Source organism: Neobacillus notoginsengisoli (genome assembly GCF_003515685.1).
Lineage (GTDB): Bacteria > Bacillota > Bacilli > Bacillales > Cytobacillaceae > Bacillus_D > Bacillus_D notoginsengisoli.
Genome location: NZ_QWEG01000006.1, coordinates 115,344 through 230,686, shown reverse-complemented (window position 1 = coordinate 230,686; position 115,343 = coordinate 115,344). Strand labels below are relative to the sequence as shown.

110 protein-coding genes, 1 pseudogene, 1 riboswitch and 4 other annotated features (2 of these 116 cut by a window edge) are annotated in these 115,343 nt (G+C 45.4%); of the genes and pseudogenes, 90 read left to right on the top strand and 21 right to left on the bottom strand.

Going from position 1 to position 115,343, the window contains the following annotated elements:
* The 4 genes from D1B31_RS11340 to ccpA form a co-directional block, all read left to right on the top strand.
* A protein-coding gene (locus D1B31_RS11340; protein ID WP_118920894.1) for a YtxH domain-containing protein crosses the window boundary here: on the top strand, positions 1-56 show its 3' end. The gene continues 439 nt to the left of window position 1, outside the view; 56 of the gene's 495 nt are visible here — the last part of the coding sequence; its start codon lies off the left edge, out of view; its stop codon occupies positions 54-56.
* A 104-nt stretch (positions 57-160) separates the two neighbouring features.
* Positions 161-484 (top strand): bacillithiol system redox-active protein YtxJ, encoded by a 324-nt coding sequence (gene ytxJ, locus D1B31_RS11335; RefSeq protein ID WP_118920893.1) that lies wholly within the window; start codon positions 161-163, stop codon positions 482-484.
* A gap of 668 nt (positions 485-1,152) precedes the next feature.
* On the top strand, positions 1,153-2,223 hold the full coding sequence (locus D1B31_RS11330) for a bifunctional 3-deoxy-7-phosphoheptulonate synthase/chorismate mutase (RefSeq protein WP_118920892.1): 1,071 nt from the start codon (positions 1,153-1,155) through the stop codon (positions 2,221-2,223).
* A 198-nt stretch (positions 2,224-2,421) separates the two neighbouring features.
* The gene (gene ccpA, locus D1B31_RS11325; protein WP_118920891.1) at positions 2,422-3,420 is read left to right on the top strand and encodes a catabolite control protein A; all 999 of its coding nucleotides are present in this window, start codon (positions 2,422-2,424) and stop codon (positions 3,418-3,420) included.
* A 42-nt stretch (positions 3,421-3,462) separates the two neighbouring features.
* Here the strand turns inward: ccpA and D1B31_RS11320 are convergent, their stop codons facing one another.
* From D1B31_RS11320 to D1B31_RS11310, 3 genes are read right to left on the bottom strand one after another with little or no spacing between them, the layout of a single operon-like run.
* Positions 3,463-4,623, bottom strand: a complete 1,161-nt coding sequence (locus D1B31_RS11320) for an acetoin utilization protein AcuC (RefSeq protein ID WP_118920890.1) — start codon at positions 4,621-4,623, stop codon at positions 3,463-3,465.
* Complete coding sequence (locus D1B31_RS11315) at positions 4,620-5,267, bottom strand: acetoin utilization AcuB family protein (RefSeq protein WP_118920889.1); 648 nt, start codon at positions 5,265-5,267, stop codon at positions 4,620-4,622. Before D1B31_RS11315 ends, D1B31_RS11320 begins: the two co-directional genes overlap by 4 nt.
* 12 nt (positions 5,268-5,279) lie before the next feature.
* Positions 5,280-5,912, bottom strand: coding sequence for a GNAT family N-acetyltransferase (locus D1B31_RS11310; RefSeq protein ID WP_118920888.1), 633 nt, complete (start codon positions 5,910-5,912; stop codon positions 5,280-5,282).
* A 210-nt stretch (positions 5,913-6,122) separates the two neighbouring features.
* On the opposite strand from D1B31_RS11310, the gene acsA reads away from it, so the two are divergent.
* Positions 6,123-7,838, top strand: a complete 1,716-nt coding sequence (gene acsA, locus D1B31_RS11305) for an acetate--CoA ligase (RefSeq protein ID WP_118920887.1) — start codon at positions 6,123-6,125, stop codon at positions 7,836-7,838.
* A gap of 69 nt (positions 7,839-7,907) precedes the next feature.
* Here the strand turns inward: acsA and D1B31_RS25035 are convergent, their stop codons facing one another.
* Positions 7,908-8,042, bottom strand: a complete 135-nt coding sequence (locus D1B31_RS25035; protein ID WP_275670716.1) for a hypothetical protein — start codon at positions 8,040-8,042, stop codon at positions 7,908-7,910.
* Entirely contained in the window at positions 8,032-10,815 is a 2,784-nt protein-coding gene (locus D1B31_RS11300; RefSeq protein ID WP_118920886.1) for a transglycosylase domain-containing protein, read from the bottom strand. Before D1B31_RS11300 ends, D1B31_RS25035 begins: the two co-directional genes overlap by 11 nt.
* A gap of 142 nt (positions 10,816-10,957) precedes the next feature.
* Positions 10,958-11,171 (top strand) — a binding site (T-box leader).
* Positions 11,172-11,405: 234 nt separating this feature from the next.
* On the opposite strand from D1B31_RS11300, the gene tyrS reads away from it, so the two are divergent.
* Entirely contained in the window at positions 11,406-12,656 is a 1,251-nt protein-coding gene (gene tyrS / locus D1B31_RS11290) for a tyrosine--tRNA ligase (protein WP_118920884.1), read from the top strand.
* A 607-nt stretch (positions 12,657-13,263) separates the two neighbouring features.
* Positions 13,264-13,437, top strand: coding sequence for a DUF6954 family protein (locus D1B31_RS25185; RefSeq protein ID WP_420846092.1), 174 nt, complete (start codon positions 13,264-13,266; stop codon positions 13,435-13,437).
* Between the two features lie 75 nt (positions 13,438-13,512).
* On the opposite strand, the gene rpsD is transcribed toward D1B31_RS25185, so the two are convergent.
* Both rpsD and D1B31_RS24240 read right to left on the bottom strand, forming a co-directional pair.
* A complete protein-coding gene (gene rpsD / locus D1B31_RS11280) occupies positions 13,513-14,115 on the bottom strand; it encodes a 30S ribosomal protein S4 (protein WP_118920882.1) in 603 nt (200 codons plus the stop codon).
* 75 nt (positions 14,116-14,190) lie between these two features.
* The gene (locus D1B31_RS24240; RefSeq protein WP_118920881.1) at positions 14,191-14,400 is read right to left on the bottom strand and encodes a hypothetical protein; all 210 of its coding nucleotides are present in this window, start codon (positions 14,398-14,400) and stop codon (positions 14,191-14,193) included.
* Positions 14,401-14,510: 110 nt separating this feature from the next.
* On the opposite strand from D1B31_RS24240, the gene megL reads away from it, so the two are divergent.
* On the top strand, positions 14,511-15,695 hold the full coding sequence (megL, locus tag D1B31_RS11270) for a methionine gamma-lyase (RefSeq protein WP_192894769.1): 1,185 nt from the start codon (positions 14,511-14,513) through the stop codon (positions 15,693-15,695).
* 260 nt (positions 15,696-15,955) lie between these two features.
* Here the strand turns inward: megL and D1B31_RS11265 are convergent, their stop codons facing one another.
* Positions 15,956-16,438, bottom strand: a complete 483-nt coding sequence (locus D1B31_RS11265; RefSeq protein WP_118920880.1) for a GAF domain-containing protein — start codon at positions 16,436-16,438, stop codon at positions 15,956-15,958.
* A gap of 165 nt (positions 16,439-16,603) precedes the next feature.
* On the opposite strand from D1B31_RS11265, the gene refZ reads away from it, so the two are divergent.
* From refZ to rarD, 8 genes are all read left to right on the top strand, one after another.
* Positions 16,604-17,233, top strand: coding sequence for a forespore capture DNA-binding protein RefZ (gene refZ, locus D1B31_RS11260; RefSeq protein WP_118920879.1), 630 nt, complete (start codon positions 16,604-16,606; stop codon positions 17,231-17,233).
* A 368-nt stretch (positions 17,234-17,601) separates the two neighbouring features.
* The gene (gene ezrA / locus D1B31_RS11255; protein WP_118920878.1) at positions 17,602-19,290 is read left to right on the top strand and encodes a septation ring formation regulator EzrA; all 1,689 of its coding nucleotides are present in this window, start codon (positions 17,602-17,604) and stop codon (positions 19,288-19,290) included.
* Positions 19,291-19,411: 121 nt separating this feature from the next.
* Positions 19,412-20,554, top strand: coding sequence for a cysteine desulfurase family protein (locus D1B31_RS11250; protein ID WP_118920877.1), 1,143 nt, complete (start codon positions 19,412-19,414; stop codon positions 20,552-20,554).
* On the top strand, positions 20,555-21,763 hold the full coding sequence (gene thiI, locus D1B31_RS11245; RefSeq protein WP_118920876.1) for a tRNA uracil 4-sulfurtransferase ThiI: 1,209 nt from the start codon (positions 20,555-20,557) through the stop codon (positions 21,761-21,763).
* Between the two features lie 141 nt (positions 21,764-21,904).
* Entirely contained in the window at positions 21,905-22,108 is a 204-nt protein-coding gene (locus D1B31_RS11240) for an alpha/beta-type small acid-soluble spore protein (RefSeq protein ID WP_118920875.1), read from the top strand.
* Positions 22,109-22,263: 155 nt separating this feature from the next.
* The gene (mbcS, locus tag D1B31_RS11235; protein ID WP_118920874.1) at positions 22,264-23,847 is read left to right on the top strand and encodes an acyl-CoA synthetase MbcS; all 1,584 of its coding nucleotides are present in this window, start codon (positions 22,264-22,266) and stop codon (positions 23,845-23,847) included.
* Between the two features lie 94 nt (positions 23,848-23,941).
* Complete coding sequence (locus tag D1B31_RS11230) at positions 23,942-25,537, top strand: amidohydrolase (protein ID WP_118920873.1); 1,596 nt, start codon at positions 23,942-23,944, stop codon at positions 25,535-25,537.
* Between the two features lie 119 nt (positions 25,538-25,656).
* Positions 25,657-26,574, top strand: coding sequence for an EamA family transporter RarD (rarD, locus tag D1B31_RS11225; protein WP_118920872.1), 918 nt, complete (start codon positions 25,657-25,659; stop codon positions 26,572-26,574).
* Positions 26,575-26,618: 44 nt separating this feature from the next.
* Here the strand turns inward: rarD and D1B31_RS11220 are convergent, their stop codons facing one another.
* On the bottom strand, positions 26,619-27,419 hold the full coding sequence (locus D1B31_RS11220; protein WP_118920871.1) for an NAD kinase: 801 nt from the start codon (positions 27,417-27,419) through the stop codon (positions 26,619-26,621).
* Positions 27,420-27,569: 150 nt separating this feature from the next.
* Here D1B31_RS11220 and sppA point away from each other — a divergent pair, with 150 nt between their 5' ends.
* The 4 genes from sppA to ytfJ all read left to right on the top strand — a co-directional run bounded on the left by sppA (position 27,570) and on the right by ytfJ (position 30,344).
* On the top strand, positions 27,570-28,577 hold the full coding sequence (sppA, locus tag D1B31_RS11215) for a signal peptide peptidase SppA (protein ID WP_118920870.1): 1,008 nt from the start codon (positions 27,570-27,572) through the stop codon (positions 28,575-28,577).
* Positions 28,578-28,589: 12 nt separating this feature from the next.
* The gene (locus tag D1B31_RS11210) at positions 28,590-29,081 is read left to right on the top strand and encodes an RDD family protein (RefSeq protein WP_118920869.1); all 492 of its coding nucleotides are present in this window, start codon (positions 28,590-28,592) and stop codon (positions 29,079-29,081) included.
* Between the two features lie 84 nt (positions 29,082-29,165).
* A complete protein-coding gene (locus tag D1B31_RS11205) occupies positions 29,166-29,825 on the top strand; it encodes a DUF2953 domain-containing protein (protein ID WP_118920868.1) in 660 nt (219 codons plus the stop codon).
* A 12-nt stretch (positions 29,826-29,837) separates the two neighbouring features.
* Positions 29,838-30,344 (top strand): GerW family sporulation protein, encoded by a 507-nt coding sequence (gene ytfJ, locus D1B31_RS11200; RefSeq protein ID WP_118920867.1) that lies wholly within the window; start codon positions 29,838-29,840, stop codon positions 30,342-30,344.
* 51 nt (positions 30,345-30,395) lie between these two features.
* Here the strand turns inward: ytfJ and D1B31_RS11195 are convergent, their stop codons facing one another.
* Entirely contained in the window at positions 30,396-31,166 is a 771-nt protein-coding gene (locus tag D1B31_RS11195; protein WP_118920866.1) for a VOC family protein, read from the bottom strand.
* A gap of 176 nt (positions 31,167-31,342) precedes the next feature.
* Here D1B31_RS11195 and tpx point away from each other — a divergent pair, with 176 nt between their 5' ends.
* The 5 genes from tpx (at position 31,343) to D1B31_RS11170 (ending at position 35,866) form a co-directional block, all read left to right on the top strand.
* On the top strand, positions 31,343-31,843 hold the full coding sequence (tpx, locus tag D1B31_RS11190) for a thiol peroxidase (protein ID WP_118920865.1): 501 nt from the start codon (positions 31,343-31,345) through the stop codon (positions 31,841-31,843).
* Positions 31,844-31,954: 111 nt separating this feature from the next.
* The gene (locus tag D1B31_RS11185) at positions 31,955-32,938 is read left to right on the top strand and encodes a class I SAM-dependent methyltransferase (protein ID WP_118920864.1); all 984 of its coding nucleotides are present in this window, start codon (positions 31,955-31,957) and stop codon (positions 32,936-32,938) included.
* 269 nt (positions 32,939-33,207) lie between these two features.
* On the top strand, positions 33,208-34,401 hold the full coding sequence (locus D1B31_RS11180; protein WP_118920863.1) for an acetate kinase: 1,194 nt from the start codon (positions 33,208-33,210) through the stop codon (positions 34,399-34,401).
* 113 nt (positions 34,402-34,514) lie between these two features.
* On the top strand, positions 34,515-35,351 hold the full coding sequence (locus D1B31_RS11175; protein ID WP_118920862.1) for an EcsC family protein: 837 nt from the start codon (positions 34,515-34,517) through the stop codon (positions 35,349-35,351).
* Entirely contained in the window at positions 35,351-35,866 is a 516-nt protein-coding gene (locus D1B31_RS11170; protein ID WP_118920861.1) for a MogA/MoaB family molybdenum cofactor biosynthesis protein, read from the top strand. Before D1B31_RS11175 ends, D1B31_RS11170 begins: the two co-directional genes overlap by 1 nt.
* Positions 35,867-35,899: 33 nt before the next feature.
* Here the strand turns inward: D1B31_RS11170 and D1B31_RS11165 are convergent, their stop codons facing one another.
* Complete coding sequence (locus D1B31_RS11165; protein ID WP_118920860.1) at positions 35,900-36,217, bottom strand: hypothetical protein; 318 nt, start codon at positions 36,215-36,217, stop codon at positions 35,900-35,902.
* A 23-nt stretch (positions 36,218-36,240) separates the two neighbouring features.
* Complete coding sequence (locus tag D1B31_RS11160; protein ID WP_118920859.1) at positions 36,241-36,693, bottom strand: universal stress protein; 453 nt, start codon at positions 36,691-36,693, stop codon at positions 36,241-36,243.
* Between the two features lie 122 nt (positions 36,694-36,815).
* Between D1B31_RS11160 and D1B31_RS11155 the strand changes: the two genes are divergently transcribed.
* The 3 genes from D1B31_RS11155 (at position 36,816) to ald (ending at position 38,680) form a co-directional block, all read left to right on the top strand.
* Entirely contained in the window at positions 36,816-37,028 is a 213-nt protein-coding gene (locus D1B31_RS11155) for a hypothetical protein (protein ID WP_118920858.1), read from the top strand.
* A gap of 102 nt (positions 37,029-37,130) precedes the next feature.
* The gene (locus D1B31_RS11150; RefSeq protein ID WP_420846091.1) at positions 37,131-37,388 is read left to right on the top strand and encodes a hypothetical protein; all 258 of its coding nucleotides are present in this window, start codon (positions 37,131-37,133) and stop codon (positions 37,386-37,388) included.
* A 176-nt stretch (positions 37,389-37,564) separates the two neighbouring features.
* The gene (gene ald / locus D1B31_RS11145) at positions 37,565-38,680 is read left to right on the top strand and encodes an alanine dehydrogenase (protein WP_118920857.1); all 1,116 of its coding nucleotides are present in this window, start codon (positions 37,565-37,567) and stop codon (positions 38,678-38,680) included.
* Positions 38,681-38,737: 57 nt separating this feature from the next.
* Here the strand turns inward: ald and D1B31_RS11140 are convergent, their stop codons facing one another.
* Positions 38,738-39,841, bottom strand: a complete 1,104-nt coding sequence (locus D1B31_RS11140; RefSeq protein ID WP_118920856.1) for a M24 family metallopeptidase — start codon at positions 39,839-39,841, stop codon at positions 38,738-38,740.
* Between the two features lie 167 nt (positions 39,842-40,008).
* On the opposite strand from D1B31_RS11140, the gene D1B31_RS11135 reads away from it, so the two are divergent.
* The 3 genes from D1B31_RS11135 to D1B31_RS11125 all read left to right on the top strand — a co-directional run bounded on the left by D1B31_RS11135 (position 40,009) and on the right by D1B31_RS11125 (position 42,433).
* Positions 40,009-40,689 carry a metal-dependent hydrolase gene (locus D1B31_RS11135; RefSeq protein WP_118920855.1) on the top strand — a complete coding sequence of 227 codons (681 nt, stop codon included), beginning with the start codon at positions 40,009-40,011 and terminating at the stop codon, positions 40,687-40,689.
* 83 nt (positions 40,690-40,772) lie between these two features.
* Positions 40,773-41,009: a hypothetical protein gene (locus D1B31_RS11130; protein WP_118920854.1), complete on the top strand. Its 237-nt coding sequence runs from the start codon at positions 40,773-40,775 to the stop codon at positions 41,007-41,009.
* A gap of 104 nt (positions 41,010-41,113) precedes the next feature.
* Positions 41,114-42,433 (top strand): CBS domain-containing protein, encoded by a 1,320-nt coding sequence (locus D1B31_RS11125; protein ID WP_118920961.1) that lies wholly within the window; start codon positions 41,114-41,116, stop codon positions 42,431-42,433.
* A 65-nt stretch (positions 42,434-42,498) separates the two neighbouring features.
* Here D1B31_RS11125 and D1B31_RS11120 read toward each other — a convergent pair whose 3' ends face one another.
* Positions 42,499-42,798 carry a YtpI family protein gene (locus D1B31_RS11120; protein WP_118920853.1) on the bottom strand — a complete coding sequence of 100 codons (300 nt, stop codon included), beginning with the start codon at positions 42,796-42,798 and terminating at the stop codon, positions 42,499-42,501.
* A gap of 111 nt (positions 42,799-42,909) precedes the next feature.
* Between D1B31_RS11120 and D1B31_RS11115 the strand changes: the two genes are divergently transcribed.
* Positions 42,910-43,848 (top strand): DHH family phosphoesterase, encoded by a 939-nt coding sequence (locus tag D1B31_RS11115; RefSeq protein ID WP_118920852.1) that lies wholly within the window; start codon positions 42,910-42,912, stop codon positions 43,846-43,848.
* 855 nt (positions 43,849-44,703) lie between these two features.
* On the opposite strand, the gene ytrI is transcribed toward D1B31_RS11115, so the two are convergent.
* Both ytrI and ytrH read right to left on the bottom strand, forming a co-directional pair.
* Complete coding sequence (ytrI, locus tag D1B31_RS11110) at positions 44,704-45,207, bottom strand: sporulation membrane protein YtrI (protein ID WP_118920851.1); 504 nt, start codon at positions 45,205-45,207, stop codon at positions 44,704-44,706.
* Positions 45,204-45,542 (bottom strand): sporulation membrane protein YtrH, encoded by a 339-nt coding sequence (gene ytrH / locus D1B31_RS11105; protein ID WP_420846095.1) that lies wholly within the window; start codon positions 45,540-45,542, stop codon positions 45,204-45,206. The genes ytrI and ytrH overlap by 4 nt, the downstream gene beginning before the upstream one ends.
* A gap of 198 nt (positions 45,543-45,740) precedes the next feature.
* Here ytrH and dnaE point away from each other — a divergent pair, with 198 nt between their 5' ends.
* The 8 genes from dnaE (at position 45,741) to D1B31_RS11065 (ending at position 56,509) form a co-directional block, all read left to right on the top strand.
* Positions 45,741-49,094: a DNA polymerase III subunit alpha gene (dnaE, locus tag D1B31_RS11100; RefSeq protein ID WP_118920849.1), complete on the top strand. Its 3,354-nt coding sequence runs from the start codon at positions 45,741-45,743 to the stop codon at positions 49,092-49,094.
* A 152-nt stretch (positions 49,095-49,246) separates the two neighbouring features.
* Entirely contained in the window at positions 49,247-50,458 is a 1,212-nt protein-coding gene (gene ystJ, locus D1B31_RS11095; RefSeq protein WP_275670717.1) for an NADP-dependent malic enzyme, read from the top strand.
* Positions 50,458-51,090: a FadR/GntR family transcriptional regulator gene (locus D1B31_RS11090; RefSeq protein WP_118920847.1), complete on the top strand. Its 633-nt coding sequence runs from the start codon at positions 50,458-50,460 to the stop codon at positions 51,088-51,090. The genes ystJ and D1B31_RS11090 overlap by 1 nt, the downstream gene beginning before the upstream one ends.
* A gap of 164 nt (positions 51,091-51,254) precedes the next feature.
* Positions 51,255-52,124: an acetyl-CoA carboxylase, carboxyltransferase subunit beta gene (accD, locus tag D1B31_RS11085; protein ID WP_118920846.1), complete on the top strand. Its 870-nt coding sequence runs from the start codon at positions 51,255-51,257 to the stop codon at positions 52,122-52,124.
* Entirely contained in the window at positions 52,118-53,095 is a 978-nt protein-coding gene (gene accA, locus D1B31_RS11080; protein ID WP_118920845.1) for an acetyl-CoA carboxylase carboxyl transferase subunit alpha, read from the top strand. Before accD ends, accA begins: the two co-directional genes overlap by 7 nt.
* Before the next feature lie 212 nt (positions 53,096-53,307).
* Entirely contained in the window at positions 53,308-54,273 is a 966-nt protein-coding gene (gene pfkA, locus D1B31_RS11075) for a 6-phosphofructokinase (RefSeq protein WP_118920844.1), read from the top strand.
* Between the two features lie 23 nt (positions 54,274-54,296).
* Positions 54,297-56,057 (top strand): pyruvate kinase, encoded by a 1,761-nt coding sequence (pyk, locus tag D1B31_RS11070; protein WP_118920843.1) that lies wholly within the window; start codon positions 54,297-54,299, stop codon positions 56,055-56,057.
* 59 nt (positions 56,058-56,116) lie between these two features.
* Positions 56,117-56,509 carry an FxsA family protein gene (locus tag D1B31_RS11065; RefSeq protein ID WP_118920842.1) on the top strand — a complete coding sequence of 131 codons (393 nt, stop codon included), beginning with the start codon at positions 56,117-56,119 and terminating at the stop codon, positions 56,507-56,509.
* Positions 56,510-56,543: 34 nt separating this feature from the next.
* On the opposite strand, the gene ytvI is transcribed toward D1B31_RS11065, so the two are convergent.
* Positions 56,544-57,665, bottom strand: a complete 1,122-nt coding sequence (gene ytvI / locus D1B31_RS11060) for a sporulation integral membrane protein YtvI (protein WP_118920841.1) — start codon at positions 57,663-57,665, stop codon at positions 56,544-56,546.
* Positions 57,666-57,786: 121 nt separating this feature from the next.
* Here ytvI and D1B31_RS11055 point away from each other — a divergent pair, with 121 nt between their 5' ends.
* The 19 genes and pseudogenes from D1B31_RS11055 (at position 57,787) to thrS (ending at position 79,779) form a co-directional block, all read left to right on the top strand.
* Positions 57,787-58,254 carry a DUF441 domain-containing protein gene (locus D1B31_RS11055; protein WP_118920840.1) on the top strand — a complete coding sequence of 156 codons (468 nt, stop codon included), beginning with the start codon at positions 57,787-57,789 and terminating at the stop codon, positions 58,252-58,254.
* Positions 58,255-58,644: 390 nt separating this feature from the next.
* Positions 58,645-59,760 (top strand): citrate synthase, encoded by a 1,116-nt coding sequence (gene citZ / locus D1B31_RS11045; RefSeq protein ID WP_118920838.1) that lies wholly within the window; start codon positions 58,645-58,647, stop codon positions 59,758-59,760.
* Between the two features lie 150 nt (positions 59,761-59,910).
* A complete protein-coding gene (gene icd, locus D1B31_RS11040) occupies positions 59,911-61,179 on the top strand; it encodes an NADP-dependent isocitrate dehydrogenase (protein WP_118920837.1) in 1,269 nt (422 codons plus the stop codon).
* 163 nt (positions 61,180-61,342) lie between these two features.
* Entirely contained in the window at positions 61,343-62,281 is a 939-nt protein-coding gene (mdh, locus tag D1B31_RS11035; protein ID WP_118920836.1) for a malate dehydrogenase, read from the top strand.
* Between the two features lie 78 nt (positions 62,282-62,359).
* Positions 62,360-62,836: a MaoC/PaaZ C-terminal domain-containing protein gene (locus tag D1B31_RS11030; protein ID WP_118920835.1), complete on the top strand. Its 477-nt coding sequence runs from the start codon at positions 62,360-62,362 to the stop codon at positions 62,834-62,836.
* Positions 62,837-62,946: 110 nt separating this feature from the next.
* Positions 62,947-63,663 carry a response regulator transcription factor gene (locus D1B31_RS11025; RefSeq protein ID WP_118920834.1) on the top strand — a complete coding sequence of 239 codons (717 nt, stop codon included), beginning with the start codon at positions 62,947-62,949 and terminating at the stop codon, positions 63,661-63,663.
* Complete coding sequence (gene pnpS / locus D1B31_RS11020) at positions 63,660-65,426, top strand: two-component system histidine kinase PnpS (protein WP_118920833.1); 1,767 nt, start codon at positions 63,660-63,662, stop codon at positions 65,424-65,426. Before D1B31_RS11025 ends, pnpS begins: the two co-directional genes overlap by 4 nt.
* Positions 65,427-65,667: 241 nt before the next feature.
* Positions 65,668-68,343, top strand: coding sequence for a DNA polymerase I (gene polA, locus D1B31_RS11010; RefSeq protein WP_118920831.1), 2,676 nt, complete (start codon positions 65,668-65,670; stop codon positions 68,341-68,343).
* Positions 68,344-68,373: 30 nt separating this feature from the next.
* Entirely contained in the window at positions 68,374-69,201 is an 828-nt protein-coding gene (mutM, locus tag D1B31_RS11005) for a DNA-formamidopyrimidine glycosylase (protein WP_118920830.1), read from the top strand.
* A 179-nt stretch (positions 69,202-69,380) separates the two neighbouring features.
* A complete protein-coding gene (ytaF, locus tag D1B31_RS11000; protein ID WP_118920829.1) occupies positions 69,381-70,013 on the top strand; it encodes a sporulation membrane protein YtaF in 633 nt (210 codons plus the stop codon).
* 18 nt (positions 70,014-70,031) lie between these two features.
* Entirely contained in the window at positions 70,032-70,631 is a 600-nt protein-coding gene (gene coaE, locus D1B31_RS10995; RefSeq protein ID WP_118920828.1) for a dephospho-CoA kinase, read from the top strand.
* Positions 70,632-70,977: 346 nt separating this feature from the next.
* Positions 70,978-72,009, top strand: a complete 1,032-nt coding sequence (locus D1B31_RS10985; RefSeq protein ID WP_118920826.1) for a glyceraldehyde-3-phosphate dehydrogenase — start codon at positions 70,978-70,980, stop codon at positions 72,007-72,009.
* Positions 72,010-72,277: 268 nt separating this feature from the next.
* Positions 72,278-72,652 (top strand): adenosylmethionine decarboxylase, encoded by a 375-nt coding sequence (gene speD / locus D1B31_RS10980; RefSeq protein ID WP_118920825.1) that lies wholly within the window; start codon positions 72,278-72,280, stop codon positions 72,650-72,652.
* Between the two features lie 133 nt (positions 72,653-72,785).
* The gene (locus D1B31_RS10975) at positions 72,786-73,181 is read left to right on the top strand and encodes a hypothetical protein (RefSeq protein WP_118920824.1); all 396 of its coding nucleotides are present in this window, start codon (positions 72,786-72,788) and stop codon (positions 73,179-73,181) included.
* A gap of 108 nt (positions 73,182-73,289) precedes the next feature.
* Positions 73,290-73,751 (top strand): annotated as a pseudogene (gene nrdR / locus D1B31_RS10970) (transcriptional regulator NrdR).
* 155 nt (positions 73,752-73,906) lie between these two features.
* Positions 73,907-75,301 (top strand): replication initiation and membrane attachment family protein, encoded by a 1,395-nt coding sequence (locus D1B31_RS10965; protein WP_118920823.1) that lies wholly within the window; start codon positions 73,907-73,909, stop codon positions 75,299-75,301.
* A 16-nt stretch (positions 75,302-75,317) separates the two neighbouring features.
* Positions 75,318-76,253, top strand: a complete 936-nt coding sequence (gene dnaI, locus D1B31_RS10960) for a primosomal protein DnaI (protein WP_118920822.1) — start codon at positions 75,318-75,320, stop codon at positions 76,251-76,253.
* A 147-nt stretch (positions 76,254-76,400) separates the two neighbouring features.
* Positions 76,401-77,243: a sporulation protein YtxC gene (gene ytxC, locus D1B31_RS10955; protein ID WP_158587521.1), complete on the top strand. Its 843-nt coding sequence runs from the start codon at positions 76,401-76,403 to the stop codon at positions 77,241-77,243.
* Positions 77,244-77,312: 69 nt separating this feature from the next.
* Positions 77,313-77,553 (top strand) — a binding site (T-box leader).
* A 297-nt stretch (positions 77,554-77,850) separates the two neighbouring features.
* Positions 77,851-79,779: a threonine--tRNA ligase gene (thrS, locus tag D1B31_RS10950; protein WP_118920960.1), complete on the top strand. Its 1,929-nt coding sequence runs from the start codon at positions 77,851-77,853 to the stop codon at positions 79,777-79,779.
* A gap of 47 nt (positions 79,780-79,826) precedes the next feature.
* Here the strand turns inward: thrS and D1B31_RS10945 are convergent, their stop codons facing one another.
* Positions 79,827-80,675, bottom strand: coding sequence for a YsnF/AvaK domain-containing protein (locus D1B31_RS10945; RefSeq protein WP_118920820.1), 849 nt, complete (start codon positions 80,673-80,675; stop codon positions 79,827-79,829).
* Between the two features lie 260 nt (positions 80,676-80,935).
* Positions 80,936-81,070, top strand: a sequence feature (ribosomal protein L20 leader region).
* An 88-nt stretch (positions 81,071-81,158) separates the two neighbouring features.
* Between D1B31_RS10945 and infC the strand changes: the two genes are divergently transcribed.
* The 6 genes from infC to D1B31_RS10910 all read left to right on the top strand — a co-directional run bounded on the left by infC (position 81,159) and on the right by D1B31_RS10910 (position 85,229).
* Positions 81,159-81,662, top strand: a complete 504-nt coding sequence (gene infC, locus D1B31_RS10940; RefSeq protein WP_118920819.1) for a translation initiation factor IF-3 — start codon at positions 81,159-81,161, stop codon at positions 81,660-81,662.
* Positions 81,663-81,678: 16 nt separating this feature from the next.
* Positions 81,679-81,879: a 50S ribosomal protein L35 gene (gene rpmI, locus D1B31_RS10935; protein ID WP_118920818.1), complete on the top strand. Its 201-nt coding sequence runs from the start codon at positions 81,679-81,681 to the stop codon at positions 81,877-81,879.
* 30 nt (positions 81,880-81,909) lie between these two features.
* Positions 81,910-82,269 (top strand): 50S ribosomal protein L20, encoded by a 360-nt coding sequence (gene rplT, locus D1B31_RS10930; protein ID WP_118920817.1) that lies wholly within the window; start codon positions 81,910-81,912, stop codon positions 82,267-82,269.
* Between the two features lie 516 nt (positions 82,270-82,785).
* A complete protein-coding gene (locus D1B31_RS10925) occupies positions 82,786-83,061 on the top strand; it encodes a DUF1294 domain-containing protein (protein WP_420846090.1) in 276 nt (91 codons plus the stop codon).
* Positions 83,062-83,583: 522 nt separating this feature from the next.
* Positions 83,584-84,069, top strand: coding sequence for a dUTP diphosphatase (locus D1B31_RS10915; protein ID WP_118920815.1), 486 nt, complete (start codon positions 83,584-83,586; stop codon positions 84,067-84,069).
* 74 nt (positions 84,070-84,143) lie between these two features.
* On the top strand, positions 84,144-85,229 hold the full coding sequence (locus D1B31_RS10910; protein WP_118920814.1) for a M42 family metallopeptidase: 1,086 nt from the start codon (positions 84,144-84,146) through the stop codon (positions 85,227-85,229).
* Positions 85,230-85,314: 85 nt separating this feature from the next.
* Here the strand turns inward: D1B31_RS10910 and sspI are convergent, their stop codons facing one another.
* Entirely contained in the window at positions 85,315-85,524 is a 210-nt protein-coding gene (gene sspI / locus D1B31_RS10905) for a small acid-soluble spore protein SspI (protein ID WP_118920813.1), read from the bottom strand.
* A 118-nt stretch (positions 85,525-85,642) separates the two neighbouring features.
* On the opposite strand from sspI, the gene D1B31_RS10900 reads away from it, so the two are divergent.
* From D1B31_RS10900 to pheT, 3 genes are all read left to right on the top strand, one after another.
* The gene (locus D1B31_RS10900) at positions 85,643-86,407 is read left to right on the top strand and encodes a TrmH family RNA methyltransferase (protein ID WP_118920812.1); all 765 of its coding nucleotides are present in this window, start codon (positions 85,643-85,645) and stop codon (positions 86,405-86,407) included.
* Between the two features lie 65 nt (positions 86,408-86,472).
* Positions 86,473-86,720, top strand: a binding site (T-box leader).
* A gap of 98 nt (positions 86,721-86,818) precedes the next feature.
* On the top strand, positions 86,819-87,856 hold the full coding sequence (gene pheS / locus D1B31_RS10895; RefSeq protein WP_118920811.1) for a phenylalanine--tRNA ligase subunit alpha: 1,038 nt from the start codon (positions 86,819-86,821) through the stop codon (positions 87,854-87,856).
* Between the two features lie 31 nt (positions 87,857-87,887).
* Positions 87,888-90,299 (top strand): phenylalanine--tRNA ligase subunit beta, encoded by a 2,412-nt coding sequence (gene pheT, locus D1B31_RS10890; protein WP_118920810.1) that lies wholly within the window; start codon positions 87,888-87,890, stop codon positions 90,297-90,299.
* A gap of 91 nt (positions 90,300-90,390) precedes the next feature.
* On the opposite strand, the gene rnhC is transcribed toward pheT, so the two are convergent.
* Positions 90,391-91,344, bottom strand: coding sequence for a ribonuclease HIII (gene rnhC, locus D1B31_RS10885; protein ID WP_118920809.1), 954 nt, complete (start codon positions 91,342-91,344; stop codon positions 90,391-90,393).
* 317 nt (positions 91,345-91,661) lie between these two features.
* Here rnhC and zapA point away from each other — a divergent pair, with 317 nt between their 5' ends.
* The 13 genes from zapA (at position 91,662) to D1B31_RS10815 (ending at position 107,432) form a co-directional block, all read left to right on the top strand.
* Positions 91,662-91,916: a cell division protein ZapA gene (gene zapA, locus D1B31_RS10880; RefSeq protein ID WP_118920808.1), complete on the top strand. Its 255-nt coding sequence runs from the start codon at positions 91,662-91,664 to the stop codon at positions 91,914-91,916.
* A 12-nt stretch (positions 91,917-91,928) separates the two neighbouring features.
* A complete protein-coding gene (locus D1B31_RS10875) occupies positions 91,929-92,471 on the top strand; it encodes a CvpA family protein (protein ID WP_118920807.1) in 543 nt (180 codons plus the stop codon).
* 99 nt (positions 92,472-92,570) lie between these two features.
* The gene (gene polX / locus D1B31_RS10870) at positions 92,571-94,283 is read left to right on the top strand and encodes a DNA polymerase/3'-5' exonuclease PolX (protein ID WP_118920806.1); all 1,713 of its coding nucleotides are present in this window, start codon (positions 92,571-92,573) and stop codon (positions 94,281-94,283) included.
* Between the two features lie 33 nt (positions 94,284-94,316).
* Complete coding sequence (locus D1B31_RS10865) at positions 94,317-96,671, top strand: endonuclease MutS2 (protein WP_118920805.1); 2,355 nt, start codon at positions 94,317-94,319, stop codon at positions 96,669-96,671.
* An 18-nt stretch (positions 96,672-96,689) separates the two neighbouring features.
* Positions 96,690-97,094 (top strand): DUF350 domain-containing protein, encoded by a 405-nt coding sequence (locus tag D1B31_RS10860; protein ID WP_118920804.1) that lies wholly within the window; start codon positions 96,690-96,692, stop codon positions 97,092-97,094.
* Positions 97,095-97,333: 239 nt separating this feature from the next.
* Positions 97,334-99,037, top strand: a complete 1,704-nt coding sequence (locus D1B31_RS10855; protein WP_118920803.1) for a long-chain-fatty-acid--CoA ligase — start codon at positions 97,334-97,336, stop codon at positions 99,035-99,037.
* Between the two features lie 515 nt (positions 99,038-99,552).
* On the top strand, positions 99,553-100,167 hold the full coding sequence (locus tag D1B31_RS10845) for a TetR/AcrR family transcriptional regulator (RefSeq protein ID WP_118920801.1): 615 nt from the start codon (positions 99,553-99,555) through the stop codon (positions 100,165-100,167).
* A 12-nt stretch (positions 100,168-100,179) separates the two neighbouring features.
* Positions 100,180-100,953 (top strand): enoyl-CoA hydratase, encoded by a 774-nt coding sequence (locus D1B31_RS10840; RefSeq protein ID WP_118920800.1) that lies wholly within the window; start codon positions 100,180-100,182, stop codon positions 100,951-100,953.
* A gap of 417 nt (positions 100,954-101,370) precedes the next feature.
* Positions 101,371-102,144, top strand: coding sequence for an electron transfer flavoprotein subunit beta/FixA family protein (locus tag D1B31_RS10835; RefSeq protein WP_118920799.1), 774 nt, complete (start codon positions 101,371-101,373; stop codon positions 102,142-102,144).
* 74 nt (positions 102,145-102,218) lie between these two features.
* On the top strand, positions 102,219-103,196 hold the full coding sequence (locus D1B31_RS10830) for an electron transfer flavoprotein subunit alpha/FixB family protein (protein WP_118920798.1): 978 nt from the start codon (positions 102,219-102,221) through the stop codon (positions 103,194-103,196).
* A 176-nt stretch (positions 103,197-103,372) separates the two neighbouring features.
* Complete coding sequence (gene trxA / locus D1B31_RS10825; protein ID WP_118920797.1) at positions 103,373-103,687, top strand: thioredoxin; 315 nt, start codon at positions 103,373-103,375, stop codon at positions 103,685-103,687.
* A 385-nt stretch (positions 103,688-104,072) separates the two neighbouring features.
* On the top strand, positions 104,073-105,845 hold the full coding sequence (gene uvrC / locus D1B31_RS10820; protein WP_118920796.1) for an excinuclease ABC subunit UvrC: 1,773 nt from the start codon (positions 104,073-104,075) through the stop codon (positions 105,843-105,845).
* A 67-nt stretch (positions 105,846-105,912) separates the two neighbouring features.
* Positions 105,913-106,090: riboswitch (Lysine riboswitch) on the top strand.
* Between the two features lie 106 nt (positions 106,091-106,196).
* The gene (locus D1B31_RS10815) at positions 106,197-107,432 is read left to right on the top strand and encodes an aspartate kinase (RefSeq protein ID WP_118920958.1); all 1,236 of its coding nucleotides are present in this window, start codon (positions 106,197-106,199) and stop codon (positions 107,430-107,432) included.
* A gap of 45 nt (positions 107,433-107,477) precedes the next feature.
* Here the strand turns inward: D1B31_RS10815 and D1B31_RS10810 are convergent, their stop codons facing one another.
* Positions 107,478-107,924 carry a YslB family protein gene (locus D1B31_RS10810; protein WP_118920795.1) on the bottom strand — a complete coding sequence of 149 codons (447 nt, stop codon included), beginning with the start codon at positions 107,922-107,924 and terminating at the stop codon, positions 107,478-107,480.
* 345 nt (positions 107,925-108,269) lie between these two features.
* Between D1B31_RS10810 and D1B31_RS10805 the strand changes: the two genes are divergently transcribed.
* The 9 genes from D1B31_RS10805 to D1B31_RS10765 all read left to right on the top strand — a co-directional run.
* A complete protein-coding gene (locus D1B31_RS10805; RefSeq protein ID WP_118920794.1) occupies positions 108,270-108,878 on the top strand; it encodes a succinate dehydrogenase cytochrome b558 subunit in 609 nt (202 codons plus the stop codon).
* 56 nt (positions 108,879-108,934) lie between these two features.
* Positions 108,935-110,692, top strand: coding sequence for a succinate dehydrogenase flavoprotein subunit (gene sdhA / locus D1B31_RS10800; protein ID WP_118920793.1), 1,758 nt, complete (start codon positions 108,935-108,937; stop codon positions 110,690-110,692).
* Positions 110,693-110,713: 21 nt separating this feature from the next.
* Complete coding sequence (gene sdhB, locus D1B31_RS10795; RefSeq protein ID WP_118920957.1) at positions 110,714-111,502, top strand: succinate dehydrogenase iron-sulfur subunit; 789 nt, start codon at positions 110,714-110,716, stop codon at positions 111,500-111,502.
* A 134-nt stretch (positions 111,503-111,636) separates the two neighbouring features.
* Positions 111,637-112,233 (top strand): class D sortase, encoded by a 597-nt coding sequence (locus D1B31_RS10790; RefSeq protein WP_118920792.1) that lies wholly within the window; start codon positions 111,637-111,639, stop codon positions 112,231-112,233.
* A 500-nt stretch (positions 112,234-112,733) separates the two neighbouring features.
* Positions 112,734-113,183, top strand: a complete 450-nt coding sequence (locus tag D1B31_RS10785) for an acyl-CoA thioesterase (protein WP_118920791.1) — start codon at positions 112,734-112,736, stop codon at positions 113,181-113,183.
* A 121-nt stretch (positions 113,184-113,304) separates the two neighbouring features.
* Positions 113,305-113,529: a helix-turn-helix domain-containing protein gene (locus D1B31_RS10780; protein ID WP_048825928.1), complete on the top strand. Its 225-nt coding sequence runs from the start codon at positions 113,305-113,307 to the stop codon at positions 113,527-113,529.
* Positions 113,530-113,687: 158 nt separating this feature from the next.
* Positions 113,688-114,143 (top strand): MarR family winged helix-turn-helix transcriptional regulator, encoded by a 456-nt coding sequence (locus D1B31_RS10775; protein WP_118920790.1) that lies wholly within the window; start codon positions 113,688-113,690, stop codon positions 114,141-114,143.
* Positions 114,144-114,153: 10 nt separating this feature from the next.
* Positions 114,154-114,951 carry a glutamate racemase gene (gene racE / locus D1B31_RS10770; protein ID WP_118920789.1) on the top strand — a complete coding sequence of 266 codons (798 nt, stop codon included), beginning with the start codon at positions 114,154-114,156 and terminating at the stop codon, positions 114,949-114,951.
* Positions 114,952-115,055: 104 nt separating this feature from the next.
* Positions 115,056-115,343: the start of a GerMN domain-containing protein gene (locus D1B31_RS10765; protein ID WP_118920788.1), read on the top strand. The gene runs 771 nt beyond the window's last position; the window shows 288 of its 1,059 coding nt (coding positions 1-288); it begins with the start codon at positions 115,056-115,058; its stop codon lies beyond the right edge, outside the window.

Sequence of the window (115,343 nt, the reverse complement as noted above, 5' to 3'; positions counted from 1 at the left end):
AGCTTGAGGATATTAAAGAAGCATTGGATGAGGAAGAGAGTAAGTACAATAGCTAAAATAGTTTCACCCGGGCCAAATATTTGCACGGAGAAGCGGTGAAGTGATACGATTGCTTCACCGTTTTCTAATGTCTAGATAATTGATAAGGGGAGTGGAACCATTGATCAACACACTGGAATCGATTGAACAGCTCGAGGAAGTTTTGCAAAAGGAAAAGAAAGTAATGATCTTGAAGCATAGCAGTACCTGCCCGATTTCACATGCAGCATTCGAAGAGTACGGTGAATTTGCAGGTCAGGAAGAGATTCCTTCATGGATGCTGATTGTCCAGGAATCCCGGCCGCTTTCAAACTACATTGCTGAAAAATATGGAATTGAGCATGAGTCACCACAGGCAATTCTCTTTGTTGATGGGAAGCCCGCCTGGAACGCATCTCATTGGAAAATTACAAAGCGGTCTCTTGCTGAAGCCGCTATAAGTTAAAAGGCATCCGCGTGATGCCTTTTTCGTTCGTTAGGAAACAACCAGGTGCAGATTCTCGCCGCCACCGTATTATAGGAAGATGTGGCTGCAATACATAATAAATAACAATTCCTGTTATGAATGTAAAAGTGGATCCCCATCTGTTTAAAAAATAAAGGGAGAATTTCCCCTTATATTGGGAAATGCCTATATATTCCTTGAAATAAGAGTAGTTTTTCCCTCTATCTTATCCAAATCATTGAATTTTGCCATATCCAGAGACGATAAGCGGAATTATTACCCTTATATCTTCCCTATAAGCCCCTTTTTTTAAAATAGAGGGAAATTCTCCGCTTATATTGCCTTTTAAGATTTTCTCCTAAAAAGAGAACATTGAATTCTATTCGTGGCACTATTTTTCGGTAATACCTAGCGTCAGCCGTTGATGAAGGCCAGTAAAATTTTTGTATTTAGTTCCGTTTTGATGGGGACATAATATATATGTATATAACCTCCAAAATCACTTTAGCGCTTAAAAGCGTTTAATTATTAAAGAAAAAAGGGTGACAAAGTTTTATCAATAAAGTATAATAGTCACTATTATACGAAAATTCGCAAGAAGGGCTTTTGCCAGCCTAATGATCAACAAGACGCCAGGCAGTAGTTGGGAACAGAAAGGATGGAAGAGAATGAATGAATTAGATAAGCTGCGCTCACGGGTTGATGAACTGAACATGGAACTGCTTGATATTATTAATGAGCGCGGACGACTGGCACAGGAAATCGGCCGGGTAAAGGAAAACCAGGGGGTATACCGATTCGATCCTGTTCGGGAAAGAAAAATGCTCGATATTATTAAACAAAAAAATGAGGGTCCTTTTGAGGATTCCACCATTGAGCATATTTTTAAGGAGATTTTTAAAGCAAGCCTGGAGTTGCAAAAAGATGACCATAGCAAGGCACTGCTTGTTTCAAGGAAAAAACATCCCGAGAATACACTAGTTGAAGTAAACGGTCAAAACATCGGTGACGGCAAACCGCATTTCGTGTTTGGCCCTTGTGCTGTCGAGTCGTATGAGCAAGTCGCCCAGGTTGCGAGGCATTTACAACAAAAAGGACTGAAACTGCTTCGCGGAGGCGCCTATAAACCAAGGACTTCTCCTTACGATTTCCAGGGTCTTGGAGTGGAAGGCCTGAAAATATTAAAGCAGGTTTCTCGAGAATATAATCTTGCAGTTATCAGTGAAATTGTTAATCCTGCTGATATTGAAATGGCCGAAGAATACCTTGATGTCATTCAAATCGGGGCCAGGAATATGCAAAACTTTGAATTACTGAAAGCCGCAGGGCAGGCAAGCAAGCCAATTTTGCTAAAGCGGGGAATAGCAGCGACAATTGAAGAGTTCATCAACGCTGCAGAATATATCATGTCGCAGGGAAATGGAAACATTATTCTTTGCGAACGCGGAATTAGGACGTATGAAAAAGCAACGCGGAACACCCTTGATATAACTGCGGTTCCAATCCTTAAGCAGGAAACGCATCTTCCGGTCATGGTCGATGTCACTCATTCAACAGGCAGAAGGGATTTACTGATTCCTGCGGCAAAGGCCGCCCTTGCCATTGGCGCCGATGGTGTTATGGCGGAGGTCCATCCTGATCCAGCTGTAGCGCTTTCGGATTCTGCCCAGCAAATGAACCTGAAGCAATTCGACCATTTCTTCAATGAAATAACCGCAACCAGTTTTGTTCGTTCATAGTCTTGTTGATTTTGCCTTCTGTTCCCTGAACAGAAGGCATTTCTGACTTTTTAGGGAGTATTCATTGCAGCTTTTTCCTGCATATCGTATGATTAAAAACAACAAGTATGTTTACGGGCTCACAAAGTACGATGACTAGTATGTTTGATTTTGCCGCAAAATAACTAAAATGGCTTGTTTTTAAGGAGTGTTTAGTGAATGAATATAACAATTTACGATGTTGCCAGAGAAGCGAACGTATCAATGGCAACGGTATCAAGGGTAGTAAATGGAAACCCGAATGTTAAACCAGCTACGAGAAAAAAAGTGATGGAAGTGATTGATCGGCTTGGCTACAGGCCAAACGCAGTGGCCAGAGGGCTGGCCAGCAAAAGAACAACAACTGTCGGAGTGATCATTCCTGACATCTCGAATATCTTCTTTGCCGAACTGGCTAGGGGAATTGAAGATATTGCAACAATGTATAAGTATAATATTATCCTCAGTAATTCAGACCAAAATAAAGAGAAAGAATTGCATTTGCTGAATACGATGCTTGGAAAACAGGTAGATGGACTTGTATTCATGAGCGGAAACATCACCCCCGAGCATGTTGAAGAGTTCAAAAAATCACCTGTCCCAATTGTGCTTGCGGGTTCAATCGAGCAGACACAAGAAATACCATCAGTCAATATCGATTATGAACAGGCTGTGTATGACAGTGTAAAAGAATTTACCGACCGCGGGCATAAAAATATCGCATTTGTCATCGGGCCGCTCCATGAGCCGAAAAACAGTGAAAATAAACTAACCGGGTATAAACGAGCGCTTGAAGAAGCGGGAATTGAATATAATGAAGACCTCTTAGTCGAAGGTGATTACACGTATGACTCGGGGATTGAAGCGATTGAGAAGCTGATGTCCATGGACGTGCGCCCTACAGCCATTATGGTCGGATCAGACGAGATGGCCCTTGGTGTTGTTCATGGGGGCCTGGACAAAGGTTTTAGGGTTCCTGAAGATTATGAGGTCATCACCTTGGACAATACAAGGCTTTCCATGATGGTGCGCCCTCAGTTGACAACAGTTGTGCAGCCTTTGTACGATATCGGGGCTGTTGCTATGAGGCTGCTGACGAAATATATGAATAAGGAAAATGTGGAAGAGCATATTGTTGTCTTGCCGCATCGGATTGATAGCAGAAAATCGACGAATTAAACGAAAGCCCAGGCAAGCGCCCGGGCTTTTTGAATAAAATTATTACTGCCTGCTTGTACGGATAGGATAAAGGGCCTTTTCAAGTGTAAGAAGGTTTTTTTCGTTAATTTCCGCCTTTCGTGGGATTGGCTTATACAGGTCGGAATGATCGTCCCATGTATAAGGGAGTTCCACAGGGGATTTTTTTTGCCAACGTTCTACCCATGCTTCCGGCAGCTTGCCACTGCTGTTTTCTTTGCCCGTCATTTCCATCCAAATCAGCGCCCATGCCCTTGGAACAACCCGCCAAATATCATAGCCGCCTCCGCCCACAGCAATCCAGCGGCCCTCGCAATAGCGATGGGCGATTTCATGGGCGAGCTTTGGTATTTCACGGAAAAGCTTCATTGTTCCGTATAAATGGGTGAGCGGATCATAGTAATGGGCATCTGCTCCGTTTTGTGTCAGGATGATATCCGGTTTAAAATAATCAGCTACTTCATTTAATGCCGTGGAATAGGAGTGAAGCCAGGATTCATCCTCAGTAAATGCGTCCAAAGGCACATTAAAGGAAAATCCGTAGCCTTTCCCCTGGCCCCGTTCATTAATATTTCCCGTACCCGGAAATAGATATCTCCCTGTTTCATGGAGCGACAAGGTACAGACTTCAGGATCGTCATAAAAAGACCACTGGACACCGTCACCATGATGGGCATCGGTATCCACATACAATACCCGTGCTTTGTATTTTTCCTGCAAATACTTTATGGCAACCGAGCTGTCATTATAAATGCAAAAGCCTGATGCCTTACCTCTGAAACCGTGATGCAGCCCGCCGCCAAGATGGAGGGCATGCAATGCCTTCCCGCTCATTACCTCGTCTACAGCTGTCAGTGTCCCGCCAACCAGTATGGAACCTGCTTCATGCATTCCGGCAAATATAGGAGTATCCTCTGTTCCAAGACCGTAATTTTCCGCTGTATCATTGCCAAGCAACCCTCTTCCAGCCTGCTTAACAGCCTGTATATAGGAAGGGTCGTGTATGAGTGCCAGCTCATCATCAACCGCTGCTCTTGGACGGATGATATGTGAGTCTTCAAGAGCACCTGCTTCTTTGAGCAGATCCATTGTCAGTTTAATCCTGAACTGATTGAAAGGATGGTTGCTGCCGAAATTGTATGTAAGCAGTTCATCGGAATAAACAAAAACACAAGAATCGTTCATATGGGCATACCTGGTATATTCGGCCAGAGTACATGATGGCCGGCTGCCTTCAAATCATGAATCAGGCCGACAGGGTTCATCGTCTGCACTCTGATGACAAGGATTTTGTAGGCATCATCCTGTTTGTCGGGATAGACGAGAACACTTTGGATATTCGCTTTACGGTTGCGGACAACGTTGGCAATCTCCCAGAGTGTGCCAGTTTTATTAGGCACTTTTATTTCTATCTGGGAGCCCGGCTGGTGGGCTCCGGTCAATTCGACCAATGTGTAGAGAAGATCGGTTTCAGTCACAATGCCGACAAGGCGGCTTTCCTGAACAATGGGAAGGCAGCTGATTTTTTGCTCATAGAATAATGCGGCGGTTTCTTCAACAAAATCAAGAGGATGTCCGGTTATCACATCTTTTTTCATAATCGTATCCAAGGGTTTCTGAAGATCCTCGATGTGCTCTTCCCTGCGGAATATGGAAGGGGCTGCTTCCTTTATATCCCGGTCTGTCACAAGTCCAATTACCTTGTTTTCTTCATTGGTAATAGGGACATGCCGAATTTTGAGGCCTTCCATTAGCAGGATTGCCTCTTCAATTGAATTGGAAGGCTTTAAAGTGGCTACTTTTTTCTTCATGATTTCTTCCAAGATCATGGTTAATCCCCCTTAGTACATAAAGCGGTTTTTAAACCGGAGCTGGTCAAATTTTTGGATAGACTCTGTTGGCACCCTTTTCCCAATCCTCGCCATCAGGCAATTGGCGGGATGGGAACTAATTTCGGGGTCATCAGTTGCATACCATTCAAGCCCTCCGGCATTCATCATTTTTTCCATTACTTTCCGGTATTCCCACACATTCAGGCCTGTTCCTTTTAAATCCCAATGCCAGTAATATTCTGTTGTGATGGTAATATAGTCTTCCATTGCGTCATCCATCATCGATACTTTGAGAAGATTTTTCCCGACTGAAAACCCTCTGAATTCAGGGATCACCTCGATCGCGCCGAGCTCAATCAAATCCTCCATATTTCCCTCAGACCAGCGTTCAAGCGGATCGGGATAAAGGTATGTTGCATACCCGACGATTGTATGGAGATTTCTAGCAATGATGATTCGGCCTTCTGGCAATGCAGCAATCTCTATTAAGGCTTTGTGCTGCTGGTGAGGCTGGCGGAAAGATGTCAGGTCTTCATGAAACTCATAGCTTGCCAGTTTTTCCGAGGAAATAGGCCCTTCAATAATTAAATGGCCATTTGGTGTCTTCAGTTCTTTGGCATTATACGTTTTTTTGTGTTCCACAAGTTCACCACCTGCAAATGCTATCTTGATCTTACATCTATTATACATAAAAACGGGGAAGGTGAAGCGCTTTCACTTAATTTTCTGTAAAATCTGCTCATTATAGAAACTCTAGCAGCCGGAAGGCAAAAAGCAAGACAATATTTTTAAAATTGTGAATAGGTTTAATTTATACTATAATAATATAAACTTTGTAAAGGGGGAGAAGTAATGAAGATAGAATCTTTACCTGTCATTGAGGGGAAGCACAATCTTGCTAATTATGAGGAAACCTGCAAATCCTTCGACTGGAAGGATGTTGAAAAGGAATTCAGCTGGCACACGACCGGGCTTGTCAACATGGCTTATGAAGCAGTTGACCGCCACGCCGAGACTTTCAGGAAAAACAAGGTGGCGCTTTACTACAAAGACAAAAACAGAAATGAGAAATACACGTATAAGGACATGAAGGAGTTGTCCAACAAAGCCGCAAATGTGCTGAAAGGTTATGGGGATATCGAAAAGGGAGACCGGGTCTTTATTTTTATGCCGCGGTCACCTGAATTGTACTTTGCTGTTCTAGGGGCAATCAAATTGGGAGCGATTGTTGGCCCTCTGTTTGAAGCATTCATGGAGGGAGCGGTAAGGGACCGCCTTGAAGACAGCGGTGCGAAAGTCATTGTTACAACACCTGAGCTGCTGGAGAGGGTGCCTAAGGACTTGCCAGAATTGAAATACATATTCCTGGTCGGAGACGGTATTGAAGAGGATGACAGGACAATTGATTTTAAAAAGAAATTTGAAAACGCTGACAAAAACCTGAAAATTGAATGGGTTGATCGGCAGGATGGCCTTATTTTGCATTACACTTCCGGGTCAACTGGCAAGCCAAAAGGGGTCCTTCATGTCCATAATGCGATGATTCAGCATTACCAGACTGCCAAATGGGTTTTGGACTTGCAGGAAGAGGACATTTATTGGTGCACTGCAGATCCAGGGTGGGTAACCGGGACTTCATACGGGATATTCGGCCCTTGGCTCTTGGGTGGCTCAAACGTTATTGTTGGCGGACGGTTTTCCCCTGAAACGTGGTACAGTGTCATTGAAGAATTTGGCATCACGGTTTGGTACAGTGCTCCAACTGCATTCCGGATGCTGATGGGAGCCGGTAATGAAATTGTGAAGAAATACGACCTGAGCAGTTTGCGACACGTATTGAGTGTTGGAGAACCGCTTAACCCTGAGGTTGTTAAGTGGGGGATGAAGGTCTTCAACAAACGTATCCATGATACTTACTGGATGACAGAAACTGGCGCTCAGCTTATTTGCAATTTCCCTTGCATGCCAATCAAGCCAGGTTCTATGGGCAAGGCAATACCGGGAGTCACGGCCGCCATCGTGGATGACCGGGGCGAGGAACTGCCGCCTTACCGGATGGGCAATCTGGCAATCCAAAAAGGATGGCCTGCCATGATGCATACCATTTGGAACAATCGGGAGAAGTATGAATCCTACTTCATGCCAGGCGGCTGGTACTTGACAGGCGACTCTGCTTACATGGACGAGGATGGCTATTTCTGGTTCCAAGGCCGTGTGGATGACGTGATTATGACATCAGGTGAAAGGGTTGGGCCATTTGAGGTCGAAAGCAAGCTGGTTGAGCATCCTGCTGTCGCCGAGGCGGGGGTCATTGGCAAGCCGGATCCTGTCAGAGGGGAAATCATTAAAGCGTTTGTCGCGTTAAGGGATGGGTATGAAGCAACGGATGAACTGAAAGAAGAAATCAGGCAATTTGTTAAAAAAGGCTTGGCAGCCCATGCGGCACCGCGTGAAATCGACTTCCGCGACAAGCTGCCAAAGACAAGAAGCGGGAAAATCATGAGGCGTGTCCTAAAGGCATGGGAGCTTGATTTACCAACTGGAGACCTTTCAACAATGGAAGATTAATAAAGAAAACCGCACCGGGTTTGTGAACCCCGGTGCGGTTTTGTTTTGTCCAGCTCCAGCGCCCAGCGCCTAGTGTACTTCGGTCCCCTCGCTACGATAAGTCAACATCGATTCGCTTCCGCTCATCGTGTTTCCTTTATCTCCATCGGAGCCCTCCAGTTCATACGGCGCTGAACGGGCTCTTCCGCTTTTCTTATTCATCATCAGATTCAGAATCTGAATCAGGTTTTGATTCTTCTTTTTTCGGAGCGCTTCCGCCAATTGTAATTTTGTTCGATGGGGCAGATTCTTTGCCCGCAATATCGACAGCAGTCACATAATACGTACCATTTTTAGCTGGATAGGATAAACCTGTTCCGGCACGGATGCTGGCTACTTTGGATCCGCCTTCTTTATAAACCCTGTAACCAATGATATCACTCTCTTTTACTGCACCCCATGCCAATGTGCTTCCCGAAGCCTTTAAGGTGACGGAAGCCGGTGTTTTACCGTTTTCCGGAAGCTTTGCATCTGGAACGAGCAGATTCGACCATCTTTTCAGTTTAGGCACAATGGCCGAATTATCCCTTAAATTGCTCCCGGTCAAGGCTTTAATGAAATCGGGATTAAGGACAAGCCCTGTCTCTACAAAATCACTCGGAGTCGAAGGCAAAGCTAGATAGTTTTTGTCACCAATTTTGACGAACTTTCCTGTACCAAGGCTGTTGTCCACTTTTTTCGGAAGGTATTTCACATTAAATAAATCTGTCTCAACAAGGCCTGCTCTCGCGCATGCTTCGGATGGAAGCGAACCGGATACCGCACAGAATGACCTCCGGACAAGTCCCCCCGGCATTTTAAACGAGCCTTTCGGTGCGACGAGAGAAGGGTTCTTGTCATAGGCTGCATTTAGGAGCGAAGCCCACAGGAAGTTGGTACGCTGGCTGTATGACAGGCTTCCTCTCGCTTGAAGAGACTTAGGTGTATCATATCCAGTCCAGACTCCAAATGTAATGTTCGGGTTCGAAGCAACAAGCCAGGAATCGTGGTATTCTACCCCTGTCCCCGTCTTGCCGGCCCAGTCCGCGTTGAATTTCAGCCTGCTCTTCACGCCGGCGGCCGTCCCGTACTTAAAGACATCCCTCATAACATCGAGTGTCAAATAGGCTGTCTGCGGGCTGAACACATCAGTTGGCTTAACCTTATGCTGGTAAATGACATTTCCTTCTTTATCGGTAATTTTGTCGATCATATACGCATCAATGAACTTTCCGCTATTGGCAAAAGTCGTAAAAGCATTCGTATTTTCTTCAACTGTCACACCGTTTTGTATTGCGCCGAGCGCCGCGGCCCGGTTTGTATAGTCAAACTTATGAAGTGAAGTGAATCCCATCTTTTCAAGATACTGGACCGGATTCTTGCTTTGAATTTGGCTGTAAAGCTTGACGGTAGGCACGTTATACGATTTCGCAACCGTGTACCGGGCCGTAGCCAGTCCACTGTATCCGCCTCCGTAGTTTTTCGGCCAGACTTTACCTGGAGAGCTAGGGTCAAGGTGAAGCGGCACGTCAGGAAGGATGGTTCCCGGTGCTGCAGCGCCAAGCTCAAAGGCGGGCCCGAAAACAAGCAGCGGCTTCATCGTAGAACCGTTTCCGCGCACCGCCCTCGATGCATGGTTCAATTCCTGCTTTTTAAAGTCACGCCCGCCGACAAAGCTGAGGATTTTCCCTGTTTTGTTTTCAATCAGGATGGCGCCGACTTCAACCGGCTCCATGACAGTAACTTCTTTCTTTGTCTCCGGATCAAGCTTTACTTGCGGCTTGTCGGGGCCGAAATAAGGGTATTTATTCTTTGCCTGCTCCATGGCGTCATAAAGAGTCTTGTCAATCGTGGTATGAATACTGTAGCCACTTTGCTTTAGCTCCCGCCCGGCAAGGATGAAGTATTTATGATAAGTTTCATCATTCTCTTTTAGTTCTTTTTCAGTAACACCATCTTTTTCTGCCAGGATTTTAGTAAGAATTTCAACTGCGCGCTGCTCCGCTTCGACCATGACATATGGGTATTTTTCAAGAGGGTCAGCTGAAGGCTTGGTAAAGTCCTTTGTAATATCATACGCAAGTGCTTCTTTATATTCTTTCTCGGTAATATACCCGCCATTGTACATCCTCTTCAGGACGACTTTCATCCTGTCGAGGCCAGGTTGTAAATTTTCTTTAACCTGCTTGTCTCTTGTAAAAGGCGTATACCCAAAAGGGCTCTGCGGCAGGCCGGCGATAAAGGCGGACTGGGCAAGGTTCAACTTACTAGCATCAACGCCGAAAATCCCTTTGGCAGCCGATTGGACCCCGGCGATATTGCGGCCAGAAGCGTTTCGGCCGAAAGTGGCCATATTCAAATATGCTTCCAAAATTTCCTCTTTTTCAAAGAAACGCTCAAGCCTGAGTGCGAGGAGAATTTCTTTCGCTTTCCGCTCAAAGGAAACTTCATTCGTTAAAATCTGGTTCTTTATTAGTTGTTGAGTCAGCGTGCTTCCCCCAGACTGGATTGGGGAGTTAGTAACTTCCTGCAGCACGGCCCTCATGATTGCCTTCGGAACGACTCCGTTATGTTCATAAAAGTATTCGTCCTCTGTAGCAATGACGGCGTTAGTCAGGTGTTTAGAAACATCGGCCAGCTTTACCTTCTCACGGTCAAGGTCGCTCCGAAGTTTCCCTAGGAAAACATCATTGGCAAAATAAACATCCGAAGTTTCCGTATAATTGTAAATGTCTTTTTTCATGGTCTCGTAGCTTCGAACAGGCTCGTCTTTTACGAGTGATGCAAAATAGCCCGCGCCCGCTCCGGCGGCAAAGACTCCGCCTGCTACACCGATTGTCAGGAAAAGCAGAAAGAGGTTCCATGCGACTCCGTAGGCTATTCTCGCGCGTTTGGCGGTTTTTTTATTTGTAAACACAGATTTTGCTTGTTTAAAGATTCGCTGTTTCTTATTATCCATACAAGTTATCCCTCCAAAATCACATACATTATAGCATAAACCATGTGTAGAAAATGTGTATCTACTAGAAAATCCCTAAAATATAACGAGGATTTGACAAATATTATTACTGTGTGGTAAAAAGATATATAAATCATTTAGAATGAAAGCAATGAAAGGATTCAGTAGTTTTTCCATCCTTGGCTTAAGAGAACTGCCGGTTGGTGAAAGGCAGTCCAAATGGAAAAGCGAATTACAGCCCGGAGCTTTTTGCCGATTTGTCTTTGGTCGGCGACGGTGTTGAGCCGTTATCTCAAGAGTTGGAGGAAGCTTATTTCCTCAAGCCGGGTGGTACCGCGCGATTTCGCGTCCCTGCATTTCTGCAGGGGCGTTTTATTTTGCGTATTTTTAATTATGGCTGTTGATTTACACTACGGGCACACGCTTTCCGCGGGGCGTCAGTGGAGCCTCTTCGGCGCTTTAGCGCCTGTGGGGTCTCCACCTTGCCGCTGCATCCCGCCAGAGTCGGTGTCCCTCGCTTCTAATCAACGTGGTTAATAATTATCATCAGCCTTAAACACAGTCACTTTGAAAAAACAGGAGGAATTATGATGGATTTATTGGCGGATTTACAGTGGAGGGGCATTATATACCAGCAGACGGATGAGGACGGGATAAAAGAAACGCTTGAAAAAGAGAAGATTTCTTTGTACTGCGGGATGGACCCAACTGGAGACAGTATGCATATTGGCCATTTACTGCCGTTTTTAACATTAAGAAGATTCCAGGAGCAGGGACATCGCCCAATTGTCCTTGTCGGCGGAGCGACAGGACTGATTGGCGACCCGAAGCCGTCTGAGGAGAGGCAGCTTCAAACAATTGATATGGTTCAGCACAATGTTGAGCGCCTGACTTCCCAACTAAAGAATATTTTTGATTTTGAAGGTGAAAACGGCGCGGTTATGGTCAACAACTATGAGTGGACAAAAAACCTAGATGTCATCACATTTCTGAGGGATTATGGGAAGCATGTCGGCATTAACTACATGCTTGCTAAGGATACAATCGCAAACCGCCTCGAAACAGGGATATCGTTTACTGAATTTACGTATACAATTTTGCAGGGGATGGACTTTAAACATTTATATGAGAATCATAAATGCCGCCTTCAAATAGGCGGAAGCGATCAATGGGGGAATATAACAACAGGACTCGAGTTAATCCGTAAAATGGTTCCGGATGGCCCGAAAGCATTCGGCCTTACCATTCCATTAGTAACAAAAGCGGATGGCACCAAGTTCGGAAAAACAGAGGGCGGCGCTGTTTGGCTTGACCCTGAAAAAACCACGCCGTACGAGTTTTACCAATTCTGGATCAATACAGCGGATGCAGATGTTGTTAAATACCTGAAATACTTTACGTTCCTGTCACATGAGGAAATTGAAGAGCTTGAGAAATCGGTACAGGATGAGCCGCATTTGCGTAGGGCGCAAAAGGCCCTTGCAGAAGAAATGACCCGCCTTATCCATGGCCAGGCATCACTTGACCAGGCAATGAAAATCACGGCAGCATTATTCAGCGGTGATGTGAAAAACCTTTCCGCGTCTGAAATCCAACAAGGATTCAAAGATGTTCCTTCTTACCAGTTTGCAGGTGAAGAAACTCTTGTAGACCTATTGGTTGCTGCGAAAATTTCCCCATCCAAACGACAGGCCCGTGAAGATATTACAAACGGAGCGGTTTCAGTGAATGGAGAAAAGATAACGGACTCTGCGTATGTGCTGTCTGAGGCTGACAAGATTGAAGGCCAGTTTACTATTGTGAGAAGGGGAAAGAAAAGGTACTACTTGATCAATTATTAATAGAGTAATTTGGAACCTTTTGCCGTAAACTTTGTTTGCGGCATTTTTTTGTGGTTTAGGAAATAATAAAATATTATCCTTGTGGATAAATGGAAATAAGTTTTAGTAATCCAGCTCCACAAAGGGAAGCTTCGGAAGTATTAGCATCGCACGGAGCAAAAGCGTAGGATTTGCTGCCTCAAAAAAGGACTGACCACAGTTCAACTTATAAAAAAATACCCTTAGAGCCCGAAAGACGCTCTGCCCCTTGCCGTTCGGTCGCTAAACCTTCGTTTAGAGCCCGAAGGCCAGTCTGCCTACAGCCGTTCGGTCGCTAAGTCTTCGTTTAGAGCCCGAAGGCCAATCTGCCCACAGCCGTTCGGTCGCTAAGTCTTCGTTTAGAGCCCGAAGGCCGGTCTGCCCACAGCCGTTCGGTCGCTAAGTCTTCGTTTAGAGCCCGAAGGCCAGTCCGCCCCTTGCTGTTCGGTCGCTAAACCTTCTTTAATCCTCAAAGTACCAGATGCTCCTAGCTGTTCGAGCGGCATTTTTTAGGAAAATGGGCTTGGCCGGCAGAAACAAGTACGGGCTATGAAGCGTTTACTATGTAAAAGGGGTGATTGGGTTGAGGATGTTGTGGAATATATTCTTTCTATCACTTTTTGCCCTGGTTACATTTTTTGGTCTCGGGCCAGTGCTCATGGCTGACGGTGTCCCAAAGGAGAGATTTTTTACAGCTGCCATTGTGGTGATCATTTATATCCTTCTTTCAATTCTTTATAAAAAAATAGTGTTCCGGAAATAGCGGGCTGCAAAAGCCTGCCGGATGTATAAAAAACCCCTGTCCGGCATGGACAGGGGTTTTTCTGTAAAGTTCCTATTAACGGGAATAGAACTCGACGATAAGTGTTTCGTTGATTTCGGCAGGAAGCTCCGCACGCTCAGGAAGGCGTGTGAATGTACCTTCAAGCTTGTCTGCATCGAAAGTCAGATAGTCAGGAACAAAATTATTCACTGACAAAGCTTCTTTAATGACATCCAGATTGCGGGATTTTTCACGCAGGCTGATTGATTGGCCTGGTGAAACGCGGTAAGACGGAATATCGACACGGGAACCGTCTACAAGGATGTGGCCATGGTTTACCAGCTGGCGTGCCGCGCGGCGTGTGCGGGCAAGGCCAAGACGGTAAACAATGTTGTCAAGGCGTGATTCAAGAAGAATCATGAAGTTTTCGCCGTGAACGCCAGGCATTTTACCTGCTCTGTTGAACAAAGTGCGGAATTGGCGCTCGTTCATGCCAAACATGTGGCGAAGCTTCTGCTTTTCTTGTAACTGCAATCCGTATTCGGAAAGCTTCTTGCGTTGGTTAGGACCATGTTGTCCTGGTGCGTAAGGACGCTTTTCTAATTCTTTTCCTGTTCCAGTCAGGGAAATTCCCAGACGACGGGACAGTTTCCAGCTTGGGCCGGTATAACGAGCCATAAGAGACTCCTCCTTGCGTGTTTTTATTTTGTAAAATAAAAACCGTATGAATCAGCATTACAGGCCATTTTGTTTTCATGCACCCTCGCCCCAGCAGCATAGGGTTACAAGATGCACCATCACCAGGAAATTAATCGTCTTGTTGCCAGCGGAGTAGTCCGCTTCTCGTGTTGCAAATGCTTCTGCTTTTCCGGTGAGGAACAAAATGGATTCCATAATGGGTTCACATAGGCTGCGATATTTTACACAAAGACCATTATATAACTCTTTTACATTACTAGTCAAGGGACAGTTTCACCTAAAGGATTTTATCAATATCCCTTTCATCTTTTTCAGATATACATTATCCTAAAAGTAGAGTAGTTTGGAAGCGTTTACAAACAGGAGGGGTTTGTGTGGTTGATGACAATTTTCGATTGGAAACACGGATGATTCATTCAGGCTATTCGCCAAGGGACTATAAAGGCAGCTTGGTTCCCCCGCTTTTTCAAACGTCAACCTTTGTGTTCGACACAGCGGAGCAAGGAGGAAGCAGATTTGCCGGGGAGGAAGATGGTTATATTTATACCCGGCTCGGAAACCCGACTGTTCAAGCATTTGAGAAGCGGATAGCCGAGCTTGAAGGCGCGGAATCTGCACTTGCTTTTTCTTCAGGCATGGCTGCCGTGTCGGCGATTCTCTTCTCACTCGTAAAAACAGGCGGCCATGTTCTTTGTTCCCAGGGAGTGTATGGCTGTACGTACGGTTTATTAAAGCTTATGGAGGAAAGTTTTGAGATTGGACATAGTTTTTCACCGATGGAGTCAGCTCGGGAAGTTACAGAAGCAATCCGGCCGAATACAACTTGTATTTTCATTGAAACCCCAATTAATCCGACCATGAAATTGGTGGACTTGCAAATGGTTGCTGAAGTCGCGAAGGAAAGAGGGATTCCGGTTGTTGTTGATAACACGTTTTGCTCCCCCTATTTGCAAAATCCGCTCGAACTCGGGTGTGACGTTTCCTTGCACAGTGCGACGAAGTATATTTGCGGCCATGGTGATGTCATTGCTGGTGTAGCTGCGGGAAAAGCTGATTTTATGAAAAAAGTCGCTATGTCGGCGCAAAAAGATATGGGTGGAGTCCTATCTCCTTTTGATGCGTGGCTTTTGCTGAGAGGGATAAAAACATTGGCAGTCAGAATGGATCGGCACTGCGAAAATACCGAGAAGATTTTCCGTTATTTAAAAGAGCATACCAAAGTCAAGGCTATTTATTATCCGGGTGATTCTGAAAAAAAAGATTACTCCATTGCAAAAAAACAAATGAAACAGCCGGGCGGACTTATTTCTTTTGCGATAGAAGGGACGAAGGAAACCGCGCTGAAATTCATGAATGAATTGCGGTTAATCAAAATTGCTGTCAGCCTTGGTGATGCGGAAACACTTGTCCAGCACCCCGCAACAATGACTCACTCGGGTGTATCGCCAGAGGACCGGGAAAAGATGGGTATTTCAGACGCCCTTATCAGGCTTTCAATTGGACTAGAGGCATGGGAAGACATTCGCGATGACCTTGAACAAGCCCTCGAAAAAGCTTAATAACTGATTATTAAAAAAGGCGGAGGATCCTATAAACGGTTCCTCCGCCTTTTAATTGTTAAGGAAACTTTAAATTTTCCAACTGTGGATAACTCACTTATCAATCGAAGCATCCTGCTTCAGCGCCTAGCAAACTTCAGGTCTCCTCCCTACGATAAGTCATGCACGAATGCGCTAACGCTCTTCGTGATTCCTTTATCTCAGTCGAAGCCCTTCCAGTTTGTACGGCGATGACCAAGGCGCTTGCGCTTTTGTTCTGGCTAAAGATATTTGACTAGAGCAGCAGCAAATTCCTCAAGCTTTTCCTGATCAAGTTCATCGAACCTGTTCTTTTCGGGGGAATCAATATCTAGGACACCCAAGAGGCGGCCTTCCTTCACCAACGGAATGACAATCTCCGATTGGGAAGCGGCGTCACAGGCAATGTGGCCAGGAAAAAGATGGACATCCTCAACCCGAATCGTTTCTTTTTTTGCAGCAGAAGTACCGCAGACCCCTTTGCCAAATGGAATCCTCATACAAGCAGGCAAGCCTTGGAACGGACCGAGAACTAATTTGTCTTCTCCTTCCACAAGATAAAAGCCGACCCAGTTGATCCTGTCAAGGAACTGGTTGAGCAGCGCTGAAGCATTGCTGAGGTTGGCGATTACATTTTTCTCTCCTTCGAGAAGGGAATGTAGCTGCTTTATTACTAGTGCATAATTTTCTTGGCGAGTGCCACTGTATCGTTCGACATCAAACATCATGATTCACCTTACCTTTGAGAGATTATCTGTTAATTCTAACAAATGTTGCATGAAAAGGGGAGAAAATGTCGACATTTTCATAAAGGACTCGCCAGGGGTGACACAGAAAGAGTAAGGAAGGAGATCTTTCATTGGAAGATGCTCATTCGGGGAGGTTGGCATATGCGGAAAAACTCTAAAAAAGCAATCGTCACTGCAGCTATAGCACTTTTCAATACGAAGGGTTACGCCGGAACGTCGATTCGGGACATTGCGGCAAAAGCAAATGCAAACCCATCTACCATTAGTTATTATTTTGATAATAAGCTAGGCCTGTTGGAATATTGCTTTACCGATTATTTTGAACGGTACATCAAACAAATCGAGGAGTCACTCCCTTTGTTAGACTCCGGGGCTGCTGCCTGCCTAAAAAAAGCATTGGAAAATATCCTCTATTTCCAATGTTCCAATATCCAGATGTCCCGCTTTATTGCAAGGGAAATGTCGCTCGATTCCCAAATAGTGAGAGAAATTATGTCCACTTACTTTCAAAAGGAAAAGTACTACTTTCAGGAAATGTTGGAGACGGGAATGAAAAGAGGCGAATTCCGCAAACATTCCCCAGATTATGCGTTAATCCAGTTAAAGGGGCTTCTTACAATGCCTTTCCTGAATCCTCATTATATAACCGAAGTTCTCCATGTCTTTCCGCATGAACGCTATTTTGCGGAGAAATATTTGGAGCAGATAGAACTGTGGCTTGAAGGTACGATTTTGAGTACAACTGTTGGAATTCCCTCAGCGGTCAGTTGATATCCTGTAATTAAATAAGCAAGCTTTTTAGCGGACGGCTGTTCGTGGGAGGTTATATTCGTGCAGCGGTTCGCATTTTTATGCTCTTTCCTGCCCCGAAACCCCCTGGGTAAAATTCCACCATTGTGTGTAAGTGAATCATTTGCAATTCATCCATCATTGTAGTTGAATTGAACATAACTCTCTATGGTTCGCACGCTTTATCAGCATGGTTGCGGCCAAAAATGCAGTATTTCAAAAAAATATGAAATTAATAGTCAAAAAATGTCGTTTCCATGTTATCATAAAGGCAATCAGAATAAGGTATTCTGGAACTTTTATATCAAAATTCGACTTTTGTTCGTTTACATAGGAAACAGGGGGATCGTATGGAGCTCATTATCGGATTTATTTTCCTTGTTATTGCATTATTTATCATAGGATATTTTATAAAAAGGAAACATTATAAGGAAATCGACAAGCTCGAAGCTTGGAAGCTGGATATTATGGACAGACCTGTATTAGCCGAGATGTCCAGGGTCAAGCAGCTGAATATGACCGGCCAGACAGAGGAGATGTTCGAGCGCTGGCGGAGTGAGTGGGATGAGGTTGTCACTGTCATGCTGCCCGATCTGGAAGAAATGCTGTTTGATGGGGAAGAGTACATAGATAAGTATAGATTTGGCAAAGCAAAAGAGGTTCAGCGTGCAATTCATGCAAAACTCGAGGAAATAGAGGAATGGATTAAACGAATTTTGACAGAGCTCAAGGAGCTCGTTGGCAGCGAAGAGAAAAACAAGGTTGAAATTGAAGAATTGAGAGAACTGTACAGGGAATCAAGAAAAACCCTGCTCGCTCATAGGCTCAGTTACGGTAGTGCTGAAAAGAAGCTTGAACAAATTCTTGATGAAGCAATGGCAAACTTCAAGGAGTTTGAGGAAAGGACAAATCATGGTGATTACCTCCAGGCAAGGGAGATTGTCCTAAGCCTTAGAAAGCAGCTCGAAGATATCCATCTTCAAATGGACCGAATTCCCCAGCTGTTGATTGAATGCCAGTCGTTGCTGCCTTCGCAAATAGCTGAATTAAGAGCCGGACAAAAGGAAATGACTGGACAAGGCTATTATCTTGAACATCTGGAGATTGAAACAGAGGCAGATAAGCTTGAAAAAGAACTTGCCGTCTATATGTCTTTGATTGAAGATGTCCAGATCGAAAAAGTTGAGGAAGGCACGATAAATATTAGAGGCCGTATTGACTACTTAATGGATCTATTGGAAAAAGAGGTACATGCAAAACATTTTATTCTGGAGAAAAAGGATGTATCGAGCGATGTACTCGAACGGATTTTGGAGGCAAATGGAAAGCTGAAATCCGAAGTATCCCATGTCCAGGTAACGTACCATTTATCGGACAATGAACTTGCTTTTCAAAGAAAACTTGAAAAGAAGTTAGCTGACCTTGTAACGCGGTTTGAAATTTTGGAGGAAAAAATAAATCTCAATGAAACTGCCCAAACCTCACTTAGCACTGAATTGGAAGAGATTAGAGCCGATTTGGAAGCGTTCCACACAGACCAACTGAATTTCTCGAGAAAGTTGAGCGATCTTAGGAAAGATGAAATGGAAGCAAAAGAAGCTGTCAGGGAGCTAATGAGAAAAATCACCGATACGACTAGGCTTGTTTCAAGGAGCAATATTCCAGGCCTTCCCGAGGAGTACACGTATTTGCTGGAGGATGGAAACGAAAGCATTCAGAAAGTTATCGAGAAGCTTGAGGAAAAGCCACTTGATGTGAATGGAGTAAAACAGCATCTGGAAATTGCCCAATTGACGATTGAGAAGCTGGCGGATACGACCAAGGAAATGGTGGAAAACGTCAAACTTGCCGAGAGGGTCATTCAATACGGCAACAGATATCGCAGCAAATATCCTTCTGTAGCGAAAGGACTTTCGGAGGCTGAAAAATCTTTTAGGAATTTCGATTACCAGACAGCCCTCGAGCAGGCGGCTACATCCATTGAAGAAATTGATCCAGGGGCAATTAAAAAGATTGAAACCTTTATTTCAAATGATTAATATTCAAGGACCGATGTGCCCGCATACAGGCTGATCGGTCCTTTTCTCTTCCATTTCTGGATATTGTGGATAGCTGTGATTACATTATAAATATAGGTGAAAAGATAATGGGGGCAATAGGATGATTTATTTTGATAACAGCGCAACAACAAAGCCTTTTAAAGAAGTACTAGATTCATTTATGAAAGTATCCAGTGAGTTCTTCGGCAATCCTTCATCCCTTCATGGGATTGGGGCGACCGCTGAAAAACTACTTAGCCAGGCAAGGATGCAAATTGCCGGTTTGCTTGAGGTGGAAGCAGAGGAAATTTGCTTCACATCTGGAGGTACCGAGAGTAACAATCTTGCGCTCAAAGGGGCAGCCGCAGCCTATCGAACTAGGGGAAACCATCTGATTACGACTGCGGTGGAACATGCATCTGTACGTGAATCGTTCAACCAGCTGGAAAAGCACGGTTACAAGGTGACCTTTTTGCCAGTCGACACCCAAGGAAGGGTATCTCCCGCCGATATCAGGGATGCGATGACCGACGAAACGATCCTCGTTTCAGTCATGCATGTCAATAATGAGACGGGGACGATCCAGCCAATAGAGGAAATTGGCCAAATGCTAAGGGCCTTTCCGAAAGTCTTATTCCATGTGGATGGAGTACAGGGAGCAGGGAAAATTCCGCTGAATTTGAAAGAAGCAGAAGTAGACATGTATTCTTTTTCTGCTCATAAATTTCACGGGCTGAAAGGGAGCGGGGGCCTGTATATTAAAAAAGGGATCAGGCTGGAGCCTCTTTTATCAGGGGGAAGCCAGGAAAACCTTCGCCGTGGAGGTACGGAAAATCCCGCTGGGGCCGTGGCCATGGCGAAAGCATTAAGAATATCTCTCGAGCAAAGGACTGAGAGACTGGACACGATGAATGAAATTAGGGCAAAATTGATGGATGGACTTGACGAGATGAAAGGAGTTGCCATTAACACGCCATTGGCAGGAGCAGCACCGCATATTATCAATTTTTCAGTCCCAGGTATTAAGGCTGAGACCTTTGTCCATAGCCTCGAAGAAATGGGGATTTACGTATCGACAACAAGCGCATGTTCTTCCAAAAAGAAAACCGCGAGTAGGACGCTACTTGCTATGGGTGTTGATGATGAATTGGCAAGCAGTGCCGTCAGAATAAGCCTGTCATTTGAAAATACACTTGAAGAAGCAAAAAATGTCCTCCTAGCCATTGAAAAAACAGTTGCTAAACTGGGAAAGGTTTTGAAATAAATGCAATATGACAGGATATTAATCAGATATGGAGAAATTTCCACAAAGAAACGCAATAGGGGGAAATTTGTAGAAAAACTGAAAAAGGGAATAAAATATGCATTAGCAGGTCATCCTTCTATAGAAATTGACGCTGAAAGAGATCGGATGCATATCCTCCTGAATGGTGCACCGAGTGAACCGGTTATTGAAAAAGTAAGGAAGGTCTTCGGCATTCACTCCTTGAGCCCGGCAATCCGGACGGAAAGGGATATTCCAGCAATGAAGGAAGCTGCATTTACATTAATGAAATCCTTTTATACAGAAGGAAAGACGTTTAAAATCACTGCAAAACGATCAGACAAAACGTTTGAATTGGATACAGACGGCATTAATCAACTGTTCGGGGCATTTATTCTAACAAGCTTCCCTGGCATTACGGTGAATGTTAGAAAACCTGATATCAATCTTCAAATCGAAGTGAGGAAGGAGGCTGTTTACCTTTCCTGTGAAACGATCAGAGGAGCGGGTGGCCTTCCGATTGGAACCGGCGGTAAAGCGATGCTTATGCTATCAGGAGGGATTGACAGTCCGGTTGCTGGATATTTAGCGATGAAGCGGGGAGTCGAATTGGAAGCAATCCATTTCCACAGCCCTCCGTTCACAAGCGAACGGGCAAAGCAAAAAGTAATTGACCTGGCTGAAAAGCTATCTGAAGTCAGTGGAAGCATTCTCCTGCATATTGTTCCCTTTACAGAGGTTCAGCAGGCTATCAAAGCGCAGATTCCTGAAAACTATTCAATGACTGCGACCAGGAGATCGATGCTTCGGATTGCTGATCAAATTCGTAAAAAACAGGGCGGACTTGCAATTATTACTGGGGAAAGCCTTGGCCAGGTTGCCAGCCAGACACTCGAAAGCATGTATGCGATAAATGATGTGACAAATACACCGGTACTTCGGCCGTTGATATCAATGGACAAAACCGAGATTATTGAAGTGGCAACAGAATTAGGCACTTATGACATCTCTATTCTGCCATATGAGGATTGTTGTACTATATTTGTTCCATCATCTCCAAAAACAAAGCCTAAGAAAGATAAAGTTCTGTACTATGAAAGTTTTCTCGAGTTTGAGCCAATTGAAGCAAGTGCGGTTGAAGGAACAGAAACAATCAGGATCACCCCTGGTTATAGTAGCAAAACAGTTGGAATGGACAATCTTTTTTAGATTAATTAAAGTAGATTACCGCGCCAGACCAACGTTAACGATTCCAAGATTTGTGAAAAAGCTGTGAACAATTACCAGAAGCTGTGTTGAATGAACCTTTATGAGTTTACACATTCTATACTCACAAGGAGGTGAAATCACATGGCTAACAACAGCAGCAACCAACTTCTAGTTCCAGGAGCTGAACAAGCTCTTCAACAAATGAAGGTAGAAATCGCTTCTGAATTCGGCGTAAACCTTGGTGCAGAAACTACTTCACGCGCTAACGGATCTGTCGGTGGTGAAATCACTAAGCGTCTCGTTTCTATGGCTCAACAGCAACTTGGCGGAGGTTTCTCTAGGTAACAAAAATCAAATAATATGGCTACAGGGAGCGGGTAAAACCGCTCCTTTTTGATTGTCTTGGAATTGCAGCAAGCATTATTTAGGAAATAAAAATTTATAATCTTTGAAAAATTTTATATAATGGAGACGGAAGAAATTTTAGGGAGGGAAAGTAAATGGACCGGAATGAACTGATCGCACCGCAACAATATAATCTCGTTTCCGAGGTTGAACGCTTCGCCGCAAATGAAGAGAAACTGGCTCTAATCTGGGAAGATGAAGCAGGTGCAACAAAGAACATTACATACGGGGAATTAATGAAACAAGTAAACAAAGTGGGGAATGTCTTGCTTGAATCTGGCCTAGAAAAAGGCGATAAACTGCTCGTTGTCATCCCCCGCTTGATCGAGGCCTATGTCGTATATCTTGCCGCGCTTAAAGCTGGGCTTGCTGTTATTCCAAGTTCGGAAATGCTCCGTGAGAAGGACTTGTCGTATAGGATTTCACATGGGGATGTGAGAGCGGTTGTAAGCTATTATCCTTTTACGGGTGAGTTTGAAAACATTGACAAGGATGGTCTTATAAAGCTGTCTGTCGGCAGGCGTGTTGATGGTTGGTACTTCCTTGACGAAGCAATGGAAAAAGCTTCCGCGCAGATGGAGGTAGCTAAAACCGGCAAGGATGATATGGCCTTTTTATCCTACACATCGGGAACAACGGGAAATCCGAAAGGGGTCGTCCATACACATGGCTGGGCATATGCGCATCTTAGGACCGCTGCGCCTAATTGGCTCTGCATCAACGAGGGGGATACAGTTTGGGCAACAGCCGGACCTGGCTGGCAAAAGTGGATTTGGAGCCCATTCCTGTCTGTTCTTGGTTCAGGTGCGACTGGCCTTGTTTACCACGGAAAATTTGATCCCCAAAAATATTTGCAGCTCCTTGAAAAACATGAAGTCAATGTATTATGCTGCACACCGACTGAATACAGAATCATGGCCAAAGCGGATAATTTGCAGGATTACAATCTTCCGAAGCTGCACAGTGCCGTTTCGGCCGGGGAACCGCTAAATCGTGAAGTGATTGATACCTTTAAAAAACATTTTTCGATTGATGTCAGAGACGGCTACGGACAGACTGAAAACACGCTGCTCGTTGGCATTACAAAAGACATGGAATTAAGGCCGGGATCCATGGGCAAGCCGACACCGGGAAACAAAGTTGAAATCGTCAACGAGCAGGGAGAAGTTTGTGGTCCTGGTGAAGTCGGCGATATTGCAGTCCATATAGAATCCCCCGCGCTTTTCAAAAATTATTACAAAGACCCTGAGCGAACAGCCATGCAATTCAGGGGTGATTACTATATAACAGGTGATAAAGCTAAAAAGGACGAAGAAGGTTACTTTTGGTTTGAAGGGCGGGGCGATGATATTATCATCAGTTCGGGATATACAATCGGGCCGTTTGAAGTTGAGGATGCGCTCGTAAAGCATCCGCTTGTCAGTGAATGCGCAGTCGTAGCCAGTCCTGATGAAATACGAGGAAATATTGTAAAGGCGTTTATCGTTTTACGAGAACCGTCTTCAATGGAAGAAAATGAGCTTATCAAAGTATTGCAAGAGCATGTGAAAAAACTGACTGCTCCTTATAAATACCCTCGGAAAATTGAATTTATTGATGAGCTGCCAAAAACGACGTCAGGAAAAATCCGTAGAATCGAACTGAGGCAAAAAGAAATGGCATCCACCCGAAGAAACTAACGAGTATCTTGCCGGGGACAATAGCAATAAGGTAAAGCAGGCGGAGCTCCCGCCTGCTTTAAGATTTAGACAAACACGAGAAGGAGATAGAAAGATGGCAACATTATGGTATGGAGGACCAATCTACACAATGAGTACGGAAGGAAAAATAGTAGAGGCTGTCTTGACCGAGGATGGGATGATAACTGCTATAGGACCAGTTTCCGAGCTCGAAAATACATTTGTAGGGAAAATTGAGAAACGGATTGATTTAAGAGGCTGTACGATGATTCCTGGCCTGGTCGACAGCCATATCCATCTGATTGGACATGGGGAAAGGCTGGTCAGGCTGGATTTATCTACATACAGTACGAAAAAAGAAGTTCTTAATGCTGTTAGAGAATATTCGATTGGTATGAATGCCGGAGAATGGATTATTGGCGAAGGATGGAATGATAACCTGTGGGAAACTCCTGAATCCTTGCATAAAAGTGAGCTCGATGAAATTGCCCCCGGCAGGCCGGTGCTTTTAAAGAGAATCTGCCGGCATGCCAGTGTGGCTAATTCAATTGCGTTAAAAATGGCAGGAATTGATGATGAAACTGCTTCCCCATCAGGAGGACTCATTGAAAAAGACACAGATGGAAGGATAACTGGTGTTGTAAAAGACAGTGCCCAGGAAATGGTTTATTCCATTTTGCCTGAGGCGACGGAAGAATACATGGTGAAATCAATAAAGGCAGCCATTCGTGACTTATACAGTTTGGGAATCACCGGGGTACATACAGAGGACTTGAATTACTACGGCGGCTTTGCAAAAACGTTAAGGGTATTAAAGCGTGCAATTGAAGAGGATGGCTTGAAATTCAGGGCACATCTGCTTGTCCATCACGGGGTTCTTGAAGAATTCATAAATGAAGGGTTTTCATATTCAGCCGGCAATGAGTGGATTGAATTCGGGGCTATGAAAATATTTTCAGATGGGGCGCTTGGCGGGAGGACAGCGCTTCTAAGTGAACCGTATAGTGATGCACCGGAAACATCGGGTATCGCTATGTTCAGCAGGGAGGAGCTGAGCATGCTTGTCGGAGAGGCGAGAAAGCATCAAATGCCTGTAGCCATTCATGCTATTGGCGACTTAGCATTTGAGTACTGCCTTGACACAATTGAAGCGAATCCGCATAACGGTCCGGGCAGGGACCGGCTCATCCATGCACAAATTCTTCGGGGGGATCTGATCGAGCGGGCGGCGCAGCTTCCGATTGTCCTGGATTTGCAGCCGGTATTCATGCTATCCGACTACCCGTGGGTAATTGACAGAATTGGCAGCCGAAGAATGCAGCATGCATATGCGTGGAAGACCTTGATTGAAAAGGGAATACATTGTACAGGAGGATCTGATGCCCCAATTGAAAATCCGAATCCTTTTCTAGGAATTTATGCAGCGGTAAATAGGACAGTTAATGGAATGGTTTACAACAGGAATGAGGCACTGACTGTTTTTGAAGCTGTTTCGTTGTATACAAAAGGCGGTGCCTATGCATCATGTCATGAAAGTGATAGAGGCGAAATAAAGAAAGGTTCCATAGCCGACTTTACAATATTGGACCGGGATATTTTCTCAATCCCAAAGGAAACCATTAACCAAACGAAAGCTGTGATGACCGTTATCGGAGAAGAAATTGTCTATCAAAAAGATGACATTGGTTAATTGGGACTGCCTCGGATCAGGAAGGTGACAAGCGGATAAAAATCCACTTAACATTACCAAGGAGTATCATGTATAATTATTAGATACTTCGATACTAGAAAGAATAGAGGCGCGAAATAATGGGGAACAAGGAAATAAAAAGTGGGGTCATTCAGGCAGGCTTTTCCTATTTATTATGGGGCCTTCTGCCAATTTACTGGAAACTTCTAGGTCATGTAAACGCAATTGAGATTCTCGCTAACCGCGTCTTTTGGTCATTTGTTTTCATGCTGGCACTTCTAGTGTTTTCTGGGAAATTTGGAGCCTTTCTAGGAGTTCTAAAAGAATTCAAGGCACAAAGAAAGCAGATTTATGCCTTATCGATCGCTTCAGTGCTGATCAGCGGGAACTGGGGGGTGTATATTTGGGCGGTTAATACCGGGCAAATGGTCGAAGCGAGCATGGGCTATTACATCAATCCGCTCGTGAGTGTTCTTCTTGGCATGATTGTCCTGAAAGAAAAATTGACGAAGGCGCAGTACGTTTCCTTTGCCCTCGCCTTTATCGGAGTCATCATCATCTCACTTTCATATGGGCGCTTTCCTTGGATTGCCTTGACTTTGGCCTTTACGTTTGGGTTTTACGGCCTGGCAAAAAAACTCATTAAAGTGGACTCTTCAATCGGCTTGACTCTTGAAACGATGGCAGTCACTCCGATTGCACTTGCCTATCTCATATTAATGCTGATAAAGGGCACGTCTGCCTATCTTCATACTGATATCGGTACGCATCTTCTACTGGCGGGTGCAGGGGTTGTAACAGCCCTTCCTCTTTTGTTTTTTGCGAATGGGGCCCAGAAGATTCCTTTATCCATGCTGGGATTTCTTCAATATATAGCTCCAACGCTGTCTTTAATGCTCGGGATCTTTGTCTATGGTGAGCAATTTAGTGGACTGCAACTTCTCGCGTTTATTTTTATCTGGTCCGCGCTCACACTCTATTCGCTTTCAAAAACAAGGTTGTTTGCTGCTGTTGGCGTGAGAATGCGTAACCACTAAACGAAAAGGCATTCGCAGTAAAATTGCGAATGCCTTTTTGTCTATTACAAAAATGTTCTCTGGACCTTTTCCCAGAAAGAATTATCTTTGAGTTTGACTGTTTTGATGATCTTATTGCTTAGTTTAATTTCGACCTTCTCCACATGCTGGATGCTGAGTGCTTCATTGTCCATCCCCATGGTTGGATAGTCATTCCCGTCTTGGACCACCTTAAGGGTAAGTGTCCGGTCACCACTCAAGATGAAAGATGATCCGAGTGTCCGGAATTTGTTATTGTTGAGCGATGCTAGTTCACTGACCTGCATACACGGCAACAACGGATCAACAATTGCTCCATTAACAGATTTATTATAGGCTGTACTTCCGGTTGGGGTTGAGACGATCATCCCGTCCCCGCGAAATGTTTCGAAATGGAGGCCATCGATAAAAACATCAAGCACAAAGGTCTTAATGATTGCGGATCTAATACTGAATTCATTCAGGCATTGGAAGCTCGTTTCCCCATCAATCTTAACTTCGATAGTCGGATAGCGGCGGACCTCGATTTTTTCGTTCGAAATCGCTTCAATCATTTTTTCAATATCATCGATATGGAAATCACAGTACATGCTAAGGCTGTCCGAGGTAGAAATTCCTGCATATAGGCAATCATCACGAAAGCCGGTCTTTCTGATGGCCTGAAGGAAGGTTCCCTCCCCTCCAATGCTGGTAATGATGTTTGCATCCCGGTAATCGTTGACGAGTGTAAAACCATACTGCTCTGCCAGGTCATAGAGCGGAGCTGCTTTTTTTAGCAATTCTTCATCCTGCTTATGATAAAAATACAAATTCTTTCGGTTGGCCAATATAATTCCTCCTTAGGCGGCAAAAGTTATTGGTATTCATAAACACAATCATTTGATAAACTGGTATTGTTTCTCTATCAAGTTTAGCATTTCTTTCTACTTTTTGAAATTATTTGCGAAGACGCAGGACATAGAAGGGGGATTTCCAAAATGAATGGAAAGCGATGGGCGGCACTCGGCATAGCTGTTGGCCTGTTCTTTGTTTCAGTTGTAATCAATTTCTTGTCGGGATTTGCCAAGAATGGGATTGAAAGTGATTTCAGTGATTTGTTTGCCTCGGCGGCTCAAAGCTATACGGAGGAAGTAATTGAAGAAGGCAATGCGCTAAAGAAAATTGTTGTGCTAGATGTGAACGGGGTTATACAGGATACTGGGGAAGCATCCTTCTTTGAGAGCCAGACATATAACCATAAAACCTTTATGGATAAACTGGAGAGCGCGGGCGGAGATGCCAGTGTCAAAGGAATCATCATCAGGGTAAACTCCCCTGGGGGTGGCGTGGTCGAAAGCGCCGAAATCCATGATAAGATAGTTGAAATTAGAAAAGAGACAAAAAAACCTGTCTTCATTTCCATGGCCTCAATGGCCGCCTCAGGTGGTTATTACATATCAGCACCGGCCGACAAGATTTTTGCCAGTCCTGAAACATTGACAGGATCGCTTGGTGTCATTATGCAAGGCGTAAACTATGAAGGCCTTGCTAAAAAATATGGCGTTGATTTTATGACCATAAAAAGCGGGCCTTATAAGGATATTATGAGCCCGACAAGAGAAATGACCGGGGAGGAAAAGGAGATTCTCCAAGGTATGATCAATAACTCTTATGAAGGCTTTGTAAAGGTCATTTCGGAAGGCCGGAAAATGTCTGCGGATCAGGTCAGGAAGCTTGCCGACGGAAGGATTTATGACGGCCGCCAGGCGAAAGAAGCTGGTTTAATAGATGAGTTTGGCTATCTTGATGACGTTATTTCCCAAATGAAAAAAGATAAAAAGCTTGGGGATGCGCAGGTGGTCCGATATACTGATGGACTCGGGTTTGGCTCCTTCTTCACCATGAAAGCAAAAAGCCTTCTAAGCGGCGACTCTGAAATTCAGGGACTCCTGCAAGTGCTAAGCAGAACTAACTCACCGCGGCTCATGTACCTATATTCTGAATAAGGGGGAAGCATGATGGAACACTATGAAAAACTGGATGAACAGCGCTTAATCCTCGAAGAAAATAGCTCCCTTGATGGAGAAGCGGGTACACCATTGAGATTTGCGGGTTTTTGGATGAGATTCTGGGCCTATCTGCTCGATTTGATCGTGGCAGGAAGCATTTTCAGGCTAATCGCTAAGCCTGTGTTCCGATTCTTTGAGATAGAATCTTCCGGAGGATTGTTCTCGCCGGATACTATTGTCTCAGCGGTTATTTTCTATCTGTACTTTGTCCTGATGACGAAATTCTTTCATCAGACGCTTGGAAAAATGGTTTTCGGACTAGCTGTTATTGATATAAAGGATGGAAATTTATCCTGGATAGATGTCCTGATCAGGGAATGGATAGGCAGATTCATCTCTTCATGGATCATCATTCTTTACATTATTCCGGCTTTCCATCCGAAGAAGCAGGCATTGCATGATATTTTTGCGGATACAGCCGTTATTCATACTGAGCGTTAATTATTTGGTAAACCTGTGCTACTGCAGCGCGGGTTTATTTTTTTTGTTTTTGCAAATACTAACCGGCTGAAGGGAGTGGGGAAAATGGGATGGTTCCTGGCCGTGGTTATGATTATTTTGACAATCACGCTCATCATGATTTTGCGAGTAACAGTAACTGTACAATACACGTACCAGGGAGGCAGGCATGAACTGAAAGTGAATACCAGTATATTATTTGGCTTGATAAATATCGAGATCCCGGTTCCTGATTTAATGGTGAAAACAAACCCACCCACTGTTTCGGTGAAAGGAAAGAACGATGAAGAAATTATCCCGCCTGAAGAATGGCTGGACAAAATAAAAAACTTGAAAGATTTGAAAGACAAAATAATCCAAACCCACGAAATTTTCAGGGGATTTTTGAAAGGTGTCACCATAAGAAAGTTTGAATGGCGAACGGCAGCCGGTACGGGTGATGCTGCCATGACAGGCATGATCACAGGAACCATTTGGGCATTAAAGGGAAGTATGATGAAATTAATTGCGGAGCATATAAAACTCAAGGGAGAACCAATCATCGACGTGGCCCCCTATTTTCAATTCCGAATTGCAGCCACTTCATTGACATGCATGTTTAGTTTTCGGGCAGGGAAAGCTATTGCAGCAGGAATCAGACTGTATAAGTATCTGAAATTGGAAGACAGGCAGCAAGGATCGAATGGCATGCCGGCACTCTCAAGCGAGGAAGGCCAGTCTTATTAAGGAGGAATTATTATGTCGGACCATCCAATTCAAGGCTTAATGACAACCGCTATGGAAAGCTTGAAGCAAATGATTGATGTGAACACAATCATTGGCGACCCGGTCGAAACACCTGATGGGAGCGTCATTCTTACCGTATCAAAAGTAGGGTTCGGTTTCGCGGCGGGAGGAACAGAATTCCAAAGCGGGGGCGGCCAGGAGTCCGGAAGCAAGCACCCTTTTGGAGGGGGAAGCGGTGGGGGCGTCTCCATCACGCCGATTGCTTTTTTAATTGTCAATTCCCAGGGAGTAAAAATGCTTCATCTAGATGAGAGTACTCACCTTTTGGAGCGGATTCTTGAAACAGCCCCGCAGGCAGTGGAAAAAGTCCAGCAGATGCTGGCAAAGAGTGGCGGCTCAGGAAACCAAAGTAAAGGGAAGGATCAAAACCAAGGGAAAGACCAGGATAAAGAAAGCGATAAAAATCAGAATTCAAACGAGAAGAGCCAAAATAACAGCAAGGCAGACTTCGATATTTGATTCGCTGCGAAAAGGGACAAGCTGCATCCCGAGCTTGTCCCTTTTTAAGCGCTAAATAAACTCATATTCCCCCTGGCCGATTTTCAAAGAAGTTCCTTTTAGAGCCGTCGAATTCGTTCGAAAGACAAGCTTTGAGAGCCTGTTAAGATGTCCTTCTTTAAAAACGATCCGGGAGCCGCTTATGGAATGCTCAGCAATATTACGAGATGGCATATTTACGGGTGAAAGTGTAAATAATTCCTGCCAGTGGGCTGCGGTCTCTAGAGGATTGGAAACCTCGAAGACAGCAGAGTGAAGAGAAATTTCGCCGCCAGGATGCGGCCGAATGACTCCCGATTCGATCATTGTCCTAAGACGCTCTTGGTCATTACCGTTCCATTGAATGATAAAGGGATAAGAAAGGCCATTAAAATCGCCTTCTATCATCATCATCCGCCACTCGATCAGTTGTCCCTGGGCGTTAAGCCGCTTCCCATATGTAATCGGGGATAAGTCGGCGCCCTTGTTGAGCAGCCTGCGTCTTACCTCCTCAATATCATCTGTTCGGAGGGCCAGTCTGGCAAGTACTTCATTTTCCGGCAAAAATGTTAGGGCGTCATCAACAAGCAAATTAGGTTCTTCGGGATTTTTGGCAAGTTTGATATCCTCGATTCCCAAAAATTCAACATAAAAGAGCTCGAAATAACTGAGCGCGTTATGAGTACCCCATTTTGTATGGGATCCTCCCTTGGAAGCAGCCAATCCATTTTCATGAAATATATTTATACAATGGTTCAAGTCATTCACATAATGGACAGCATGGTCCAGCTTTAGTTCTGCCATGTTTCATCCCCCGCCTTTTTGTGAAGTAATTAAATGATACACACAATACCCAAAAAATGAAAATCGTGCGCATAGCTTTAAATATTGTTCGGGCAGTGCAGGTCCTATCTTTTGCAAAAGACCTAGTGAAAAGTTATATTTACACTGTACATAGTGAATAAAGGAGGAAACTGGAGATGGCTTCTATTACATTTAAAGGTAATCCGGTTACATTGCTCGGCAGTGAAGTAAAAGTAGGCGATCAGGCACCTTCGTTTACGGTTCTTGCGAATGATTTATCCGAAGTGACTCTCGAGGATTCAAAGGGGCAGGTCAGATTGATTTCTGTTGTTCCTTCTCTTGATACGGGGGTTTGCGATGCGCAAACACGCCGCTTCAATGAAGAAGCAGCAAAACTGGATAACGTAAAGGTTTTGACGATCAGCGTCGACCTTCCTTTTGCGCAAAAACGCTGGTGCGGAGCGAACGGCATTGAAAACGTCCAGACGTTATCCGACCACCGCGACCTGTCATTCGGGGAGGCATTCGGGGTGGCCATTCAAGAACTGAGGCTTCTGGCCCGCGCAGTTTTTGTTGTAGATTCCAATGATAAAGTGACGTATGTGGAGTATGTTAGCGAGGCAACAAACCACCCTGATTACGACGCAGCAATTGAAGCAGCGAAAAAAGCAGAGTAAGGCAAGAATAAAGCTCCGGTTCTTCACCGGGGCTTTTTAAATTTTCATAACTTGTCTGGAAAAATAAAAGAAGCTAAAATGGGAAAGAGAAATTAATTCGGAGGCGAAACCATGAAATTATCTCCGGTAGAGCAACTATTTACCGTTTTTAACGAGACCACTTCCATCCTTCAGGAAGAATTATCGTGTACATACCTCGAAGCACTGGCAGAGACAGGAGAAAACCTTTTCCACGGCTCTGTTTTGCAGGAAGAAATCAGTGAAATCAATGCGAAACGGCTGAAAAAGAGCTATGAAAAGATTCACCTAAGCGCTTTTGCAAAAGAGGACATTAGAAAGGCGTTCCAGCTGGCGATTCTAAAAGGCATGAAGGAAAACGTGCAGCCTAACCATCAGATGACCCCGGATTCCGTTGGGATGCTGATTGGCTATCTCGTCCAGAAGTTCGTCCGCCATCCCGTTTTCAGGCTGCTCGATCCCGCTGTGGGAACAGGCAATCTGTTGACATCTGTCACGAATCAGCAAATGGATAAACAGGTGGAAGGGATCGGGATGGAAATCGATGATGTCCTTATCAAGCTTGCGTATGTGAATGCCAATCTTCAGGAGCAGTCTGTCCAGCTGTTTCATCAAGACAGCCTGCAGCCCATTTTCATTGATCCTGTGGATGCGGTTATTGCTGATCTTCCAGTTGGCTATTATCCGGATGATGAGAGGGCGGCTGAGTATAAGCTTGCAGCAGCAGAAGGGCATTCTTATGCGCACCATCTGTTCATTGAACAAAGCATAAACGCCACCAAGCCCGGCGGCTATCTCTTTTTTGTCATTCCGAATGGATTATTTGAAAGCCCTGAGGCGCCAAAGCTGCGCAGTTTTTTTAAAGAGTCTGCCCACATACAAGGCATCCTGCAGCTGCCTCTGTCGATGTTTAAATCAGAGAAGGCAGCGAAGAGCATCCTGATTTTGCAAAAGGCGGGTGAAGACACAAGGCCCCCAAAAGAAGCTTTACTCGTCAATCTGCCGGCCTTATCCAACCCCGCGGGAACGGAAAAGATTTTGACGCGCATAAGCCAGTGGATTTCCGAGAACAAATAAGGAATACGAGAAGCAGCCATTTTTCTTAGGCTGCTTTTCGATTTGCAGCTCTTTCTGGTTCGTATTCCTTTAGAACGCTAACAAAATCAATACCGAAAATACTGAATAGAACAACATTTTGCCAAAAGAGGGTAAATGAATGTATTTCCTTGAAAAGCACTTGATAGAGTGGGTAAACTGAAGGGTGACTGAAAGAAATAGAGTTTCCAAATGGGGCTGCCAGGATTCCGGCCCCGGGAAAGCTATGACTTAATAAAGGAGCGGTTCATATGGCAAAAATTATTGCAATCAATGCTGGAAGTTCTTCGTTGAAATTTCAGCTCTTTGAGATGCCGAGTGAAAAAGTTATTACAAAAGGGCTAATTGAACGGATTGGTTTTGACGATGCGGTTTTCAATATGAAGATTGGTAATGAAAAACTCAAGGAAGTCACGCGCATAGCGGATCACGAAGCAGCCGTTAAAATCCTGCTCGATAAATTGACTTCAACTGGAACAATCAAGTCACTTGATGAGATTTCTGGCGTTGGCCATCGGGTCGTACACGGCGGCGAAGCTTTCAATGACTCGGTCTTGATTGACGATGAAGTAATTCAAAAAATTGATGAATTGTCGGAGCTTGCGCCGCTTCACAATCCGGCCAACTTGACGGGCATTCTGGCATTCCGCCAAGTTTTGCCGAATATTCCTGCGGTAGCGGTTTTTGACACGGCATTCCATCAGACAATGCCGGAAAGCTCTTTTCTGTACAGCCTTCCGTATGATTACTATACAAAATATGGAATCAGGAAATACGGTTTCCATGGCACATCCCATAAATATGTTTCCCAGCGTGCTGCTGAGCTGCTCGGCCGCCCGATTGAGCAATTAAGGCTTTTGTCTTGCCACCTCGGAAATGGGGCAAGCATCGCAGCGATTGAAGGTGGCAAATCGCTCGACACATCCATGGGCTTTACTCCGCTTGCCGGAGTGACGATGGGAACCCGTTCAGGTAATATTGACCCTGCACTCATTCCATATATAATGGAGAAAACCGGCAAGACCGCAGACGGAGTGCTGGATGTATTAAACAAGAAAAGCGGTATGCTGGGAGTTTCGGGCTTTTCAAGTGATTTGCGCGATATTGAAATCCAGGCTTCCGAGGGAAATGAGCGCGCTGAGCTGGCGCTTGAGGTGTTTGCCAACCGGATCCATAAGTATATCGGCTCTTATGCGGCGCGCATGTCCGGGATCGATGCGATTATTTTTACTGCCGGAATTGGTGAAAACAGTGATGTCATCAGAGCCCGTGTTTTGCATGGCCTTGAATTTATGGGCGTATACTGGGACCCTGCTTTAAATAAGGTAAGAGGCCAGGAAGCATTCATCAACTATCCTCATTCACCTGTAAAGGTTATTGTTATCCCTACGGATGAAGAAGTGATGATTGCCCGCGATGTCATGCGCTTCGGCAATATACAATAAGAACGAATTAGGCTGTACCCTGTTAGTGGTACGGCCTATTTATATTCTAACTTTTCAGTGTGCCTGTCCGGATATGCTATACTGAAGAAAAGTTCACGATTGGGGGGCCATTCATGCCGCTGACAGACAGGGAGAATGCCATTCTTTCCGAAATCAAGGAATGGGAAAGAAAGCTTTTTGAATATGAACCAAACGATTTCCAAATGACCTACGAAAAATATTTGGAAACAGCTTTTTCCATGCTGCCCGAGAACGTTCGCGCTCAATTTTATTCGCTTGTTGACAATTGGCTGTTCCATTTGAATGCAATGATTCAAGGTGCTCAATTCCAGCTTGATGCGAAAGAACGCATTCTCGCCTCGGCAAGAATATTCCGAAGTGATATAGAACGAGTAGAAGACTTAAGGAATCTGAAAATTGATGAGCTTAACTATATTGCGCAGCAATCAATTGCTAGACATCGGTTTTATTCTTTTGCACAGGGGGGACTGTCCGGAACAGGAGGAACCCTGTTGCTCGGAATGGACATCCCGGCCATGGCTGTCATCAATCTCCGTGCGGTGCAACTGTTGGCCATGACATATGGGTACGAAGTCAATACGCCATTCGAAATGATGGCTTCCTTAAAGGTATTCCATACATCCACTCTCCCTCCGAGGATGCAGGCGGATAGCTGGACTGATCTAGTGAATGAACTTGAAGGTGACAGAGATAGGTACTTCTATGAAGGCAGCGATCAACTAACTGACTCTACATGGCTTGAACAACCGGTCCGTCAGCTTTTCAAGGCCATGGTCATTGCTCTTTTCCGCAAAAAGATGATACAGGGCCTTCCGCTGGTCAGTATGGCTGTAGGGTCTATTTCAAATTATCAGCTTACGAGAAGAGTGACCGATTTTTCCCATAACTATTACAGGCTGCGCTATTTAATGGATAAGGAGGGGCGCTGATGAGTGTCCAGGAGCATAAAAAACAGGCACCGAACTCGGTAGCCTGCAAAATCATTACCGTTAGTGATACCCGTGATAAAGAAACGGACAAAAGTGGAAAGCTAATTATGGAGCTGCTTGAAGCACAAGGCCATACAATAGCGGACTATTGTATTGTGAAAGATGAAGGGGAATTGATTAAAACCGAGGTGCAGAACGGATGCGCCAATCCGGAAGTCGAGGTTGTTATTACAAACGGCGGCACCGGAATTGCAATGCGCGATGTGACGATTGAAACAGTGACAAAGCTGTTTGAAAAAGAGATTTCTGGGTTTGGAGAATTGTTTCGAATGCTTAGTTATCAGGAAGACATCGGTTCAGCCGCCCTTATGTCAAGAGCAGCTGCAGGGGTTGTCAATCATCGGGCAGTCTTCTCGATCCCTGGATCATCCGGGGCGGTCAGACTCGCTATGAATAAACTCATCCTTCCCGAAATCGGCCATGTGGTCAGGGAACTGAAAAAAGATTTACTGTGATTCAAAGGAAAAGCTCCCAGCCGGGAGCTTTTTCTAATCTTGGGGTTTTTCATCGAGCGCGTTATCTCCGGCCCTGTACCAGAGCCATAAATCATTGATGATGGACGCCAGTTCGGCAATTTCGGTGTTCAGCTCGCATGAACGGCTAAAACTACTTTCATTTGACAAATCGCCTTGGCGTTCGTTGATTAGTGTTTCTAGTTCTATGATTCGGTCGGGTATGGCTCCCCGTATTTGTTCCCATGAAAAAAGGATTTTTTCCTGAGTTTCCACACTGTAATCTTGCCAGTCTTTTGTTAAGTCAGGTACTGGGATACCTAAGCGGCTGTCATAAGAAAAAAACTGCTCCATTTGTTACCTCCGTATCTTCCCACTTAAGAAAATTCTTTTTCAGACCTTACGATTAAAACGTCGCAGGGTGCATGCCTTGTAATATTCTCGGATACGCTGCCTATTAAAAATCTTTCGACTGCATTGAGGCCGGTTGCTCCGCAAACAATGAGGTCGATGTTTTGGCTTTTTGCAATATCTTTCGGGATTCTCAATTTTGGCGATCCGAATTCCACGAGACAGTTTACGTTTTTCAGGCCGTAATCAATGGCCTGTGTTTTATACTGTTCGAGGAGTTCATACGCGTATTGGTCTGCCCGGTCTGCAACAGCCTGATCATAGGCCTCGACAATGGCGAAGGTCCGGGTATCAATGACATGGATGAGCAAAAGGTCTGCTCCGTTTCTCATAGCGATGCCAAGAGACTTCCGGTAAGCGAGTTCAGCTTCTTTCGATCCATCCACCGCCACCAAAATTCTTTGATAATTGTTAGCCATTTTAAACCCCCCTGTCAAATTAATTGTACAAGCAAACAATGGGTCGGAAAAACTTTCTGGCCTTTTATAGAATTATACAGGAAAACCGGCATGTATAGGGATAAACAAGTGGCGGAAACTAATTGGTGGATAAAGAAATTACTTTTTTGCCGAATGGAGAAGATGAAATGACAAAGGAAAAACAGAAAAGGTTCGAATATGATGAAAAAGGAACTGAAACTGTCAGTATGCAAATTATGAACTCCTATAACAGCGGCTTCATGGGGGAGCAGGAAGCTAAGGAAAAAAGGGACAAGTATCCTATGGCGGAAGGTGAAATTGGCAAGGAATCATAAGGGGTTCTGTAATTTTGCAAACCTAGGGCAAAAACCCACGACCATCCATGGGTGGACGCATATCCTTTTAGTGTATGAAATACAAAAGAGGAGGAGTCTGCTTTGAATAATGAGTACCAGTTTGTTGGTGCGCAGCCTGAGATGATGGGGCATCATGAAATGATAGATATGAATGACCAGCGCTTTGGGTTTGGACGTCCATGGGGCTTTGGCGGGTGGGGCTTCGGGCGCCCGTGGGGTTTTGGAGGATTTTTCCCAGGATTTTTAGGAGGGCTGGCGGCTGGAGCGCTTTTGGCACCAGAATTCGGATATGGATACGGATACGGCTATCCTTTTTACGGTTACCCGTACTATTGGTAATGCAAAAGAAATTAATTGTGCAGAGTGCCTGGTAATCGCCGGCACTCTGTTTATGATTTTGGGTGATTTGGGACCGAATGGCGAAAAATTGTCCGAATAATGTTTCTTTTGGTAAAATAAAAGTGCAAGCTTAACAGTACAGCTGACAAGACATTTTTTTGTAGGAGGCATAGAAGATGAGGATAGGGGTACCAGGAGAAATTAAAAACAATGAAAACCGGGTTGCGATGACACCCGCGGGGGTTATGAACCTCCTGAAGTTCGGCCATGATGTGTACATAGAATCTGGTGCCGGGCTTGGATCGGGTTTTTCTGATGAGGACTACAAGTCGGCGGGTGCCAACATTGTCCAGACGGCAGCAGAAGCCTGGGACAAGGATATGGTCATGAAGGTAAAAGAGCCGCTTCCTGAAGAATATAAATTCTTCTATGAAGGGTTGATATTATTTACATACCTGCATCTTGCTCCTGAGCCTGAACTGACGAAAGCGCTGATCGAGAAAAAGGTAACGGGAATCGCATATGAAACGGTACAGCTTCAGAATGGCGCGCTTCCGCTACTGACCCCAATGAGTGAGGTAGCTGGGAGGATGGCGGCACAGGTCGGCGCACAGTTCCTCGAAAAGGTGCATGGAGGCAAAGGGATTCTTCTGTCAGGTGTACCTGGGGTCCAAAGGGGGGTTGTCACGATTGTTGGCGGAGGGGTAGCCGGCACGAATGCGGCAAAAATGGCAATCGGGCTCGGCGCTAAAGTCACAATTATTGACTTGAATCCGGAAAGGCTTCGCCAGTTGGATGATATATTCGGTTCCAGTGTTACCACTCTTATGTCAAATCCTTATAATATTGCTGAGGCTGTCAAAGAATCCGACCTTGTCATTGGGGCTGTTTTAATCCCGGGTGCTAAGGCTCCTAAGCTTGTAACCGAGGATATGATCAAATCGATGAAGCCTGGCAGTGTTGTGGTGGATATCGCCATCGATCAGGGCGGCATTTTTGAAACAACCGACAGGATTACGACACATGATAACCCTACCTACATGAAACATGGTGTTGTCCATTATGCTGTTGCGAATATGCCTGGTGCCGTTCCAAGGACTTCGACGATTGCATTGACAAATGGAACAGTTCCCTATGCCCTTCAAATTGCGAACAAAGGATATAAGCAAGCCTGTCTCGATAATGAAGCCCTTCTAAAAGGGATGAACACCTTGCACGGCCATGTCACATATAAAGCTGTTGCTGAAGCGCAGAATCTTGAGTATGTTAAAGTAGAGTCCCTGCTTAATTAGAAATAATATGAAAAAGCAGGCTGCCCAGTTCATCACGGGCAAGCCTGCTTTTTATTCTTATCTAATGATCTGAAGTTCTTTTGGATATTTTGTCAGTACCTCGAGTCCGGAAGCCGTTACATGGACATCGTCCTCAATCCTGACCCCAGCGAGACCAGGTACATAAATACCCGGTTCGATTGTAAAGACCATCCCTTCCTCTAGGCGTAGAGGGCTTGTTTCCATAATGGAAGGATACTCATGGACGTTGATTCCAAGGCCATGGCCGAGTCTGTGAGGGAAGTGTTCTCCATAGCCGGCAGCTGTAATCACGTCTCTTGCGGCCAGGTCAACAGTGGAGCATGCTGTTCCGGGCTTGCTGGCTTCGATAGCAGCAAGCTGAGCTTTTAAAACTGTATCATAGATTTCCTTTTGCTTTTCAGTTACCTCACCGTATGCAAGCGTTCTGGTAATGTCGGAACAGTACCTGTCAACGACAACGCCAAGGTCGAAAAGGACAAAATCGCCTTTTTTGATTTTAGTCTGTCCAGGGTTCCCGTGTGGGGACGCGGCATTTTCGCCTGTCAGAACCATCGTGCTGAAGGACATTTGTTTAACGCCCTTTTTCTTCAATTCAAATTCAATGGCGGCAAGCACCTCAAGCTCTGTTTTTCCTTCCTGGATTTCACTTGCGCCTACTTCAATGGCGTAATCCGCCAGAGCTGCTGCCTCGCGCAGCGCCTTAAGTTCGCTCTCATCCTTTATGAGCCTTAGCGCCCTCATTTTTTCTTCTGCAGAAATGAACTGTACGGCATCAGGGAAAATACGCTTCAGTTCCTCGTAACGCTCGACATTTAGATGTTCTTTTTCAATTGCGATGTTTTGCGCGGTTTTCGGAAGGCGCTTGGCAATTGAGGTTTGGATCATTTCCCAAGGGTTATCAGTGTCCTTAAATCCAATGATTTCGTATTCCCAGCCGGCATTCTGCGCATCATTTCTCTCCATTGCTGGACAAACAAGGAATGGTTCTTCATCCTGGAATACAGCAAGTCCCAATAAACGTTCATGCGGGTCGGTGTAAAATCCGCTTAAATAAAAGACGTTATCGGGAGAGCTGATAAATGATACGTCGGCATCCTGGTCTTTCATCCAGGCTGAAAGTTTTTGCAGTCTTTCATTCATAGTTAAATCCCCCTGCTATATGTAATTGTATACTGTCTTATTATAACAGTATCCAGTCATTTTATTGAACATTCGCTTCAAAACCCGTTAAAATAATAGTTAGACAGGAAATATAGTACCACAATGGAACTTGGCTAATGTACAAATAATTGAAAGGGGTATGTGCTATGAAAATTTCTTACCACGGCCATTCAGTTGTAAAAATAGTAACGGGGGAAACAACGATCTTAATTGACCCTTTTATTAACGGAAATCCGCTAACGGATTTGAAGGAAGAAAATGAAAAGCCTGATGTTATTCTTGTTTCGCATGGCCATAATGACCATGTCGGGGATACTGTCAGTTTGGCAAAAAGAAATGATTCTCTTGTCATCGCCAATTTTGAAACCTCGACTTTCCTCGGCTGGCAAGGGGTAAAAACGCACGGGATGCATATTGGCGGGGCGTATCAGTTTGATTTTGGAAAAGTAAAGCTTACCCAGGCTTTCCATGGTTCAAGTTATGAAACAGAAGATAAGCAGATGATTTATTGCGGAATGCCTGCTGGAATTTTATTTATGGCTGAAGGCAAAACTGTGTATCACGCGGGAGATACCGCATTATTCTCTGACATGAAACTGATTGGGGAAAGGCACCCGATTGATATAGCTTTCCTGCCTATAGGCGATAATTTCACGATGGGGCCGGAGGATGCTGCCTATGCTGCTAAACTGCTGGGGGCAAAAACAGTTGTGCCCATCCATTACAATACATTCCCGCCGATCAAGCAGGATCCACACTCGTTTGTAGAAATGCTCGAAGAAGGACAGGGCAAGGTAATGGAGCCGGGTGATTCACTGGAACTTTAATAGCTCGGTTCCGCTCAAACTCTATACTTTTTCCCCTCTTTTATGCATAAAGATAAAACAAGCATACAAAGGGGGAATTACGATTGAGAAAAAATAGATTGCTGCTTTGCTTGTTGTTAACATTGTTCTTGATCTACTACGCGGGACCCCGCCTGCCGATTGATTCCGGCATGGCGGGTTTCTTTACAGTGGTCTGGACTTCGTTCGCTATTCTTGTAGCTGCCGGAAATATTGCGGGCATCGTAAAGGCCCGCGGATCCATACCAGTGCATCCAGCCGGGAAAAAGCAAAGAAGGCCAGTCAGGTCCCGTTCAAACTGAAATTACGTCCAGCCCTTCATTGAATCAGTTATCTAATATCTCTATAATAGAGTTATATCTATTCCGCTATCAAATGGCGGGAACTTTTGCAAAGGGTGAAGGTCTTGGCAACTAAGCACGAACAAATTCTGCGCTATATAGATGAACTGACAGTTGGGGATAAAATCTCCGTGCGCCAAATCGCCAAGGCGATGAATGTAAGTGAAGGAACCGCCTACAGGGCGATCAAAGATGCTGAAAATAAAGGATATGTCAGTACGATTGAGAGAGTCGGAACAATCCGTATTGAACGGAAAAAGAAAGAAAACATTGAAAAGCTGACATATGCCGAAATTGTCAATATTGTCGATGGCCAAGTCATCGGCGGAAAGGCCGGACTCCATAAGACGCTAAATAAATTCCTAATTGGCGCAATGAAGCTCGATGCAATGATGCGCTATACCGGTCCAGGGAACCTTCTCATCATCGGCAATCGGACAGAAGCTCAGGAATATGCCTTAAAAGCTGGCGCTTCAGTCCTCATAACTGGCGGGTTCGATACGGACGAACATGTAAAGAAGCTCGCTGATAAGCTTCAACTGCCGATTATTTCAACAAGCTATGATACGTTTACAGTTGCGACTATGATCAACAGGGCCATTTATGACCAGTTGATTAAAAAGGAAATTACTCTGGTCGAGGATATTCTTACTCCTTTGGAGGAAACAATTTATTTAACGGTAACCGATCAAGTCAGCCAGTGGCTTCAGTATAATCGGGAAACAAAACATGGCAGATATCCTGTAACGGATCATTCCATGAAGGTTCTTGGGGTTGTTACACCGAAGGATATTATGGGTCAGGAATTGGATACTCCAATTGACAAAGTCATGACCAAGAACCCCGTAGTAGTCAGCGGTAAAACAAGTGTAGCCTCTGCATCGCATATGATGGTTTGGGAAGGGATTGAACTTCTGCCGGTCGTGGATGATTCCAATCGGTTGATTGGGATCATAAGCCGCCAGGATGTCCTGAAGGCGCTGCAGTTAATCCAGCGCCAGCCACAGGTTGGTGAAACACTGGATGATATTGTAACGAGCCAACTGGTTTTATCACAGGGAAAGACTAAAGGTGAGGATTATTACAGTATCAATGTCATGCCGCAAATGACGAACCATCTTGGCACAATTTCCTATGGGGTATTTACGACAATTGTTTCCGAAGCTGCGAGCAGGGCGTTAAGGGGTTATAAAAAAGGGGATTTGGTTGTCGAAAATATGACAATCTACTTCCTGAAGCCTGTGCAAATTGACAGCAATCTTGAAATTCATCCGAAAGTTTTGGAGGTTGGCAGGAAGTTTGGAAAAGTGGATGTGGAAGCTTTCAGTGAAGGCTCTATGGTCGGCAAGGCCATGATGATGTGCCAGCTCATGGACAGGAGCTAAAAAAGTCGTACCAAACCGGCTATCATCCTTAAATGAAAAAGCGCCTTTGGCAGGCGCTTAATTGATTAACTATTTCCTTCTGCTTCTTCGATGGCATGCGGCAGGTAAAATTTATAAGCTTTGATTCCTGACCATATATTAATGCCTCCGAGCAGGATAAAGACTGCTGCAACAAGATAAGTAACAGGGGAGTGGGTTAAAAACAGCTGGTTTATCCCGAACGTAAAGACAAACGCTCCCAGGGCGATGCTTGACTTTGCGGAAATCCATTTCTTTTCGGCGGGCCGGCTGCTCCTTACATACTTAATCTTATAAAACACATAAAATGCTAGTGAAATGATGATAACAATAACAAGCGCTGGCATGGCTGGACCTCCAAAAATAGTTTCTATACCATTGTAGCGCCATAATGGTGGAAATGCCAGAGCCATGCGGAGATTCAGCAGGCAATTGATTTGATCTGAAGGAGATTAAATATGGTTACTAAAATTTTGGAACTGATAGAAGAATACAATACAATCATCATTCACCGCCACGTTCGTCCTGACCCGGATGCATATGGATCGCAAAGTGGTCTGGCTGAAATCATAAAGGCTTCCTATCCTGGCAAAACAGTTTTCACAGTTGGGAAAGATGAGGAGACTTTAGTATATCTAAAGAAGATGGATGACATTCCGGATGAGGCTTTCATGGGTGCTCTGGCCATTGTATGTGATACAGCCAATACTGAACGGATTTGTGATTCGCGTTACAAGATGGGTGATAAGCTGATTAAAATTGACCATCATCCAAATGAAGATGCATATGGCGATTTAATCTGGGTGGATACGGATGCAAGTTCAACGAGCGAAATGATTTATGAATTATATTTGTCTGGAAAAGACCGCGGCCTTATGATGACGGATGAAGCAGCCAGGCTTTTATTTGCCGGAATTGTTGGCGATACAGGCAGATTCCTCTATCCAAGCACGACTGAAAAAACGTTTGCTTACGCGGGGGAGCTGATTCATTATCAATTCTCCAGAACGGAACTTTACGATAAGATGTATGAACTTGATGCCAATATCATTAAATTGAATGGATATATTTTGCAAAACTTCGAGATGCTTGATTATGGAGTTGCGTCAGTTGTTTTGAAAAGAGAACTGCTCGAGGAATTTAATGCAAAGCCTTCCGAGGCGTCCCTTTTGGTCAGTACTCTTGGCAGTGTGAAAGGAATTAAGGCGTGGGTGTTTTTTATTGAGGAAGAAGATCAAATCAGAGTCAGGCTCCGTTCAAAAGGGCCAGTCATCAATGGCGTTGCCAGGAAGTTTGATGGAGGCGGCCATCCGCTTGCAGCCGGCGCTTCCATTTATTCTTGGAAAGAAAAAGACGCGGTGCTAGCTGAATTGAATAAAGTATGCAGAACCGAATAGCGGTAAAAGGCTGGCCAAGGTATAGATGGCCGGCCTTATTTATCGTTAAGGGACGTTAAAAGTCGCAGAGGCGGCACTTATGCGACACTAAACTTTGGTTTTGGAGCACTGGTGTCGCATAGCAAGCACTTATGCGACACCCAAACCCAGGTTTTGAAGAACTAAAGTCGCAGAGGCGGCACTTATGCGACACTAAACCCAGGTTTAAGAGAACTAATGTCGCATAGTCGGCACTTATGCGACACCAAACCCAGGTATAGAAGAACTAATGTCGCATAGTCGGCACTTATGCGACACCAAACCCAGGTATAAAAGAACTAATGTCGCATAGTCGGCACTTATGCGACACTAAACCCAGGTTTAAGAGAACTAATGTCGCATAGTCGGCACTTATGCGACACCAAACCCAGGTTTAGAAGAACTAATGTCGCATAGGCGGCACTTATGCGACACCAAACCCAGGTATAGAAGAACTAATGTCGCATAGTCGGCACTTATGCGACACCAAACCCAGGTATAGAAGAACTAATGTCGCATAGCAAGCACTTATGCGACACCAAACCCAGGTATAGAAGAGCTAACGTCGCATAGGCGGCACTTATGCGACACCAAACCCAGGTTTAGAAGAACTAATGTCGCATAGCAAGCCCTTATGCGACACCAAACTCAGGTTTAGAAGAACTAATGTCGCATAGGCGGCACTTATGCGACACCAAACCCAGGTATAGAAGAACTAATGTCGCATAGTCGGCACTTATGCGACACCAAACCCAGGTTTAGAAGAACTAAAGTCGCATAGTCGGCACTTATGCGACACCAAACCCGGGTTTAGAAGAACTAATGTCGCATAGGTGGTTATTTAGCCAAATAGATTTTGAGTTGGATGATTACATTTGTAAAAATGATCAGTTCTTCCACTTCCAGCCTGTATTTTTTGCCATTAATTGTTACTGTTCGGTTCTCGATGACTTTTTTGATCAAGTCCTTATTTTTATAAACTGTCTCGATGTCCTTTGCCTTCAGTGTTTTAAGGTCTTCAACGACTGCTTCTTCTGTTTCTGCGATGCTTAGGAGGTCGATGTTATAGCGTTTTGGGTTTGTAATTTTGACGGTTATCTTTTGAACAAGCAATTGTTCAATATTTTCCTTGTTCAGATTCTTAAATTCATCTTGCCAAATTTTAATGTCGTCGCGCAGGTCCTGAATAGTATCCTGCTGATCTTTTATGAGCATCGTCTGCTTTTCCTGCAGGATGCCGTGCATATAAAGAAGTAACAGCCAGCCGAGCACTCCACCCAATGCCAGTCCTGCAAAAAAACGCTGCCATGACTTGTCCTTGTAATAAGGAGGGACTCTCATGACGGTATGAACTCCTGGGTAAACCAATCAATCAGCAGCGCGCCTGTCTGGGCGCCGCCGAGCGCTGATAAAATAAACAGGATCTGCTTGATGATGTCCTTTGTCTGTCCGTCAAAAATTCCCCTCTCGAATTGATAAATCGGATCAAATGTTCCGCCGATTGCCGCAACAATTGCCCATATTCTCAGGGAAGAAGAAAGTCTTGCAATCGTCGTCAATACCGGCTGCCCGGTCAGGAAAGAGGCAATCCCGCCTATTAAGGCTCCCCCAAGCAATACCCCCAGTGAAATAAAATAACTCTGAATGAATGTTGTTATAAATCCAGCCTGGTTCATTGAATCCATCCTTTTTTCCTGAATAGTCTCCTTCTTCCATCATATGGACAATCAAATAGGAATATGAGTCTCCTGGACACGATTCAGGTAAACCGTTGAACTTATCTAAAAAGAGTCCCTGAAAATGGGAACATATTTTCCTTTTACAAAATGAAGTTCTATAATAGAAATAAGATGAGTTATAAAGGTTGTGAATAAATGTCTTTCATTCACCTTCATACATATAGTGCATACAGTCTATTAAGCAGTACCGCTTCCGTCCCTTCGCTTGTAAAAGCCGCAAAAGGGAAGGGATTTAAGGCGATGGCCTTGACAGACCGGAATGTCATGTACGGGACAATTGAATTTTATAAAGAATGCATGAAGCAGGGAATTCGTCCGATCCTCGGACTCACGGCAGATATCCTTTCCAATCAGGAACAGAGCGAATCGTTTCCGCTTGTCCTTTTGGCCAAAAATAAAATAGGCTTTCATAATCTCCTAAAGATATCAAGCGCCATCCAAACGAAGTCGCAAGAGGGACTTCCGCTAAAATGGCTTCGCCACTACGCCGAAGGAATTATTGCCCTGACCCCTGGCCTGGAAGGCGAAATTGAAACTTTGCTGCTGGCTGGGAGAGAAGAGGCTGCTTACAATCTTGCCCGAACGTATTCGGACATATTTCAAGGAGGTTTTTTCCTCGCTCTGCAAAATCATGGGCTTGAGAAGGAATTTCGGCTTTTAGAGCTGCTCACACGGATGGCTTCCGAACTTGGGATTGGGGTTGCGTCCTCCAATGCTGTCCACTATCTTGAGGCGAGTGATGCGCTTGCCCATGAATGCCTTCTGGCAATCCGGGATGGGATGAAGCTTCAGGATAAAGGAAGAAGCAAGCTTGACGGAGAGGGGTACTACCTGAAAACCGCTGCTGAAATGGCAGAACTCTTTGCTAATTATCCGGAAGCTCTGGAAAATACATTGAGGATTGCGGAAACCTGCACTGTGGAGATTGAGTTCGGAAAGATCCATATGCCAAAATACCCTCTTGAAAAAGAAGATCGTCCGGATGAAGTGCTTGAACACCTTTGTTTCGAAGGGCTGGAAAAACGGGTGCCAGGTTATTCTTCCGCATATGTTGAAAGGCTTCAATTTGAGATCTCGGTTATCAAAAATATGAAATACGAAAACTATTTCCTAATTGTTTGGGATTTTATGAAATATGCGCGCGAAAGAGGGATTTTGACGGGGCCAGGCAGGGGGTCTGCGGCAGGGTCGCTTGTTGCCTATACTCTTTTTATTACTGATGTTGATCCACTTGAACACGGTTTGCTTTTTGAACGGTTTCTAAATCCTGAGCGGGTGACCATGCCGGACATCGATATCGACTTTCCGGATCACCGTCGAGACGAAATAATCGAATATGTCGCCCGGAAATACGGGGAACTACACGTTGCGCAGATCGCAACCTTCGGGACGCTGGCGGCAAAAGCATCAATCCGTGATGTCGGAAGGGCATTCGGGCTGAATACAAAAGAACTCGACATGTGGTCAAAGGCCATTCCCTCCCGGATTGGAATTACACTTGAAGAAGCATACAGGGATTCGAAGAGGCTTCGGGACCTGGCGGAGGAGAGTCCCTTTAATCAAAAGCTGTTTCAAACCGCAATGAAACTCGAGGGCCTGCCACGGCATACGTCCACCCATGCGGCAGGGGTAGTCATTAGTGAACAGCCCCTTGTGGATTTCATTCCTATTCAAGAAGGGCATAATCATATCTATTTAACTCAATATTCGATGGAGTATCTGGAAGAAATAGGCCTCTTAAAAATGGATTTCCTTGGCTTAAGAAACCTTTCGCTTATTGAGTCAATCGTATCTTCAATCGAACGGGAGGAAAATAGAGAGATTGATGTACGTTCAATTCCTCTGAATGATGTCTTAACCTTTGAATTGCTTGCCCGGGGAGAAACGACGGGGATTTTTCAGCTTGAATCCGAAGGGATGAGGAAGGTTCTTACCCGATTGAGGCCGACGCGGTTCGAAGATATTGTCGCAGTCAATGCCCTATACAGACCGGGCCCAATGGAAAACATTCCATTATTCATCGACAGGAAGCATGGACGTGAAAGCATTGCTTATCCACACGAGGACTTAAAGCCGATTCTTGAAAATACATATGGCGTCATTGTGTATCAGGAACAAATTATGCAAGTCGCCTCAACGATGGCAGGCTTTTCACTAGGGGAGGCCGATCTTTTAAGACGGGCTGTCGGCAAAAAGAAAAAAGATGTCCTTGACCGTGAGCGTGAGCACTTTGTAAATGGAGCGTTAAGGAAGGGGTATGGGTCCTCGGCGGCCAATACGGTATACGATTTAATCGTTCGGTTCGCAAACTACGGATTTAATAAAAGCCACGCGGTTGCCTATAGCGTTATTTCTTGCCAGCTTGCCTATCTGAAGGCACATCATCCGGAGCATTTCATGGCGGGACTCCTCACTTCAGTAAGTGGAAATGATGTGAAAATAGCCCAATATATCCGTGAATTGAAGGGAATGGAAATCCCGTTACTGCCTCCCTCAGTAAACCGGAGCACATATTCCTTTAAAGCAGAGAAAGGAGGCATCCGGTTTGGCCTCGGTGGAATAAAAGGCCTCGGTGCACCGGTTATCAGGGAAATCATCAATGAGCGAAGGAAAAAGCCCTTCGCAGACCTATTTGATTTTTGTATCCGTGTCTCCAAGAAAACCACTACGAGAAAAATACTCGAGGCACTTACCCATTCAGGAAGTTTTGACGAATTTGGCAAGGATCGCGCAACACTCCTCGCCAGCCTGGATGTTGCCATCGATCATGCCCAGCTCATGAGGCCGGACGACGATGAGCAGGCCGCGCTTTTTATGGCGGATGATTTGATGCCGAAACCGAAATATATGGAGGTTGACCCGATTAGCCTGGAAAATAAGCTTGCTTTTGAAAAGGATGTTCTTGGCTTCTACCTTTCAAGCCACCCGCTTTCCGTCCATGAAAAGGCTCTCCATGAAAGTGGAGCCAGACCGCTAGCGGAAATAACCCCCAGCCCACATCAGCAGGCTATTGGGATTTTTATTACAGCTTTAAAAAAGATCCGCACAAAAAAAGGTGACCCGATGGCATTTCTGACGATTACCGATTCAAGCGGAGAGATGGAGGCAGTCGCCTTTCCGGAGGTTTTTAAAAAATACTCCACCCTGTTCAGCCAAGGGATTATGGCAGTTTTAGAAGGAAAGGTCGAGAATCGTGATGGCAAAAACCAATTCATTATCAAAAAAGCCGAGCAAATCGAAAATTGGCTGAAGACCCAGCATAAAGAACGGCTCTATCTTAAGCTTCTCCCCGAAAATCAGGACCCGGCGCGCTTAGCAAAATTGGAATCTCTTCTCGCGGGAAGCAGAGGAACAATAGAAGTTGTCCTCTATTATGACGGATTGAATAAAACACTTCGGCTTGGAGCCGACTACGGAATCAAGCCAACCGAATATTTACTAGCACAGTTAAGCAATCTTCTAGGAAAAAATAATGTTGTTTTAAAATAGTCTATGAAAAATTCATTCTTTACATCGGAAAAAGTTGTGATATAGTGGTAAAAGAAAGCGTGGTCTGACCACCGCCAAAAGGGATAAAATTAGAATTCCTTCCATAACTAAAGGAGTGAAAAGCCTTGACGCTGCGAGAAGAAGCTTTGCATATGCACCGACTTCATCAAGGGAAATTGGAATCAAAATCGAAAGTAGTCGTAAGGAATGCCAAGGACTTAAGTTTAGCCTATTCCCCGGGCGTAGCCGAACCTTGTAAAGAGATCTACGATAAACCGGAAACGGTCTATGATTATACGATGAAAGGGAATATGGTTGCGGTTGTCTCTGACGGGACTGCTGTTCTTGGGCTTGGGAATATCGGGCCAGAAGCCGCTCTTCCAGTTATGGAGGGAAAGGCTGTCCTTTTCAAAAGTTTTGCGGGCGTTGATGCATTCCCAATCTGCCTGAATACAAATGATGTTGAAAAAATAATAGAAACAGTCAAGTATCTCGAACCTACTTTTGGTGGAGTGAACCTTGAGGATATTGCAGCTCCCAAGTGCTTTGAAATAGAAGAAAGACTTAAAAAGGAAACAGACATCCCTATTTTCCATGATGATCAGCATGGAACCGCCATTGTCACTGTAGCTGGAATGGTCAATGCCCTTAAAATTACCGGCAAAAAAATGAATGAAATCAAGGTGGTTGCAAATGGTGCCGGAGCCGCCGGTATCGCAATCATCAAGCTGCTCTACAGCTATGGAGTCCGTGATATCATCATGTGTGATACGAAAGGCGCCATTTATGAAGGACGGCCAACAGGCATGAATGCCATAAAGGACCAGGTCGCCCGGTTTACGAATAGGGACCGCCTAAATGGAGGTCTGGCCGATGTCATTAAAGGTGCAGATGTGTTTATTGGGGTTTCGGCCGCCGGGTCACTTACTAAAGATATGGTGGCTTCAATGAATGAAAATGCGATTATATTTGCAATGGCGAACCCTGTACCTGAAATCATGCCGGATGAAGCGAAAGCGGCAGGTGCCAGGGTAATTGGGACGGGCCGATCCGATTTTCCAAACCAGGTAAACAATGTATTGGCTTTTCCGGGGATTTTTCGGGGGGCATTGGATGTAAGGGCAACACAAATTAATGAAAAAATGAAGGTGGCAGCTGTTGAAGCCATAGCCGGCCTTATTAGTGAAGAAGAGTTAAGTGAAGACTATGTCATTCCAGGTCCATTCGATCCGCGGGTTGCCCCTGCAGTTGCATCCGCTGTGGCCAGAGCGGCTATGGAGACCGGAGTGGCACGCAAAAAAGTCAATCCGGAAGATGTGAAAGAAAAGACAGAACGGCTTTCGCAGATTGGAAAAGACTGGTAATGGAAACTGCAAAACCGCAAACAAAAAATTCAAAGGTTTATTTAGAAATTGTCAGGCAGCTGCGGAAAATGATCACCGCGGATGGCCTTAAAACAGGGGATAAAATCCCATCCGAACGGGAATTGACGGAGCGCCTAAATGTAGGGCGCTCCTCTGTCCGAGAGGCATTGCGCGCCCTCGAATTGCTTGGGCTTATTGAGACGAGAAGAGGGGAAGGAACGTATATCCGTGATTTCAGAGGAAATCAATTGGTACAGCTTCTAAGTACTTTTATCCTCCAGGATGAAAAGGCGAAAAAAGATGTCACAGAAACAAAATACTATATTGAAATGAATTGTTTGAGAATCCTTTTGCAAAAAGGAATCCGTTCCACTGAACAATTATATGAAAATGTTCAGAATAACAATATAGATGATGATGAGTTTTTTTATCAGCTCGTCTTGCTTGCGGATAATCATTTGTTTATGAGAATCTGGATGATATTGATGGATTATTACAACGCGCAGGGCTTCGAGAACCAAGGAGGCAGTTCTAGTGATTACCTTTCTTTACTTGAAGCGATTGACGCCGCAAATGAGGACAATGTGATTCGCGCTTACAAGAAATTAAGGAATTTGTCAAATTCATGCTGACAAAAAGCAGCATCCTTTTTTACAGTAGAGCCCTATAGTAGGGACAGGTTATGACTTGGCAACGCCAGGCCATTTTTACTTGTGTGGTGGTCTGGCCACTGGGCATTCGAGTATATTATCAGCAAGACAACCCAATCCTATTTCTATTACTGGGAGGTACAACCTTGTTAAAAGAGCTATTTACTAAAACGAAGAAAAGAAAATATGCAGAGATACCTTCTGAAGCGGCGAAACAGGACGTTCCTGAAGGAATAATGACGAAATGCCCGGGATGCAAAAAAATTATTTATACGAGAGAATTGGCGAAAAACCTAAAGGTTTGTTTTCATTGCGGCCGGCATTACCCAATGAATGCGCGGGAAAGGATTCAAAGTTTTCTTGATGAAGGCAGCTTTGAGGAAATGGATGCTGGAATGATTTCAAAAAATCCACTCGGCTTTCCTGAGTATATCGAAAAACTGGAGAAAGACAGAAAGAAAACCCATTTGAATGAAGCTGTCGTAACCGGAACAGGAATGGTAAACGGCAATAAAATTGCGATTGCCCTCATGGATTCAACTTTCAGAATGGGCAGTATGGGATCCGTGGTTGGCGAAAAGATTACACGTGCTGTAGAAAAAGCGGATGAATTAGGGGTGCCGTTTGTCATTTTTACAGCTTCCGGTGGAGCCCGTATGCAGGAAGGGGTTCTGAGTCTTATGCAAATGGCTAAAACAAGTGTCGCCTTGAAGCGCTTCAGCGATAACGGAGGCTTGTTTATTTCCATTATGACTCATCCGACAACAGGCGGTGTATCTGCAAGCTTCGCTTCGCTCGGAGACTACAATATTGCTGAGCCCGGCGCCCTCATTGGTTTTGCGGGACGAAGAATTATTGAACAGACGATTCGTGAAGAACTTCCTGAGGATTTCCAGACAGCCGAATTTTTAATGAAACATGGCCAGTTGGATGCTGTCATATCCAGGCATGATTTAAAAGAAAAAATTGGGACGATCCTAGAACTTCATCAAAGTGGAGGTGAGCTTGCTTGGTAGGCGAACTAGAATTTGAGAAACCAATCATTGAATTAAAAAAGAAAATTAGTGAGCTAAAAGAATATACAAATAAAAATGATGTTGATTTGTCTTCTGTTATTGACAAGCTTTCGGCGAGGCTTGAAAAACTTGAGCAAGATATTTACAGCAATATTAAGCCTTGGGACCGTGTCCAGATTGCCCGCCATCCTGGTAGACCAACTACACTCGATTATATTACCTATCTGTTTGACAATTTTTTCGAATGCCATGGTGACAGGGCATATGGAGATGATGAAGCAATTGTCGGCGGCATAGCAAAATTTAAGGGATTGCCAATTACTGTTATTGGCCACCAGCGCGGCAAAGACACGAAAGAAAATATTAGGCGTAATTTCGGTATGCCTCATCCCGAAGGATACAGAAAGGCCCTTAGGCTTATGAAACAGGCAGAAAAGTTCAAGAGACCAATTGTTTGTTTTATTGATACGAAGGGCGCCTATCCGGGTAAAGCGGCTGAAGAAAGAGGCCAAAGTGAAGCGATTGCACGAAATCTTTTTGAAATGGCCAGTCTGGATGTTCCAGTCGTATGTATTGTGATTGGGGAAGGCGGAAGCGGAGGTGCTCTTGCCCTGGGAGTTGGCAACCATATCCTCATGCTTGAGAACTCCACTTACTCGGTCATCTCGCCTGAAGGTGCGGCAGCCCTTCTGTGGAAGGATTCCTCGCAGGCTAAGCGCGCAGCTGAATCCATGAAAATTACCGCACCTGACCTGATGGAACTGGGAATCATCGATGCAATTGTTCCTGAAGTAAGGGGAGGCGCACACAGGGATGTCAAATCTCAGGCCCATGAAATTGAAAAGGCGCTCTTCCGTTCCCTAACGGAGTTGTCCCGACTTTCAGGAAACGAACTAAAGGAACAAAGGTACGAAAAGTATAAAACAATCGGGGAATATTCGTTTTTAAATGAATATATAGGGGTAAATTAAAGACGTGCTTTTGTTAGCACGTTTTCTTTATTTTTTTGTTTTACATACAATGGCCAGGTTGTTAAGCGCTTGCATTTATTGGATTATTTAGTTTTTTTCTTTTTAGTATCGATTAAGTTGTTAGACCTCTTCCTTAGTGGTATTTTAGAAATGAACCTTGGTTAAATAGATGAAATGCCGGTTGCTGAAAAATAACATGAGGTGATTTGGATATGAGGAAAATTGGGGTTTTGACTAGTGGCGGGGATTCTCCTGGAATGAATGCTGCCATCAGGGCAGTAGTCAGAAAGGCGATCTTCCATGAAATAGAAGTTTATGGTGTTTACGGCGGATATGCAGGCTTAATTACAGGAAATATAAAAAAACTTGAATTGGGTTCAGTAGGGGATATTATTCATAGAGGCGGAACAATGCTTCAATCTGCTCGCTGCCCGGAGTTTACAACAAAGGAAGGCCAGCAAAAAGGGATTGAGCAGCTGCGTGAATTTGGGATTGAAGGCTTGGTCGTTATTGGGGGAGATGGTTCCTACCGTGGCGCTAAGGCCTTAACAGAACTGGGATTCCCATGTGTCGGTGTCCCCGGTACAATTGATAATGATATTCCCGGTACGGAATTTACAATCGGATTTGATACAGCGCTGAACACAGTCATTGACGCAATAGACAAAATCCGTGATACAGCGAGTTCACACGAGCGTACGTTTATTATTGAAGTTATGGGTAGGGATGCAGGTGATCTCGCTTTATGGGCAGGCCTTGCAGGCGGTGCCGAAACAATCCTGATTCCTGAGGAAAAATATGATATGAATGATATTGCGGATAAGCTGCGCCGGGGCAATGAACGCGGGAAAAAACATAGTATTATTGTGATTGCTGAAGGTGTGGGGAGCGGAATGGATTTTGCTCGCCAGCTAAAGGAAGAAACAAATTTTGATACAAGGGTTTCGGTTCTTGGCCATATGCAGCGCGGTGGGACACCGACTGCTTCGGACAGAGTGCTAGCCAGCCGCCTTGGTGCAAAGGCTGTGGAGCTGCTGCTTGAAGATAAAGGCGGCCGGGCAGTTGGAATCGTACAGAACAGGCTTGTGGATTATGATATCATTGAAGCACTCAATGAGAAAAGAGAAATGCTAGATCTTTTGAATTTATATAAATTATCCCAGGAATTGTCCATTTAAAGTTTGAACAGGAGGAAGAAGCAATGCGTAAAACGAAAATTGTTTGTACAATTGGCCCTGCCAGTGAAAGTATTGAAAAACTGACTGATTTAATGAAGGCAGGAATGAATGTTGCACGGTTGAATTTCTCACATGGAGACTTTGAAGAGCATGGTGCCCGGATAGCCAACATCCGGAAAACTGCTGAAATCACTGGCTCAAATGTTGGCATTTTGCTCGATACGAAAGGACCAGAGATTCGGACACATAATATGAAAGATGGAGCAATTGAGCTAAAGGCCGGGGACTCCATAAAGATTTCGATGAATGAAGTAGAAGGAACGTCAGATTTGTTTTCGATTACATACCCTGGTCTTGTTGAAGATGTCCATATGGGATCGAAAATTTTGCTTGATGATGGCCTAATTGGCCTTGAGGTCACAAAAATTGATAAAGACAATCAATTGATTGAAACAACGATCATGAACACAGGAGTTCTCAAAAACAAAAAAGGCGTCAACGTTCCTGGCGTATCGGTAAACCTTCCAGGGATCACAGAGAAGGACCGAGAGGATATTCTTTTCGGAATCGACCAAGGGGTTGACTTTATTGCAGCATCTTTTGTGAGAAGAGCAAAAGATGTCCTTGAAATCCGCCAGCTATTGGAAGAAAATAATGCCGCCCATATTCATATCATTCCTAAAATCGAAAACCAGGAAGGTGTCGACAATATCGACGAAATCCTTGAGGTATCCGATGGGTTGATGGTGGCCCGTGGTGACCTTGGGGTCGAAATACCAGCAGAGGAAGTACCATTAGTCCAGAAGTTGCTAATTAAAAAATGTAACTCGGAGGGAAAACCTGTCATTACAGCGACACAAATGCTTGACTCTATGCAGCGTAACCCAAGGCCGACAAGAGCTGAAGCAAGTGATGTGGCGAACGCCATTTTAGATGGTACGGATGCGATTATGCTTTCAGGCGAAACAGCTGCAGGCCTTTATCCCGTGGAAGCAGTACAGACCATGCACAATATTGCCTCAAAAACTGAAGAAGCATTGAATCACAAGGAAATTCTCCAGGTAAGGAGCCGAGATACAGAAACAAATACAACTGATGCAATCGGTCAGTCTGTAGCACATACAGCGCTCAACCTGGCAGTAAGTGCAATTATTACTCCGACAGTCAGCGGCCATTCGGCGAGGATGATTTCTAAATACCGGACGAAAGCGCCAATTGTTGCGGTTGCTTCAGATGAGGGGGTACGAAGAAGGCTTGCACTTGTTTGGGGCGTTTATCCTCAGTTGGGGAGAAAAGCAAAGACAATTGATGAAATGATGGATATTGCTGTAGGTGAAAGTTTGAATAGCGGAATCGTCCAGCACGGTGACCTTGTCATCATCACAGCCGGAGTGCCAGTCGCAGAAGCTGGGACAACCAATTTAATGAAAATTCATATTGTCGGCGATATACTGGCAAAGGGTCAAGGGATTGGCAAGAGGTCAGCTTATGGAAGAGTTGTTGTTGCAATGAACGCAGAAGAAGCCAATGCAAAAGTAAGGGATGGAGATATCCTCGTAACGATTGGCTCGGACAGAGAAATGGTGCCTGCAATTGAAAAATGTGGCGCGCTCATTACCGAGGAGGGCGGCCTGACAAGCCATGCAGCCGTTGTTGGTTTAAATCTGGGTATCCCGGTTGTCGTAGGCGTTGAGAACGCAACAGACAAGCTGAAGGATGGAAGGGAAATTACCGTTGATGCAACTAGGGGCGTCATTTACGACGGACATGCAAGCGTCCTTTAAAAATCTAACAAAGAAGATTAAGAAGGAATCTTACACTTTAAGAATGGAGTGGGCCGGGAATGTTTCGTGTGTATTTTTTTCTTTTGGTTGTTCTCGTTCCCGCCGCTGAAATTGGCATCCTGCTATGGTCAGGAAAAACACTCGGATTATTTCCAACTCTGTCCCTGATTATTTTGACTGGAGTGCTGGGGACCTTTCTAGCCCGCACGCAGGGACTCAGGGTTCTTAACCAGGCTAGGCAGCAAATTAATCGGGGCCAAATGCCGGGTGATGCTGTCCTTGATGGCATTTGCGTCCTTATTGGAGGCGCGCTGCTCCTGGCTCCGGGATTTGTAACGGATATAATGGGGACCCTGCTTCTTATTCCGCCAACAAGGAAAGTTTTTAAACACTGGCTTGGCCTTTACTTTAGGCGATGGATTAATAAAGGAAATATAAGAATCATCAGATAAAAAAACGCCGGCTTTGTTAATGCCGGCGTTTTCCTTATACTTTTGTTTCATTTCCTTTAATAAATGTCCAGATATCTTTAAATACATTTGCCCTTTTAAGGGTGTTAAAAATGACTAGGGTTACTGGCCCCGCAATCAAGCCGAGAAAGCCCAATAATTTAAAGCCCACAAACAAGGCAATCAATGTTGCGAGTGGATCGAGTCCGATACTAGATGAAAGAATCTTTGGTTCCATTATCTGGCGCTGTACCAACACAATAATATAAAGAATTCCAAGGCCGATTGCCAGGCCCATATCTCCTGCAATTGCTTCATAAAGAATCCATGGTACAAAAACAGTGCCAGTACCCAGGTAAGGGATAATATCAACAATCCCTGCAACAAGCGCAATTGTAATCGCATAATCAACACGCAAGATTAGCAGCCCAATCAGAATGATTACTGTCGTAATGGAAATAAGAGTCATCTGGGCTTTTATAAATCCAAAAAGGGCTTTCTTCAAATCAGCAAATACCGTTCTTCCGCTTGTTTTTGCTTTCATTGGCATTAACCTTCCGCCCATTGCTGTCAGGCGGTACCAGTCTTTACTGATAAAAAATGTCGCAAGCATAGAAAAAATTAAAACGGTTGCTACATTTGGAAACCAGGACAGAATAAGGGGGATATTACCAAAAAATCCTTTTAGAAAGTTTCCTACCGTGGTGCCGATTTTTTGGCCGACGCTTTGAATGTTGGTCATAATTGTTTCTTGCTGACCTGCATCGAGATTATTAAACATCCCTGTGATTTGATTGTATAGCGGAATAATTTGTGAGGCGAACAAGCCCTCGCTATATCGGATCAACGTATTCAAATGATGTGGCAGAACATCGGCAAGATATGTTGCTCCACTCACGATTTCGGCAACGAGAAGGGTTACGAGAGCAGCGAAAACAGCGATGATGATCATCAAGGTGATGACGACGGCGAGCGGTCTTGGCATCTTGCCTTTCTTTTCAAGAAAATTGACAAGCGGGTTAATGAGAAAGGCAATAAGTAAGGCAATCAGAAATGGGTATGTTACTTTGGATATGTAATAAAAGGCAATGAATGCCCCGACGACCATGCCAATGACTGCTAGCAGCCTGATGGTCCGTGAAACGTAAATTGGGTTCAAATCGGGTTAACCTCCTTTGGCTGGATGCTTTTATGGATAGTAACAGTTTATCATTTTGGGGCACATTATGCATATATCGCTAGTACAAAAACCTGTTTTAAAAGTAAGGGGTGCGTATATTATGTTTCAGCCATATATTTTTCTGGCTTTATTACTAGTTATTGGTTTTGTGGCTAAAAATCAGTCCCTTATGATCGCGGTGGCGTTTTTGCTTTTGCTGAAAATTGCCGGTCTTGATGGAAAAGGGTTTACCTTCATTCAAACAAGGGGTATTAATTGGGGGGTAATCATTATTACCATTGCGGTTCTGGCTCCAATTGCAAGTGGAGACATTGGCTTTAAGGATCTCGGTGGAGCGTTTAAATCGCCGTATGCCTGGATCGCTCTCGTATCTGGAATGGCAGTCGCTCTTCTTGCCAAGGGTGGTGTCAGCCTGTTAGCTGAAGATCCGCATATCACAACTGCACTCGTTCTTGGGACGATTTTCGCCGTTTCCCTTTTTAATGGCGTTGCAGTTGGTCCGTTAATTGGTGCGGGAATAGCATACGCAGCGATGAAGCTAATGGACTGGACAAGCAAATTATTTTAATGGCTACACTCGTTTAATAACTAGCATTATTAGGCAGGTGGGACTTCTTTTAATTTTCTTTTAATATAATATTTTTAATTTTTATGTTTCCTTTTCATTCACAAAAATCTGACAATTGGTTATAATAGACTTTGAAAGCGTAATCTTTTTTACATAGGTCATATTATTATGATTAAATAATTGTATATGGTGTAAATGGCTGGAAATTTTGCTGCCTTAGGTTCCATTGTGCCTGGCAGGAAAGCTTGCATTTGCCTGTGCCTGATTAGGCAAATGCTGTTTTTTGGGCCATTTCCGAGCAACCGCTCATAAACTTTATTTGGAGGGATATGCCCGGCCAGATGCACCATGAATGGCAGGAAATCACAGAATGCAAAGGGGAGATTTGGCATGTCAGTTACACGTGGACTTGAAGGAGTTGTGGCAACAACATCCTCCATCAGCTCGATCATCGATGATACTTTAACATATGTCGGCTATGATATTGATGATCTTGCAGAGAATGCTAGTTTCGAAGAAATCATTTTTCTCTTATGGCACCGAAAGCTGCCCACTGAGGCTGAATTGGATGAATTGAAGAAACAGCTGTCTCAAGAGGCGGAGCTTCCAAAGGAAGTGCTTGAACATTTCAAAATGTATCCTATTAAGAGCGTCCATCCGATGGCTGCTTTAAGGACCGCTGTTTCGCTCCTTGGTCTTTATGATAGCGAGGCGGATGTCATGAATACCGAAGCCAATTACCGAAAAGCAATTCGCCTCCAGGCCAAAATCCCTGCATTAGTCACTGCGTTTGCAAGGGTGAGAAAAGGCCTTGAGCCAATCGCTCCGAAGAAGGAACTAAGCTTTGCAGCGAATTTCTTGTACATGCTGACTGGCAAGGATCCGGATGCAATCGCAGTCGAAGCATTTGATAAGGCATTGGTGTTGCATGCCGATCATGAATTGAATGCATCGACCTTTACTGCCAGGGTATGTGTGGCGACACTTTCCGATGTTTATTCAGGTGTAACCGCCGCTCTTGGCGCGCTGAAGGGGCCGCTCCACGGAGGGGCTAATGAAGCGGTCATGAAAATGCTGACTGAAATTGGTTCACTTGAAAATGTTGAAACATATGTTAGGGAAAAACTTGATAGAAAAGAAAAAATTATGGGATTTGGGCATAGGGTTTACAGAAAAGGAGATCCGCGTGCGAAGCATTTAAGGGAAATGTCCAGGAAGTTAACGACACTGACCGGGGAACCGCATTGGTATGAGATGTCGACAAAGATAGAGAAAATTGTTACCGGTGAAAAGAACCTTCCGCCAAATGTCGATTTCTATTCCGCTTCGGTTTACCATAGCCTAGGCATCGACCATGATTTATTTACCCCTATTTTTGCGATTAGCCGTGTTTCAGGCTGGCTTGCCCATATTCTTGAGCAGTATGACAATAACAGGCTGATTCGTCCACGCGCAGAGTATAACGGGCCGGGCATGCAAAAGTATGTCCCAATTGGATTGCGCTGATCAACTGCGGATTGTTTTACTTTTGCAGGAAAAATTGATGTAATGAATAGAGGAATGAAATGTCGGAGGCGAGTCTCGTTTCCGTCGTCCGAAAAGGTTAGGAGGCTGCCTTCTAACCTTTATGTATGAACAGTGGAGGGAGATTTGACAATGCAAGGAGAAAAAATTACAGTCCAAAATGGAAAGTTGAATGTACCAAACAATCCTGTCGTACCATTTATCGAAGGGGATGGAACGGGCCCTGACATTTGGAACGCATCGGTAAGAGTCCTTGATGCAGCGGTTGAAAAAGCATACAAAGGAGAAAAGAAAATCGTCTGGAAGGAAGTGCTGGCAGGAGAAAAGGCGTTCAACCAGACAGGCGAATGGCTGCCAAAGGAAACCTTGGATGCCATCAATGAATATCTGATTGCCATTAAAGGTCCTTTGACAACACCGGTTGGGGGAGGCATTCGTTCACTGAACGTTGCTTTGCGCCAGGAGCTTGACCTGTTTGTATGCCTGCGCCCAGTTAGATGGTTTGAAGGTGTTCCATCTCCAGTTAAGCGCCCAGAGGATTGTGACATGGTTATTTTCCGTGAAAATACCGAAGATATTTATGCGGGAATTGAATACGAAAAAGGTTCAGAAGAGGCGAAAAGGCTGATTAATTTCCTTCAGACAGAAATGGGAGTCAATAAAATCCGCTTTCCGGAAACTTCGGGTATCGGGATTAAGCCTGTATCAGAGGAAGGAACTTCCCGCCTTGTACGCGCAGCCCTCAATTACGCAATCAAGGAAGGCCGCAAATCTTTAACGCTCGTACATAAAGGAAATATTATGAAATATACTGAAGGGGCATTTAAAAATTGGGGTTATGAGCTTGCTGAAAAAGAATTTGGCGACAAAGTATTCACCTGGGCCCAATATGACCGCATTAAAGCGGACGAGGGAACAGAGGCGGCAAACAAAGCTCAAGCGGATGCTGAAGCAGCTGGCAGAATCATTGTCAAAGACGCCATTGCCGATATCTTCCTTCAGCAAATCCTGACACGCCCGAAAGAGTTCGATGTGGTGGCTACAATGAACTTGAACGGGGATTATATTTCTGATGCCCTGGCTGCGCAGGTTGGCGGAATTGGCATCGCGCCAGGAGCAAATATCAACTATGAAACCGGCCATGCCATTTTCGAGGCAACACATGGAACAGCTCCAAAATATGCAGGCCTTGATAAGGTAAACCCATCCTCGGTCATTTTGTCGGGTGTCCTCATGCTTGAGCATCTTGGCTGGACCGAGGCTGCAAATATGATTGTGGAGTCGATGGAAAAAACAATCGCATCCAAAGTTGTTACGTATGACTTCGCACGCCTGATGGATGGCGCGAAAGAAGTCAAGACCTCGGAATTCGGAGATGAACTAATTAAGAATATGGAATAAAAAAGGAATGGCGCTTCCAGAGGAAAAGAATGATCTTCGAAAGCGGAAGCACCAGGCCTGTACGGATTAAAACCATGACCTCTGTTGTTTAACTGGCTTGGCGACGGGCTTCCATCATACAGGCCGGCATCCTATTAGAAAACAATCCCAAGGGGGAATAACCATGTCTTTGAAGCGCAAAAAAATCTCAGTTATCGGCGGTGGGTTCACAGGTGCGACTACTGCATTCCTTCTCGCCCAGAAAGAGCTAGGGGATGTCGTCCTTGTCGATATTCCTCAAATGGAAAACCCGACGAAGGGCAAAGCGCTCGATATGCTGCAGGCAGGCCCTGTCCAGGGGTTTGATGCAAATGTGACAGGAACAGCCAATTATGAGGATACAAAGGATTCCGATATCGTTGTCATTACAGCGGGAATTGCCCGGAAACCCGGCATGAGCCGAGATGACCTTGTCCAGACAAATCAAAAGATCATGAAGAGTGTAGCTCGTGAAATAGTAAACTATTCACCTGACTGTTTCATCCTTGTTTTGACAAATCCTGTTGACGCGATGACCTATACTGTTTTTCAAGAAAGCGGATTTCCGAAAAACCGTGTGATTGGCCAATCCGGGGTTCTCGATACGGCTAGATTCCGTACTTTTATCGCGCAAGAACTGAATTTGTCGGTTAAAGACATTACCGGTTTCGTTCTAGGGGGCCACGGAGATGACATGGTTCCGCTTGTCCGTTATTCATATGCAGGCGGAATTCCGCTAGAAACACTCCTCCCTAAAGACCGGCTTGAAGAAATTGTTGAGCGCACCCGTAAAGGCGGCGGGGAAATTGTCAATCTTCTTGGCAATGGGAGTGCCTATTATGCACCGGCCGCCTCGCTTGTCGAGATGTGTGAAGCTATTTCGAAAGACCAGCGTCGTGTCCTTCCATCGATTGCCTATCTTGAAGGCGAATATGGCTACGAAGGAATTTACCTTGGAGTCCCAACAATTCTTGGTGCCAATGGAATTGAAAAAGTCATTGAACTTGAATTGTCAGAAGATGAAAAAAACGCACTTGATAAATCCGCGGAATCCGTCCGTAGCGTGATGGCGGTCCTGGCATAACAAGACGTGAAGAATTCGGGGGAGTTTCCCCCGAATTTTTTAACTCTAAATTAAGAAGTATTGGTGGGGGTGCGATCCATGCTTTTAGGTAAAAAAAGAAAGCTTGGCAGAAGAATTGAGGAAATTACGGCAGGGGAAAAACTCGCCCTGACAGAGAAAATTGAAGACAAGGATCTATTGTTGTACTTGGGCCTGACCAACGATGCAAACCCCCTGTACATCCAGCATGACTACGCTTCACAAACCCCTTTTGGCAAGCCGGTGGTCCCAACGTTCATGCTGACCGGCATTATTTCTTCAGCCATTTCAAAATACCTTCCGGGGCCAGGAAGCCATATCTTAGCACAAGAGCTGGAATTCCCGAAACCCGTCTACCATTACGGGACAGTAGATTTCTTGCTGGAAGTGATAGAGGTTGACAGGATTGGCCATACGATTTCCATTGCAGTTGAAGGGAAAGACGAAAACGAACAAGTAGTCGTCAAAGGAAAACTGAAAGTCTGCCCACCCCATCAGTTAAAAGAAATGGATGGCAGCGTACTTGAAAACTTTTAAGGGCAGCTTTGGCTGCCCTTCTTCCATTTTTGAAGGGCAAAAATAGTATGTTATAGTATAGAATAGGGGCTTTGCAAACATGGAACTGAACTAATTTGCGGAGGTTTTGTATGAAGAAAAAAGTTCTCGTAGTAGATGATGAACAATCGATCGTAACCTTACTGAAATACAATCTTGAGCAGGGGGGATATGAAGTCCTTACTGCATTGGATGGGGAGGAAGGAAAGGAGAAGGCGATCAGGGACAGGCCGGATATGATCATCCTAGATCTAATGCTTCCGGGCATCGATGGGATAGAAGTCTGTAAGCAGCTTCGCCAGCAGCAGGTCATGATTCCAATTCTTATGCTCACAGCAAAGGATGATGAACTGGACAAAATATTGGGTCTGGAGCTTGGCGCTGATGATTATATGGTAAAGCCCTTCAGTCCCCGTGAGGTACTCGCCAGGGTAAAGGCGATTCTCCGCAGAACTGAGCAATACCAAGAGAAGCAGCACAATGAATCAGAGATAGAGGAAGCTGTTATAATCGGAAACTTGGCTATTTATCCGGAGCGATTTGAAGCTTTGTATAATGGGGAGCTTCTTACGCTAACATTAAAGGAATTCGAACTCCTAAATTGTCTTGCCCAAAACAAGAACCGGGTTTTGACGAGGGACCAGCTTCTTAGCACTGTCTGGAACTATGATTTTGCAGGAGATACCAGGATCGTTGATGTACATATTTCACATTTAAGAGAAAAAATTGAGGCCGATACAAAAAAGCCCGACTATATTAAAACAATTCGCGGACTTGGCTATAAAATGGAGGATCCCAAAGGCCAATGACAAAATACAGGACAAGGCTGCTCATTGCCATGGTTCTCCTCATCGTCGGCGTCCTTCTTGGGCTCGGCATCTTGCTTGGACAGCTGTTTAAAAATTATTACCTTGATTCTTTTTATGAAAGACTGGAAAAGGAGAGCAGCCTGATCCGGATGTATATTGAGGATTACGGAGGCCTTGCCGCGGCTTCACGGGAGGAGCTTGGGAAATTCAGCAAGCAGCTCGGTGCAGGAATCATTTTGACTGATAAGCGCGGCGATGTTCTATACAACAGCAAAGGCAGCATGGACAAGCCTGTTGATCTGATGGCAGAAATGACTTCGGGTACAAAAAAGAGGATTTTTAAAATCGGGGATGGCCAGGAAGTTCATTATTATTGGACAGAAATAGAGAAGGACGGGCAATTGGAAGGCTATTTGTTTTTAAGCTTAACTTCAGGACAAATTAAAGATGCCTATAAAAATATTTGGTGGCTTCTTTTCATTAGCCTCGGGCTTGCCTGGGCCATCATCGTCTTGATTAGTTTGCGGATTATCGGAAGATATGCGAAGCCAATTGAGTCGGCCGCAAACGTTGCCCTGGAACTGGCAAAAGGAAACTACCGGGCACGTACTTATGAAACAGACCGGAGAGATGAGACAGGTCTGTTAAGCACATCTATAAATACTCTGGCCCGGAATCTTGAAGAGTTGGAAAAAACCCGGGATGTGCAACAAGAAAGGCTGTCTGCGCTAATTGAGAATATTGGAAGCGGGCTAGTACTGATTGACAGCCGCGGCTATATCAATCTGATCAACAAAGGCTACAAGGAACTGCTTGATATCGACTCTGACGACATTCTGGATAAGCCATACTATGAAGCGATACCCTTTTTGGAAGTCAGGGAAATGGTTGAAGAAATATTTATGACCGAACAAAAACAGAGAAAGCAGCTCATTCTTCCTGTATCAGCTAAACGCAAATATTTTGATGTTTCAACTCTTCCGATTATTGGAACGAATAATGTATGGAAAGGTGTTTTGCTCGTCATCCATGACATTACGGAGCTGAAAAAACTTGAACAGGTCAGGAAAGATTTCGTGGCGAATGTATCGCATGAATTGAAAACCCCCGTCACATCCATTAAGGGATTTGCAGAAACCCTGCTTGATGGCGCGATGAAGGACGAGGAAGCACTTAAGGATTTTCTGACTATCATTTTGAAAGAAAGTGATAGGCTGCAGCGGTTAATTCAAGACTTGCTTGAACTATCGAAGCTTGAACAGCAAAGCTTCAGGCTTGATATTACGAACTTCAATCTGGCGGCCATCCTTCAGGACATTGTCAAAATTCTAGAAGGAAAAGCTGCTAAAAAAACCATCAATCTTGAGTATAAGTCAAATACGGATATCCTTGAAATGGAAGGAGACTCCTTCAGGCTCAGGCAGGTCATCATTAATTTGCTTATCAATGCGATTGCTTACACGCCTGTTGGCGGCCAAGTCATACTGACTATGAAAGATACAGGAAAACGCATCCGGGTTTCGGTGAAGGATACCGGGATTGGGATAGAGAAAACGGAACTTCCGAGGATTTTTGAGCGTTTTTACCGTGTAGACAAGGCTCGCAGTAGGAATTCAGGTGGAACCGGGCTTGGCCTTGCGATTGTCAAGCACATTGTAGAGGCACATCGCGGGAAAATTAAAGTGAAGAGCCAGCCGGGTGTGGGAACCGAATTCATCCTCGAATTCCGGAAAACATTCCGAGGAAAACCTAAGAATAGTTAGGTTGTACTATGTTTTTTTCACTTACTAGACGAAAAAGTTAGTTGATTGTAGCGGAGGGCACGAAGACTCCTGCGGGATGCAGCGGCAAGGTGGCGACCCCGCAGGCGCCAATGCGCCGAGGAGGCTCCACTGACGCCCCGCGGAAAGCGAAGTGCCTGGAGCGTAAATCAACCACAATGTTCAAAAAGTTAAGTTCGTTTTATTTAGTAAAACTCTACTTGCAAAAGCTGTCAAGACCGGGATGGACTGGATTTGCAAAGAACAGGAGGATGTTAATTTGAAAAAGAAAAAGCTTGTGTTAATAGACGGGAACAGCATTGCTTACCGTGCCTTCTTTGCCCTGCCGCTCCTTAACAACGAAAAAGGCATCCATACAAACGCAGTTTACGGCTTTACGATGATGCTAATGAGGATTCTTGAAGATGAAAAGCCGACTCATATGCTGGTTGCATTCGACGCGGGAAAGACAACCTTCAGGCATAAGACGTTCAGCGAATATAAGGGGGGAAGGCAGAAAACTCCACCTGAACTGTCGGAGCAGTTCCCGTTTATCCGCGAACTATTGGATGTCTACCAAATCCCGAGATATGAACTTGAAAATTATGAGGCTGATGATATTATCGGCACCCTATCCCTACACGCGGAAAAAGAGGGTTATGAGGTCAGGGTTATATCCGGTGACAAGGACTTAACACAACTTTCCTCACCAAATGTGACCGTAGGCATCACTAGGAAGGGAATTACCGATATTGAGGATTACACGCCAGAACATATAAAGGAAAAGTATGGGTTGGAGCCAAGGCAGATCATTGATATGAAAGGCTTAATGGGAGATGCATCAGATAATATCCCTGGTGTTCCCGGTGTTGGCGAAAAAACCGCAATCAAGCTTTTGAAAGAATTTGAAACGCTTGAAAATCTTCTTCAGTCCATTGATCAAGTAAGCGGGCAGAAGCTAAAGGAAAAGCTTGTGCAGTTCAAAGAACAGGCTGAAATGAGTAAAGAGTTGGCAACCATTACGAGGGAAGCTCCTATTGAGGTTGACCTCGGTACGATTTCATACGAAGGATTCGACCGGGAAAAAGTCATTACGCTATTTAAAGAGCTTGGCTTCAATTCACTCCTCGACAGACTTGGAGGAGATGTCCCAACTGCGGGAGCAGAAACCGAGCTGGATGAAATTGAATTCACCATTGCCGAAGAGATCAATGAGGAAATGCTTGGTGACGAATCTTCCATTTATATCGAGATATTGGAAGATAACTATCATTACGCGGATATCATCGGTTTTTCCGTTGTGAGTGAAAAGGGAAAATTTTATTTCCCTGCGTCCTTGGCACTTGAGTCGTCGGCATTTAAAAAGTGGGCCGAGGATGGATCGAAACATAAGTTCGTTTATGATGCAAAAGCTTCCGAGGTTGCCTTGAGGCGGCGCGGTATCCACTTAACAGGCGTCGTGTTTGATGTATTTCTTGCTTCATATATAATCGATCCCGCTGCCAATATTGATGACCTCTCCACAATAGAGAAAAAATACGGATTGAGGAATGTGCAGCCGGATGATGCTTTTTATGGGCGCGGGGCAAAGAGAAAGGTACCTGCAGAACCTGAATTAAGTAAACACCTTGTCAGAAAAGCGATTTCTATCAGCGAACTGAAACCTTTGCTCGAAAAGGGTTTACGTGAAAACAGCCAATATGAATTGTTCACAGAGCTCGAGATGCCCTTATCGCTCGTACTGGCTGATATGGAATCCTTGGGAATAAAGGTTGACATTAACCGTTTAAAAACGATGAGAAGTGAAATGCATGAAAAACTGGCCTCTATTGAGGAAAAGATTCATGAAATGGCAGGAGAAAAATTCAACATTAATTCACCGAAACAGCTAGGGACAATCCTTTTTGAAAAAATGGGCCTTCCTTCCGGGAAGAAAACGAAGACAGGGTATTCCACTTCCGCTGATATTCTGGAAAAACTAGCAGACAAACACGAAATTATCCGTTTGATTCTTGATTACCGACAGCTAGGAAAGCTGCAGTCCACCTATATTGAAGGCCTGTTGAAGGTAGTCAAGCCTGATACTGATAAAGTGCATACGAGATTTAATCAAGCCTTGACTGCAACAGGAAGGCTTAGCTCTACAGACCCGAATTTGCAAAATATCCCCATCCGCCTAGAAGAAGGCAGGAAAATTCGCCAGGCCTTTATTCCTTCAGAGGAGGACTGGGTCATTTTCGCGGCTGACTACTCGCAAATTGAATTACGCGTCCTTGCCCATATCGCCAATGATGAAAAGCTCATCGAGGCATTCCGCGAAGGAGAAGATATCCATACGAAAACAGCCATGGCGGTCTTTCACGTTGATGCCAATGAGGTTACTTCGAACATGCGCCGCCATGCGAAGGCGGTCAATTTCGGAATCGTATATGGAATCAGCGATTTCGGGCTTTCGCAAAGCCTTGGCATAACAAGGAAGGAAGCTGGCAAATTCATCGAGAGGTATTTGGACAGCTATCCTGGTGTAAAGGATTATATGGATGACATCATTCAAGTCGCAAAGCAGCAGGGCTTTGTGACTACATTGATGCATCGAAGGAGATACATTCCTGAGATTACAAGCAGGAACTTTAACTTGCGGAGTTTTGCTGAGCGGACGGCGATGAACACGCCGATCCAGGGAAGTGCTGCTGATATCATTAAAAAAGCGATGATTGACATGGATGAAGCACTGAAAAGCAATGGATTGCGGACAAGACTGTTACTCCAGGTCCATGATGAACTGATTTTTGAAGCACCCAAGGATGAAGTGAATAAACTGGAAAAGCTTGTTCCAGAAATCATGGAAAATGCTCTAGAATTGAAAGTGCCATTAAAAGTTGATTATTCATACGGCCCAACATGGTACGACGCGAAGTAATGGTATTTTTATGTTGAAGGAGGGTTGGCGATGCCGGAGTTGCCAGAAGTAGAAACGGTGAGAAAAACACTTGAACAGCTAGTCATTGGCAAAAAAGTCAGCAACGTGTCAGTCTTTTGGCCTAAAATGATTAAAAATCCGGCCGATACAGCCCAATTTACCGATGCACTTACAGGTCAAAGTTTTCTTGAAATCGGACGGCGCGGAAAATTCCTGCTGTTTTATACCGAGGAATACGCCCTCGTTTCCCACTTGCGGATGGAAGGGAAATATTCGGTCACGGAATCAGACGAACCAATTGACAAGCATACACATGCGATATTTCATTTTAATGATGGTACGGAATTAAGATACAGAGATGTTCGTAAATTTGGGACGATGCATTTATTCCTAAAGGGAACAGAATTCGAACAGCGGCCACTCTTTGGATTGGGGCCGGAACCGTTCTCCGAGGAATTTACAGTTGAGCACTTAGCTGAAAGGCTAGGGAAAACAATACGAAAAGTAAAAACAGCTTTGCTGGACCAGAACACCCTTGTGGGCCTCGGGAATATTTATGTAGATGAAGCGCTTTTTAGGTCAGGAATCCATCCAGAACGCCCTGCAAACTCGCTTACAGAAACTGAAATTGCCAGACTGTATGAAGAAATCGTTGCCACGCTTGGCGAAGCCGTAGAAAAAGGCGGCAGCACAATTCGGTCCTATGTGAATTCACAGGGGCAGATCGGCATGTTCCAACTGGACTTGCTCGTTTATGGCCGAAAAGGCGAGGAATGCAGAAACTGTGGAACACCACTGTCTAAAGGTGTAGTCGGCGGACGCGGCACTCATTTTTGTCCTACCTGCCAAAAACTTTAATCCAGAGCTTTCTCGATTTGGACTCCTAATTGCCAGAACTGCTATTTTCGTCCTGTTTCATTAGGTGAAAATCGGCTGGACCTTTAGCAAAAGACCCTTAGACCTTTACCTAATGGTATTAACATAGGACTGCTTCCTTCCATATACTATCGTAGTATTTGGCAGGAAGGAGTCAGGCTATGGGTTACTTTCCGGTATTTTTGCTCGCTTTTGCTGTCAGTATGGATAGCTTCAGCGTTGGGTTTACGTACGGTTTGCGAAAAATGGCTCTCCCATTGAAGTCGGCCTTGATCATTGCCTGCTGTTCCGCGCTGTCGATGTTTACCTCGGTGGCGGCGGGAAAGCTTGCAAGTGCCTGGCTGCCTAGCTGGATGGCGAATATGGCCGGCGGAACAATCCTCATTTTGCTTGGAGCATGGGTGCTATATCAATTCTTTCGGCCATCAAGGGACAGCCAAACAGAAAATAAAGAAAGAACGATTGTCAATTATGAAGTCCGTTCTCTCGGGCTGGTCATAAAAATATTGAAGAAGCCATTATCTGCTGACTTTGACCTTTCCGGGACAATTACAGGAATTGAGGCAATTCTGCTCGGACTTGCACTGTCACTGGATTCCTTCGGGGCGGGGTTTGGCGCGGCCATGCTCGATTTGCCGCCAGTTGTCCTTTCAATTGCGGCGGCGGTGATGAGCTCGGTTTTTGTGTATGCGGGTATAAAATGCGGCACTTTTTTTTCCAGGTGGCGCTGGATTGAAAAAATCGCATTTTTTCCGGGCATGCTGCTCATCGTAATCGGAATATGGAAATTATAATGATCGAGGTAAAAAAACATGGCACTCATAGTTGGATTAACAGGCGGAATCGCAAGCGGTAAAAGCACTGTTTCGAATATGTGCAAAGAAATGGGCATACCGGTCATTGACGCGGATACGGAGGCGAAGCTTGCTGTCGAGCCCGGGGAACGGGCATATGAGGAAATAGTGGCTGCATTCGGTAAGGGGGTTCTTTTGCCAGATGGGGAAATTGACAGGCGCGCGCTTGGAGAGATTGTTTTTAATGAGGAAGCCAAGAGGCTTGTATTGAATTCGATTGTCCATCCGGAAGTAAGGCGGCGAATGGCCGAAAAGCAAAGAGCGGCAGTGGAGACTGGGGCTCGCATAGTCATCCTCGATATTCCGCTGCTATTTGAATCCAATCTTGTCCATTTAGTAGATAAAATTCTCGTTATTTCCGTTGACAGGGACACCCAGCTTAAAAGGCTGATGGCGAGGAATGATTTTTCAAAAGAAGAGGCGGAGGCGAGAATTAGTTCGCAAATGCCTTTAGTCAAAAAAGCCCAACTCGCAGATGCCGTAATCAACAATAACGGTCCTGTGGAAGATACCAAGAGGCAATTGGTTACTATTTTGCATAAGTGGGGCATGGAATAGTGAATTTTAACCAGAAAAGGGCATCCAGCTATGGAGCCTTTTTTTGTTGTACATATATTTTGAAATACGCGGTGTTGGGACAGCCGGACGGTAATTTCTTCGTTAGCAGTCCGAAGATGGTCGATGTTGGGACAGCTGGCCGTCAAATTCCCTGTTTGCTGGCCCAAGAACAGAGAGTACCTGTAGCTAAAAACAGTTAATTTCAAGAGCAAGCGACAACGCAAATGACAAACGAGAAAAGTTGCAAAAATCGAGATATTAATCCTCACAATTCTTGTTAATTATGTTATACTAATCGTGTGAAAGGGCATTCAAAAGTATAACACAGTGTGGAAGGAGCCGTAATATGAAGGCGAGAGTCGCAATTAATGGGTTTGGAAGAATAGGAAGGATGGTTTTTAGAAAAGCCATTGCTGAAGAAAATATTGAAGTGGTAGCGGTTAATGCCAGCTATCCTGCCGAAACGCTGGCGCATATGATCAAGTACGATACGATCCATGGACCGTTCCAGGGAGAAGTAATCCCCCTTGATGACGAATTGATTGTCAATGGGAAGCGGATAAAGCTATTAAGCAACCGGAATCCTGAACAGTTGCCATGGAAGGAACTTAATATTGATATTGCAATTGAAGCAACCGGGAAATTCAATACCCGCGACAAGGCTGCCTTGCATTTGGATGCTGGGGCCAAGAAGGTTATCATTACGGCTCCGGGGAAAGATGAAGACATTACAATTGTCATGGGCGTAAATGAAAGCGCATTAAATATTGAAAAACATCACGTCATCTCTAATGCATCCTGTACGACAAACTGCCTCGCTCCAGTTGCAAAATTGCTCGATGATAAATTTGGAATTGAGAACGGGCTGATGACAACAGTCCATGCCTATACAAATGATCAAAAAAACATTGATAATCCTCACCAAGATTTGAGGCGGGCGAGGGCATGCGGGCAGTCGATCATTCCGACGAGCACAGGAGCTGCGAAAGCTCTTTCACTCGTACTGCCGCAATTGAAGGGAAAACTGCATGGTATGTCATTAAGGGTGCCGACTCCGAACGTATCCCTTGTCGACCTTGTTGTTGACTTGAAAATGGATGTGACGGTAGAGGAAATCAATTCGCTGTTCATCGAAGCCTCACGCGGGGAAATGAAGGGGATTGTCGATTATACCGATGAACCGCTTGTCTCCGTCGATTTTAATACAAACTCCCATTCTGCAATTATCGACGGTTTGTCGACGATGGTGATGGGGAAAAGGAAAGTCAAAGTCCTCGCCTGGTATGACAATGAGTGGGGCTACTCATCAAGAGTTGTTGAACTGGCCATCCATGTGGCGAATCAAATCGAATCCATCAACCGTATAAAAGTAGGGTGACGAAAAAACTGCCGCATGGCAGTTTTTTTATGCATATCATCCTCTTTTCACGTATTGTTCACAACGATGAAGATTTTCATTTGATAGGTTGCAAATAACATATAAACATCGTATACTAGTCATCGTGAACTTCTTGAAATTAGGGTGCAAATAGTTACTTAAAGGGTTAGGACCTCTTTGGACTAACTTTCCCCCGTGGTAATTGCTGCATACCGTCAATTCATGGTTTCAGGAATGAAACAAAAAAGTTAGAGGGGGATAATTTAATATGGAAACAATGGGACGTCACGTAATCTCCGAATTGTGGGGATGCGACTTTGAAAAGCTGAATGACATCGAATTTATTGAAAGAACGTTTGTAGACGCTGCTTTAAAATCTGGAGCTGAAATCCGCGAAGTGGCATTTCACAAATTTGCTCCCCAGGGAGTCAGTGGAGTTGTCATTATTTCTGAATCCCATTTGACCATCCATAGCTTTCCTGAACACGGGTATGCGAGCATTGATGTATACACATGCGGCGACCTGAACCCAAATGTTGCAGCTGATTATATTGCAGAGGCATTGAACGCGCAAACACGCGAGAATATCGAGCTTCCGCGCGGCATGGGGCCCGTTCAGGTAAAACAGGCAAAGGCACTTTAAATGCGAATGAATGAAAACACAGAGGCGGAGTACCGCCTCTTTTTATTTTTGTAAAAAAGTAGTGTAAACTAGGTTTAACAATAATTTTTCTGCTTTTATAAAAGAAAGCAAAAAAACCAATGGGGGAAGTATTTTGCTAAAAAATTTATTTAGGCGTTTTAGTAATGTGTGTGAAACGAGCGAAAAACATTCTGATCGTGATTTGAGTACCCATTATTACCGCGCCAATAAGGAAACGTTGTTTACGAGCCTTGAAGAAATCTTGAAAAGCCGTCCAGCGTTTACGGTTGCTGATTCCTCAAAGGAGCGTGGGGAAATCGCCTGTGAAATTGGAAAGCCTTTTCCATGCTTCCTAATAGCAACAATTGTAACAGTAAGGCCTTTTGAAACAGCAGTCGACTTCCATTTATCAACCGAGCGTCCGGCCATTATGGGGAACTATTCCACTTTGAAAAGGGAAATCCTTAAGCTCTACAAGGAACTTGATAAATCTCATACATATATTGGTTCCGGGAAAAACAGCGAATAAACCTTGTTTAAATACACGCTTTTATATAAGATTGAGAGAGATGATAATTCGATTTCACCCCGGTATTAATAGATGAGAATAGTCGGATATAATTGGAGTTGATCTGAGATGAAATGCCCTGCTTGCCAGCATAACGGTACACGTGTCCTCGATTCACGGCCAGTGGACGATGGGCGTTCGACAAGACGCAGGCGTGAGTGCGAAGAATGCGGTTACCGTTTCACAACCTTTGAAAAAGTTGAGGAAATTCCGCTGATTGTAGTGAAAAAAGAGGGAACTAGGGAATAATTCAGCCGTGACAAGATATTGCGCGGGCTGATCAAGGCTTGTGAAAAACGTCCGGTCTCGCTTAGGGAACTCGAAGAAATAACAGGGGATATAGAAAAAGAGTTGCGCAGCCAGGGGACATCCGAGATCAACAGTGAAGTAGTCGGTGAGATGGTCATGGACAGGCTGGCGGTTGTCGATGAAGTGGCCTATGTCAGATTTGCTTCTGTTTACCGGCAATTTAAGGATATTAATGTTTTTATAGAAGAATTAAAAGAATTAATTAAGAAAGAACAGGCTTAAGAGAAGCTTCCGTTACATAGGTCAGGCCGGCAGGCATTCGCTGAATATGGCGGATGCCTCGTTTTTCTGCAAAACAGCGCTCCTGAGGCTGACCCGCTCTTAAGTGCTGCCTGATAACTACAGGACAGCTTTACATTTTGAAAGGGGGGAAGGAATTGGCTCAGCACTGGCAGGAGCTCATTCCCGTTGATCGGTACATTGTCGCATCGAACGGGCTGCTCCATGACTACGATAGAAAGATCCTTTCTTTTCTTTATCAGCCCCTGATTGGGCCTGGTTGCTTTAGTGTATATATGACCCTTTGGAGCGAGCTTGAGGAAAATCGGTTATGGTCCGAGGCTTCTTCCCATCATTTTCTAATGAACAGCTGCGGAATGAATTTAAAAGAAATATACGAAGCGAGGCTCAAATTAGAGGGGATTGGCCTGTTAAAAACATTTGTGAAAAATGAAGATGATATCCGCTCGTTTATATACGAACTCCAGCCTCCGCTCAGTCCTGAACAGTTCTTTCTTGATGGAATGCTAAATGTGTATTTATACAGGAAGATTGGCAAAAACCATTTTATGAGATTAAAACGGTTTTTCTGTGACAGAAAGATGCCTTCAGGAGAAGAATATGAGGAAGTCACAAAAGGGTTTCAGGATATTTATGTATCGGCAACACCCGAAACTCTCCAATATATGCAGGAGCATGCCACCGAACTTGAAGCTGAAGAAGGCCAGCAGTTTATCGGAAGGACAGAAGCTGATGTGGTTCAGCTGCCCCACGAGTCGTTCGACTTTCAATTACTCGTCGCCGGGCTAAGTGACTCCCTTTTGCCCAAAAAAGCACTTACTCCAAAGGTAAAGGATGCCATTAGCAACCTCGCATTCCTTTATGGCATTGATGCGCTCCAAATGAAGAACATTGTTCTCAGTGCGGTAAATGAAAAGGATGAAATCGATATAGAAGAACTCCGCAAGGCTGCGAGGGACTGGTACCAGTTTGTCCACTATGACAAGCTGCCTAGCCTAATTGAACGCGTGCAGCCGCCGGCCAAGAGAGAGCAGCTGGAAGAACCGAAAACTCAGGATGAAAAATTAGCCAGATATTTTGAGACAGCTTCTCCGCTGGAAGTTCTTAAGAATTTGTCTGGAGGAGCCGAGCCTGCAAGTTCCGACTTGCAACTAATTGAAGATATCATGTTCAAGCAAAAGCTTTTACCGGGTGTTGTCAATGTTCTAATCTGGCTTGCAATGGAAAAAACGGATATGAAAATGACAAAGGGCTATGTTGAAAAGATCGCCGGGCAGTGGGCTAGAAAACAAATTAAAACGGTTAGAGAGGCAATGGCCCTTTCGCGGCAGGAGCATGAAAAATCGCGTGAAGCTGCAAAAGGACAGACGGGTAAAAGACAGTCAAAAAAGAAAGCGGTCCGGACTGAAATGCTTCCTGACTGGTTTGATAAGGATCAAGCTGCTGGTAAGAATGAAAAAACAGAAAACGAGGCTGAAATTGAGGCCAGGAAAAAAGAAGTGGAAGAAATGCTGAAAGCGTTCCGTGAATAGAAAGGAGGGGCCACGAATGGAAAGGATAAACCAAACATTGAAACGGCTTGCTTCAAATGAAAATTTTACAAAGCGTTATGCTCAAATGAAGGAAGAAATTATGGCCAACAGGGATGTACAGGACTTTATTACGCGAAACAGCAACGCCGTTGATGCTGGCATGATTGAACGAAGCCTCATCAAGCTTTATGAATATACGAACCAAAGCAAACACTGCCAGGAGTGTGAGAGCCTCGAGAAATGCATCAATATTATGCAGGGGTATCATCCTGAATTGGTGCTCCAACGAAATTCAATAGACGTCCAATATGAACGGTGCCCGCGGAAGGTCATGGCGGATGAGAAACGCAAGAATGAAAAACTAATCAGGAGCTTGCATGTCCCTAGGGATATACTCAATGCTTCTTTTGGGACCCTTGACATAGACGGGCTGCCTGGAAGAATGGAAGCGATGAAAAGGGCTGCCTCATTCGTCATGAATATGGATGGGGACCGAAAGCCGAAAGGACTTTATTTATATGGTGAATTCGGGGTCGGTAAGTCTTATTTGTTGGGAGCAATCGCCAATGAACTCGCTAAAAAGAAAATTTCTTCAATGATTGTGTATGTACCTGAATTATTAAGGGAAATGAAAAATTCCATCGCTGACAACAGCCTTAACGATAAAATTGACGCTCTAAAAAGAGAGCCTGTCCTAATGCTTGACGATATCGGAGCTGAAGCGATGTCTAGTTGGACAAGAGATGAGGTGCTTGGGCCAATCCTCCAATTCAGAATGCTCGAAAACCTTCCAACGTTTTTTTCCTCCAATTTTGACTTTCAAGGGTTGGAGCACCACCTGACCTATAGCCAGCGCGGTGAAGAAGAGAAAGTAAAAGCCCGCAGAATTATGGAGAGAATTCGCTATTTAAGCGAACCCGTCAAACTGGACGGCCCAAACCGAAGAAACTAACAAGAAAAACTGCCGCATTTAGGCAGTTTTTCTTTTGCCCAAAATCCTTGAAATAGGTTATAAGAAGGAATCAAGCCTGTACTTCTAATCAAAGACCGTCCTCCATATATATAACTATACAAACTTGGCTTGCAAGGGGGGATATGGTTGGCGGAAATCATCTTCCAAAAAAACACGGATGCCCTGAAGTTTCTAAGGCACCTGGAAACGCAATTAGAGAAAGCAGTCATTGAAAAAATCATCTTTCTTAAGGAAGAAAAAGAATCGATTAAAATAATATTCAGCTCCCTTTCCGGGGAAGCAACCGATAAAGTCAAGCAGGCATTCTGGAATTTCATCACCGACGTTAAATGGGACGAATGGTTTCGGGAAGTGCTTAGTGACACATATTATTTTCGCGATCCTTCAGAGCAGCAGCAAATCGTTGAAATTATGCAATCAATCATGGAAGGGAACAGGCAGGACCTTGCCGCTTTTCCTGGCCCGCAGGAATTTGAGGCAGCCATCAAAGAGTCCCTTGGGCAAATGCTGAAGCAAACAAAGTCCTTTTCTTTTGATTCCTTCTCTAAATTCAGGCTCCGGGCTCTCTTTGAAAAGTTGGAGGACATTGCTGCTATGTCAATCGATGAGTACAAGCTGGAGCAGGAATATCAAATGTTCATCGAGTCGTTAAGGGCGTTTTTACACGGAAGGCCGGCAAAATTGGCACGCCTGCACGTTTATGCCGGTGATGCCATCACATTTTATGACGAAAAGTTGGTAGAGGTAAAAAGGTCGGAGCTTGCAAAATTGATTGACCGGAAGCTTTTAATCAATCATCCTGTTTACGTGGATTCCTATTCAATAGCCCCGCTATTGTCCATTTCGCCAGCATCGATTCACCTTTATACGAAACACCCCGACGACCCTCTGATCAGGACAATAAAGAATATTTTTGAGGAAAGAGTCAAACTCTATCATACGGAAGCTTTCCCTGTACAATTCTCGTGAAATTAGTACCCGCCCACTTGCTTTTTCTTTTGCAAAATTCTATAATAACGTACATAGCAAAATAGCGAAGAAAAAGTAATGATAAGGACATGGGTATTTCTTTACGGTTTCCAGAGAGGGAAGGAGGGTGAAAACTTCCCAACACGAGAGGAATGCTTACCACCTTTGAACTCCAGCTGTGAAAGTGAAATGAGTAGCAGCTTGGCGGCCACAGCCGTTATCCGTCTAAAGTCATTTTTTCAAACGGGCGCGTCTGCCTGTTTAAATGAAAAATTGGGTGGAACCACGTGTGTAACAGCTCGTCCCTTTTCCAGGGACGGGCTTTTTATTTTTTTACTACGTTGATTGGAGCGGAAGGCGCGTAGACTCCTCGAAAATGCTATCGCATTTTCTTCGTGCGATGATTATTCGCAGAAGCGGGTTTGTCCTGCGGGAGAAAAGGTCAGTGGGAGACCCCACAGGCGCTTGCGCCGAGGAGGCTCCCAGACCGCCCGCGGAAAGCGAAGCGCCTGAAGCGGAAATCAACAGCCTATTTTACAGTGCCAATTATAAAAATCCTGCACACGGCAGTTCTTTTGCCGGAGCTGCAAAAGAAGGAGGAAAAAGGATGTCAGACTTGAAAATTACGTTTCCTGACGGAGCTGTAAAGGAGTTCCCGAAAGGCACGACAACTGAAGATATCGCTCAATCCATCAGCCCAGGCCTAAGAAAGAAAGCCATCGCCGGGAAAATGAATGGAAACATGGTTGACCTGCGCAGGCCAATTGAGGAAGATGCTGCAGTTGAAATTGTTACCCAAGACTCACCCGATGCACTTGAGGTGCTTCGGCACAGCACCGCTCACCTGATGGCACAAGCAGTCAAGCGCCTCTATCCGGAGGCGAAATTCGGTGTCGGACCTGTCATCGAAGGCGGATTCTACTATGATATTGACCTGCCTGAATCGCTGACTCCGGAAGATTTGCCCGTGATTGAAAAGGAAATGGCCAAAATTGTGAATGAAAACCTTGAAATTGTCCGCAGAGAAGTGAGCCGCGACGAAGCGGTCGCATTCTTTAAGGAAATTGGTGATGAATACAAACTTGAACTCATTGAAGCCATTCCTGCCGATGAAACAGTGACGATTTATGACCAAGGCGAGTTCTCCGATCTTTGCCGAGGCGTCCATGTGCCATCGACAGGCAAAATCAAGGAATTCAAGCTGCTAAGCATTGCGGGCGCTTACTGGCGCGGCGACAGCGACAATAAAATGCTCCAACGGATTTATGGAACAGCGTTCTTCAAGAAGGACGAGCTTGCCGAGCATCTGCGCCTCCTGGAAGAAGCGAAGGAACGCGACCACCGGAAAATCGGCAAGGAGCTCGACTTGTTCATGTCAGCGCAAAAAGTCGGCCAGGGGCTTCCAATCTGGCTTCCAAAGGGTGCGACAATCCGACGGATCATTGAACGCTATATTGTCGATAAGGAAACACGCCTTGGCTATGACCACGTCTATACTCCTGTGATGGGAAGTGTTGACCTATACAAAACTTCCGGCCATTGGGACCATTACCATGAAGATATGTTTCCGGTTATGGATATGGACAATGAACAGCTCGTCCTCCGCCCGATGAACTGCCCGCACCATATGATGATTTACAAAAATTCCATCCACAGCTACCGGGAACTGCCAATTCGAATCGCCGAGCTTGGCCTGATGCACCGGTATGAAATGTCCGGAGCCATTTCCGGGCTCCAAAGGGTACGTGGCATGACGCTGAATGACGCACATATTTTTGTCCGTCCAGACCAGATTAAAGAAGAATTCAAGCGTGTTGTTAACCTTGTTCTCGAGGTATATAAAGATTTCGATATTAAAGATTATTCCTTCCGCCTTTCTTACAGGGATCCGGAAAACACTGAAAAGTATTTTGATGACGATGAAATGTGGGAAAAAGCCCAGGCCATGCTGAAAGAGACTATGGATGAGCTCGGGCTGGATTATTTCGAGGCCGAGGGGGAAGCCGCCTTCTATGGCCCTAAGCTTGATGTCCAGGTGAAGACAGCGCTAGGCAAGGATGAAACGCTATCTACTGTCCAGCTTGACTTCCTTTTGCCAGAGCGATTCGACCTCACTTATATCGGTGAAGACGGAAAGCATCATCGCCCGGTCGTCATCCACCGCGGCGTCGTTTCGACGATGGAACGCTTTGTCGCATTCCTGATTGAGGAGTATAAAGGCGCATTCCCAACTTGGCTCGCTCCTGTCCAAGTGCAGGTGATCCCGGTATCGCCAGCAGCACATGATGAATATGCGCGCCGAGTCCAGGAGCAATTGCAGCTGGAGGGCTACCGCGTCGAGCTGGACAACCGTGACGAAAAAATTGGTTATAAAATCCGCGAGGCACAAATGCAGAAGATTCCATATATGCTCGTCGTAGGGGACAAAGAGGTTGAAGATGAAGCCGTGAACGTCCGCAAGTATGGCGAACAGAAATCGCAAACAATGCCATTTGGAGACTTCTTGGAAAAATTAAATGATGAAGTGAAAAAATAAACGAGAAAAAACAGCTGCCGGAAATTTTGGCAGCTGTTTTTTTTCTATTAAAATCTGTCTTTGCGTTGATCATCATCCAGATCGAGCTCACCGTCTGATTCAATATGTGCTTCCTCACGCTTTACGTTTTCAACAACCTTTTCAGTTGATTGGACTTCTTTTTTGCCAATGACAAGCTCCTCGTTGACGACGGGCTTCTTCGTCACTTCCACTTTTTCCTCAACGATTGGCACCCGGATCGTTTCATCGTCTCCGACTCTTCCTGCGTCCGCTCTTGCTCCGTCTACAGGGCGACGGTCAACATAAACCTCTTCACGTGAGACAGGAACATCTATCGTTTCCTGTTCTTCTACTACATCCTTATGAACTTCTACTTCTCCGGTCTGGACACGGTCCTTTTGGATGTCAAGCTGTTCCTCCCGCAGCTCCATTGTCCGCTCGCCATTTGGTTCCAGTGTATCACCGGAAAAGCCTGCGCGATCATCGGTTCCGCGAAAATCAACTGTTTCGTTGAAGCTATATTCTGCAGTATCGGCTGAACCGGCTGTGTTTTCGAACAGAATAATCCGTCCTGATTCCAAATCGCCAGCGTATTCCCTGGCCTCGCTTTCTGTAAGACCAAGCCCGACTAGATTGTCATAATTAGATGTTTCCCCAGTGTGATCAGAGCCTTCAAATGCCGATGCCAAACTTTCAAAGAAGCCTCTGTCTTTTGTTTTGCCTTCAGCAAGTGGCTCTTCTGTTATTCCAGTTAAATTCCCGAGCCTCGACATGGCTCCGCCAGTATTTCCATATACGGATAAATTACTCAAAGTATGGCCTTCATTTTGGTAACGTTCAACTGCTTCAATCAGTTCTTCTTCTGAATGATAGACACCGACGACTCTTTTACCCAAATCAATCCGCCTCCTGAAATCATTTTTATCGTCCTAAAAGTTGGACGTATGAAGGGTTTTCCCGTTATGGGACTGGAAGAAACCCATAATCGCTGGAAGGTTGGACAATTATTTGGAAAAACCATTCCACTTTTTTTGCAAAAAAGGCAGTTGCAATAAATCTTGCATTCTGATAGAATAATTAACGTTGCCGAAAAACAGCATGTTTGACACCACAATGTGCGTTTGGTATGATAAGTGAGTGTAATTGAATACGAAACTTTAGGAAGAAGAAGCACCCGCTTCTCACCTGGTTGACGCGGTCCGCAGTTGACAGGTTTTACGTGAAGGTTTTTTCTTAAAAACCAATTTTTGTGCGTAAGTGTGGGTGTTTGCACCCGCACTTTTTTTATTGCAAAAAACCTGTCCGGCCGGTACAAAGTCAATCGTCCTGGACAACGTATTCGTTATTAAACCTGGAGGTGGCTAACTATTAGCAAAGACATGTTGTTGAACGAAGGCATTCGAGCCCGTGAAGTCCGCTTGATCGACCAGAATGGCGAGCAGCTTGGAATCAAAACGAAATTTGAAGCTTTGGAAATTGCCGGGCGTGTGAATCTTGATGTGGTGCTTGTCGCACCGAATGCAAAACCGCCAGTTGCCCGGATCATGGACTACGGCAAATACAAGTTCGAGCAGCAAAAAAGAGATAAAGAGGCGCGCAAAAATCAAAAAGTCATTACAACAAAAGAAGTTCGCCTCAGCCCAAGCATTGATGAACACGACTTTAACACAAAGCTTCGCAATGCGATTAAATTCCTTGAAAAAGGTGATAAGGTTAAAGCATCGATCCGCTTTAAAGGGCGTGCAATTACCCATAAAGAAATCGGTCAGCGTGTTTTGGACCGTTTTGCCGAAGCGTGCAAGGACGTTGCAACGATTGAGTCCCATCCGAGAATGGATGGCCGGAGCATGTTCCTCGTATTAGCACCTAAAAACGAAAAGTAACAAGGAGGATATCCCAATGCCAAAAATGAAAACTCACCGCGGCGCTGCCAAGCGTTTCAAAAAAACCGGATCTGGTAAATTGAAGCGTGGCCACGCTTATACAAGCCACTTGTTCGCAAACAAGTCCACGAAAGCAAAGCGCAAGCTTCGCAAATCCACACTTGTTTCCAAAGGCGATTTCAGACGTATTCGTCAATTGCTTGACAATCTTAAGTAATCTCGATCGATCCAATAGGAGGGAAATAACATGCCACGTGTAAAAGGCGGTACTGTAACGCGCAAGCGTCGTAAAAAAGTTCTTAAATTAGCAAAAGGTTATTTCGGTTCAAAACATACATTGTACAAAGTTGCCAATCAGCAGGTCATGAAGTCACTGCAATATGCATACCGTGACCGTCGCCAGAAGAAGCGCGACTTCCGTAAGCTTTGGATTACCCGTATCAATGCGGCTGCCCGCATCAACGGTCTTTCCTACAGCCGTTTAATGCACGGCCTGAAGCTTGCTGGTATCGAAGTAAACCGCAAAATGCTTGCAGAGCTTGCAGTAAGCGATGCACAAGCATTCGCAGAACTTGCAAACGCAGCAAAGCAACAGCTTGATAAATAAGAAACAATAAAAAGCCATTTCCTAAAAACGGGAATGGCTTTTCTGCTATTAGATTCCTATTTGTTGATTGAAGCGGAGGGCACTGACTCCGGCGGGATGTAGCGGCAAGGTGGAGACCGCATGAAAAGCGGAAGCGCCTTCGTGACAGGCAAAAAACGCCTGTCACTGCGATGATTATTCTCAGGAGCTTTTCTTAGTGGTCAGGGGCGACAGGCTTAAGACAAGACGGCCAGAAGGCGCAGTTTGCCTTCTTGACGGATTGGCTTAAGACCCCGAGCCCCTAGGCGCTGCAGCTAGAATGACAGGCCCAAGGCGCCGAGGAGGCTCCACAAAGGATGCTCCTGCGCCACAGAGTATTCGAGGAAGCTATCTTCAGCTCGTCTCAAAGCAGCACGAAGCCAATTCATAGATGTTACTCATGAAGTTGGTTCAGGTCGTTGCTTCGCCCCGCGGAAAGCGTGTGCCCGTAGCGGAAATCAACTTGTGTTGTAACCGTCTTGGAATGGAGGAGCGGGAGTGGAATTAATTATATATACATATTTGGCGCTGATGAATATCATCGCATTCACAATGATGGGCATTGATAAAGAACGGGCCAAGAAGCACGCTTACCGAATCAGGGAAAGCTCCCTGTGGCTGTCGGCCCTCTTAGGGGGAGCGTTAGGGGCCGTGGCGGGCATGAAGTTTTTCCGTCATAAAACGAAACACGCAGCCTTCAAAGTTGGGATGCCGCTGCTGGCATTCATCGAGATCGGTCTGCTAATGTATTGGATGAGTGGTTTTTTTCAATAGAGTAAATCTGTTGCCTTAGCAAATCCTTCACGGTAGCGGTCCATTCAATGGATGCCTTTGGATAGGATTTCAGCAGCTCATTTTGGATAAAAAGAAAGTCACTTTGCGACAACGTTTCAAGCTTTGCCATATCCCTGGGCCAAATCGATATGGAAATAACGGCGAAAGACTCCTCAGTAATACCCAAATACTTTTCACCTTCAAATACGGCCCCTTTGTATGTCAGAAGAAAATTCTTTCTTGGGTTCTTGATATCATCAAGCAGGAGAAAGTGGCCGTGGTTTCTGGCCGCCTCGAGTTTCCGGGGGGCGCTTATATAATATTTAACTCCCTTATACAGAATTATTCCAGTTAAAATTAACCCAAAGAGACGCAATAACTCGATCAAGATAACGACCTCCAGCGACCGGCTCCATTATTGCCGAATGATGATTCAGCCAATAGGGGCGCACAAGCCCCGGGCTTATCTCTTATATACGGATAGAAACGTAAATAGTTTCAATTTTTAACAGGAGGAACAAGATGAACATTAAAAAACTAATGGAAATGCAAACAGCACTTGATCGCCACATTGAGAGAAAGCATGGCCTTGAGGCCGAAGACCTTTTTGATAAAAAAATACTTGCATTGCTCGTTGAGGCCGGTGAATTAGCCAACGAAACGCGCTCCTTTAAATTCTGGAGCAAAAAGCCTTCATCAGAAAGGGAGATAATCTTGGAAGAATTCGTAGATGGCATTCATTTTATCCTGTCCCTTGGGATTGAATGCGGATTTTATCCCCGGGCGGAAATAATATCGGGAGCCGAACCAACTGTAACGAATCAGTTTCTTACGGTTTTCAACTCGATTTCATCCTTCCAAAAGAGCCGGTCGGAAGCCGACTTCCATGCGATGTTCCATTCCTATCTCCAGCTCGGAAACATGCTTGGGTTTACAGAGGTGGATATAGAAGAGGCATACTTCAAGAAAAATGAAGTAAATTATGAGAGGCAGCAGACAGGTTATTAGCAGAATATTTTTACAAATGCCCCAACCTTTTGTATAATGGACAGCGGGCAAATACTAAAAAAGGGGTCTTTCAAATGGCACAACTTGATGAAACATTGCAAATGCTAAAAGCTTTGACAGATGCAAAAGGCATTCCCGGAAATGAGCGGGAAGTCCGCGAAGTGATGAAAGAGTACATAGAACCATACGCCGAAGAGGTTACGACAGACGGCCTTGGCAGCCTGATTGCCAAGAAAACCGGGAAGGAAGGCGGCCCGAAAATCATGGTTGCCGGCCATCTTGATGAAGTAGGCTTCATGGTCACCCAAATTGATGAAAAAGGATTTCTCCGCTTCCAGCCGGTTGGCGGATGGTGGAACCAGGTTATGCTGGCCCAGCGCGTGACTGTCGTAACAAAGAAAGGCGAAGTGACCGGGGTAATCGGATCCAAGCCTCCGCACATCCTGACTGCCGAAGCGAGGAAGAAGCCGGTCGAAATCAAAGATATGTTCATTGATATCGGTGCAACGAGCAGGGATGAAGCGAAGGAATGGGGAGTCCGTCCCGGCGATATGATCGTTCCATATTTTGAATTTACTGTTATGAAGAATGAAAAAATGCTGCTTGCAAAAGCATGGGACAACCGGATCGGCTGCGCCATCGCCATTGATGTCCTAAGACAGCTGAAAGATGTTGAACATCCAAACGTCGTATACGGCGTCGGCACGATCCAGGAAGAGGTTGGCCTGCGCGGGGCACGAACTGCGGCAGCTAAAATCCAGCCTGACATCGGCTTCGGTGTGGACGTTGGCATTGCGGGTGATACTCCTGGAGTGACCGAGAAGGAAGCGCTTGGCAAAATGGGCGACGGTCCGCAAATCATCCTTTATGATGCCTCCATGGTTTCCCATAAAGGGCTGCGCGATTTCATCACCGATACAGCGGATGAATTGAACATCCCTTATCAGTTTGATACCGTTCCTGGCGGAGGAACCGATGCAGGAGCCATTCACTTGTCCCATAATGGGGTTCCAGCCCTGGCCATCACAATTGCAACCCGCTATATCCACTCACATGCCGCGATGCTTCACCGCGACGACTATGAGAATACAGTAAAGTTGATTGTCGAAGTGATCAAGCGCCTTGATGCGGAAACAGTTAAAAAGATTAAATTAAGTTAATAGGAAAGCTCCTCGCATTTATACCTGCGGGGAGCTTTTTGCCATGTATAGAAGTGGGGTGAAGTCCCCACTCATGCAGATAGACCTATTTTTTTAGTGCGCCTTCGAGGGCCTCAAGCATTTCGGTTTTCTCTTGTTCGGAAGAGTTGTTCCAAATAATTTCAAATAAAACCCCTAGCCCCGGCAGCATTTTTTCCTCGCCTGTCTGGATCGCATCGACAATCGTATCTTCCAGTTCCTCGCGTGTATTTCCAGTAATATTATGGATAACCGCCGCACGCAAATTCAAGTCCATGATTCTTCCTCCTTTTCTATAGTTCATTCAGTACTATCTTTTTCTGTTCTTCGTTTTAATATGTACAACTCTTAAGCTATAATAGAAAAATCAGAGAATCAGGAAAGGGGAGACTGCAGTGAAGCATATTCAATCAGCGCAGAACCCTCAGGTGAAGCAATGGAAAAAGCTTGCAATGAAAAAGGAACGGGAGCGGACTGGCCTATTTATGGCGGAAGGCTTCCATTTAGTCGAAGAGGCGCTAAAAAGTCCGGGAGTGGTAACGGAAATGATTGTTGCTGATGGAACGGATATCCCGCCTCATCTTCATAATCGAGGTATTCCGGTTACGACCGTGGCGAAGGATATTTTTACAGGGATGTCGGAAACGGAAACTCCGCAGGGAATTATGGCCGTCTGCCGGCAAATGAAAGATGAACAAACGTTGGCATCAGCGGAAACTTTTCTGCTGCTGGATGCCGTACAGGATCCGGGTAATCTTGGAACGATGATCAGGACGGCGGATGCAGCCGGAATCGACGCAGTAATTGCCGGGACGGGCAGCGTCGATATATACAACCCGAAAGTACTTCGTTCAGCGCAGGGCAGCCATTTTCATCTTCCCGTTATTTCGGGAAATCTTGAAGAATGGATTCCAAGGTTGATCGAAAAGGAAATCCCTGTTTATGGAACAGCACTAGAAGGAGCAAAGGATTACAGGGACGCCGTGCCTGCCAGCAAGTTCGCTCTTTTAGTCGGGAATGAAGGCAGCGGGGTTGCAAAGGAGCTTTTGGCAAAAACGTCCGTAAACCTGTATGTGCCGATTTACGGGAAAAGCGAATCGCTCAATGTTGCGGTTGCAGCAGGGGTGCTGTTATATTATTTGCGATCAACCCACGAATAAAAATTGCTTTTGAAAGTTTGAAACCCCAGGAAAAATACGCTATAATAGCAACTACATTCATACGAAGAAAAACAATGACGGAGAAAAGTACCTTGCCAGAAGCCTTCTTAGGGAGAAAGTGCCCCGGACTGAAAGCACTTTTAAGGCGGAAGCATGCGGAAGTTCACCTCCCGAGTTGGCACCGGGACCATTCGCGAACACACGAATGTAAAGGTGCACCGGCAGAAGCCGTTATCTCAATGAAGCGAACACGGATGGCGAGTCCAACCGTGTTTACAAGGGTGGTACCGCGAACGCAAGCCTCGTCCCTTATTTGGGATGGGGCTTTTTTGTGTGGAAAAAGAGTGCTTTTGCGAGTCCAGACAGGTGGAACGGGATACGATCCCGGAACTTTAAAAGGAGGATAAATCCATGCAGGAAAGATTGACCGAATTGCAAAAAGAAGCCCTTGAAAAAGTGGGCCAGGCGTCAAGCCTGAAAGAATTGAATGACGTACGCGTCGCTTATCTTGGAAAAAAAGGGCCAATCACAGAGGTGTTGCGCGGAATGGGCAAGCTGTCCGCCGAGGAACGCCCAAAGATGGGTGCGCTTGTCAATGAAGTGCGCCAGGCGATTGAAGCGGAAATTTCCGTGAAGCAAACAGAGCTTGAAGAAGCGGCCGTCAATGAGCGCCTTGCTTCCGAAACAATTGATGTCACGCTCCCGGGAAGGCCGATTAAAGCTGGCAGCCATCATCCTTTAACGAAAATTATTGAAGAAATTGAAGACCTGTTTATCGGGATGGGCTATCAAATTGCTGAAGGGCCTGAGGTTGAAAAAGATTATTATAACTTTGAAGCACTTAATTTGCCAAAAGGCCATCCGGCCCGTGACATGCAGGATTCTTTCTATATAACAGAAGAAACTTTGCTGCGTACCCATACCTCTCCTGTCCAGGCAAGAACAATGGAAAAACAGGGCGGCAAGGGGCCAATCCGGATTATTTGCCCTGGCAAGGTTTATCGACGTGATAATGACGATGCAACTCATTCCCATCAATTCATGCAAATTGAAGGCCTTGTAGTTGGAGAAAACATTCGGATGAGCGACCTGAAGGGGACACTCAATGAATTTGCGAAGAAAATGTTCGGCGAAGACCGTGAAATAAGGCTGCGCCCAAGCTTCTTCCCATTTACGGAACCGTCTGTTGAAATGGACATCTCCTGCAAAATCTGTGGCGGACAGGGCTGCAGCGTCTGTAAAGGAACCGGTTGGATTGAAATTCTTGGAGCAGGCATGGTCCATCCGAATGTGCTTGAAATGGCTGGCTATGATTCCAAAAAGGTTACCGGTTTTGCTTTCGGAATGGGGCCTGAGCGGATCGCGATGCTGAAATACGGAATCGATGATATCCGCCATTTTTATACGAACGATATCCGGTTCTTGAAACAGTTTGCCAGGCAGGAATAGACTTAAATTTTGAAAGTGGGAGGCTTTAAACATGTATGTTTCATATAAATGGCTCCAGGATTATGTCGATTTATCCGGAGTAACGGCGGAAGAGCTTGCCGAGAAGATTACGAAAAGCGGCATTGAGGTTGAAGGCGTCGAGACGCTGAATGAAGGAATCAAAGGGGTTGTCATCGGCCACGTATTAGAGCGCGAACAGCACCCGAATGCCGACAAGCTAAGCAAATGCCTTGTTGATATCGGTGAAGAGGCGCCTGTGCAAATCATTTGCGGCGCCCCAAATGTCGCAAAAGGCCAGAAAGTTGCTGTTGCAAAAACCGGTGCGGTGTTGCCGGGGAATTTCAAAATTAAAAGGGCGAAGCTGCGCGGAGAAGAATCGAACGGTATGATTTGCTCGCTCCAGGAGCTTGGCATGGAAGGGAAAATCGTACCTAAGGAATACGCGGAGGGAATTTTCGTGTTCCCAAACAGCGTAACGCCTGGCGAAGACGCGATTGAAGCGCTGAACAGGGATGATAAAGTCCTTGAACTTGGCCTTACGCCGAACCGGGCAGACTGCCTGAACATGCTTGGTGTTGCGTATGAGGTCGGGGCTATTTTGGGAAGGGAAGTCAAATTCCCTGAAATCAATCTCACTGAATCGAGTGAAAAAGCTTCCAATTATATAAAAGTTTCAGTAGAAGCGAACGAGGATAACCCGCTCTATGCTGCAAAGGTCATCAGAAATGTCAAAATCGGCCCATCGCCGCTATGGATGCAGACACGCCTCATGGCAGCCGGAATTCGTCCGCACAACAATGTGGTTGATATCACGAACTATATTTTGCTTGAATACGGCCAGCCGCTCCATGCGTTCGATTACGAAAAGCTGGGATCGAAGGAAATCCTTGTCCGCCGTGCCAAAGAAGGCGAAACAATTGTCACGCTGGATGATGCAAAAAGAACACTTACTCCTGACCATCTAGTGATTACGAACGGCACAGAGCCGGTAGCGATTGCCGGAGTAATGGGCGGAGCCAATTCCGAGGTGGATGCTGATACAACGATCGTTCTTCTTGAGGCAGCTTATTTTGCGGGAAGCCCAATCCGAAAGGCATCCAAGGACCACGGCTTACGCAGTGAAGCGAGCACGCGGTTTGAAAAGGGCGTCGACCCGAACCGTGTCCGCGAAGCAGGCGAACGCGCAGCAGCCTTGATGGCTGAATATGCCGGCGGTGAAGTGCTTGATGGCACCGTTGAAGTAGATACATTGCAGGTAGAGCCCGCTGTTGTATCAATTACAATGGATAAGCTGAATACGTTTCTTGGCATGAAGCTAACTGTCGAAGAGGTAACTGACATTTTTGCAAGGTTGAAATTCGAGGCAGCTGTTGATGATGAGACCGTTACAGTGACTGTACCGACCCGCCGCGGCGACATCACAATAGAAGAAGATCTGATTGAAGAGATTGCCCGCCTGTATGGATATGACAATATTCCTAAAACATTGCCGGCTGGTGAGCAGCTTGCCGGAAAGCTGACACCTTACCAGGCAAAGCGCCGTTTCGTCCGCCGTTTCCTTGAGGGGGCAGGCCTCTATCAGGCAGTCACGTATTCCTTGACAAGTGCGGAAAAGGTTACCCAGTATGCGCTTGAAAAAACCGAGCCAATCCAGCTTGCAATGCCGATGAGTGAGGAGCGGAGCCAGCTTCGACTAAGCATCATCCCTCATCTTCTTGAAGTTCTAAAGTATAACGGTGCGAGGCAGGCGGACAGCCTGGCTGTTTATGAAACTGGGTCAGTATTCCTTGCAAAAGGCGGCGAACTGCCGGCTGAGGAGGAGCATCTTGCTGCCGCTATGACCGGACTTTGGGTTTCTAATCCATGGCAGGGTGAGAAGAAGCCAGTCGACTTCTACGTCCTGAAAGGAATTCTTGAAGGATTAACGGAAAAACTCGAATTGTCCAATCGGATAGAATATATCCAGGCGCAGATGGACGGCATGCACCCGGGCAGGACGGCCGATATCCTTCTGGACGGCAAACGGATTGGCTTCATCGGCCAAGTTCATCCATCCATGCAAAAGCAACTCGATTTGAAGGACACATACGTGTTTGAATTGAAGCTCAATGAACTGCTAGAAGCTGGCACAGAACCGCTTCATTACGAGCCGATTCCGAGATTCCCATCAATCACAAGGGATATCGCCCTTGTTGCCGATAAGGATATTCCAGCTGGAACGCTGCGCAGCATCATACTGGAAGCCGGCGGTCAGCTGTTGAAAGAAGCATCCGTCTTCGATCTGTATGAAGGAGCGAATATGGAAGAAGGCAAAAAATCTATTGCCTTCTCGCTGAAATATATGGATCCTGAGCGGACACTGACAGACGAGGAAGTCACAAAGGTACACGAAAAAGTACTCGCTGCCCTGAAAGAAAAAGCTGGGGCCGTATTGAGAGCGTAAGGATTTTTGCAAAAAAGAGTTGGACCCGCGTTGGGTCCAACTCTTTTGCGTTTATAAAACTGTACGGTAAATCGCTGTGCGACTGGCAAGCTTAAAAACGGCTTCTCCTCTTATTGACCAGGTTGATCGCTTTTTGCGTATTGGCAAAATGGAGTTTGACGAAATGCGGCAGGACGGACTGCCCTTTTGCCAAGATCAGCTTCGCGGCCGCTTCGTCTACCTTTAAGCCGGCACCTTTTGGAATGGTAAAGCCGGCTTCTTCACTAAGCCTTTCAAAATGGCGGATGAACGCATACCTTGCCAGAATGGAGGCCGCCGCAACGGATAAGTGAAGCCCTTCCGCTTTCGTACTGAAGTGGACATTCTCCCGAATGATTTTCTGCTGTCCCCTTAGGTGATTGAAATAGATGCCCGGCTCGGCGAATTGATCGATCAGGATCGCATCCGGCTTCTCGGGTGCAATTTTGCCAAGAACATGGCTTAGTGCCTGGTTGTGGAGAATTGCTTTCATTTTCCCCTGCGACATTCCTGATTGCTGGAGTTGATTGTATTTCTCATTATGTAAGGTCAGCAGACTATACGGAATGACATCTTTAATATCCTTGGCGATTGCGGTGATTTTTTCATCATTTAAGTCCTTGGAGTCCCGAACGCCAAGTTCTTTTAGAAGCGGCATGTCTTGCGTTCGTACGTAGGCGGCTACTACTGTAATCGGACCGAAAAAGTCGCCGGTTCCAACCTCATCTGACCCTATGACCGACATTTGGGCGAAATTCGCGGGCAGAAGCGATCCAGGAGCGGGTTTGGATGAAGCTTTTTTGGTTTGTGCAACGGCTGTAGCAACACCGTTCCATTGGGCGGCCTCACTTTCCGCGGCAGCTCCCTGGAAAAGCACCTTACCTGATTTATAGGCCGTAATCATGCAGGCGGGTGTTTTTGCGGCAAAAATTCCGCCCGGCGGAACCTTTTCTATTAAAAAGCGCGAATAATGGTCCTTCAGCTTTGCGATTTGTGCTGGTGGCACCGTAATGACTGCATTGCCCAAATTGAGCACTCCTTCTATATGTTATCTGTTTATTTTAGCATATTTTATCATTTGAAAAGAGTTCATCCCGATTCTTCCAGTCAAGTTCAGCCGGCCCTTCGGTCACTAAATAACGGTTTAGCGACCGAACAGCAAAGGCCAGCCGTCCCTTCGGTCACTAAAGGACGGTTTATTGACGGAACAGCAATGTTCAGCCACACCTTCGGTCACTAAAGGCAGTCATAGTGACCGAAGGGTCCATCGCATACTTTCGCTTTTCCAGTATTGCCTGTTCATGTTATGATAGGGAATAGGATTCTTTGAATGGAGGCAACTACGTGTCGAATGTGAATAAAAACCGGACAACAGTCGATATTTATGGCCAGCAATATGTCATAATTGGGCCGGAGAGCTCGAGCCATGTCAGGCTAGTGGCATCGCTTGTTGATGATAAAATGCGGGAAATCAGTTCCAAGAATCCTTCGTTAGATGTGAATAAATTGGCCGTTCTTACCGCAGTAAACGCTGTGAATGATTTTATTAAAATGAGAGACCAGCTGGAAAAGCTGAAATCAGAACTGGAAAAGGAATAGGGGAAAACGAGGATGCTTGACTTAGCACTAATACTTTTATTCGTAATGGGATTTTTTATTGGCCTTAAACGCGGCTTGATTCTCCAGCTGCTTCATCTGACAGGATTCATTATTGCCTACATAGTTGCTTATAAGTACTATGACACTCTGGCACCGAAGCTGAAGCTGTGGGTTCCATACCCATCAATGGGGGATTCCACTTCATTGCTGTTCTTTTCTTCACCGGCCGGACTTGAAGATGCTTTTTACCGGGCATTCGCCTTTGTGGCAATCTTTTTCGTTGTGAAGGTTATCGTCCAGATCATCGGTTCAATGTTTGATTTCATTGCCCATCTTCCAATTCTAAGGACATTGAATGTCTGGGCGGGCGGAATCCTTGGATTTATGGAAGTCTACTTGATTCTGTTATTATTATTGTATATCTCTGCACTGCTTCCAATTGAAGCAATCCAGAAACCGCTTGAAAACTCGATCGTAGCAGAAGCGATTGTCAAACATACGCCAATCATATCAGAGCAGTTGAAGGAATTATGGATCGAATATGTGGCTGCATGAACTTCTCTGACAGCAGAGAAGTTCTTCTTTCTTTAAAGGGGAACTTTTGCCCAATTCAATCGTAGAAATAAAGAATAGTTAAGGCAGGTGCGTTTGATTTTGGAAAAGAATAAAAAAGATGTAATTGCCCTTCTCGAAACGATAGCTGTTTATCTCGAGCTCAAGGGAGAAAACCCGTTTAAGGTATCAGCCTTCCGGAAAGCTGCGTTCGGACTTGAAACAGACAACCGAAGCCTGTCGGGCATCACAGATTTTACTGCGATTCCGGGAATTGGAAAAGGAACGGGCGCAGTGATTGAGGAATATATCCGGGAAGGCCGTTCGACTGTCCTCAAAGAGCTGCAGGAAGAGGTTCCAGCCGGGCTCATTCCGCTTTTGAAGCTGCCGGGTCTGGGCGGCAAGAAGCTTGCAAAGCTCCATGAACTGCTTGGGATAGAAGATATCACAGATCTCGAAGAAGCCTGCCGGATGCGCAAAATTGAAGGGCTGCCAGGATTCGGCAAGAAGTCGCAAGAGAAGATCCTTGCGGCGATCGAAAAAGCCGGAGAGCGTCCGGAGCGGCTTCCGCTTGCTTACATGCTCCCAATTGCGGCAAAACTAGAAGCCCAGTTAACAGAAATGAAAGACATTGAAAAATTTTCACAGGCCGGCAGCATTAGGAGATGGGCGGAAACCGTCAAGGATCTTGACTTTATCATCGCCACCTCCAATCACGAGTCTGTCAGGGAACAGCTCCTCGCTCTTCCGGATATAAAAGATGTGATTGGGGCGGGAGATACAAAAGTATCTGTAACATTTGGCTTTGATTATGATATTTCCGCTGATTTCCGTCTTGTCAGCAGTGCGGAATACGCGACAGCGCTTCACCATTTCACAGGGTCTAAGGACCACAACGTCAAGATGAGGCAGCTGGCAAAAGAACGCGGCGAGAAAATTAGTGAGTATGGGGTCGAATCGGTGGAAGGCATAAAAACGTTTGCGACAGAAGAGGAGTTTTATGCCCATTTCGGCTTGCCGTTCATTCCACCGGAATTACGCGAGGACGGCCGGGAAGTTGAAATCTATTCTCCTGACATGGGGCTTGTCGACTTAAAGGATATTAAATCAGACCTCCATATGCACTCAACATGGAGCGACGGCGCTCATACGATTGAGGAAATGGCGGAAGCCTGCCGGGCAATGGGGTATACTCATATCGCAATTACTGACCATTCCCAGTATTTGAAGGTGGCGAATGGCTTGACGCCGGAAAGGCTGAGGGAGCAAATTGAGGAAATCAGGCGGCTTAACGAAAAATACACTGATTTTACGATCCTTTCCGGAGTTGAAATGGATATTCTTCCTGACGGAACGCTTGATTATGACGATGACCTTTTGAAAGAGCTCGATATTGTCATCGCTTCAATCCATTCCGCTTTTTCACAGCCCCGCGAGAAAATAATGATGAGGCTGAAAACCGCGCTCGAAAATCCGCATGTTGACATTATTGCCCACCCGACCGGAAGACTGATTGGGCGGCGGGATGGATATGATGTGGATATTGACATGCTGATTTATTTGGCAAAAGAAACGAATACCGCGCTCGAATTGAATGCAAACCCGCATCGACTGGATCTTTCGTATGTCCATTTGAAGAAAGCCCAGGAAGCGGGAGTCAAGATTGTCATTAACACGGACGCACATAAAACCACGATGCTAAGCCATATGGCTATAGGCGTCGCAACAGCCAGGAAAGGCTGGGTCAAAAGCAGCTCTGTCTTGAACACGTATGGATTGGACAATTTACTCCAATTTTTGCATCACAGAAGCTGAACAATCATTTAGGCAAAAAGGAGAGAGTTCTCCATGCAGGAAAGAACACTAAAAGTTCTAGAATTTTTTAAAGTAAGAGAGCAGCTCATCGCGCATGCTTCCTCAGCGCTTGGACGCGACAAAATTTCCAAAATGATTCCTTCTTCTGATTTTGCAGAAGTAAAAAGGCTTCAGGAGGAGACCGATGAAGCAGCTACAGCACTTCGTTTAAAAGGGAATGTACCACTGTCCGGCATCCATGATATCCGGGCCCATGTGAAAAGGGCAGTGATTGGCGGGGCGTTAAGCCCGTCTGAGCTCGTCCAGATTGCGAGTACCATTTCAGCAAGCAGGCAAATCAAGCGGTTCATTGAAGGTCTCCATGAGGACAGCAATGTGCCGCATCTGTTTGACTATATTGGCAAAATCACCCCCCTCACAAATCTTGAACAGGCCATTAAAATGGCTATTGATGAAAGCGGGGAAGTACTTGATACGGCGAGCGATACGCTGAGGGCGCTCCGCCAGCAGCTTCGGTCGAATGAATCAAGGGTAAGGGAAAAGCTCGAAAGCATGATTCGGTCGTCAAGCGCGCAGAAAATGCTTTCCGATGCCATTGTTACGATTCGGAACGACAGGTTCGTCATTCCGGTCAAACAAGAATACAGAGGCCATTATGGCGGCATCATCCATGACCAAAGCTCATCCGGGCAAACACTGTTCATCGAGCCCCAATCAATTGTCCAGCTGAATAATCAGGTTCAGGAGATCCGGGTCAAGGAGCAGGTCGAAATTGAACGGATCCTCGCCGAGCTTTCAGCGCAGGCAGCGGAGCACAGCGCGGAACTCTTGGGTATGACCGATGTGCTTGGTGAACTTGACTTTATTTTTGCAAAAGCGCGCTACAGCCGGACGATCAAAGGATCGAAGCCGACGATGAACAATGAGGGAAGAATCGCCCTATATAAAGCGCGCCATCCTTTGATTCCGGCGGACGAAGTGGTTCCGAACGATATTTTGCTTGGAAAGGACTACACAACGATTGTGATTACCGGGCCGAATACAGGCGGGAAGACTGTCACACTTAAAACGGTCGGCCTCTGCACGCTCATGGCCCAATCGGGACTGCAGATTCCGGCATTGGACGGATCTGAGCTGGCGGTCTTTGACGCTGTGTATGCCGATATCGGCGACGAGCAGTCAATTGAACAGAGCTTGAGCACATTCTCTTCCCATATGGTCAATATTGTCGACATCCTTAACAAAGCAGACCACAACAGCTTTATCGTGTTTGACGAGCTTGGTTCTGGGACGGATCCGCAGGAAGGCGCTGCACTCGCGATTTCCATCCTAGACGAGGTATACAGGCGCGGCGCCAGGGTCATTGCAACGACCCACTATCCCGAATTGAAGGCTTATGGCTATAATCGGGATGGCGTCATGAATGCAAGTGTCGAATTCGATATCGAAACGCTAAGCCCGACTTACCGGCTTCTTCTTGGGGTTCCGGGCCGGAGCAATGCATTCGAAATTTCGCGCAGGCTTGGCCTTGATGAGAACATCATCTCCACTGCAAAATCACATGTCAGCGAAGACAGCTCGCAAATCGAAACGATGATATCGAAACTGGAATCGAGCAGGCGCGAGGCGGAAGACGAGCTTGCGGATGCCCATGATTTGCTTAAGCAGGCGGAAAAGCTTCATGCCGATTTGCAAAAGCAAGTCATCGACTTTTACGAACAGCGTGATTCGTTAATGGAAAAAGCAGCCGAAAAGGCGAGCAAGCTTGTTGAAAAGGCAACTGGGGAAGCCGAGGAAATCATCAGTGATCTCCGGAAACTGAGACTCGAAAAGAATGCAGAAGTTAAAGAGCACGAGCTGATCGAGGCAAGGCAGCGGATCGCCGGTGCTGCCCCAACCGTGAAAAAGACTGAAAAGCCGGGAGCGAAAAAGGCTGCGAACCATGTCTTTAAGCCGGGTGACGAGGTCACGGTCCTCACCTTTGGGCAAAAAGGAACACTTCTTGAAAAAACTTCCGATCTAGAATGGCAAGTTCAAATTGGCATTATTAAAATGAAGGTCGCCGAAAAGGACATAGAATATATAAAAGCGCCAAAGCAAAAGGAAGTTAAGCCAATGGCCATCGTCAAGGGGAGGGATACCCATGTCGGCCTAGAGCTTGATTTGCGGGGCGAACGGTATGAAGATGCACTCATGAAGGTGGAAAAATACCTTGATGATGCACTTCTGGCAGGCTATCCGCGTGTGTCCATCATCCACGGCAAGGGGACCGGGGCGCTTAGGCAGGGAGTACAGGAATATTTGCGAAACCACCGATCCGTTAAGAAGATACGCTTTGGGGATGCGGGAGAAGGCGGAACAGGGGTCACAGTCGCTGAATTTAAATAAAGTTGGGGAGCTAAGGGTATGGAGCATTTTTGGCAAAATGAATTTATCCAGATTGCGGCCTACTATAGTGTGGTCATCCTTTGTCTCGTTGTCTTTCTGGCTGCATTTGAACTGGTCACCAAATATAAAAATTGGGAAGAAATCAAAAAAGGGAATATGGCTGTCGCCATGGCAACAGGAGGAAAAATGTTCGGCATCGCCAATATTTTCAGGCATGCCATTCAGGAACACACCTCTGTGGTAGCGATGGTCGGTTGGGGAGTATTCGGTTTCGCCCTGCTGATTGGCGGCTATTTTATTTTTGAATTCCTAACCCCGAAGTTCAATGTCGATGAGGAAATTGAAAAAGACAACCGCGCTGTTGGGTTTATTTCAATGGTCATATCAATCGGTTTATCCTATATTGTCGGAGCCGGAATTTAGGGCGGAGGAAGATACGTGGAAACGTTGGCAAAAGTCTTACTGGGCCTATGCGGCCTGTTTATGCTGATTGGGATTATTTATATCGTGTTTTTTGCATGATAGAAGAGCCGTTGCGAATTTGCAGCGGCTTTATCTTCTAGTCCTTCCTGAGTGTATTCTCATTGTGCATTCAGGACGAATGGATTATAATGGGTTAAATAGATGGAATTTTTAAAAAACTTCTGTACAAGGAGGTACCCATGGTTGAGATCAAACCTTGGCTCAAACATTACCCCGAGGAGATACCGGGAACGCTCGAGTACCCGGCCGCATCTTTGCACAGTTATTTATTGAAAGCGGCAGACGAGTTTCCTGATAAAACCGCCATTCACTTCATGGGAAAGAATATGACTTTCCAGGAAGTAAAGGACTCCGCGGTTTATTTCGCTGCTTATTTACAAAAGCTTGGTGTGAAAAAAGGAGACCGGGTCGCTGTTTTCCTGCCTAATACCCCTCAGGCGGTCATCGGCTTTTTTGGCATTCTGCTTGCTGGCGGGATTGTTGTTCCAACAAATCCTCTATACACCGAACGCGAGCTTGAATACCAAATGAAAGATTCCGGTGCGGTTGCAATCATCACCCTCGATATTCTCTATCCGCGTGTTTCAAAAGTAATCCAAAAGACTGATTTGAAGCACATTATTGTAACCGCTGTCAAAGATGCGCTCCCATTCCCGAAGAACCTGGTTTACCCATTCATACAAAAAAAGCAATACGGAATTGTTGTGAAAGTAACACATGAGGGCAATACACATTTATTGTCTGAAATCCTGAAAATGCCTGCCGCGACTCTTGAAGAACATCCAATCAATGTTGAAGAAGATCTTGCCCTTTTGCAATATACAGGTGGTACGACAGGCTTCCCGAAGGGTGTCATGCTGACTCATAAAAACCTTGTTGCTAATGTGATTATGTGCAACAACTGGATGTACAAGTGCAGGCGCGGGCAAGAACGGGTCCTTGGCATCCTGCCATTTTTCCATGTGTATGGCATGACCACCGTTATGATTTTGTCAATTATGGAAGGGCATACAATGATCCTTTTGCCAAAATTCGATCCTGAAACAACGCTAAAGACAATCCAAAAGCAAAAGCCGACCCTTTTTCCTGGAGCCCCAACAATCTATATTGGTCTTTTGAACCATCCCGATTTGAAAAAATACGACTTGTCTTCAATTGATTCGTGCATCAGCGGCTCGGCCCCGCTGCCGGTCGAGGTCCAACAAAAGTTCGAGGAAATTACTGGCGGTAAGCTAGTTGAAGGGTACGGGTTGACGGAAACCTCTCCTGTCACCCATTCCAATTTCCTCTGGGACCGCCCGAGAATAAAAGGCAGTGTCGGAGTCCCGTGGCCAGACACAGATGCAGCGATTCTTTCACTTGAAAACGGCGAACGATTGCCGCCAGAAGAAGTTGGTGAAATCGCGGTAAAAGGCCCCCAGGTTATGAAGGGGTACTGGAATAGGCCAGAGGATACAGCCATGACGTTTAGGGATGGATGGCTTTTGACAGGCGATTTGGGCTATATGGATGAAGATGGCTACTTTTATGTCGTAGACCGGAAAAAGGATATGATTATTGCAGGTGGTTTCAATATTTACCCGCGTGAAATTGAGGAAGTGCTCTATGAGCATCCTGCCATCCAGGAAGTCGTAACTGCGGGAGTACCTGACCCGTATAGAGGAGAAACGGTAAAAGCGTATGTTGTTGTGAAGGAAGGCGCCACGGTTACGGAAAAGGACCTTGATGAGTTTGCGCGGCAGCATTTGGCATCCTTTAAAGTCCCACGGATTTATGAGTTCAGGGATGAACTGCCCAAGACTGCGGTCGGTAAGATTTTAAGGCGTGTCCTGGTTGATGAAGAAAAGAAGAGGATGAAAGATGAAGAGCAAAAACACGCTTAAGCAGAGGGCAGCCCTAGTGGCTGTCCTTTATCGAGTCTAATTTTATGTTCCGGTTGAGTTGAGAGTCTTCCGATTATCTCGTGATTCGGACTCATGAAAGGCTAGCCAGCTTTTTGGACGTTGGGAGTCCGAATAACGCCTGAATTCGGACACTTAGCCAGCTTTTTGACGTTGAGAGTCCGAATAACGCTTGGATTCGGACACTCAGCCAGCTTTTGAGACTGTGAGAGTCCGAATCCCAAAATCCAATTACCCAAACGGCCACAATGTTTTGAAATATCAAATGTTCACGTAATGAAAACCAGATTTCCATTTTGCCAGTCAACTGAAGTGTTATCCTTCCGTATCACCTCCTCGCCGTGATAAACTATTGCCAATTCAATCTTACCAATCAAGAATAATTTCTATTGCCACACGGCTTGCTTGACAGCGGAACGGGGAACATCATATGATTAAATTATGAATGATGGTTCATTCATTTTGTTGGTTGTTTTCTTCAAAGGAGGTGTCGCAGGGTGAAGAAAAGCAGGCCTAAATACATGCAAATTATTGATGCGGCCGTAACGGTCATTGCCGAAAATGGTTACCATCAGGCTCAGGTTTCGAGGATTGCAAGGGAGGCTGGAGTGGCTGATGGGACGATTTATTTATACTTTAAAAACAAAGAAGATATTCTTATTTCCCTTTTTGAAGAAAAAATGGGCACATTTATCGAAAAAATCGACAGCATGATAGCAGGAAAAGAGACAGCGGCAGAGAAGTTATTACTGTTGATTGATTCTCATTTCCGAATGCTATCGGACAATCGGGGTCTTGCGGTTGTTACCCAGCTCGAATTAAGGCAGTCAAATAAGGAGTTGCGCCAGAAAATTAATGAAGTACTCAAAGGGTACTTAAAAGTTATTGATCACATCCTCCTTGAAGGTAAGCAGAATGGGGAGTTTTCGGAAACGCTCGATATCCGGCTGGCTCGCCAGATGATTTTCGGGACGATTGACGAGACGGTCACAACCTGGATTATGAATGAACACAAGTACGACTTGGCTGCACTCAGCGCGACCATCCATAACTTATTGCTAAATGGATGCGGGGCACATGCGGCAAGGCCTTCTATTGGAAAAATTGAATGAGGGGGGAGCAAGTTGGAATTTTTAAGTTGGACAGATGAAGGCGGCATCGCGGATATAACGATAAAACGGCCGCCGGCAAACGCACTATCTTCCGGGCTGCTAAAAGAACTTTCCGTAGTCCTTGATGAAATCGAAACAAAGAAGGAAATTAAGGTCCTTTTGCTGCATGGAGAAGGGAGATTCTTTTCCGCTGGAGCCGATATTAAGGAATTTACTACAATCAAGTCCGCAAAAGACTTTTCGGAACTTGCACGTCTTGGGCAAAATTTGTTCGAGCGCATGGAGAAGTTCCAGAAGCCAATTATTGCGGCCATTCACGGTGCTGCGCTTGGCGGGGGGCTGGAGCTTGCGATGGCCTGCCACTTCCGTCTTGTCACCGAAACTGCGAAACTAGGTTTACCAGAGCTTCAATTAGGCCTGGTTCCAGGATTTGCAGGCTCCCAGCGTCTTCCTAAATACGTCGGTACTGCCCGGGCGGCGGAAATGCTGTTCACTTCAGAACCGATCACCGGATTGGAAGCCGTTCAATATGGCTTGGCAAACCATGCTTATCCGGAAGGGGAACTGATGGAACACGCCTTTACTTTTGCAAAAAAAATCGCCAAAAAAAGTTCAGGTTCTCTGAAAGCCGCCATCGAACTGCTGAACTATTCGAAATCGGATGCGTTTTATGAAGGCGTAAAGCGGGAGGCAGAATTATTCGGAGAAGTCTTCATGTCTGCCGATGGCCAGGAAGGCATCAAGGCCTTCATCGAAAAACGCGAACCGGAATTCAAGGGTGAATAATTGCGGCAGAGCCAACAGGAATCTTTCCAGTTCTATATAAGTTGAAATAAATAGTTACATCTAGTTGATTGGAGCGGAAGGCACGTAGACTCCTCGAAAATGCTATCGCATTTTCTTCGTGCAAAGCCCATTCGAGGAAGCTGTATGTCCTGTGGAATGAGGTGTCATGTGGAGACACCGCAGGAGCTTTGCTCCGAGGAGGCTCCACAGGCACTCCACGGAAAGCGAAGTGCCTCGTGACAGGCAAAAAAACCGCCTGTCCCTGCGATGATTATTCTCAGTAGCTTTCCTTTGTGGAGCGGAAATCAACCAAGTTTCAAATTCAACATATATATATATTCCTGTTGGATTTTTTCTCAACTAAATATTTTCAATCTTTAAAACTAGTAGAATATTGTCAATTGGGAGGGAAAGTTAATGAATATTTTTGTACTGATGAAGAGGACCTTTGATACGGAAGAAAAAATCACACTTTCTGGCGGAAAAATCAATGAGGATGGGGCCGAATTTATTATCAACCCTTACGATGAATATGCCGTTGAGGAAGCGATCAGGGTTCGTGACGCGCATGGCGGGGAAGTGACCGTCGTGACTGTTGGAAGCGAGGAAGCGGAAAAGCAGCTTCGGACCGCATTGGCAATGGGGGCTGACAAAGCCGTTCTCATCAATACAGAAGATGATGTTGAAAATGGGGACCAATTTACAACAGCTAAAATCCTTGCTGAGTTCCTTAAGGATAAAGAAGCTGACCTAATCATTGGCGGCAATGTTGCCATTGATGGCGGTTCAGGGCAGGTGGGGCCGCGCGTGGCTGAACTTCTAAACCTCCCATACGTAACCACAATTACAAAATTGGATATCGAAGGCGATAAAGCAACAATCGTGCGCGATATCGAGGGGGATTCAGAAGTCATCGAAGCGACACTGCCTCTACTCGTCACAGCGCAGCAGGGGCTCAATGACCCGCGTTATCCATCGCTTCCGGGCATTATGAAGGCGAAAAAGAAACCGCTTGAAGAGCTGGAACTGGACGACCTTGGCCTTGAAGAGGATGATGTCGAGCCTAAGACGAAGGCAATTGAGATATTTATGCCTCCAAAGAAAGAAGCCGGCAGAGTACTGCAAGGTGATTTGGACGAACAGGTAAAGGAACTTGTCAAACTGCTCCACACTGAAGCGAAAGTTATCTAAGCCGGTATCCATCAGGAAAATAATCATTTTGCAAAAAGGCAAATAGAACTGATAATGCGCAGGAGGTAGACGATATGGGAAGAAAAGTGTTGGTGTTGAGCGAAATACGTGATGATGCTTTAAGAAATGTTTCTTTCGAAGCAATCACGGCGGCAAAAACAATCGCGGAAGGCGGAGAAGTAGTCGGAGTTCTTATCGGTGATGGTGTAAGCGCTTTAGGAACGGAATTATACCAATATGGTGCTGACCGGGTGATTGCTGTTGAAGACGAAAAGCTGAAAAATTATACGCCTGACGGCTATTCCCAGGCATTGATGGCGGTTATTGATTCCGAGAAGCCGGAAGGGCTCGTTTTGGGGCATACGGCTCTTGGAAAAGACTTGGCGCCGAAAATAGCAGCCAAGCTTGGCAGCGGTCTTGTTTCCGACGTTACAGACGTTGAAGCGGCTGGAGGAAACCTCGTTTTCACAAGACCGATCTATTCCGGGAAGGCTTTTGAAAAGAAAATCATTACCGATGGGCTTGTTTTTGTGACAATCCGTCCGAATAATATTGCGCCGCCTGAGAAAAATGATGCAGCTGGCGGTACGGTTGCGGCTGTAACCGCTGAAATTAAAGATTTACGGACAGTTGTCAAGGAAGTAATCCGGAAAGCAACGGAAGGGGTTGACCTTTCTGAAGCAAAAGTCGTCATCGCGGGCGGTCGGGGCGTAAAGAGTGCGGACGGTTTTGAACCGCTGAAGGAACTGGCAAATGTGCTGGGCGGGGCGGTAGGGGCATCCCGTGGTGCATGCGATGCCGATTATTGCGACTACTCATTGCAGATTGGCCAGACAGGAAAAGTCGTCACCCCTGACCTGTATATTGCCTGCGGAATTTCAGGGGCGATTCAGCATCTGGCTGGTATGTCAAACTCCAAAGTCATTGTTGCTATCAACAAAGACCCGGAGGCGAATATTTTCAAAGTGGCCGATTACGGGATTGTTGGTGACTTGTTTGAGGTAGTCCCTCTATTGACTGAGGAATTCAGAAAGCTGAAAGTTCATTCCTAATTGTTCGAAGGAGCGGGAAGTTCCGCTCCTTCGTTCCCATTCCGGACGGGCTTTGCGGTGGAATAACCCCATGTAGGATCGGGCATTTTAATATAGAAACATATTATTCGCATGCAAATGTGAATGGTGGTATACTTTCCGTAGATTTAGAAAGAAATTTTAGGAGGCTTTTTTTAATGGCTATTACTCACGCAACAGACCAGAATTTCGCTGGTGAAATAGGTTCAGGCGTTGTCCTTGTAGACTTCTGGGCACCTTGGTGCGGCCCATGCAAAATGATTGCACCAGTTCTTGAGGAAGTAGATGCAGAAATGGGTGACAAAGTGAAAATCGTCAAGCTTGATGTTGACGAAAACCCTGAAACATCCGCTCAATACGGCGTCATGAGTATCCCAACTTTGCTCGTATTCAAAAATGGCGAACAGGTTGATAAAGTTGTTGGCTACCAGCCGAAAGAAAACCTAGTCAGCCTGCTTGAAAAGCATATTTAATCCCTTAACCCCAGCCAACCAAGGCCGGGGTTTTTACATGCGTCCAACTGGACTACTGACAAACGCTTCCTAGAGCAAAGACAAGACATTCGTGTTAAAATTGGTAAGGTGGATTATTTTTATTTGCATCCTATAGCGTATTTTAGTGCTATTTTTAAATGTTATGGGCTGAACTAAAGAATTGTGCATAGTTGATTGGAGCGGAAGGCACGAAGACTCCTGCGGGACGTAGCGGCAAGGTGGAGACCCCACAGGCGCTAAAACGCCGAGGAGGCTCCACTGACGCCCCGCGGAAAGCGAAGTGCCTGAAGCGCAGATCAACGGCAATGTACGACAATTAAGTTGATTTTATATAGACGAAAAATGTACTGGGAGGTGACGGCCAATGAATGACATCATCAAGCAAAAGCTTACCCTGTTGCCGGACCATCCTGGCTGTTACTTAATGAAGGACCGGCAAGGGACAATTATCTATGTCGGCAAGGCAAAGGTTTTGAAAAATAGGGTAAGATCGTATTTTTCCGGATCGCATGATGCAAAAACGCAGAGGCTTGTAGGGGAAATCGAGGACTTTGAATATATCGTTACATCTTCGAATATTGAAGCGCTCATCCTTGAACTGAACCTGATTAAAAAATATGACCCGAAATACAATATCATGCTGAAGGATGACAAGACGTATCCGTTTATCAAGCTGACAGCAGAAAGGCATCCGAAGCTCATTATCACTCGCAAGGTCAAACGCGACAAAGGGAAGTACTTCGGACCTTATCCAAATGTCCAGGCAGCGAATGAAACGAAGAAGCTGCTTGACCGGATTTATCCGCTCAGGAAATGCGCCACATTGCCTGACCGTGTATGCCTTTATTACCACTTGGGGCAGTGCTTGGCGCCATGTGTAAAGGAAGTGCCGGAATCCGAGTATAAGAGAATGACGGATGAAATCACCAGATTCTTGAACGGCGGATATAAAGAAATTAAAAAAGAGCTGACCGAAAAAATGACGGAAGCAGCCGAGCAGCTTGATTTTGAAAGGGCAAAGGAATTCAGGGACAAAATTGCCCACATTGAAGCGACGATGGAAAAGCAAAAAATAACGACGACCGACTTTACTGACCGTGATGTGTTCGGCTATGCCGTTGATAAGGGCTGGATGTGCGTCCAGGTGTTTTTTGTCCGCCAGGGAAAGCTGATTGAAAGGGACGTTTCTCTGTTTCCGATTTACGGTGAACCTGATGAGGAAATGCTCACGTTTCTCGGCCAGTTTTATTCACAGACGAACCACTTTAAACCGAAAGAGGTTCTAATCCAGAACAGCGTTGATTGCCAGATGGCTGAGCAGCTCCTTGATGTGAAGGTTTTACAGCCTCAACGGGGTCAGAAGAAGGATCTTGTCAGGCTGGCAGTGAAGAATGCGAAGATCGCCTTAAATGAAAAGTTTTCGCTGATTGAACGGGATGAGAACCGGACAATTAAAGCTGTTGAAAACCTGGGCGTGCTGCTTGGCATCCATACGCCAAACCGGATTGAAGCATTTGACAACTCGAACATCCAGGGAACGGACCCTGTCTCGGCCATGGTCGTTTTTATGGACGGGAAACCGTATAAAAAGGAATACCGTAAATATAAAATTAAAACGGTCAAGGGCCCGGACGATTATGAGTCGATGAGGGAAGTTACGAGAAGAAGGTACATAAGAGCCTTGAAAGAGGGTCTTCCGCTTCCAGATATGATTCTCATTGATGGTGGAAAAGGGCATGTTGAAGCAGTCAGGGATGTTCTCGAAAATGAGCTGGGCCTCGATATCCCTCTTGCAGGCCTTGTGAAAGACGAGAAACATAATACCTCGCAGCTATTATATGGAAATCCGCTTGAGATTGTCCCCCTGCCCCGAAACAGCCAGGAGTTTTACTTGCTTCAGCGGATTCAGGATGAAGTCCATCGCTTTGCGATTACGTTCCACAGGCAGCTCCGTGGCAAAAGCGCGTTCCAGTCCATCCTGGATTCCATACCGGGTATCGGGGAAAAGCGGAAGAAACTCCTTTTGAAGAACTTTGGATCAGTAAAAAAGATGAAAGAGGCAAGCAAGGAAGAATTTACGGCCATCGGCATCCCAGCCCCTGTCGCAGAGGAGCTTTTGAAAAAATTGGCCGATTAGATTGCCTCTTTAAAATTTTCTGTGTTATAATGGTGAAAATTTCATATACTATCACTTTAAATTCTAAAGTGAAGGTAGAGGTGCGGGCTTCATGAGTAAAAATCCGGAGAAGAATGGATTCCATGATGGATTTTGAAAGGGGATACCGCCGAAGCAGTGAATGGTCCATTCCATCCGCTTGCTGGTTCTGTATTGAATAAATGCAGGATTGTCAGGGTACATTGCCCTGGAGAGCTATCTCACATAGATGCGTCGATTATTCGCGTATCCGGGCAATGAGATTACTCTCATTGCCCTTTTTTAATTGTGGAGATAACTAAAAGAATTTTGATGGAGAGAGAAGGGAAAGCATTGGCAATCATCGTCCAGAAATTTGGCGGAACATCAGTTGGTAATCCCGAACGAATCAAAAACGTCGCAAGCAGGGTACTTGAAGAACGAAAAAAGGGGAACAGTGTTGTGGTGGTTGTCTCGGCAATGGGAAAAACAACCGACTCCCTCGTTTCCCTTGCAAAAGAAATCCATACCGCCCCATCCGGACGCGAAATGGACATGCTGCTCGCAACCGGCGAGCAAGTGACGATATCACTTCTGGCAATGGCGCTCGAAGCCTTGGGACAGTCAGCTGTTTCATTCACAGGCTGGCAGGCGGGTATTAAAACGGAGGCGATCCATGGGAATGCGAGGATTACCGGCATAAACCCGGAGGCTGTCAAGCGTGTTTTAGATGAGGGGAAGGTGGCAGTTGTCGCGGGTTTCCAGGGAATAACAGAACAAGGCGGAATTACGACTCTTGGCAGAGGAGGATCCGATACAACAGCGGTTGCTCTTGCATCTGCACTCAAAGCGAGCCGTTGTGACATATTTACGGACGTCACAGGTGTTTTTACAACAGATCCCCGCATCGTAAAAGATGCCAGGAAGCTAGGGTCCATTTCGTATGATGAAATGCTTGAGTTAGCAAACCTCGGGGCTGGCGTCCTTCACCCGAGAGCTGTGGAATTTGCAAAAAACTATTCGGTTCCGCTCGTTGTACGTTCTAGCATAGAAAGGATCGAAGGAACAATCATTGGGGAGGAAAGTTCAATGGAAGAAAACCTGATCGTCAGGGGAGTTGCTTTTGAAGATAGAATTACAAGGGTGTCAGTGCTTGGCCTGGCCGAATCGTTAAACGGGCTTCCATCTATTTTTGCGGCCCTGGCGAAAAACAGTATAAACGTCGATATTATTATTCAGAATGTAATCGGGGATGGAAGTGCGAATCTGTCATTTTCGATTAAAACAGAAGACCTTGAAAAGACAATAAAGGTACTAGAAGAATGCAGGAAGCGGATTGGCTATGAAAAAATCGAGACTGAGTCAGGCCTTTCGAAAGTATCGATTGTCGGATCTGGAATGGTGTCCAATCCAGGGGTCGCCGCCCAGATGTTCAGCGTGCTCGCCGACAGTGGCATTCAGGTGAAGATGGTTAGCACCTCGGAAATCAAGGTGTCAGTTGTGATTGATGACTCTCAAATGGTTGAGGCGGTTGAGGCGCTGCATGATACCTTTGCTCTTTCCGGCACTCAAGTTCAACCAAATGCATAAAGAAAAAGCCCCCCTTCATCTTTTATTGATAGGGGGGCTTTTTCTTTAAGCGTTTACCGGATCCTTGCTGTCCCATTTTACAGTAAAGGAGGCCAGTTGTGATCGTTTGACTGGATGTTCGAATGCTTCCGCCGTTACTCCTTTTTGCTGCTCAATTTGCTGGGCCAGAAACCCTGCTTCAAGCTGGAAATAGGTCTCCGCCTTGGACGTAACCCTGGAAGCTAGCAAAACTGGTGCCAATTCAAATTCAATTTCATTTTTTGATAGTTTACGGACTGAAAGCTCTCCCCATGATGCCCGCGCAAAAAATGCGATGATTTCTTCAATGGTTTCAAGCGGGTATTTCCTGGCAAGGAGTTTTCCTGCCCAATAAAGGATTTCAGGGCCGTCCTTGCCAAGTAGTTCGGGCAAGAGGACTTCCCTGATTAATTCATATCCGAACTTGTTGACTGTATCGTTGGCTTGTAAATCAGTTGCGGTGTTTTCGTTCAAAAGACTCCCCTCTTTCTATGATTCTATTATAGCCATAATTTCGTGCCGGCTTAAAGCATTTCCTTGTAAGAAGTTTAGTATTGGTTGTAAATTCCAACATTGCATATTGGCTTTTTAATAAAATGGACAGGAGGGCTGAGGAGGAAATAAATCTTATATCAGTATATTTTTAAAATTTAGTTTAAATAGTCTGTTTATGTAATCGTTTCCTTGACGCTCTTCTCCTGTGGGAGTAAAATGGACATGTCACAGGATTGTAATGAAAGATTCATAACTTTTTCACAATGATGATAGGTTTATAGGGTAATGGGGGAACCTTCATCATACTATCTAGGGGGTATGAATATGGCGGGTAACAGAGAATTTTTTAACCGCAGGCTGCATTCGCTTCTGGGGGTCATCCCGGTAGGGGTTTTCCTCATTCAGCACCTGCTCGTGAACTATACTGCAACAGGAGGGCCGGATGCATTCAATAAGACTGCGGAATTTATGGGAAATCTTCCATTCCGTCTTGTTCTTGAGACTGTAGTGATTTATCTGCCTTTGCTTTACCATGCAATTTACGGACTTTATATCGCTTTTACTGCAGACAACAATCCGGGCAGATACAGCTATTTTCGCAATTGGATGTTTACTCTTCAGCGGATTTCCGGAATAATCACACTGATTTTCGTCAGCTGGCATGTTTGGGAAACAAGAATTGCCGCGGCATTTGGAGCGACTGTCAATTATAACATGATGGCAGACATTCTAAGCTCCCCATTCATGATAGTTTTTTATTTTGCAGGGGTTATTTCTACTATTTTTCACTTTGCGAACGGGCTTTGGTCTTTCTTTGTCAGCTGGGGCATCACAGTAACCCCGCGCTCACAGAGAATTTCAACCTATTTTACAATCGGCGTCTTTTTTGCCCTTTCCTTTGTCGGGATTCGCGCCTTGCTAGCGTTTATGTAACTTGGATAAATTAGGTCGGACCTGATAGATTTGGAATTCATTAGGGAGTGAGTCATATGGCTAAAGGTAAGATTATTATTGTCGGAGGCGGGCTGGCTGGCTTGATGGCAGCCATTAAGGCGGCTGAAGCCGGTTCACAGGTCGATTTGTTTTCGCTTGTGCCGGTTAAACGGTCCCACTCCGTCTGCGCCCAAGGCGGTATAAACGGCGCCGTCAATACAAAAGGTGAAGGCGACTCACCTTGGGAGCACTTTGATGATACTGTTTATGGCGGTGACTTCCTTGCGAACCAGCCTCCTGTAAAAGCAATGTGTGAGGCAGCGCCTGGAATCATCCACTTATTCGACCGGATGGGCGTTATGTTCAACAGGACGCCTGAAGGTTTGCTTGATTTCCGCCGCTTCGGAGGGACACAGCACCATCGTACCGCTTTTGCCGGCGCGACAACCGGGCAGCAGCTTCTCTATGCGTTGGATGAACAGGTCCGCCGTTTTGAAGTGGCCGGCCTTGTCACGAAATACGAGGGTTGGGAGTTTCTCGGGGCTATCCTTGATGAAGACGGGGTTTGCCGTGGGATAACCGCACAGAACCTGACTTCGATGGAGATTAAAGCGTTCCCTGCGGACGCGGTCATTATGGCAACAGGCGGCCCTGGGATCATTTTTGGAAAATCAACAAACTCAATTATTAATACAGGTTCCGCGGCATCGATTGTTTACCAGCAGGGAGCATATTATGCGAACGGGGAATTCATTCAAATTCACCCGACTGCAATTCCCGGAGATGACAAGCTGCGCCTGATGAGTGAATCAGCCCGTGGCGAAGGCGGCCGGATCTGGACCTATAAGGACGGAAAACCTTGGTACTTCCTTGAAGAAAAATATCCTGCTTATGGAAACCTTGTGCCAAGGGACATCGCAACACGTGAAATCTTTGATGTGTGCGTCAATCAAAAGCTCGGCATAAACGGCGAAAACATGGTCTATCTTGACCTTTCTCATAAGGATCCACGTGAGCTTGACATTAAGCTTGGCGGAATCATTGAAATCTATGAAAAATTCATGGGCGACGATCCTCGTAAAGTCCCTATGAAAATCTTCCCTGCAGTCCATTACTCAATGGGCGGCCTATGGGTTGATTATGATCAGATGACAAACATTCCCGGCCTGTTTGCCGCAGGTGAATGTGACTACTCACAGCATGGGGCGAACCGCCTGGGCGCCAACTCGCTGCTTTCCGCTGTTTATGGCGGTATGGTGGCTGGACCGAACGCTGTCCGCTACATCAATGGCCTTGAAAAGAGCTCCGATGCGCTCGATTCTTCCGTGTTTGAAAACCATGTTCGTGAGGAAGAAGCGAAATGGAACCATATCATGTCTATGGACGGAACAGAGAACGCCTATGTCCTCCACAAAGAGCTAGGTGATTGGATGACAGATAACGTAACGGTTGTCCGCCATAATGGAAAGCTTCGCGAGACCGATGAAAAGATTCAGGAGTTGCTGGAGCGGTATGACAACATCAATATTAACGACACTGCCCTCTGGAGCAACCAGGGAGCTGCATTCACCCGCCAGCTTCAGCACATGCTGCAGCTTGCACGCGTTATTACCATAGGTGCTTTGAATCGAAACGAGAGCAGGGGAGCGCATTACAAGCCGGATTTCCCTGAACGTGACGATGAGAATTTCCTGAAAACAACCATGGCAAAATTCACTGGACAAAAGTCCGCACCGGCGTTCCATTATGAGGAAGTGGATACTTCATTGATCAAACCGCGTAAGCGTGATTATTCGAAAAAGAAGGGGGAGTAATTAGCAATGGCTGAAACAACAATGACTGAACAGGCTGCAGCTGGGCAAACGGCTGAAACAAAGACAGTCAAGTTTGTCATCTCGCGTCAGGACACACCTGATTCCGCCCCTTACGATGAAACGTTTGTCCTGCCATACAGACCAAACATGAATGTCATTTCTGCCTTGATGGAAATCCGCAGGAATCCTGTCAATGCTGACGGGAAGAAAACAACGCCGATAACCTGGGAAATGAACTGTCTTGAGGAAGTATGCGGGGCGTGCTCCATGATTATCAATGGAAAGCCGCGCCAGTCCTGTACGGCGCTCGTTGACCAGCTTGAGCAGCCAATCCGGCTTGCCCCAATGAAGACTTTCCCGATTGTACGCGACCTGCAGGTTGACCGAAGCAGGATGTTCGATTCCTTGAAGAAAGTAAAAGCATGGATTCCGATTGACGGGACATACGACCTTGGTCCCGGGCCGCGCATGCCTGAAACAAAGCGGCAATGGGCATATGAGCTTTCAAAATGCATGACGTGCGGCGTGTGCCTTGAGGCATGTCCGAATGTGAACAGCAAATCCGATTTCATCGGCCCTGCGCCATTGTCCCAGGTACGCCTGTTCAACGCCCATCCAACAGGCGAGATGAACAAAGCGGAACGCCTGAATGCGATTATGGGAGAGGGAGGCCTGGCAAACTGTGGAAACTCGCAAAACTGCGTCCAGTCTTGCCCGAAAGGCATCCCGTTGACAACTTCAATCGCTGCTTTAAACCGTGATACAACCTTCCAGTCATTCCGGAATTTCTTCGGAAGCGACCAAGTATAAGAAGAGAAGCTGTCCCAGTTGATTGGGACAGCTTTTTTTCATTCAAAGGTTTCTAATATACTTTGAAGTTAGTGCTGCCAGAGAATCATTTTGCTATAATCAAAAGTAACAATCCGCGAAGGCGAGGGAACCGCTTGAAGCTTACGAAACTACTTTCATTTCTCCTGATACTTGCCGGGACTGCTGCACTGGCTGTCGGAGGGTACCAGCTAATCGAGACGAAACTTAAAGGCGACCAATCCCTCGAAGAAGCAAGGAAGCTCGTCAATTCCGATCCAAATACAGCGCATGCGAGAACGGAAACTCAAGAAGGGCGTTTCATGCCGGACTTTGGGGAAATTACAGGCCTCCTTGAGATTCCCAAAATCAAATCGGAACTGGCTATCGTGGAAGGTACTGACCCCAATGATTTGAAAAAAGGGGTTGGCCATTATGAAGGCTCCTATTATCCCGGTGAAAAGGGTCAAATTGTCCTTTCAGGGCACAGGGATACTGTGTTTCGCCGCCTTGGCGAGCTGAAGGTTGGAGATGTCATGAAGGTCAGGATGCCGGCAGGGGATTATGTATACGAAATCACTGGCACGAAAATTGTGGATGCGGATGATCGGACGATTATCACTTTGCAAAATGATGAGGAAGAACTGATTGTCACGACATGTTATCCGTTTCGCTATGTAGGCAACGCGCCCGACCGTTATATTATTTATGCAAAACCAAAACAAGTAAACTGATGGGATCCAACATTGGACCCGTTTTTATTTTGCTAAATAAAATGAACTTAATTTTTGAAAATGGTCGCTGATTTGCGCTCCACAGTGGAAAGCTTCTGGGAATAATCATCGCAGGGGCAGGCGGTTTTTGCCTGTCACGAGGCGCTTCGCTTTCCGCGGGGCGTCAGTGGAGCCTCCTCGGCGCTTTAGCGCCTGTGGGGTCTCCACCTTGCCGCTACATCCCGCAGGACAAACAGCATCCTCGAATAGGCTTTGCACGAAGGAAATGCGATAGCACAAGGAAAGCTTCCGTGAATTGGCATCGCAGGAATTATGCGATAGCATAATTCCCGATTTTCGAGGAGTCTTCGCGCCTTCCGCTCCAATCAACTATGTACAACTCTTTAGTTTAGCCTATATAAATTTGGAAAGAAATCCGACATAGCAAAAATATGTCAATCTTCCTTCTTGTATTCTATAATGAAACTGAATAAGTATTCATTTTTGAGAGGGGGATGAATGTGGGACGAATCAGCTACATTGCGGACATGGAGGAGTGGACGAGGGAATTCAGCTATTATTACCCGGTGAGGGTCCGGTTTTCGGAAACCGATATGTTTGGCCACTTGAACAATACTGTTCCATTTACATATTTTGAACTGGCAAGGATCGAGTTTTTTAAGCATATTGGCTTTATGCAAGACTGGGTAAGTCCAAATAGTGAAACAATTCCGGTCGTCGCAGATCTGCAATGCGACTTCCTGAAGCAGGTATTTTTTGACGAGGAAATAAAGATTCACGTAAAGGCCAACAGGACAGGCACATCGTCTGTCGATCTGCATTATATGGGCAAAAATGAGAACGGTGAGGTATGTTTTACAGGACGGGGAACTATGGTTCAGTTTTCCAAGAAAACCGGAAAAGGAGTTCCTTGGACAGATTCCATGAAAAAACTTCTCGAAGCCCGCTGAAACCCTTATTCTTCAAGCAAAAACAGTCACTTCTGCAGCACTGCTGACATAAGATAATCGTGACTAATTATATACCCATCCCACGGTTCACAACTGGCGAAGGCAAGGAGGGTTACAATACTTGAAGGACAACGGATTCAGCCACAAACCACTACTCACTAAACGGGAAAGAGAAGTTTTCGAACTGCTGGTACAGGACAAAACAACCAAGGAAATCGCTGGTGATTTATATATAAGCGAGAAAACGGTTCGGAACCATATTTCAAATGCCATGCAGAAGCTTGGCGTAAAGGGGCGTTCCCAGGCAGTTGTCGAACTCCTGCGCATGGGGGAGCTTGAACTGTGATATTGACCGGCATCCGTAATGGGCGCCGGTCCCATTTTTGTTTGGAAAATGAATCCTGGCTAATGTGAGCAAGCTAGTGAGCCAAGCTTTTCGTTTTTCCCTTGAACTTTTACGTAAAAAAGGTGAAAATAAGGACAAGCAGGATGGGAGTGGTGGATATGGAACAGGTTGAAATAGAAAAAACTGATATGGATATCGTAGCTAACATAGAAAAAGACCTTCGGTACATTGCGGGTATTATTAAGCAGAAGGGCCGCGAGCTGTTAAGTGATTATACAATCACGCCGCCTCAATTTATTGCCCTGCAATGGCTGTTTGAGGATGGGGATATGACGATTGGCGAATTATCCTCTAAAATGTACCTTGCATGCAGCACGACGACAGATCTTGTGGACCGGATGGAGAAAAGCAGCCTTGTCATGCGTGTAAGGGATCCAAAGGATCGCCGGGTTGTCAGGATTCATCTTCTTGAGGAAGGTGAAAGAATAATTGATGAGGTTATTAAAAAGCGTCGGGAATACTTACACGATACTTTAAAGAACTTTTCATCCGAGGAAATTCGGGTTTTGCATACCAACATGACTAAATTGCATCAAGAAATGCGTGAAAAATGAGGCGAGATTTTTGAAACACCCTATAGGAATCATCGATTCGGGCGTTGGCGGCCTTACCGTCGCCAAGGAGGTCATGAAGCAGCTTCCGAATGAAAAAATCATCTATCTTGGTGATACGAAGAGATGCCCCTATGGACCCCGGCCGGTCGGTGAAGTTAAAAAATTCACATGGCAATTGACGCGTTTTTTACTGAAGAAAAAGATTAAAATGCTTGTCATTGCCTGCAATACAGCAACTGCCGCGGCACTTGATGACATCCGCCGTGAACTGGATATCCCAATTATCGGGGTTATCTACCCTGGCGCAAGGGCCGCTATTAAAAATACGAACAACTATCATATTGGAGTTATCGGGACGATTGGAACGGTAAAGAGCGGGGCTTATGAAAAAGCGTTGAAGTCACTTGTGAGCAGGGTTTCGGTCAAGAGCCTGGCCTGTCCGAAGTTCGTTCCACTTGTCGAGAGCGGCGAGGTGGAAGGGGAGCTGGCTAAAAGGATTGTGGCCGAGTCGCTTGAACCGCTCAGGGGCGAAAAGCTTGATACACTCATCCTTGGCTGCACCCATTATCCGCTGCTTGAACCGCTTATAAAAGCCGAAATGGGTGAAGAAGTAAAAGTCATCAGTTCTGGGGATGAAACCGCCCGCGAGGTCAGTACCATCCTTGAATATAATGGCATGCTCGCCGCCAGGAACAGAAAACCTGCGCACGAATTTTATACGACTGGTTCCAACGTGATTTTTGCCAGGATTGCTTCTAACTGGCTCGGATATGAAGTGAAAAATGTAAAAACAATTACATTGGTTTGACTTGTGAAAGCTCCCTCTTGGGGGCTTTATTTTTTTATAGGGTTGGTCTAATTTTCTCCTGGGCTCGTATATATGTAGTACAAACTGTCTCAGGAGGGATTTTCATGTCCACAAATAAAAAAGGAGTGCTCGGATCCGCCATTCTTGTATCGGCTTTACTGCTTTCGGGATGCGGGTTGTTCGGAACAGAAACGGTAAAAAAAATCGACCCGCCAAAAAGTACTGCGTATACGAAGGACAGCGGCCTAGCAAATTCCATTCAGGATAAAGAAGCGACAGAAACGGAAGGAACGGTGAAAACCGAACTCTATCTGATTGATAAAGACGGCTATGTAGTCTCACAAACACTCAGCCTTCCGAAAAAAGCCGCAGTTGCCAAACAGGCGTTGGAG

Bases quoted from the DNA above. Each gene is read 5' to 3' on its own strand.
- D1B31_RS10915 (WP_118920815.1), top strand. From the start codon at position 83,584: ATGAACATTAAAAAACTAATGGAAATGCAAACAGCACTTGATCGCCAC.
- ytfJ (WP_118920867.1), top strand. From the start codon at position 29,838: ATGTCGGACCATCCAATTCAAGGCTTAATGACAACCGCTATGGAAAGC.
- D1B31_RS11320 (WP_118920890.1), bottom strand. From the start codon at position 4,623: ATGAACGATTCTTGTGTTTTTGTTTATTCCGATGAACTGCTTACATAC.
- D1B31_RS25185 (WP_420846092.1), top strand. From the start codon at position 13,264: ATGTTGTGGAATATATTCTTTCTATCACTTTTTGCCCTGGTTACATTT.
- infC (WP_118920819.1), top strand. From the start codon at position 81,159: ATGTTGTTGAACGAAGGCATTCGAGCCCGTGAAGTCCGCTTGATCGAC.
- D1B31_RS10985 (WP_118920826.1), top strand. From the start codon at position 70,978: ATGAAGGCGAGAGTCGCAATTAATGGGTTTGGAAGAATAGGAAGGATG.
- D1B31_RS25035 (WP_275670716.1), bottom strand. From the start codon at position 8,042: ATGATGAATAAGAAAAGCGGAAGAGCCCGTTCAGCGCCGTATGAACTG.
- sdhA (WP_118920793.1), top strand. From the start codon at position 108,935: ATGGCTAAAGGTAAGATTATTATTGTCGGAGGCGGGCTGGCTGGCTTG.
- D1B31_RS11185 (WP_118920864.1), top strand. From the start codon at position 31,955: ATGAAATTATCTCCGGTAGAGCAACTATTTACCGTTTTTAACGAGACC.
- D1B31_RS11230 (WP_118920873.1), top strand. From the start codon at position 23,942: ATGGCAACATTATGGTATGGAGGACCAATCTACACAATGAGTACGGAA.
- D1B31_RS11175 (WP_118920862.1), top strand. From the start codon at position 34,515: ATGCCGCTGACAGACAGGGAGAATGCCATTCTTTCCGAAATCAAGGAA.
- D1B31_RS11140 (WP_118920856.1), bottom strand. From the start codon at position 39,841: ATGAATGAAAGACTGCAAAAACTTTCAGCCTGGATGAAAGACCAGGAT.
- D1B31_RS11240 (WP_118920875.1), top strand. From the start codon at position 21,905: ATGGCTAACAACAGCAGCAACCAACTTCTAGTTCCAGGAGCTGAACAA.
- pheT (WP_118920810.1), top strand. From the start codon at position 87,888: ATGTATGTTTCATATAAATGGCTCCAGGATTATGTCGATTTATCCGGA.
- icd (WP_118920837.1), top strand. From the start codon at position 59,911: ATGCAAGGAGAAAAAATTACAGTCCAAAATGGAAAGTTGAATGTACCA.
- mbcS (WP_118920874.1), top strand. From the start codon at position 22,264: ATGGACCGGAATGAACTGATCGCACCGCAACAATATAATCTCGTTTCC.
- D1B31_RS11030 (WP_118920835.1), top strand. From the start codon at position 62,360: ATGCTTTTAGGTAAAAAAAGAAAGCTTGGCAGAAGAATTGAGGAAATT.
- D1B31_RS11160 (WP_118920859.1), bottom strand. From the start codon at position 36,693: ATGGCTAACAATTATCAAAGAATTTTGGTGGCGGTGGATGGATCGAAA.
- D1B31_RS11315 (WP_118920889.1), bottom strand. From the start codon at position 5,267: ATGATCTTGGAAGAAATCATGAAGAAAAAAGTAGCCACTTTAAAGCCT.
- D1B31_RS11195 (WP_118920866.1), bottom strand. From the start codon at position 31,166: ATGGCAGAACTAAAGCTGGACCATGCTGTCCATTATGTGAATGACTTG.
- D1B31_RS10860 (WP_118920804.1), top strand. From the start codon at position 96,690: ATGGAGCATTTTTGGCAAAATGAATTTATCCAGATTGCGGCCTACTAT.
- ytrI (WP_118920851.1), bottom strand. From the start codon at position 45,207: ATGAGAGTCCCTCCTTATTACAAGGACAAGTCATGGCAGCGTTTTTTT.
- D1B31_RS11180 (WP_118920863.1), top strand. From the start codon at position 33,208: ATGGCAAAAATTATTGCAATCAATGCTGGAAGTTCTTCGTTGAAATTT.
- D1B31_RS11205 (WP_118920868.1), top strand. From the start codon at position 29,166: ATGGGATGGTTCCTGGCCGTGGTTATGATTATTTTGACAATCACGCTC.
- speD (WP_118920825.1), top strand. From the start codon at position 72,278: ATGGAAACAATGGGACGTCACGTAATCTCCGAATTGTGGGGATGCGAC.
- dnaI (WP_118920822.1), top strand. From the start codon at position 75,318: ATGGAAAGGATAAACCAAACATTGAAACGGCTTGCTTCAAATGAAAAT.
- tyrS (WP_118920884.1), top strand. From the start codon at position 11,406: ATGGATTTATTGGCGGATTTACAGTGGAGGGGCATTATATACCAGCAG.
- ytaF (WP_118920829.1), top strand. From the start codon at position 69,381: ATGGGTTACTTTCCGGTATTTTTGCTCGCTTTTGCTGTCAGTATGGAT.
- D1B31_RS11165 (WP_118920860.1), bottom strand. From the start codon at position 36,217: ATGGAGCAGTTTTTTTCTTATGACAGCCGCTTAGGTATCCCAGTACCT.
- rpsD (WP_118920882.1), bottom strand. From the start codon at position 14,115: ATGGCTCGTTATACCGGCCCAAGCTGGAAACTGTCCCGTCGTCTGGGA.
- D1B31_RS11170 (WP_118920861.1), top strand. From the start codon at position 35,351: ATGAGTGTCCAGGAGCATAAAAAACAGGCACCGAACTCGGTAGCCTGC.
- D1B31_RS11025 (WP_118920834.1), top strand. From the start codon at position 62,947: ATGAAGAAAAAAGTTCTCGTAGTAGATGATGAACAATCGATCGTAACC.
- ytrH (WP_420846095.1), bottom strand. From the start codon at position 45,542: ATGAACCAGGCTGGATTTATAACAACATTCATTCAGAGTTATTTTATT.
- ald (WP_118920857.1), top strand. From the start codon at position 37,565: ATGAGGATAGGGGTACCAGGAGAAATTAAAAACAATGAAAACCGGGTT.
- D1B31_RS10855 (WP_118920803.1), top strand. From the start codon at position 97,334: ATGGTTGAGATCAAACCTTGGCTCAAACATTACCCCGAGGAGATACCG.
- rpmI (WP_118920818.1), top strand. From the start codon at position 81,679: ATGCCAAAAATGAAAACTCACCGCGGCGCTGCCAAGCGTTTCAAAAAA.
- sppA (WP_118920870.1), top strand. From the start codon at position 27,570: ATGAATGGAAAGCGATGGGCGGCACTCGGCATAGCTGTTGGCCTGTTC.
- coaE (WP_118920828.1), top strand. From the start codon at position 70,032: ATGGCACTCATAGTTGGATTAACAGGCGGAATCGCAAGCGGTAAAAGC.
- dnaE (WP_118920849.1), top strand. From the start codon at position 45,741: ATGTCTTTCATTCACCTTCATACATATAGTGCATACAGTCTATTAAGC.
- rplT (WP_118920817.1), top strand. From the start codon at position 81,910: ATGCCACGTGTAAAAGGCGGTACTGTAACGCGCAAGCGTCGTAAAAAA.
- trxA (WP_118920797.1), top strand. From the start codon at position 103,373: ATGGCTATTACTCACGCAACAGACCAGAATTTCGCTGGTGAAATAGGT.
- mutM (WP_118920830.1), top strand. From the start codon at position 68,374: ATGCCGGAGTTGCCAGAAGTAGAAACGGTGAGAAAAACACTTGAACAG.
- citZ (WP_118920838.1), top strand. From the start codon at position 58,645: ATGTCAGTTACACGTGGACTTGAAGGAGTTGTGGCAACAACATCCTCC.
- thiI (WP_118920876.1), top strand. From the start codon at position 20,555: ATGCAATATGACAGGATATTAATCAGATATGGAGAAATTTCCACAAAG.
- D1B31_RS11210 (WP_118920869.1), top strand. From the start codon at position 28,590: ATGGAACACTATGAAAAACTGGATGAACAGCGCTTAATCCTCGAAGAA.
- ystJ (WP_275670717.1), top strand. From the start codon at position 49,247: ATGCACCGACTTCATCAAGGGAAATTGGAATCAAAATCGAAAGTAGTC.
- refZ (WP_118920879.1), top strand. From the start codon at position 16,604: ATGCGGAAAAACTCTAAAAAAGCAATCGTCACTGCAGCTATAGCACTT.
- D1B31_RS11120 (WP_118920853.1), bottom strand. From the start codon at position 42,798: ATGCCAGCGCTTGTTATTGTTATCATCATTTCACTAGCATTTTATGTG.
- pnpS (WP_118920833.1), top strand. From the start codon at position 63,660: ATGACAAAATACAGGACAAGGCTGCTCATTGCCATGGTTCTCCTCATC.
- D1B31_RS11250 (WP_118920877.1), top strand. From the start codon at position 19,412: ATGATTTATTTTGATAACAGCGCAACAACAAAGCCTTTTAAAGAAGTA.
- D1B31_RS11115 (WP_118920852.1), top strand. From the start codon at position 42,910: ATGGTTACTAAAATTTTGGAACTGATAGAAGAATACAATACAATCATC.
- thrS (WP_118920960.1), top strand. From the start codon at position 77,851: ATGTCAGACTTGAAAATTACGTTTCCTGACGGAGCTGTAAAGGAGTTC.
- rarD (WP_118920872.1), top strand. From the start codon at position 25,657: ATGGGGAACAAGGAAATAAAAAGTGGGGTCATTCAGGCAGGCTTTTCC.
- D1B31_RS10835 (WP_118920799.1), top strand. From the start codon at position 101,371: ATGAATATTTTTGTACTGATGAAGAGGACCTTTGATACGGAAGAAAAA.
- uvrC (WP_118920796.1), top strand. From the start codon at position 104,073: ATGAATGACATCATCAAGCAAAAGCTTACCCTGTTGCCGGACCATCCT.
- D1B31_RS11090 (WP_118920847.1), top strand. From the start codon at position 50,458: ATGGAAACTGCAAAACCGCAAACAAAAAATTCAAAGGTTTATTTAGAA.
- D1B31_RS11330 (WP_118920892.1), top strand. From the start codon at position 1,153: ATGAATGAATTAGATAAGCTGCGCTCACGGGTTGATGAACTGAACATG.
- D1B31_RS11265 (WP_118920880.1), bottom strand. From the start codon at position 16,438: ATGTTTGATGTCGAACGATACAGTGGCACTCGCCAAGAAAATTATGCA.
- D1B31_RS11055 (WP_118920840.1), top strand. From the start codon at position 57,787: ATGTTTCAGCCATATATTTTTCTGGCTTTATTACTAGTTATTGGTTTT.
- sdhB (WP_118920957.1), top strand. From the start codon at position 110,714: ATGACTGAACAGGCTGCAGCTGGGCAAACGGCTGAAACAAAGACAGTC.
- pfkA (WP_118920844.1), top strand. From the start codon at position 53,308: ATGAGGAAAATTGGGGTTTTGACTAGTGGCGGGGATTCTCCTGGAATG.
- D1B31_RS10910 (WP_118920814.1), top strand. From the start codon at position 84,144: ATGGCACAACTTGATGAAACATTGCAAATGCTAAAAGCTTTGACAGAT.
- D1B31_RS11300 (WP_118920886.1), bottom strand. From the start codon at position 10,815: ATGGATAATAAGAAACAGCGAATCTTTAAACAAGCAAAATCTGTGTTT.
- polA (WP_118920831.1), top strand. From the start codon at position 65,668: ATGGACTGGATTTGCAAAGAACAGGAGGATGTTAATTTGAAAAAGAAA.
- pheS (WP_118920811.1), top strand. From the start codon at position 86,819: ATGCAGGAAAGATTGACCGAATTGCAAAAAGAAGCCCTTGAAAAAGTG.
- D1B31_RS10830 (WP_118920798.1), top strand. From the start codon at position 102,219: ATGGGAAGAAAAGTGTTGGTGTTGAGCGAAATACGTGATGATGCTTTA.
- pyk (WP_118920843.1), top strand. From the start codon at position 54,297: ATGCGTAAAACGAAAATTGTTTGTACAATTGGCCCTGCCAGTGAAAGT.
- D1B31_RS10875 (WP_118920807.1), top strand. From the start codon at position 91,929: ATGCTTGACTTAGCACTAATACTTTTATTCGTAATGGGATTTTTTATT.
- tpx (WP_118920865.1), top strand. From the start codon at position 31,343: ATGGCTTCTATTACATTTAAAGGTAATCCGGTTACATTGCTCGGCAGT.
- ezrA (WP_118920878.1), top strand. From the start codon at position 17,602: ATGGAGCTCATTATCGGATTTATTTTCCTTGTTATTGCATTATTTATC.
- sspI (WP_118920813.1), bottom strand. From the start codon at position 85,524: ATGGACTTGAATTTGCGTGCGGCGGTTATCCATAATATTACTGGAAAT.
- D1B31_RS11065 (WP_118920842.1), top strand. From the start codon at position 56,117: ATGTTTCGTGTGTATTTTTTTCTTTTGGTTGTTCTCGTTCCCGCCGCT.
- D1B31_RS11135 (WP_118920855.1), top strand. From the start codon at position 40,009: ATGAAAATTTCTTACCACGGCCATTCAGTTGTAAAAATAGTAACGGGG.
- ccpA (WP_118920891.1), top strand. From the start codon at position 2,422: ATGAATATAACAATTTACGATGTTGCCAGAGAAGCGAACGTATCAATG.
- mdh (WP_118920836.1), top strand. From the start codon at position 61,343: ATGTCTTTGAAGCGCAAAAAAATCTCAGTTATCGGCGGTGGGTTCACA.
- D1B31_RS10865 (WP_118920805.1), top strand. From the start codon at position 94,317: ATGCAGGAAAGAACACTAAAAGTTCTAGAATTTTTTAAAGTAAGAGAG.
- acsA (WP_118920887.1), top strand. From the start codon at position 6,123: ATGAAGATAGAATCTTTACCTGTCATTGAGGGGAAGCACAATCTTGCT.
- D1B31_RS10775 (WP_118920790.1), top strand. From the start codon at position 113,688: ATGGAACAGGTTGAAATAGAAAAAACTGATATGGATATCGTAGCTAAC.
- D1B31_RS10805 (WP_118920794.1), top strand. From the start codon at position 108,270: ATGGCGGGTAACAGAGAATTTTTTAACCGCAGGCTGCATTCGCTTCTG.